This window comes from Bacillus sp. P4_E1, from assembly GCF_056401715.1.
Genome location: NZ_JBFUIV010000020.1, coordinates 1 through 104,505, shown reverse-complemented (window position 1 = coordinate 104,505; position 104,505 = coordinate 1). Strand labels below are relative to the sequence as shown.

The following is a 104,505-nucleotide window of genomic DNA, read 5'->3' as shown; positions in this document are numbered from 1 at the left end:
CTGGACCTCAAGGCGTTCAAGGTAACACAGGTGCTACTGGACCTCAAGGCGCTCAAGGTAACACAGGTGCCACTGGTTCCACTGGACCTCAAGGCGTTCAAGGTAACACAGGTGCTACTGGACCTCAAGGTGCGCAAGGTAACACGGGTGCTACTGGACCTCAAGGCGCTCAAGGTAACACGGGTGCGACCGGACCTCAAGGCGCTCAAGGTAACACAGGTGCCACTGGTTCCACTGGTTCCACTGGACCTCAAGGTATTCAGGGTAACACGGGTGCTACCGGACCTCAAGGTGCKCAAGGTAACACAGGTGCTACCGGACCTCAAGGCGCTCAAGGTAACACAGGTGCTACTGGACCTCAAGGCGTTCAAGGTAACACAGGTGCTACTGGACCTCAAGGCGTTCAAGGTAACACAGGTGCTACTGGACCTCAAGGCGTTCAAGGTAACACAGGTGCTACTGGACCTCAAGGCGCTCAAGGTAACACAGGTGCTACTGGACCTCAAGGCGTTCAAGGTAACACAGGTGCCACTGGTTCCACTGGACCTCAAGGCGTTCAAGGTAACACAGGTGCTACTGGACCTCAAGGCGCTCAAGGTAACACAGGTGCCACTGGTTCCACTGGACCTCAAGGCGTTCAAGGTAACACAGGTGCTACTGGACCTCAAGGTGCGCAAGGTAACACGGGTGCTACTGGACCTCAAGGCGTTCAAGGTAACACAGGTGCTACTGGACCTCAAGGTGCGCAAGGTAACACGGGTGCCACTGGACCTCAAGGCGCTCAAGGTAACACGGGTGCTACCGGACCTCAAGGTGCGCAAGGTAACACGGGTGCCACTGGTATAGGAGTTACCGGACCTACTGGACCTTCTGGTGGGCCTCCTGGACCTACTGGACCTCAAGGTAACACGGGTGCTACTGGACCTCAAGGTGTTCAAGGTAACACGGGTGCTACCGGACCTCAAGGCGTTCAAGGTAACACGGGTGCCACTGGACCTCAAGGTGCGCAAGGTAACACAGGTGCTACTGGACCTCAAGGTATTCAAGGTAACACGGGTGCTACTGGACCTCAAGGTGCGCAAGGTAACACAGGTGCTACTGGACCTCAAGGCGCTCAAGGTAACACGGGTGCTACCGGACCTCAAGGTGCTCAAGGTAACACAGGTGCTACCGGACCTCAAGGCGTTCAAGGTAACACGGGTGCTACCGGACCTCAAGGTATTCAAGGTAACACGGGTGCTACCGGACCTCAAGGTGTTCAAGGTAACACAGGTGCTACTGGTATAGGAGTTACCGGACCTACTGGACCTTCTGGCGGGCCTCCTGGACCTACTGGACCTCAAGGTGCGCAAGGTAACACAGGTGCTACTGGACCTCAAGGCGCTCAAGGTAATACAGGTGCCACTGGACCTCAAGGCGTTCAAGGTAACACGGGTGCTACTGGACCTCAAGGTGTTCAAGGTAACACGGGTGCTACTGGACCTCAAGGTGCGCAAGGTAACACGGGTGCTACCGGACCTCAAGGCGCGCAAGGTAACACGGGTGCTACCGGACCTCAAGGTGTTCAAGGACCAACGGGTGCGACTGGTATAGGAGTTACCGGACCTACTGGACCTAGCTTCCCAGTAGCAACAATCGTTGTAACAAACAACATCCAACAAACAGTACTCCAATTTAATAACTTTATTTTTAGTACTGCAATTAACGTAAACAATATTATCTTTAACGGCACAAATACAGTTACTGTTATTAACGCTGGTATTTATGTAATTAGCGTATCTATTTCTACAACTGCGCCAGGATGCGCTCCACTTGGAGTAGGAATTTCAATTAATGGAGCAGTTGCTACTGACAACTTCTCTTCAAATCTAATAGGCGACTCACTTTCATTTACTACAATCGAAACATTAGCTGCTGGAGCAAACATTTCTGTCCAATCTACTCTTAACGAGATTACGATCCCTGCAACAGGAAACACTAACATTCGTCTTACTGTATTTAGAATCGCTTAAATTTCACTATTTATTGTTTATGACAAATAAAAAAAGAGCGAGAAACTCGCTCTTTTTTTGTTATGTACAATAATTCATTACTACTCTAATTCAATTGAAACATTTTTTTGTGGTACAAATGTAGAAATTGCATGTTTATAAATAAGCTGTTGCTTACCTTCTGTTTCCAGCAGGACTGTAAAATTATCAAATCCTTTAATTAATCCACGAAGCTGGAAACCATTTAATAAGTACAGCGTAACGAACGTATTCTCTTTACGGAGTTGATTTAAAAACTGATCTTGAATATTGATTGATTGCTTCATGTCGAATCCTCCTCTTTTTCTCTACTTACTATTATTCGACTTTAGTTGTAGCTTTCCTTCTATGTATCGTAAAATTTCTGACGTTTTTTCACCATCAGTAACATCGAACCACGCGACATCCATCTTATTACGGAACCACGTTAATTGACGTTTTGCATAACGGCGTGAATTCGTCTTTAATTGTGATACCGCTTCTTCTAAAGATACACGATTCTCAAAATAATCATATATCTCTTTATAACCAATCGCTTGAATAGATTGACAATCTCGCACTCCTCTTTCATGTAAACCTTTTACTTCTTCTAATAAACCTTGTTCAATCATTAGGTTAACACGTAAGTTAATGCGATCGTATAGCATTTCTCGATCCATTGTCAAGCCAATTAATGAAACATCGTACAGTAACTCATTTTCTTGTTTTTCGAGCTGGTTACTCATTTTTTCACCCGTCGTGTGAAAAATTTCTAACGCCCGAATAACACGCCTTACATTATTGGCATGAATACGCTCCGCACTTTCTGGATCTACTTCTTGCAACTTTTTATGTACATATTCCACACCGTGTTCTAATGCTAACTTTTCCATCTGTTCTCGGTATGTAGCGTCCCCAGCCTCATCTGTAAACTGGTAATCGAATAGAACAGATTGTATATAGAGACCGGTTCCACCAACAATAATTGGTAATTTCCCGCGCTCTGTAATTTCTCGAATGCACTTACGGACACTTTCTTGAAATTCCGCCACAGAAAATGAATCTTCCGGATCTTTTATATCAATCATATAATGTGGAATTCCGTCCATCTCATCTGTCGTCACCTTTGCAGTCCCGATATCCATCGTACGATAAATTTGCATGGAATCACCACTAATAATCTCACCATTCAACGCTTTTGCAAGATCGATACTTAATTTCGTCTTTCCGACAGCAGTTGGCCCAATGATGACAGCAACTTTTTCACGTTGCACTTCTCCCATATCATTCAACTCTCTTTATATAATATACTCCATCTATTGATTATACCCAATCTTACCAATTTTAACGGCATGATTGCAAGTTCTTTGAATCCAGTACATGAAATTACACAAAAAAAGAGCATAGCTTGTCCAATTCTGCATATACATGATAAAAAATAACTCGGAGAGGGTGCAATGACTATGAAACAAGCGACTATCGATTTTCCATTATTAATAAAAGACCTTATTTTAGCTACTGCTACAAAAGAACAAAATTGTTCACAAGAAGAATTATACTTCGCACTAAATTGTTTACTACGTTCCTTTCATTCTACTCTTCAAGAAACAACGTTACATCCAGAAAATAAAAATACAGAGTATATGCAAACTCAATTTTGCACCGCGTATAAAATTATTACAGGTAAAACAATTTACCCTTTTCAATAATTCTTATATAAAAAAAGCGGCCGCTTAGACATTTTCAAGCAGCCGTTTTTTATTTTAATAAATTATTTTATAACTTTCACTTTAACGGATTTACGACCCCAACTATCAGCAGTGCTATCTGAACCAACTAAAACATCAATACGGTTTCCTTTAATCGCGCCACCAGTATCTCCAGCAATTGCTTCTCCATATCCTTCCACCCACACTTTTGATCCGAGAGGAATTACTTTCGGATCAACAGCAATAACTTTCATATTTGGATTCGCTGTTAAATCATGCCCCATCGCAGTTAACACACGACCACCATATGTGCCATTTTCACTCGGGTGAGCTGTGTAAGCTGTCGCTTCTACTGTTATTTCACGACCAGCAGGTTCACTTGTTTCAGTAGATTTTACCACTGGCTTAGTTGCCGGCTTCGCTTCCGCTACTGGTTTACTTGATGCTCCACTTTTAACTGATTCTTTTCCATTAACTGCCGTATCATTTTTAGCCGGCGCTTTCTCCTTAACTGATGTATCATTTTTAACCGCCGTTTTCACCTTAGTTGGCGCTTCATCTTGAGCTGGAACTTCTTTTCTTTCAATAACAGGTGCTGTACCTGTTAAAAATGGTATGTGAACATACGCCGCTTTCCCGCCATATTCGAATTGTAACCATTCGTTTTGTACTTGATTTGTCGTTTCAATCAAGTCATCTTTTTTAAGCGTGCCAAGAATTTCTGAATCAGTATTCGCTCCAGCACGAATGTTTAATACGTTTGCTGTTACATAATAAGAACTTTTCGTAAATTCAGCACTTACAAAAGCTTCTTTACCATCTAATTTAATTTTGGACCATCCGTTTTCTGTATTTATAACATCTAATTTATTTCCACTTAACATTTTACCTACAAGTTTTGATTCTACAGTTGGGTTTTCTCTAACGTTTAATACATCTGTTGTTACAATCGTTTCCGCTTTAGCAGAACCTGCAAAAATCCCAAGACCAAAAACTGCTGCTGTTGCTATACCTAATAATTTTTTCATGAATAGCCTCCATTTGCTTTGTTTTCGTGTTCTCATTATAGCAACAGTTTTTTGAAGAATTTCGAAAATCACACAATTACAAAGCATTCGTAATAAACGATTAATGATTTGTAACATAAATTTCCATATTAAAGAATTGTATTTCTACCAAAATCAGCACTAGTTTTCATATATTTCTCACAAATTAGTATAAGAATTTTTTTCCAGAAAAAATTACAGTATTACTTTTTTGTTACAAAAAAATCACTTTTCATTACATCTTTTACCAAAATCCATCATAATCCAATTATTAAATTACTTTTTGTAACGAAAAAGGAACAACTCCTATTAGCTGTCCCTTTTTATCTTTTATTTAACTTTCTTCTTCCAAACACCTATCATAATAGCTGAAACAATCGTCCCAATTAATATAGAAACAATATATAGCAACGGTTTATTCACTAATGCGATAACAAACAATCCACCATGCGGTGCCGGCAATGTAATTTGGAATAACATAGATAAGGCACCCGCGATACTTGAACCAACAACACAACTTACTATTACTCGAACCGGATCGGCAGCTGCAAATGGAATCGCACCTTCTGTAATAAACGATGCTCCCATAATATAATTTGTTAAACCAGATTTACGTTCTGCTTCTGTAAATTTTGTTTTAAAGAATGTGGTTGCGAATGCAATCGCAAGTGGCGGTACCATACCACCAGCCATAACTGCTGAGTGCACTCCAAAATTCTGCGCTTCTATTGCAGCAATACCAAATGTAAATGCCGCTTTATTAATTGGACCACCCATATCAATTGCCATCATACCGCCTAAAATAAGACCTAATAATATAGCATTCGTACCGTTCAAACCATTTAACCATCCTGTTAACATTTCATTTAATGCTACTACAGGCGGATTTACTACTTTTTGCATAACAACTCCTGTAATCAACAATCCAAAGACTGGATATAACAAAACAGGTTTAATTCCTTCTAACTGTACTGGTAATCCTGAAAATAATCTTTTCAATCCTAAAACAACATATCCAGCTAAGAAACCAGCAATTAATCCACCTAAAAATCCCGCATTCGCTTGTGCTGCTAAAAACCCACCTACAACACCAGGCATAAAACCAGGACGATCAGCAATAGAACTCGCAATAAATCCAGCTAAGATTGGTACAAGGAATAAAAACGCACCTGTTTTTCCTCCCCCAATAGACATGAACAATTCAGCTAAAGGACCTTCCGCTTTTATACCACCAAACGAAAACGCTAGTGCAATTAAAATTCCACCACCAACAACGAACGGAAGCATATTACTTACACCGCTCATTAAATGCTTATAAATTCCTAGCCCTTTTTCTTTCTCTACATTTTCTGCCTTCCCATCCTCTTTTACCCCTTTAAAGATTGGTGCATCTTGTTTTATAGCTCGATTAAGAAGGATTTCAGTTTTTCTAATCCCATCGGCGACTGGTACTTGAATGACATGCTTCCCAGCAAAACGATTCATTTCTACTTGTTTATCTGCAGCTACAATAATAGCCGTTGCGCGTTCAATGTCCTCTTTCGTTAAATCGTTTTTAACACCTGTTGATCCATTCGTTTCAACTTTAATCGCTATTCCTAACTCTGCTGCTTTTGCTTTCAAACTATCCGCAGCCATATATGTGTGAGCGATACCAGTCGGACAAGCTGTAACAGCTAATACGTATGGCTCATTCCCTTCCGGCTTTGCTACTTCAACTTCTTCGTCTTCTTTTTCATTCTCTTTTTCATCAAATAAACGGAGAAGCTCATCCTCATCCTTTGCTTCTAATAATTGCTTGCGGAACCCTTCATCCATCAATAACGTAGAGAGACGAGATAACGTTTCTAAATGAGTATTATTCGCCCCTTCACTCGCAGCAATCATAAAAAACAGATGTGCAGGCTGTCCATCAAGCGACTCATAGTTGATACCGCTTACACTTCTACCAAAACAAATCGATGGTTGTTTAACGGCATTCGTCTTCGCATGAGGTATAGCAATCCCTTCCCCTATGCCAGTTGTACTTTGTGACTCCCGCTTTAAAATAGCTTCTTTAAATTCAGCTTTACTATTTAAACGATTTGCTCCGTCTAATTTCTCAACTAATTCATCTATGACAGCTTCTTTATTTGAAGCTGTCAAGTTCATAATAACTGTATCCCTTTTTAATAGTTCTGTAATTTTCATATGTTACTTCCCCCTATCGCTTAGTTACAATTACTTGCGACAATAATTCTTCTACTTTTTCTTTTTCACATAAATCAGCTGAAAATGCTGTTGCACTCCCTGTTGCAACGCCATATTGAAATGCCTTTTCAATATCTTTTGTCTGTTCATATTTACCTACAAATCCTGCAACGAGAGAATCTCCGGCCCCAACCGAATTAATTACAACACCTTTTGGAACAGTTGCTTCATATATACCTTGTGCCGTAAATAATAAAGCCCCATCTCCAGCCATTGATACGATAACATGCTCTACACCTTGTTCAACTAATTTTCTTCCAAACGGTAAAACATCTTCTACTGTTGAAATCTCTACTCCGAATAACTCACCAAGTTCATGATGATTAGGCTTTATTAAAAATGGTTTATTTTTAATTACATGTTGCAGCGCACTTCCACTTGCATCGACTACTACACGAATACCTTTCTCAGCTCCGAGCGCTGCGATTGATTCATAAAAAGTAGTTGAGATAGACGCCGGTACACTTCCAGCTAGTACAACACAATCTCCCTGCCTCATACTTTCGATTTGTTTCATTAATTGTTCAAATTGTTCATTTGTCACATTAGGACCTTGCCCATTTAATTCTGTCTCTTCTTGCCCTTTTATTTTCACATTAATTCGGGAATCACCGTCTACTTGGACGAAGTTTGTTGTTACACCTTCCGCCTGTAATACATCTTTAATAAATCGACCGGTAAATCCACCAGTAAATCCAAGCGCTACATTTTCAACACCTAAACGGTGAAGAACACGAGAAACGTTAATGCCTTTCCCTCCAGGAAATTTCATATCTTTCTCTGCTCGATTTACTGCGCCTAAATCGAAGGAATTAACTTGTACTACATAATCAATAGATGGGTTTAAAGTAACTGTATAGATCATTGTTTATCAGCCTCAATTACATTGGTTTGTCTTTTATATTTTTCTAAATCAATTTCTAAATGGTTTGTAATAATATTCGCTTCTTCAACATTGGCAATTTTCGCAAATGCAACTTCTGAGAACTTACTTTCATCAATTAAGAAATATCCTTCGTTCGCAAATGTTAATGCCATTTGTTTTAAAAGTGCCTCTTCTGGATCTGGAGTTGTAAAACCAAGCTGTTCATGTACACCATTTGCTCCTAAGAAACATTTATCAAAACGGTACTTTTGCATACTTTCCTGTGCCATAGCACCAATTAAAGCTTTCGTCCTACTCTTCATCATCCCGCCTAGTAAATACGCACGAATATTATTTTCAACTAAAGCTTCAATATGCATAAGTCCATTCGTTACGACAGTAACATCTTTATTTATTAAAAATGGAATCATTTCAAATGTTGTACTTCCTGCATCTAAATAAACGCAATCCCCTTGTTCAACAATACTAGCCGCATAGTTAGCAATTTGTTGTTTTATTTGAATGTTTTTGGATGATTTTTCAACCATCGTTGGCTCTTGTCCTTTTCCTGTTAAAACAGCAGCACCACCATGAACTCTTTTTAATAACCTTTGCTTTTCCAATTGCGCTAAATCACGACGAATTGTTGATTCAGAGCTTTCTGTTCTTTCCACTAATTGCTGTAGTTTAACAACCTTCTGCTCTTTTACAAGTTGCAATATCATTTGATGACGTTCAGGAGTTAACATTTTATTCACCTCTTCTTTGATTACAGTATAATGAAAACGATCACAAAAATCAACCATAAACAGTCAAAAATAATCACTATCAATCAAAACCGGTTATAAACAAAAAAAGAAACCTATTTGATACAACAATCAAATAGGTTTCTTCTCTCGCTTCACTTATAAAGAAGCTTTATAAATTGCAAGAACATCATCTTTATTTAATTTTTTAAAGGTACCAAATTCACCATAAGCCATCGCTTTATCAGCCATTAAATCAATTTCATTTTCTCCAATAGCATAATCCGCTAATGTTACCGGTGCCTCAATTGAAGTCCAAAATTGACGTAACGCCTCAATTCCTTCTAACCCAATTTCTCGATCCGTCTTCCCTTCTGTTTCTACATCGAATACACGAATAGCGAACTGTTTAAAACGACTTACATTTTCATCTACAACATGCTTCATCCAGTTCGGGAATAAAATCGCGAGTCCACCCCCGTGTGGTATATCATGAACCGCAGAAACTGCGTGCTCAATATTATGAGTTGCCCAGTCTCCTTTTACTCCCATCGCTAAAATGCCGTTTAACGCCATAGTACCGCAATATAAAATGGTTTCCCTATGCTCATAATTTTCTAAATCACTTAAAAGCTTAGGAGCTGTTACAATTACTGTTTTTAAAACAGATTCACAATAACGATCTTGTAGTTCTGTATTTGTTCCATGGTGGAAATATTGCTCTAATACGTGCGACATAATATCGACCATACCGTAAATTGTTTGATTTTTCGGTACAGATGCAGTATGAACTGGATCTAAAATCGAAAACTGCGGGAAAGTAACTGGGCTACCCCAGCCATATTTTTCATTCGTTTCCCAGTTTGTAATGACAGAACCAGCATTCATTTCAGAACCTGTTGCCGCAAGCGTAAGTACCGTACCAAATGGTAATGCATCACTAGCAAATGCTTTTTTCGTTACAATATCCCATACATCTCCATCATATTTACTACCAGCAGCAATCGCCTTCGTACAGTCGATTACACTTCCTCCGCCAACCGCTAAAATAAATTCGACTCCATTGTCTTTACAAATTTGAATCCCTTTCTTTACTGTTGATAAACGAGGATTCGGTTCAACTCCTGTCAACTCAAATACTTCCGCATTTATATCCTTTAAAATAGAAATCACATTATCATAAATACCATTTCTTTTAATGCTGCCTCCCCCGTATACGAGAAGAACCTTTTTACCGAACTGTGGAATTTCCGTTTTTAACTGCTCTAACTGTCCTTTACCAAAAATAAGTTTTGTCGGATTACGAAATACAAAATTTTGCATATATCTTTACCATCCCTTCTATATAAAAAGCAACTATACTTTTGTATACCACAATTTTTTCATTTCACAAAAATATTTGCCTAATAAAAAAATCCCAGCCTACAGGCTGAGATTTTTTTATTGATAATAAGGTGAGATCATTAAGTAAACAATAACACCAGATAAACTTACATATAACCAAATCGGCATCGTCCAACGTACAATTTTACGGTGACGTGTTAATTGATTCGTAAAACCAAACACAAGTGCAAACAATGCAAGCGGTACAATAATTGCTGCTAGGATAATATGTGTAATTAAAATGATGAAATACACATATTTAATGAATCCTTCTCCACCAAAATGTGTTGCTGGCGCCAAGTAATGATACGATAAATAAGAAACACAAAATAGCAACGTCGTTGTAAATGCTGCTAGGATGAAACCACGGTGCATTTTCACATTCTTCTTAATAATAGAGTATAAAGCTGCTAATAAGAATACGAACGTAAAGCTATTAAAAATTGCATTTAACATTGGTAAAATTGTTACATCAAAATGTACTTCTCCTTCATAGCCAACAGGTCCAAAGAACAAAAATAAAATAATCGCATTTACAATTACAGAAAGCGTTATCACAATAGGAGCATAGCTTTTCTGATTAGTTGATTGATCCACCAAAATGGTCACTCCTCTTCCTTCAAATATGTATACGTAACCTCACTATTTTAACATATTATTCACAGTGTAAATGTGACAATAGTTTGACACAGTAAGACAGAGCAAAGAAAAAAATCCTTCTTAATAAAACTTCTTAAGAAGGATTTTATCGCTTTATTATTTAAATAGCAATGTAATTAGTTTTTGTTAAAAAACGTACTGCTATACGCTTGATATATTTCAGACACTTGATATCCCATTAATGAAATTGCTGTTAGTGAAAAGAAACCAATCATAAGAAATCGAAACCACATATAAATCTCCTCCTTGTATTTAGCTTAAAAAGCAGTCGCTATATTACAAGTTGAGTGGCACTCTTCATCGTCACTTTCCTTTTTCTTTACAATTGCTGTTATAAATCGAATCATAAAGAAAATCACAAAAGGAAATTGTTCGTAATTTACCTTGGCATAGTTTGGCAACGGCTCGCGCTGCACATCGAACGGAGATGAGAAGGAATAGAACATACCTTGCTCTTCCATATATACAATTACAATTTTCATACAAAACATTATTCCTAGAAATGAAACAATATCTTGCCATTCTGTCGTATATAAAAAGTTATACAGCTCTAATACGTACTCTTCCATCGTCATCCCCCCTTCCTTTTTTACCATTTTGCTCGCCTTCATATAAAAAGTCAAGAAAAAAGTTTATATTCACTATGACAATAGTAATTACTTGTTTCTATGATTATATATGATTCTTTTATAGCAATGATTGGGTGTAACTCTCTTCTAAAACAAGAAATTAGAATCGAACAGATTCCTCATTCTTACTTTTAGGATTCAACAATGTACTATTTTTATTTCTATTAAAAATAAAATAAGAAATTATTATAAGAACAGTAACAAGCATTGTTAAAAGCGCTTGTGAACGTAAAGATTCAATTGCGAGCATGGCAACTAAAACTGCTATAATCGCAGCAATTGTAACATATGTTACATATGGAAAAAGCCACATTTTCACTTTCAAATTTTGTTGTTCCGCTTTCCCCATTTTTTTACGTATCTTGAAATGTGAAACTGCTATAACGAGATAAACGAGTAACGCAATCCCGCCAGATGCATTCACTAAAAATAAAAATACTTTATCTGGAGATATGTAACTAAAAACAACTCCAATGTAAGCAAAGAAAGTTCCAAATAAAACCGCCCGAACTGGAACACCACTACTATTCAATTTCAAAAATGCCTTTGGCGCATCTCCTCTTTCTGCCATTGAAAAAAGCATTCTTGAGTTCGTATATAAACCCGAATTTAAACAAGAAAGTACAGCTGTTAAAACGATAAAATTCATAATTTGCGCTGCCGCTGGTATCCCTATATGTTCCAGTACCGCCACAAATGGGCTTTTTAGTATGTTCGCCGAATTCCACGGAAGGAGTGTAACAACTACAGCGATCGATCCAATGAAAAATACGAGAATACGCCAAATTACACTATTTGTTGCTGTTTTGACTGCCTTTACAGGTTCGGCAGACTCTCCAGCGGCCACTGCAACAATCTCAGATCCCATAAATGAAAATATAACGACGGTGATTCCAAGTAACACCGAACTTATACCATTTGGCATAAATCCTCCTTGACCTACCAAATTCGAAGTGCCAGGTGCTTCCGTTCCTGGTACAAATCCTAAAATAACAGCTAGTCCAAGACAAAGGAACAAAACAATACTTATTACTTTAATAAATGAAAACCAATATTCAAATTCTCCAAATGATTTCACCGAGAAAACATTCGTCAACGTTAATAATATCGTTAATATTAAGCTTAATAACCAGAGTGGGATTTCTGGAATCCAGTATTGAATAATACCAGCACCTGCTGTAGCTTCTATTGCAATAACAATTACCCAGAAAAACCAATATAGCCACCCAATTGTATAACCTGCCCATGGACCAATTGCCTCTCTTGCATATGTTGCAAATGAACCACTTGTCGGATTAATAGCTGCCATTTCTCCTAGCATTCTCATAACGAAAATAACTAGAAGTCCTGCTAATGCATATGAAACGATAGAACCTGGACCTGCTGAATGCACAACCGCCCCACTTCCAACAAACAAACCAGCTCCTATTACGCCACCAATGGAAATCATTGTAATGTGGCGTATTTTGAGGTCTTTCTTAAGATTTTTATCCAACTCTTGTACATCCCCTTCCAAACTTAATTTTGAAATTTATGTAAGAGTATTATGTGAAAAATCTTATCCTATACTTTAAAATATATCAAAATATTCTGAATTTAACAATCGTAATTCGACCTCCTTCAAAAATTATTTCATTAGGTTTAATAATTTCCCATACACAATTGTTGAGAAAATTATAGTCACCTTACAAGAGAAAGAATTTTCAGATATCATTAAATAAACAAGATTATACATCTAGACAACTTTTTGTATAGGAGTGTTGATATGTTAAACAAGTTCAAATTCATTTGTTGTACTTTAGTAATTTTCTTACTGCTACCGCTAGCTCCCTTTCAAGCACAAGCAGCAAACAATTTAGGATCAAAATTACTCGTTGGATACTGGCATAACTTTGATAACGGTACTGGCATTATTAAATTAAGAGACGTTTCACCAAAATGGGATGTACTCAATGTATCTTTCGGTGAAACTGGTGGTGATCGTTCCACTGTTGAATTTTCTCCTGTGTATGGTACAGATGCAGAATTCAAATCAGATATTGCTTATTTAAAAAGTAAAGGAAAGAAAGTAGTTCTTTCAATAGGTGGACAAAATGGGGTCGTTTTACTTCCTGATAATGCCGCTAAGCAACGTTTTATTAATTCTATACAATCTCTAATTGATAAATACGGTTTTGATGGAATAGATATTGACCTTGAATCAGGAATTTACTTAAACGGTAATGACACTAATTTCAAAAACCCAACGACTCCTCAAATCGTAAATCTTATTTCGGCTATTCGGACAATCTCAGATCATTATGGTCCAAATTTTCTATTAAGCATGGCTCCTGAAACAGCTTATGTTCAAGGCGGCTATAGCGCATATGGAAGCATCTGGGGTGCATATTTACCGATTATTTACGGAGTGAAAGACAAATTAACATACATTCACGTTCAACACTACAACGCTGGTAGCGGGATTGGAATGGACGGTAATAACTACAATCAAGGTACTGCAGACTACGAAGTCGCTATGGCAGATATGCTCTTACATGGTTTTCCTGTAGGTGGTAATGCAAATAACATTTTCCCGCCTCTTCGTTCGGATCAAGTCATGATAGGACTTCCTGCAGCACCAGCGGCCGCTCCAAGTGGCGGATATATTTCTCCAACTGAAATGAAAAAAGCTTTAGATTATATCATTAAAGGAATTCCTTTCGGAGGAAAGTATAAACTTTCAAGTCAGAGTGGCTATCCTGCATTCCGTGGCCTAATGTCTTGGTCTATTAATTGGGATGCAAAAAACAACTTTGAATTCTCTAATAACTATAGAACATATTTTGATAGTCTTTCCTTGCAAAAATAATAAAAAACAACAATAGGTTTTATATGACCTATTGTTGTTTTTTATTTATGTAAATTACTTTTTCACTTCTACATGATGAAGAAATTCTTTTCCATCTCTTGAATAACTATTCACAAGACTTAAAAGCAACTTCCCACCAACCAACATCGCACGTTCATCAAAATCGAATTGAGGATGATGGTGTGGATATGTTGCCCCTATTTCTTCATTACCGGCACCTGTGAAGAAAAATGCTCCTGGAACATGTTCTAAGTAGTATGCAAAATCTTCTCCGCCCATAATAGGTGGTACTTCCATGACCCTTTCTTTGCCAAGATCGTGTTCCGCGACCGTCATAAAATGACGTGTTTCAGCTACATGATTTATTAATATTGGATAGCCTCGTTTATATTGAATATTAACTTCAGCATGAAGGGACTGACAAATCCCCTCAACAACTCGTCTAAATTCCTTCTCCATATATTCTCTCACTTCAGGATCTAACGTTCGAATGGTTCCTGTAAACGTAGCAGTATCCGCAATAATATTATCGGCTTGCCCGGCATGGAATGTACCAACTGTTAAAACTGCTGATTGAAGTGGATCGACTTTTCTACTCACTAAAAGTTGCAACTGATTAATAACTTGTGTTGCAACGATAATAGCATCTACAGTATGATGTGGCATACCGCCGTGACCGCCTCGCCCTTGAATCTTCACTTCAAAAGTATCAGCTGCCGCCATCATTGCTCCAGCTTTCGTTCCAACAATTCCTAAAGGCATCTGAGAAGATAAATGTGTACCAAAAACAACATCTACTCCTTCTAAACAACCATCCTCAATCATGGCAATTGCTCCGCCAGGCTCTTTCTCTTCTGCATGTTGATGAATAAGGACTATTTTTCCTGAAAGTTGGTCTCTGTTATCACTTAATATTTTTGCAACTCCTAAAAGTGTTGCTGTATGTCCATCATGGCCACAAGCGTGCATTACACCAGGAACCTTTGATTTATATGAAACTTTCTTTTCATCTTGAATAGGTAGTGCATCAAAATCAGCACGTAGCGCCATCGTCTTCCCAGGTATCCCACCTTCAATTACGCCGATTACCCCTCTTCCCCCGACATCTGTTTTCACATCAATATGAAAACTTTTTAAAATTCCAGCTATTTTTTTCGGTGTTTCTATTTCTTGAAATGATAGCTCTGGGTATTGATGAAAATCTCTTCGCCACGAAACCATTTGATTATATAAACTTTCCAATTCTTTATGCCATGTTTCTATCATAGAAATTCCCCTTTCTTTTTAACAGTTTAAATAAAAAATACATAATATTCTGTATTTAATCAATAAAAAAAGAGAACTTTCTTTAAAAGTACTCTTAATTCTTCAAAATATTAAACGTTCTACTTCAGTCACTACTTTGCTTCAATACAAATAGTGAAAGTTCCGGTACACTCAAAAATCTAACAGGCATTCGGGTTGTCCCAATACCACGATTTACGTATAAATGTAACAGCTTACTCTTCCCTTCTAATTCATACATACCTTCAACATGACTCTCAGCTAGTTTTGTAGTAATTAAAGGACCTACAAAAGGAATTTGAACTTGTCCTCCGTGACTATGTCCTGACATTTGAAAATCGACTGGATAACGAGATACTTTATCTACAACATCCGGCTCATGTATTAATAGCATATTGAAATCTTGTTGTCTTAAGTTTTTTAAAGTCGAGTCTATTTGTGGCTTCCCTAATAAAAAATCATCCAAACCTGATATTGTAATATACTTGCCGTTTTCCCCTTTAATTTTCTGCACTTCATTTACTAACACAGAAAAACCAGCTTCCTCCATATACTTTTTGTAAAATAAACTACCGCCCCCACCTCTATCATGATTCCCAAACACAGCATATTTTCCTAGGGGAGCTTTAATTTTCTGCAAAATAACCTTTGCTTCTTCTCTTTCCGCACTATAGGATCCAAACTTATCTATTAAATCTCCTGTAAAAACTACTATATCTGGATGTAATTCATTCATCTTCTCCACCAAATTTTCTAGTTGTTTCAATGTAAAATCTGGTCCTAAATGTACATCTGAGAACTGCAATATTTTTTTATTATTAAACTCTTTAGGAATTGTAGGAGCTTCTATTTCATTCCACGTAACTGTTACTAGTCTTCTTTCTATTTCAGTCGCATAGAAATACAAACTTACTGGTATCATTATTATACTTATGAAACTAATAATAAATATCTTTACGATTGATTTTTTTCGTTCTTTTTTTACATGATGCGTATTCATATTTTCACCTCTAAAATCACTTTAAATCCTTATTGTTACATTAATGTGACAACATGAACAATGTTCGTTATATCCAATTTCAGCCCCACTCACTTTGACAAATTTATACAGAAATCATATCATATTTTTATCATACATAGATTCTTTAAAATGTTTCTTCTATTCATTCTATCATTTTATTGAGGAGAGATTATTCATGTCTGTATTTACACCAGAAGAAATTACGGAACTTGCTGCTAATTCTGGAAGAAAAAAAGCTCATTTATCATTGCTCCCTATGCTAATTCTCGGTTTTTTTGGTGGTGCTTTCATAGCATTAGGATATTTACTTGATATCCATGTTATCGGAACAATGCCAAAATCTTGGGGATCATTTACTAGCTTTTTAGGTGCTGCCGTATTCCCTATCGGTCTTATACTCGTTATCCTTGCAGGCGGTGAATTAGTAACTGGCAACATGATGACCGTTTCAATGGCATGGCTTCACAAAAAAATCGACTTATTTCACTTCATACGAAATTTAGTTATTGTTACGTTTAGCAACTTCATAGGTGCTATATTCGTCGCTTATTTTTTTGGTCATATCGTCGGCTTAACGGAGGGAGCTTTTTTAGCAAAAACAGTTTCTATTGCACAAGCTAAACTACAAGATACACCACTGCAAGCCTTCATTTCTGCAATCGGGTGTAATTGGCTCGTTTGTTTAGCTGTTTGGCTCAGTATGGGAAGTAAAGAATTTATCGGAAAGATTGTCGGTATTTGGTTCCCTGTTATGACTTTTGTTGCGATTGGATTTCAACACGTTGTAGCCAATATGTTTGTCATCCCAGCTGCAATTTTTTCTGGTCATTTAACTTGGGTTGAATATTTTCCAAACTTCATTTTTGTTTTCTTCGGAAATTTAGTAGGGGGTATGTTATTTGTAGCATTACCTTATTTCATATCTTATAATAAGAAACTACCTTCCAATAAAGAGCAAACTGCATTAAAGAAAAAATCTGTATCCGCTTAAATTGAATGTCTATAAATTGGTCCTAAAAATATTACAAATTTCATTTTTTTTGCGAATATATGTACGTACACTTGTTCTCGAATGTTTTATACGTTATAATAACAACTTAAATAGCATTATTTACATATGAGGTGAAAAACATGAATAAGACAGAATTAATTAAAAACGTAGCACAAAACGCTGAGATTTCTCAAAAAGAAGCTACTGTAGTTTTACAAACTGTAGTAGAATCAATCACTAACTCTTTAGCTGCTGGCGAAAAAGTACAACTTATCGGATTCGGTACATTCGAAGTTCGTGAAAGAGCTGCTCGTACAGGCCGTAACCCACAAACGGGTGAAGAAATGCAAATCGCAGCTTCTAAAGTACCTGCTTTTAAAGCTGGTAAAGAACTAAAAGAAGCTGTAAAATAATGAAAAATAGCCTTCTCATTTATGAGAAGGCTATTTTTTTCATGACATAATTAATAAAAATCTGACCATTATGCTGCTTATTTTGTTCCTTTATGCAAATAAAACCTTTGCTTTCAAAGAAAGGTTTTGCTGTAATACTCGCCTCTGTATACATATCCCTATGCTGCAAGTTCACTGCTTCTTTTTCTAACTTCTGTAGTATGTATGATGCTATCCTTTTTCCTTGATAATCTTTATGCGTAAATAAGCGATCTACGTAATGATCATCATTATAATCCCCAAATCCCACTATCACACCTTTATAATCAGCAACGTAACAAATATTCTTTTCTAAAGACTGTAGCCATCTCTCTCTATCTAGTCGCTCCGGGGCCCACGCCTGTAGCTGTAACTCGTTATAATCTTTTGCATTCACCGTATGAACCGTTTCATAGAACAATTGTAATACTTGCTCTAAATCCTCCTTCTGGAATGTTCTAATTTTAATATCTTTAAACATATGTAAAACTCCTTATCAAACTAACTCTTTTATTTCGGTTATCCGGATAATTATTTCGTGTTTATTTTCGAAACAGTTTCTTCCACTATATATGATTCTACTTCTGCTCTTTCTATATTATATCGACTTTTCCTTCTAAACGAACAATAAACAATACTCATACAAAGTATTGTTTATTGTAAAAAAGCATATTAAATTCGCTTTATAGCTGAAAGTGTTTAAGATTTCAATTTAACTCTTTGTAATCTTAATGCATTTAATACGACTGATACAGAGCTAAATGCCATTGCTGCACCTGCAACCCAAGGAGCTAAGAAACCGAGCGCCGCAATTGGAATTCCTAGGCCGTTATAAGCTAACGCCCAGAATAGATTTTGCTTAATATTTCTAATCGTCATTTTACTCATAAAAATTGCATCAGCAATACTATTTAAATCACCACGGATTAACGTAATGTCTGCCGCTTCCATCGCTACATCCGTACCTGTTCCAATTGCCATACCGATATCCGCCGTAGCAAGTGCAGGAGCATCATTTATTCCATCTCCAACCATTGCTACTTTCTTACCTTGCGCTTGAAGTTTTTTCACTTCTTCTGCTTTTCCTTCAGGTAATACTTCTGCAATTACGTGATCAATACCAACTTGCTTAGCGATTGCCTGAGCAGTTTGTGTATTATCTCCTGTAATCATAACAACGTCTAGACCCATTTTCTTAAGTCTTGCGATAGCTGCTTTTGAAGTATCTTTTACAGTATCTGCAACGGCCACTATACCAGCATATTCTTTATTGATCGCAATAAGCATTGCTGTTTTTCCTTCTCGTTCTAGCGCTTCCATCGATTTAGAAACTTCTTCAATATCAATATCGAATTTCTTCATTAGTCGACGTGTACCAATTAATAATTGTTTCCCTTCTACGACTGATTCGATACCGAATCCTGGAATCGCTTCAAACGTTTCTGAACTTGGGATATCAATTTTCTTTTCTTTAATTCCTTCTACAATCGCTTCTGCAAGTGGATGTTCAGAATTTTTTTCTGCCGCACCTACTAAACGTAGTATTTCTTCTTCATGGAATCCATCTGCTACAATTACATCTGTTAAAACAGGCTTCCCGTTTGTCACAGTACCTGTTTTATCTAGAATAACTGTATCTAATCGGTGCGTTGCTTCTAAATGCTCTCCACCTTTAAATAAAATACCGTATTCAGCTGACCTTCCTGATCCCGCCATAATAGATGTAGGTGTTGCAAGACCTAATGCACACGGACAAGCGATAACAAGTACTGCTATCATTTTCTCAAGTGCTCCGCCAAAATCACCAGGTGTAACAAATAGCATCCACACCGCAAATGTAATAATAGCAATTACAACTACAACAGGTACGAAAATACCTGAAATTTGATCTGCTACCCTTTGAATAGGAGCTTTTGAACCTTGAGCCTCTTCTACTACTTTAATAATTTGAGCTAATGCAGTATCTCTTCCTATCTTAGTTGCTTTAACTTTTAAAAATCCATTTTTATTCATTGTAGAGCCAATTACTACATCCCCAATTGTTTTATCAACAGGAATACTCTCGCCTGTTAACATCGATTCATCTATCGCTGATTTTCCTTCTACAATTTCTCCATCTACTGGGATTTTTTCACCGGGTTTAACATAGACAACATCACCAGCTACCACTTCTTCGATTAAAATTTTCATCTCTGTTCCATCTCGCACAACTGTGGCAGTTTTCGCTTGTAGTCCCATCAACTTTTTAATAGCTTCTGATGAACGCCCTTTTGCTCTCGCCTCAAATAATTTACCTAAAATAATTAAAGTAATAAGTACCGCACTCGTTTCAAAATATAAATCTGTCATATGTTCTGAAGAACCAATCGACCTAATACTTAAATACACACTATAGAAATAAGCTGCGGACGTTCCAAGTGCCACAAGAACATCCATGTTTGCACTTTTATTACGTAACGCTTTATAAGCCCCAACATAAAACTGGCCTCCAATTATAAACTGTACTGGAGTTGCAAGAGCTAGCTGCACCCAAGGGTTCATAAGCATATCAGGTAAATAAATAAATGATGTAAATGAGAAATGACTTACCATTGCCCACAGTAACGGGAATGATAAAATAAACGAAATGATAAATTTCTTCTTTTGTCGTTCAATTTCTTGTAAGCGATGATCAGTTGATCCATCTTGCTCATCTGATTTCACTTCCAATTTATATCCTAATTTCGTGATTGCACTCTTCATTTCATTTACATTAATTTCATCAGGATTAAAATCTACTGTAGCTGATTCCAAAGCGAAATTTACTGTCGCTCCGTTCACACCTTCTAACTTATTTAAACGCTTTTCTACTCTATTCGCACATGCTGCGCATGTCATCCCTGAAACAGTAAACTCAGCCTTATCACTTACAATTCCATATCCTAGCGACTCAACTTTTTCCTTAAATTGTTGTGGATTTGTTTTATGGGGATCATACATTATTTTTGTTTTTTCAAGTGCAAAATTTACATTTGCATCATGAACACCTTCTACTTTTTTCAGGCCTTTTTCAATTCTATTTGCACAGGCTGCACATGTCATGCCTGATATTTGGAGATTGGCCTCTTTTTGTTCATTCATGTCTCTCACCTCTATATACCCTTATAAGGTATAATTTTTAGCAAAATAAATCGTACTCCATATAAAGTACGATTTATTTCTATATTAAAAATTATTATTGAATTTCATAGCCTTGATCTTCAATTACAGCAACGATATCTTTTAACGTTACAACTGATGAGTCGATAGTAACTTCAACAGTTCCTTCTGCTAATTGAACTTTTACTTGTTCAACGCCGTTTAGTTCTTTCACATTACTTTCAATAGAATTTACACAATGCCCACAAGACATACCCTCAACTTTTAATGTTAACTGTTCCATTTAAAATCCTCCTCTTGTTTATTCATTGTTTATTAATCACAACTACACCTTACCATACCCCCCTAAGGTAATCAATGGTTTTGTATCATGATTTTTATTTTTTTCTAAAATCTTTATTTTTTTGCTCCAATTATGAATTTATATATCTTCTCCTATATAAACAAAAGCCAAGCTAGTCAAATACTAGCTTGGCTTTTATGCTTTTGAAAAACGTTCAAATACTGTCATTAATTCTTCAATTGCTTCGTCACCATTACCATTTTTAATAGCTCCTGAAACACAATGACTCGTATGATTTTTTAAGACACCCATTCCTACTTTTTTCATCGCTGCATTAATCGCAGAAATTTGAACTAAAATATCCACGCAATAACGATCATTTTCAATCATATTTTGAATACCACGGACTTGGCCTTCAATTCTCTTTAATCTATTTATAATTTGTTCTTTTTCTTTTTCTGATCTATGTGTTACTGATTCATGGTCCTTATGATCCATATTATCACCTTCTTAAAGTTTCTCTTCATCCAATAAAACAATTGCTTTTATGAGTATACCAATTATATCATCAAATATCTATGTAGGATACCCCATATGAGTATGTTTTCGCTTTATGATTATTCTTAACACATCATTAGCTTCTCAGTCTCAATTAATATGATACCCTTTCTTTTTTTCAAAAAAACAATAATAAGCAGGGATTGTCCATCCCCGCTTATTATTCATCCACAAATATAAAAGTCTCAATTTTCACACGTGTAAATTGAGACTTTTTTCTTCCTATATATAATTATTGCTGATCACATACTTTTGTATCATTCACTACTGAAGTTCCTTCAACGGTTACCGTATGAAAACAGTCATTTACACGAACTGTCACAACATTATCTTGCCGATCAATGATATGGTATTCATTAAAATTTTTATTCAGAGCACTGCGAATTTGTTCTCCTTCATAAATTGGAATGCCATGTGATAAAACCCAAATAAACCCAGCGATAGCAAGAATAGTTTTCATACGATCTACCTCCTTGAGAATATAGTGAACTTTTAATCCATGCTTTTTCAGCTCTACTAATCATGAATGGAATGAATCAAGCCTTTTTTTGGAAATAAGTTCATTTCGTCTATTTTATGTTTATGCTAATTGTGACCGAATTGTGACAACTTTTTGTCTATTTAGACGAAAAGTTGAAACAAAACTTTCAAAAAGGACAATTCTACTTATAAAAAAAGGTTATGGAATGTTTCATCCATAACCTTTTTTCAGCCCTATTCTACAACTCATCCACCGTACTTCATGTGATTTTTGTAGAGTTATTTTATTTTTATTCATCGCCATCAAAACAAAATCTTGAAAAAACTTCCCACACGAGTTCATTTCTACTACTTACCCCAGTCTTTTCAAAAATGGATTTTAAATGATCTTGTACCGTGTATATAGATATACAAAGTTCATGGGCTAATTCCTTTGTCGACATACCTGTAAGAATTTTACGTATTACTTGCTTCTCACGTGTTGTAAAACTATACACTTCCGTAATAAGCGGAAAGATTTCTTCCGGTCTTGCTCTTTCGAATAGAACAACATAACCACCCTGAAAACTACTTGTACGTTCTAACTTACTGGCCCGAATGATTAAAAAATGTCCATAGGCTAAAGGTATACAAACTTTTTCTTCTCTATTCATACAACCTACATTATATTCGTTAGCCTTTACTTTCGAACAAACCGCACGTATTGGCCTTGGTATTTCTTTTATATTTAACTGTTCATACTTTCTAAGATTTGAAAGCCAATCGCTGCCATCTTGATTCCAATATAATAAATTAAAATCCTCACTTAATATAATCGTACCTGTCCCTATTACCTTCTCTTCTGAAAAAGGTTTAGGAAATGCCTTTTTTAAAGCCTCTCCAGCAATCGGGACTACCATTGCCAAATACTTACAATTATCTATATGAAAAGCGGGACTTGTACTCCCTCGAAATAAACTAAGATGCCCAAAACAGTTCCCCTTACTCATACAAACGCCCCTTAATTCATCTCCAAAACTTGCTGGTTTTAAAATATTTCGGTATCTAGAGCTTTTCTTTTGTTCACCATTTGTCACCATACTAAGAGAAGCAACATGAGGATAGTGTTCTGATAAATATTTAAATTTATTAAAATCATCTTCTAGAAATTCATTCATAAACAATTGTGGATGAATCTTTTCAACACTTTCATCCGTAAATGCCCCAGTAGATAAAAAAGAAATTGGGTCTATAGCTGTAAAACAAGCGGCGTCAAAATCAATGACTTTACGTATTAAGTGGAGAAATGACTCTTGAAATGTCCTTATAGAACTTATACGATTCGCTACCATTGTAATTTCTTTCGTTATTTTTTCATACATCCTCTTCCCCCCAGATTTATGGGATTGTTTCCCTTCATAATTTCATTCCATAATAAACCTATAACACACATACTTAGGAGGTTAAAAATGAATTGGAATGATACTACCGTAAATTCATATGAACAAAGAATTCCATGTAAAATCCCAGGCTACTACAACCTATATGAAATGATGAATCATTTCTTGTTTACTACACTCCCTAAAGAAAATATGAATCCAAATTTTCTAGTTATAGGTGCTGGTGGTGGACAAGAAATTCTCTCAATAGGCAAACAAAATAGCAACTTATCTTTTACAGGTGTTGATCCATCTGAAAGCATGCTACAGCTAGCTAAAAAAAGAATTGAAAGCGAAGGCATACAAAATCAAATTCACTTTGTACATGGAACTGTCCATTCATTATTAACCAATCCATTATTTGACGCTGCTACTTGTATGCTTGTTCTTCATTTCATCCCAACTATTAAGGAGAAAAAAGAGCTTCTTAATGAAATTAGTAGTCGCTTAAAACCTGGTGCTCCATTCTTTCTCTCTACAATAAATGGTGTACCCCATACAAGTATGTTTTCTGCACAATTGAATGCTTGGCGCAACCACATGATGCAAAATCAAATTCCATTAGAAGATTGGAACCGATTTGAAAATTCTTTTGAAACAGAAATATTTCCTATTTCCGAAACGAATCTACTAGCTATCATGAAGGAATGTGGATTTACTCAAATCAATCGCTTTTTCACAAGCTTTTTAATTGATGGATACGTAGCAATAAAACAATAATGAAAAAAGGTAAGCAATTGCTTACCTTTTTTCATATACGTCTTCTACACTTGACTAATAAATCTCAATCCTTTACTTAAAGAAGTCGGCACAACAGATGCATGATTCTCCCCTTCAGCTTCATAAAACATAAATCTAAACTGATCGTGTTTTACTTGGAGAAGGCGCTCTGATAATTCGTTTGCACCTAAAACCATATGCTCTCGTTCCAATGACCCAACTGTAAGGAATACTCCCGTTTCAACCTTAGCATTGTTTAATTCACTTATAAGATTCTTTTCTTTTTCAAGCACGGATTGGTTATTCCACCAAATAGATGGACTACTTATAAAATAATTTTGAAAGGCATTTACGTTTGTGAATAGTATATGTAAAGCAAATAGACCACCTAAAGAATGTCCAAATAACGTTTGCTTTCCTTTATCAATCTCAAATTCCTTTTCAATTTGTGGTTTCAATTCTTCTTCAATAAAAGTAAAGAAATTATGAGCTCCCCCTGTTTTAGGCCACGGTTTACCGTCCGGTTTTAACGGGGCATCTTTTGAAATTACGACAGGTGTAAGATCATAGCATCTTTCTTCTCCTGAAAATGCCCCTTCAATTGGATAACCAATACCTACTATAATAGCTGGTGAAACACCTGTTTTCTCTGCTCTAACTGATTGTATTTTAATAGCTTCATGGAATGTTTGAAAAAAGGCATTGCCATCTAATACGTATATAACAGGATATCCTGACTCTGGTGCTGGCTGCCTCGGCTTTGAAATATGAATTTGATATTCTTTACCTTCTAATTTTGAATACATTTTCCACTGTTCTGTATTAAATGTAATAACCTGCTGTTTTTCAATAGTAGTATTCATCTTACATCCCCCTTCTTAACTCGTTACATATATTTCTACTTTCTCTTTTTGAGATACAACGCTATCGTAACCGAAACAAACAGGAGACCCATTATACGGATCAATCATGACACGTGCATCAATATGAAATACTTCTTTTAACACTTCATTTGTAATTATTTCTTCTGGGCTACCAGTTGTAACGATTTCCCCTTCCTTCATTGCAATAATTTCATCTGAAAACCTTGCTGCATGGTTAATATCATGTAATACCATAACGACCGTACAATTATGTTCTTTATTTAACTTCTCCACAATTTGTAATACATCTAATTGATGAGACATATCAAGATATGTAGTTGGCTCATCTAATAGCAACACTTCTGTCTCTTGTGCTAAAGCCATCGCTAGCCATACCTTCTGTCGTTGACCACCTGATAAATTTGCAATTTGTCTCGTTCGAAATTCAGAAGTTTTCGTTATTTCTAATGCCCAATCAATCATTTCTTTATCTTTTGAAGTTAACTTATTTACGTTATTTCGATGTGGATAGCGTCCATAAGAAATTAACTCTTCTACTTTAAGCTCCCCTGGTGCAATTGGAGTTTGCGGAAGTAAAGCTAACTGCTTCGCAATTTCTTTCGTTGGAATTGTATTTAAATCCTGTCCTTGCAAATATACTTTACCGCTCTTTTGCTTTAAAATTCTTCCCATTGTTTTTAACAATGTCGATTTCCCGCACCCGTTTGGTCCTATAATTGTCGTTACTTTTCCTTCTTGTATTTCCACATTTAAATCGCGAAACACTGTAAGCTTTTCATAACTCGTTTCTAAATTTTTTGCACTTAAAATACTCACTTTTATTCCTCCTCTTACGCTTTCGCCTTATAAAGTAAATATAAGAAATACGGTACACCGACAATAGAAATAACGATCCCAACAGGTAACTCTACAGGGGTGAAAACTGTTTTTGCAATAAAGTCTGAAGCTATTACAAGGAACATTCCGATTACTCCACACGTAGGAATTATATATTTATGCTGAATACCGACGAGCCTTTTCGCTATATGCGGTGCCATTAATCCAATGAAACCAATACTTCCTGAAACAGCAACACATGCACTCACAAGTCCGATACTACTTAATAGTAAAATGGATTTCTCTCGTTCTACTGCAACACCTAAACTTGTAATACTCGTTTCTTCCAATTGAAATAAATCTAATAAATAAGCTTTCTTTTGTATAAGTGGAATTAAAATGATAAGCCACGGTAACATAGCAACAATATACTTCCAGTTTGCACTATATATGCTTCCAGACACCCAAACTGCAGCCATCTCGAAATCAGTTGACTTCATTTTGAGCGATAAATACATAGAAAACGCTCCAAATCCAGATCCAATTGCAATCCCTGTTAATAAAAGACGTTGCGAGTCTAACTTACCGTTTTTCCAAGAAAACAGATAAATTATTATAGCGGCTCCTAGCCCACCGACTAAACCAAACATCGGCATCATCATAATAGAAACCCAGTCTGTGCTCTTTAATTGTCCTTGAAAGAAAAACATAAAAATGACAATGGCTGTTCCTGCCCCGGCATTTACACCTAAAATACCTGGATCTGCCAATCCATTCCTCGTAATCCCTTGAATTACAGCACCCGCAACACCGAGGCCTAATCCTACTAATCCAGCAATTACAATGCGCGGAAGGCGAAACTCAAAAATAACTAAATCATGGTCTGGTACTGGATCTATTCTAAAGAGTGTTTTAAATACATCTGTAATCGTAATATCAAACGTACCATTCGTTAAACTAATATAAATAGCACATAATATTAAAAATATACTAATCCCCATTGTCATTCCAAAACGTTGACTTGAACTTTTAAGCATGTCTCTCTCCTCCTCTTGTACGGATTAAATAAAGGAAGAAAGGAATTCCAATTAAGGAAGTAACGACTCCAATTGGTGTTTCAAATGGATAGTTTACAAATCTACTTAAAATGTCACATAATGCTAAGAAAACTCCACCAATAACGCCTGCGCAAGGCAAAATCCACTTATAATCTACCCCAATTATAAAGCGCGTAATGTGTGGAATAATTAAACCTACAAAACCAACTTTCCCCACTAAAGCAACTGCTGTTCCTGTTAAAAAAATAACTGATAAAATTGCCATCGCTTTAACTAGTTTTGTACGCTGACCTAGATTAATAGAAACTTCTTCTCCTAAAGAAAGAATGGTAATAGATTTTGATATTAATAGTGCTAAAATTATACCAATTATCCCAAATGGTATCGTGATTTTAATGATATTAGGGTCCACTTGATCTAACTTTGCATTAAACCAAAAACTAACATTTTGAGAAATTTGGAAATATGAAGCCATCGCAGCCGATACACTACTTAAAAATGTTCCAATAACTGTCCCTATAATTGCTAATCTAACAGGGGATAAGCCATTTTGAAGGAGTGAGCCAAAACCAAACACTATACCGGCTCCTAGTGCAGAGCCAATCATTGAACATAAAACCATACCAATCGATGACATTCCCGGAAGAAAAATCATACAAAGTGTAATAACAAAGGCTGCACCATCCGTCACACCCATAATAGAAGGGGATGCAAGATAGTTTCTTGTCATCCCCTGCATAAGTGCTCCTGATATGGCTAGAAATGCTCCGACTAAAAGAGCTGCAACTACCCTTGGTAAACGTGAAGTAATAATAATATTATGATTTACATCGCTTGAATCAAAATGAAATAAAGCATTCCACACTGTTTCAGCATCAATGTTTTTCGCCCCATATAAAACAGAAAGTATAACTGTAAATAAAATCAATATGGGTGCTATACATAAAATGGTTACTGGTACCGCATTCGTTTTCTGCATATCATTCAACGCACCTTACTTATTGTATTATTTAGATAAATTTTTCACTGCTTCTTTTAAGAATGCTGTTTTACTCCAAGCTGTGCCACCTTGGGCCATTGGATCTACAACGTTTACAAATACTTTCTTTTCTTTCGCAGCATTCATACTTTGCCAAATTGGATTGCTTTCAATTTCTTCTAGCACTTTCGGGTTTTTATTTTCACTTGCCTCATATTGTAAGAAAACATAATCTGGGTTAAGTTCAGCAAGTTTTTCAAATGAAATTTTCTCTTGTGCTTTTACAGTTTTAAGTTGTTCTGGAGCAGTTAGTCCAAGATCTTTATAAATTACAGGGTTGAAGTATACTCCTTCTGGATATAGGAATAATTCATTTGCTCTTAGTCTAATTACAAGTACTTTTTTGTCTTTTAACTTATCTCCTAATTTTGCTTTTGCTTTTTCAGCGTCCGCATTGTAATCTTTAATAATTTTTTCTGCTTTATCTTTTTTACCAGTTAATTCTCCCATTAACTTTAAGTTATCTTCCCAATCTGTTGAAACGTGTGATACCGGGAACGTCGGAGCTACTTTCGTAAACTTTTCAGCTGTTTCTGCTGGGAATTTCGTACTAGATGTAATAACATCCGGTTTTAATTGAAGTAATGTTTCAAAATTAGGTTGCATTTTTTCACCCACAGATTTTGCACCCTCTAATTCTTTTTCAAGATACTTTGGTAATTTACCACCTACAGTAATTGCACCGACTGGTTTAATTCCAAGTACTGCTGCATCTTCCATTGACTCTAAACTAGCTGTCGCAATTTTATCTACTTTTGCTGGTACTGTGTATTCTTTACCTAAATATGTAATTTTTCGTTTTTCATCTTTTTTTGTTTCCGTAGCTTTTGTCTGTTGCTTTTGTTCCCCTGAAGTTTTATCCGTACTATTACATGCTGCTAAACCTACACTTAAAACTGTAACCATCCCTAATGTAAATAACTTCTTGTTCATCTTTATATATCTCCTCTCAAAACTTGTAAATAGATTATTTTTATATGAAAACTTAACTACATGAAACTTGTCCCAAACATATATTTCATTAGATTAATAATTTTATCCGGAACTCATTCTCATTCACTTCCCCTAAACTATAATTCTTTTACACTTCATCCATCGATAACCTTTTTCATTGATAATGATTATCGTTACTAAGTATATATTTAATATGCAATTATTTCAAGAATGATTTGAAAAATTTTAACAAACTGAATTAAAAAGAAGTATCCGCCTATTATTAGCGAGATACTTCTTTTTTTAGAAATTTATATGTAATTCAACTGGACAATGGTCTGATCCCATTATTTCACTGTTAATTTTCGCCTCTGTTATTTTGTCTTTCATTCTTTCCGAGACAACAAAATAATCTAAACGCCATCCAATATTTTTTGCTCTCGCTCCCATACGATACGACCACCACGAGTATGCTCCTTCCTGATCAGGATAAAGGTAGCGATACGTATCAACAAATCCTTCTTCTAAAATACGTGTAAACTTCTCCCTCTCCTCATCAGAGAATCCAGGGTTTTTACGGTTACTTTTTGGATTTTTTAAATCTATTTCTTTATGCGCGACGTTTAAATCTCCGCAAAAAACAACTGGTTTCTTTTCATCTAATCGCTTAATATAGGCCCTGAAATCATCTTCCCATTCCATTCTGTAATCTACACGTTCTAATCCTCGTTTAGAATTTGGTGTATACAGCGTTATCATATAAAAATCATCAAATTCTAACGTAATAACTCGTCCTTCTTGATCATGCTCTTCAATCCCTAAACCATATGTAACAGAAATCGGTTCTTTTTTCGTGAAAATAGCCGTTCCTGAGTAGCCTTTTTTCACAGCATAATTCCAATATGTATAATATCCCTCGGGATTTAAATCAATTTGTCCACTTTGTAATTTAATTTCCTGTAAACAAAATATATCTGCATTAGATTCTTCTAGATATTCTAGAAATCCACCTTTTGCAATAACTGCTCGCAAACCATTTACATTCCATGAAATCAACTTCATCTATGTTCCTCCTCTTGATGTGCATTTTCAATTTTCATGCTAACACAAAATAGATACCCTATCATAGTTTCATCTTTGTAATCTTGCTCTTACATTCGTAAATACGTACATACGTACTTTATTCAGGTTATACTAATGCCAGAGGTGATGTTCTGTGCATAATGAAGAGTTCACAGTAACAAATGAGTATTGGCAAGCAATTATTCATAATGACTCCACATATGATGACAAATTCTTTTACGCTGTAAAATCAACCAGTATTTTTTGCCGACCATCATGTAAATCGAGAATACCGAATAAAAACAATGTACGTATTTTTCTTAAGGCAGAGCAAGCATTACATGAAAATTTTCGTCCGTGTAAACGTTGTAAACCAAACGGGCTAACTTTACCTAATGAAGAATGGGTAGAGCAAATTAAAGAATATATCCAAAAACATTATTGTGACGTGCTAACCCTCGACTTGCTCGCAGAAATATGCCATGGTAGCCCTTATCATCTACAACGCACTTTCAAGAAAATTGTAGGGATTAGTCCAATAGAATATATACAGCAATTCAGAATTAAAAAAGCGACAGAATACCTTTCACATACAAATCAATCCATTATGGAAATTAGTACTGATGTCGGGATAGAAAATCCGGAGTATTTCGCGACTTTATTTAAAAAGAAGACAGGATTTACCCCTACTGAATATCGAAAAAAGAACGGAATAAAAGAGGTATGAAATAATGAAACCATATGAAAATAAAACTATATATTGGACATTGCTTATTCATAAACATTGGCGTATGCATATTGCAGCTACTTCAAATGGATTATGCTTCATCGGATCGCAAAATGAAACTTTTGAAGAACTAAATACGTGGGCTAGCAAAAAACTGCCACAACATACATTCATCCAAAATCCAGATTATCTGCAAACATATACAAAAGAACTTATCGAGTATTTGGAAACCAAACTAGAAACCTTTACAATTCCTATCGATGTTTACGGAACTGCATTTCAATTAGCTGTTTGGAATACGGTACGTGAAATTCCTTATGGGGAGACACATTCTTATTCAGAGATTGCGGAAAGAATTCAAAAACCTAACGCTGTACGTGCAGTTGGGACTGCCGTTGGGGCAAATCCTCTGCTTATCACTATTCCTTGTCACCGCGTTATTGGGAAAAATGGTAAACTTACCGGTTTTAGAGGTGGTTTAGAAATGAAAAAAGAATTGCTCAAATTAGAAGCGCTTCGGGAGGAGTAAATATGACAGAGGATTGTAATGAAATATTGTCTTTAGTCGTTCCAAAAGAATTTAGTTTTCAAGAAAACTTACGCTATCTATCGCGTTCTAAAAATGAATGTATGTTTCATATTGAAAACAATAAAATCTATAAAGTCATTCCTGTTCAAAACATAAATCCATTAGTTGAAATTGGTTTGAATGCCAATAGTAATATTCAAATACGTTTTTTAGGAGCATCATATGTCTCTGAAAAATGGGCACACGATGCCGTATCTAACTATGTAAAAGAGTGGTTTGATTTAACTACTGATTTAGCTCCCTTCTATAAATTAGCTAAACACGACCCACTCCTTCAAAAACCCATTAAAGAATTTTACGGTCTTCGTACTTTGGGAATTCCGGATTTATTTGAAGCACTATGCTGGGGGATTCTAGGTCAACAAATCAACCTCACATATGCCTATACTCTAAAAAGAAGATTAGTCGAAAATTTTGGCGATTATGTAGATTGGAACGGTAGAAAACATTGGATATTCCCATCACCTGAAGTAATAGCAAATTTAGATGTAGAAGATCTCGCAACATTAAAAATGACTACAAGAAAGTGCGAATACTTAATTGACGTCGCGCAGCTCATTACAGAAGGTAAATTATCAAAAGAATCTCTATTACAAATACAAGATGTGAAGCAAGCTGAAAAACAATTAACTAGCATTCGCGGTATAGGGCCATGGACAGCTCACTATGTTTTGATGCGTTGTTTACGATTCCCTTCAGCTTTTCCAATTGATGATGTTGGTTTTCATAATGCAATTAAATTTATAACAGGTTCCGAAAAGAAACCGACTAAAAATGAAATAAAAGAATTTGCATCAAATTGGACAAATTGGGAGTCTTACGCGACTTTTTATTTGTGGCGGGTGCTATATTAAAATTTCCTAATAAAAAATAGATAGGGAAACCTATCTATTTTTTCACATGTAAAAACTTCACACATACTGGCTCTGGAACATTTACGTCCGTCTGTACAAGCGTTAGCTCCCCTGTCATTTCATCCCTAGCAAATAAAGTCAAAGTATTAGATCTTTCATTCGCTGCAATTAAAAATTTTCCATCCGGATCTAAAGAAAAATCACGTGGCCAATCCCCTTCTGTCGATACTGTTTCAATAAAAGCGAGCTCTCCATTGTGCTCATTCACTCGGAAAACCGCGATACTATTATGTCCCCTATTTGCTGCGTAAACAAACTTGCCATCAGAAGAAATGTGAATTGCACTTCCGTAACTATCTTTTCTAAAATCTTCAGGTAATGTAGAAATGTATTGTTTTTCTTTAAAACTGCCACTCTTTGCATCATATTGAAGTACAATAATCTCTGAACTTAATTCTGTCATAACATATGCATACTGCACACTTGGATGAAATATAAGATGCCTTGGACCACTACCATGTTTTACAGATAACCGTGTAACTTCTATTAGTTCTCCATCACTTTCTTTATATGTAATCACCTTGTCTATTCCTAAATCAACTGCTACTACATATTTTTCATCAGGAGTAAAATCTATATAATGAGCATGTGCCTTTTCTTGCCTTTCCTTATTTGGTCCTGACCCTTTATGTTCTACAATTACCGTAGCAGCATTTAAACTTCCATTATCCTTTTTCACTAAATAGGACTCTACTGTTCCTTTATGATAATTAGCTGCTACTACTATACTATTCTCCCGATTCACACTTACATAGCACGGCGATGCCCCTTCTAAAACTTGCATGCTAATCGAATTTAGATTACCGGATTTATTATGAATAGAAAAACTAGCAATTCCACCTAACCCATTATCTTTCGCAACAGAATAAAGGTACTCGTTGTTATGACTAATCGTTACATATGTCGGACTTCCTATATGAGCTGCTAATTCAATCCCTTTAAGTTCTCCGATGTTCGTATCAAGTATAAATTTATAAATCCCCTTACTCTCTGCTTTGGTATATGTCCCTATATAACCATGAAACTGATTTTCACTCATAACATTTCCCCCTTTTACAAACGTCTTGTAACAAGTTTCACTTTGTATTTTTTACTATAGAAAAGAACCAAGTAGCACTTCATTACTACTTGGTTCTCTTTTTAAGCTTGTTCTTCAAATCGTCTTGCGATTTCTACAATTACTTGAACAGCTTTTTCCATAGTATCTACCGAAACATACTCAAATTTACCGTGATAGTTTTCACCACCAGTGAAAATATTTGGCGTTGGTAATCCCATATATGATAATTGCGATCCATCTGTTCCACCGCGAATTGGATGAATATTCGGTTCAATATTTAAACTTTTCATTGCCTCATATGCAATATCAACAATTTCTCTCACCGGTTCAATTTTTTCAAGCATGTTATAGTACTGATCATTCATCTCTAAAACTATTGCATCTTCGCCGTACTTCTCTTGCATGTTTTTCACAATATCTTTAATGTTATTTTTACGCGCTTCAAAATGATTACGATCAAAATCTCGAATAATATAGTAAGCTTTACTTTGCTCGACATCACCATTTAAAGAGAGTAAATGATAGAAACCTTCATACCCTTCAGTATATTCTGGCGCCTCTTCTACTGGCAACTGTCTATCGAATTCCATAGCGAGTTTACTTGCGTTACGCATTTTGTTTTTCGCTGTTCCAGGATGTGTATTTGTCCCTCTAAAAGTTAATTTGGCACTTGCAGCGTTAAAACTCTCATATTCTAAACCACCTAATGGACCTCCGTCCATCGTATAAGCAAACGATGCACCAAACGCTTCTACATCAAAATGCGATGGTCCACGGCCAATTTCTTCATCCGGTGTGAACGCTACTCTTATTTTCCCATGCTTAATTTGCGGATTATGTATTAAATAATTCATTGCGACCATGATTTCTGTAAGACCAGCTTTATCATCTGCTCCAAGAAGTGTTGTACCATCAGTTGTAATAATTGTATGTCCTTTATATGATGGTAATTCCGGGAACTGTTTAGGTGTTAACACAACATTTAATTCTTCATTTAACGTAATCGCATTACCATCAAAATTTTCATGAATTTGTGGTTTTACGTTTTTCCCTGTAAAATCTGTTGCTGTGTCTAAATGAGCTAAAAAGCCGATTACAGGAACATCCTTATCTGTATTAGCAGGCAGTGTTGCCATTACGTAACCTTTTTCATCCATCGTCACTTCTGATAACCCAATCTCTTTCAACTCTTCCACTAATAACTTACCAAACTCAATTTGCCCTGGTGTTGTAGGCACTGTATGACTTTCTTCATTTGATTGTGTATCAATCTTTACATATCTCGTAAATCTTTCAATAAGTTCTTGTTTCAAATTCGTTCACTCCTTTTATAGTTCTCTCTCTATTATAATCCTTATAACGAAATATTTTAACTTTTTTGACTGCGAAAATATATATCCATTTACATTTTTAATAAATCATAAAAAGACATAACATTTGTACATTTAAATTCAAACATGTAATATACATCATTATATATTGGGAGGTTTTAAAGATGAGGCTAACTCTCTTTCGCTATTTTCTTTTTTTCCTAGGATTAATTTTTTTTGGACTTGGAAATGCTCTCGCAGTCAAAGTTAAATTCCTCGGTTTACACCCTTGGGAAGTTTTAAATATGGCTCTCTACCAACGATTTGGGTGGACAATTGGCACTTGGAGTGTCATATGTGGATTATGTCTCGTTCTTATCTCTTTACTAGTAGATCGAAAATATATAAACGTGGGCACATTTTTAAATGCACTACTTATCGGTCCTATTATGGACTTTTTCTTACAATCAAAAATCCTTCCAAACGCTAGTGATTATTTATGGATAAACTTACTCATTTTATTTTCTGGTATTGCAATTACAGGAATTGGGGGCGGCATGTACGTTGCGGCTGGCATTGGTGCTGGACCCCGCGATGGATTCATGCTTACCATTTCTGACAAAACTGGGTTATCTATTAGCCGTGCTCGAATTATTGTAGAATGCTTTGTACTAGTCATTGGATTCATGCTAGGAGGTCCTGTTTTTATCGTAACTTTTCTATACACTTTTATTCAAAGTCCAATATTCCAGCATTCATTTAAGGTATTTCAAAAACTCTTACATACTTTAAATAACAAAAACAAAGAACGTATTAGTGAAAATATTTAAAACTCAACTTAATGCAAAAGAGTGTGTTTTAAAAGTAATTTTTAAAACACACTCCATATACCCCATTTCATTCTTCTCTCCATAATCTCTCTACATTCATTAATTGCTCTTCTTTAAATTCTAGCTTATATATATCCGGTTTGGATGTATTCATTAAAAATTCAAGTCCATATTGATTATCAAAATAGTTCATCATTAGTGTCATTACAAGCCCATGTGTACCAATTACAATTTTATGTCCTTGAAAATTCATTAATATTTCTTTTAACACTCTCACTACTCTTCGCTGACAATCCGCATATGACTCTCCATCTGTCAGTGCATATTCTGGATTAAAAAACATCTCCTTTACAAGTGGGTACACTTCCTTATCCGATATAATTTTATTTTCATTTGAAAACTTACACTCTTTAAGATTTTCATATACTAATATTTCTTTTTCATGGAGATTCGCTGACTCTTCTATCGTTAACATAGCCCTCTTATACGGACTTGAAATGAAAGTATTAATTCCCTCTGTTTCTAATATCTCAGTTATTCTTTGAGCATCTAAAATTCCCTTCTCAGTTAATCCACGTGTTCTTTCATTTCCTTCTAATTTTGGCGATTCACCATGCCTAACCATATAGATATATGTATTCATAATTCCTCCCTTTTCTATATCCCTCTTTAAAGACATGACTATCAACCCATAAGAATATACGTTCTTATTTCATATCTTTCCAGAACAAATTATCAAATGTTAATCTTCAGATAAATTCACAAAAAAGCTTCCCCTTGATTTTATCCCCTTCCAGGAAGCTTATATATATTTTCTTTTACACTATCAAAACTCGAAACGTCTTTCTCCTCTAGTTTCGCCACACCTCATTCTTCTATTTTCATCAATACAATTCTCCAACCATCCGGATCTTCTATCGTTATCCCCTTTTCTTTCCAATACGGATTTTCTGGTTCTACTTCACCATACCCCATTGTATGCAGCCTTTTACTCACTTTTTTCATTTCACTATCTTCTCGCATGTAAAATACAAGTAAGTTATCTTTTGTTGGAGCTGGACATGGGCTCCCATCTATATATCTTGTAAATTCTAAATGATATTCTTCATCTGGTAGTCCAAACATGACGCCATCGTAACCTTCATGACCGTAAAATTCACCTATACGCTTTAAACCTAATCCTTTTTCATAGAATGCTATAACCTCTTCAAACTTATCTGTTGGACGTGCTATTCGAAACTTCACCCAATTTTTCATGCTTTTCCTCCCATACTAAAAACGTAATGAATGACTATATTTTATTGTATATACTTAAAACATTTTTGAAATCCCTCATTAGTATGAAAATAGATACATACAAAGGTGTTACTTACTAGCCTATAACAATCAAAAACTCACCTAGAAAGAAAATCCCATCATTTTATATGCAAATTTGCATCTCCACTTGCAAAGCACTAAAAAACCTTTAAAATATACTGGATGACTAAATATACAATTCCCATCTAAAATCTTGATACACTAAAAATCATTAAATGCAGTGTTTTTTCATTTTCAAGAATTATTGCACTCTTGTTTTTTTCCTTATAAGCATGCTTTTTATAAGGAAATCTGATACAATCCTTAAGTAATATTATTATGTGTAGATATTACGAATATAGTACATACTTAAAGAAGGTGATCTTTTTGAAATTAAATAAAAATTTACAGCTATGTATATTAATCACAACATTAATATGCTATTCAATCTATTTTATGTTTTTCTTTCTGTTCCCTACTAATTTTTCAAATTTCAATGTACGCTTCGCTTCACTCATCGTTGAAGTCATTACATTTATATCGCTAATTTACTCTATATACTCTAAAAAAGTTAGTTCAAATCCTTTTTGGATATGTATTACAATTGCAATTGGTAGTTTCTTATTAGGAAAAGTAGTATATACGTATCAAGATACCTTTTTCGAACTTCCAATACATCATTTTACTATTTCTGATGTATTTTACATGTTTTTTCTATTCTTCTGCCTTATCGCTTTCTGCTATAAGATCTTAAAAGAATGCACTAAATGGGAAAGAGCTTTCTTTATTTGTGATATATGTATAGTACTTACTTCCATATTCACATTAGAATGGTATTTATTTAATCAGCCAAATTTAAATATATTCTCACTTTCACTCGGAGATATTTTCCTTTCATTTCTATATCCAATTGCAGATCTATTATTTCTTCTACTAGGTGTTAGTCTCTTTTTCCGCCCAACTATTTTTAAGTCCAAGCGGAAAATTTATATCTTTATTTTTGTATTGATTAGTTCTGCAACTTTTAACTATATTTATTTTTACTTAAATACCCATTTGTCAACTGACACTATAACATTTTTACGTCTTTTATATAGAATACCTATATTGCTTATCGCAATAGCTGGGTCTATTTCAGAAGATGATAATAGCCATAAAAATTATTTCATTGTAAACCCTATACTAGGAAAAAAAGTATTAGTCGTATTTCCCTATCTTGCTGTTGCAATACTAATCGGGTTTACATTAAAAGAACAAACATCGTCTTCAACTCTCATTACAGGAAATTGTATCGCTTTTGTTTTCGTACTTATTCGCCATTCTATTGTGCGTATGCAAAACGACACCCTAACAAAACGTTTACAAGTATTTAATGCTCAACTAGAAGAAAAAGTTACTTTAAGAACTTCTGATTTAGTCCATAAATCAGAGGCCCTATCTCAGAAACAACAAAAATTCAAATCATTATATGAATATCATCCTGATCCCATTTTTACGATTGATTTAAATGGAATATTCTTAAATGTAAATAAAGCAGGAAGCATACTACTTGGAGCACCAACGAACGAGTTACTTGGTGAGACATGTTTTTCTATTATTTTAGATGCAGATAAACATAAACTGATATCTGCATTAGAAAAAGTTAAACAACAAGAATCAGCATCCTTACAACTTAGTTCTCAATATAAAGATGGCTTTACTTATTTTTTATACGTTACCATCGTTCCTATTATGATAGATGGACAAATTTCTGGAAGCTATATTATGGTAAAGGATATTACCGCACTAAAAAAACAACAAGAAGAAATAAAATATTTAGCATTCCACGATACTGTAACGAAAATTGGGAACCGATCCTTTTTCCATAGGAAGTTAAGAAAATTTATAAAAAATGCTCAAACAACACAAAGTGAGTTTGCATTATTATATTTAGATTTAGATCGCTTTAAAGTAATTAACGATACACTTGGACATTCGTCAGGTGATTACATATTAGAAGAAGTAGCAAAACGTTTCCAATCATGTCTTCCATCACATACTCATCTGTCAAGAATCGGTGGTGATGAGTTTACAATCTTAATTGAAAACTATACTGACGAAGATTCCTTATTCGAGTTATGTAACCAATTATTTGAAAGCATGGAAAAGCCGTTTGTCATACATGAGCATAAATTAACTTTATCACTGAGTATCGGTATCTCCATTTATCCACATTCCGGAATCGATACCGCTACACTTCTGAAAAACGCTAATGTTGCAATGTATGATGCAAAGGCAAAAGAGCTTAACTCTGTCTCTATTTATGACGATGTAATCGCTAAAAAAATCGAAAGACGATTACGATTAGAAAAAGATTTACCAAACGCAATACAAAATGAAGAATTGTTCCTTTTGTATCAACCTCAAGTTGATAGTGAATCTAATAAAATTATCGGTGCAGAAGCTTTAATCAGGTGGAATCATCCTGAATTAGGTGTTATTTCTCCATACGAGTTTATTCCGATTGCAGAAGAAACACTACAAATTATTCCAATAGGAAAATGGACATTACAGCAGGCTTGTGAGCAAATGAAACGTTGGCACGCACTCGGATATTCGCATTTAAAAATAGGGGTAAATTTATCTGCTAAAGAATTTGAACAAGAAGGCTTTGTAAAATCTATTTCTTCTACTTTAGCAACTACAGGCTTACCAGCAAGTTCCCTTGATCTAGAATTAACAGAACGAATTGCAATGATGGATGAGAGAGAAACATTGATAAAACTGCGTACACTAAAAAGTTTAGGGATTCACATTTCAATCGACGACTTTGGTACAGGCTATTCTTCCCTAGCCTACTTACCTTTATATCCAATCGATACGTTAAAAATCCCAAGAGAATTTATTACAATGTCTGAAACGTGTGAAGATGGAATGGAAATCATTAAAACAATCATCACATTAGCAAATACATTAGGAATGTCTGTCATTGCTGAAGGCGTAGAAACGAAAGAACACGTAAATTTCCTTCAAAAAAATAAATGTCAGTTTATTCAAGGTTACTATTACAGTAAACCTATTTATGCCAATGCATTTACTAAGCTGTTAGAAAACGGTATTCGTCCATAGTAAATCAAAATGCATATAACTCTATACTGAATGTAATCGTTATAGGTAATAATGAATTTGAACAACTATAGTAAAAAGGAAAGAAAATAATTTCTTTCCTTTTTTTATTATTTAACTACTTCATTTATTAAATCTATTAATTGATGAATTCCCTCCTCATTTGTTTTCTTAAATCCATTCATGTTTTGAATATATCTCTCCTTATTTACATACAACTTATTTACCACATCTGTAAATGTACTGGTGCTTATTCTATCTTGAAGTAATACTTCCGCATACCCTTGCCTAGAAAAATAGTCAGCATTTAAAACTTGATCCCCTCTACTGGAACCATTAGTTAACGGAATAAGCAACATCGGTTTCTTCAAAAATAACAATTCAGAAATAGCAGTAGAACCCGCTCTGGAAACTACAACACTTGCCATATTCAGTATATGTGGCAACTCTTCTCCTATATATTCAAATTGCATATAACCTTCCATTCCGATAGAAGGATCCACCTTCCCTTTACCACACATATGAACAATATTAAAACTTAATAATAATGTATCTAAACTTTTCCTTACCATATCATTTATCCACTTAGCACCTTGACTCCCACCCATTATTAACAATACTGGCTTATCTTGCTGAAATTCACAATACCTTCTTCCTCGTAATACGTTACCTCTCTCAATTTCTTCCCTTACAATTGGTCCTACATAAACCTTTTTCTCATTACTTACATTCTTCCCTGTATGAGGAAATGTTGTGCATAGTTTTGTAGCAAAAGGTAATGCTATTTTATTTGCAAGTCCTAACGTGCTATCTGGTTCACGTATTACGATAGGTACACTATTTAACCATGCCCCTACAACTACAGGAACTGAAACAAATCCTCCTGCAGAAAAGATAACGTCAGGCTTTATTTTCTTAATTAATTTATAACTTTGTAAGCAGCCTTTTATAATTTTAAAAGGATCTTTAAAGTTCTCCCAATCCCAATATCTCCGGAGCTTCCCCGTTGAAATACTATTGTACTTAACATTTTGAACTAATAATTTTTCAATTCCATTTTGAGATCCAATATACTCAACTCCCCATCCTTTTTCTATAAATTTAGGAATCAATACCATATTAATCATTACGTGTCCGGCTGTACCGCCCCCAGTAAAGAGAATCGTTTTATTCATAGCTTATATCCCACCTTTATCATTAAAAGTCTAGCTTTATAGTAATCTTTCAAATGTACATTAACTTACTATGATTTATATAAATCTTTAACTCCAGACCTATGTCTTGCAAAAGATCTTTGATGAGTTCATAAAAATCATTTCCATACTCACTACATTCATACTGAGTAAAGACTTGGATTACAGGCCTAGTTCCTGTATATATTGTTTTGGGGTTTCGATTAACCTTTTCCACATATGCTCGACATGTATTTATCGCCTCATAGATGCGCAAAACGTGTTCTTCTTCATCTTTCCAATCCAGCGTATCAACAATCGAAAGCGATAGCATATTTTGATTATTTATAGTCTCATAACAATTCATATATTTCTTACATCCTTTTATATTTTTCATTAAATGCAGATGTCACTACACTTCGCATACTCAAGTACATCTTTTAATGATTGCTGAAATGGGATTTCTGGAACCCAACCTAACTTTTTTATATCCTCTAATACTAAACTTTCATTTGAGCCGCTCTCACTATTCTCTGTTTCTTTTATAGTAAAATTCAACTGTGTTAATCCTTTATATTGTTCCAATACATCTAATAAAGAGCGTTTTACTCCTGATCCAATATTATATTGTTTTCCATTTATACCATCACGTAATAACACATGATACGCTTTAACTGCATCACGTACATCTAGAAAGTCTCTACTATCTTTCAAACTGTTTACTTCAATAATCGCTTTACTTCTACCCGATTCTATATCTATCATTTTTTTTGCGAGAATTGAACAAACACCATTCGATACTCCTGGACCAATTAAATTTGAGGGCTTTGCAATGATAATATTTGAATCCATTAATCCGCCCCAAGCCTCCGCAATAATGACTTGCATAGTTTTACTTAAACTATATGGATTTGAAACTTTTATGTTTTTCATACTATCTGCTTGCAATGCAGATCCTATAACTAATGTTTTACAATGCGAGGCTTCCTGCTTAATGGCTTCTAATAAATATAAAGTCCCTATTACGTTAATCTCTATATATTCCAGAGAAGCTGTCCAAGACTCATTAACTGAGTTTCTTCCTGCTAAATGCAATACATAGTCTGGTTTTATTTGTTTAATTACCTTCATTACTTCACTCTTATTTGTTAAATCACAAGTAATACCATTTTCGATTTTTTCTCTATGTGAACGATTTTGAAACATAGGAATTACATGAAAGCCCTGCTCTAAAAAATATTGGCAAGCATGACGTCCTGTGAAGCCATTTGCACCAGTTATTAAAAGGCACGCATTTCTTTTCATCGTAAAAACCCTCCTTTTTCTAACATTTGTTTCACCTCATGTTTTGTAAGTAAGTCTTGTTGAGAACTAAAACTCTTCACATCCACAAGCGGATAACTAGCATAATATTCTTGAAGTCCTTCTATAGGAATAGTCGGTAGTACCACAAAATAATTTTGATCAAAACTAATACTTGTTTTACTCTCTACCTCAGATAAAAGCATTTCACTTAATTTTTCACCAGGTCTTATCCCTACCTCTTTTATCTTCACGTTTTCTTTTTTTGAATCTTCAATCAATATTCTTGCTAAATCCGTTATTTTACATGCTGGCATTTTCATAACAAAGATTTCTCCTCCTCTTCCTTCAGATGCTGCTTTAAATAACAATCCAACAGCATCTTCAATGGTTAAGAAAAATCTAGTCATATTTGCATCGGTAATCCCTACTTTTGAAGATTGCTTAATTTGCTTTTTAAAAAGCGGTACCACACTTCCACTCGTTCCTAGAACATTTCCGCCACGAACACAAATGAATTTTGTTTTCTTCGTTTGCACATTCGCATGAACCATTAATTTTTCACCAATTGCTTTTGTCATCCCATACGTATTTGATGGATCCGCCGCTTTATCAGTTGAAACATATATAACTTTCTCAACTTGATTCTGGATAGATGCTTCAATTACATTTTGCGTACCATGTATATTTGTTTTTATAGCTTCATAAGGATAATATTCACATACTGGAACATGCTTTAAAGCTGCAAGATGAAATACATAATGTACACCTTGGCAAGCATATACTAGTTGCTCTTTATCACGAATATCTCCAATAATAAATTTCAATCTCTCTTCATTTATAAACTGTTGCTGCATTTCAAACTGAACCGTTTCATTCCTTGAAAAAACTCTAATTTCTTTCGGTGATTTTTCTAATAGTTGTTTTATAAGTTCGTGTCCCCACGAACCTGTACCACCAGTAATTAAAATTATTTTATTAAGCATTCCTTTTCCTCCTACCATACATTTCAATTCAAATTGTATTTATTAAGGTTATTGAATTATTTTCAATTGATTCAAATCATAATCGTCGTTTGTTACATTTAATTGACAAAATAAAAAAACAGAAACTATTTTTTAATAGTTTCTGTTTTTCATTTCACTTCTTAGCAATTAGATTTTCTTTATACTGTTTGAATGATAACTATATTACTGGTTTAAAAAACACCGCTCATTTATTTCTTATACTCGTAATAAAATAAAGTGAAACTTTAATTAGTGGGGATTTTGTCCATCCCCCACTGATTATTAGTTGAATCAATCGGGCTTTTACGAGCAGCCCCACCCTCACCTAACTTCTTTGCTTTAGCCGACTTTTGAGATGGGAGTCTTACTGCTCGTTAATAGCGAGATAAATGGAATGATTCATAACCAATACCACATTTAAACTCATAGAAAAGGGAGGTAATGGAATGTACCAAAGCAATTCAAACAATACATCTAAAGAATTCTCAAAAGCACTCCCTCTCTCCCTATTCGACGTGAAAAACGAGTTACAACAAAAAAGCGATCTCATCTCTTCTGTTACCATATATAAATTAACGAAAGAAGAGCAACTTATCATCGATAAAATTAAAGCTCAGACAAAAGAACTAAATAAAAATAACGTCACAAGAACACGTGCATACTACCAATTTTACATTCAATATCCAGAAATACATTGGGCACTACTTGGGCATATCGTATCACGTAACGGTGGCTGGAATATGACAGATTTAAAGGGAGATTTATATACGAGGCTTTTATCCGAGAAAGATCAAATTACATTTTTCTCTTTTTTAGAAAGAGGAAATTGGCTCATTTTCCAAGATGTATATCCTCAATTTTTACTATATGAGCAAAGTGTAAAAAAATCAAAAAAGCTATTTCACCTTCTCACTCACTTAAATGTTTCTACATTTATGGAAACAATGTGGAACCATTTTTGGAAAACAGGTAACAAAAAAACATTAGCGATCGCAACTATTGTTAATGAACAAAACTACTTAGAAAAAAGAGTTATTCAAAATGCACACTTTAAAAAGACTGTATTAAATAGTATTGGATTTAAACTCTTTGATTTTTTTCAGTTTAATCATATCCTTTTCCCATTTTACGAAAATGATAAAAAGCAAAAAGTATTACTATTTGGTGATACAATGAAACATTTCACTTCTTTGCATGAACGAATTTCACTTGGAAAACGGTTGTATTCATTGTTATTTCGGGATACACATATTTTATCTCAAATAATAAACTGGGTCCATCACCATCCACATACAGGCTCAAGAAAAGATTACTGGCCTCATTTATTTTCTAGTGTAAATGAATCTTTTTCGCGTGAGTTTTATAAACGCCGAATAAAGAAATGCCAGCTACGTAGTGACGCGTATCGTATATACAGCCCTGCACTCATCTATGCATGGCGGGATATGAAACATGAAGAAGTTGAAAATGAAGATTGGTTTAACGATTGGCAAGTTGTAAATTATTTAGTTGATAAGGAGGAAAATATAAATGGACAAATTACAGAAGACTACTGCAAAACACTCGAAAAAATTGAACTCGCAATTCTCGCAAAGAAAAATGTCCTCCTTCGAGAAGAAGAATGATTTTTTAGCATTATTAGTTACAGTCTTACTTTCTTCTATTATTGGAACTTGCTTAGATGCTTTCTTTGTGCATACACAAATATATTCCTTTCCAGTTAGACCTTTCTCATCTATATTTTCAGTTAACATAGGCTTTACGTTGTTTGTGCTACCAATTTTAACAATCATTTTCATACAAATTTCAAAAACATTATCTGCAGTTTCTAGAACTCTATTTATTATTTTAATAGGGCTTTGTGCTAGTATTTTTGAACAAGTTGCTGAGAGGTTAGGTTTATTTGTACATAACGGGAATTGGCATCATACTTATTCTTTATTTGGATATATCATTTTCTTTTCTCTTATTTGGAAATTATATACTTGGATGCAAAAATAAAGAGACCGTTATAATAACGGTCTCTCCTTAAGCATAATCTTCAGTTACTGCTACTGAACGACTTTGAAGGCTTTTTGATCGCAAACGATATGCAACTACTTTCTTCTTATATTGCTTTACTACATCAACGTGTTCCTCGTAGCTATATATAGAAAATCTAATCTCTCTTTTTCCTTTCTTCGTCTCCATGACTATCGGTGTACCATTCCCTTGCGGCGGAAAATAATGTTTATCTAAAAATAAAGCCTCGTTAAATTCATGAATAACTTGAAGTTTCATTTCTCCTTCTATACTTTCCCCATCTACCGTTACAGTAGTATTTTCCTCATCAAGTTTTTGGTGTAACTCAAATCTACTAATAATTGATTCTACAACAGAAGTTGGCATACTAGAAACTAGTACTTTAAGAGCACCAAAAATAATTAGTGTAACTATAAACCATGTTGTCATTTTAATCATCTCCATTACGCTCTAAAATGAGTAGTGTTATGCTCCTTATTACGATTCATTAATTTTCAAAATAAAAATTTCACTCCATAAGGTACTAATATACTAATAAGTATCCCTGTTACAATCATCGTTACCGAACCGATAGTTGCCTCTTTCTCTCCTTCTTTCACTAGACGGCTCACACCAATAATATGTGATGCACAGCCCATCCCCACTCCTTTTCCAATCGTACTTGTTATTCGGAAAAACTTAAGTACTGTCGGTCCGATAATAGCACCTGTTATTCCTGCAACAACTACAAAACTAGAAGTCATAGATGGAATCCCACCAATTTGATCCGCTAATGAAATGGCAATAGGCATTGTCGCTAATTGTGGTAAAGTTGTTAATATAAGTTCCTTATCTATATTTAAAATTCCACCAATCACTATATTCATACTCGTTAAAGCCACTATACCTATCACTACGCCGATTAGTATCGCTAAAAAGTTTTTCATAAGTATCTTTCGCTCTTTAAATAGAGGTATGGCTAACGCTACAATTGCAGGACTCAAAAAACCTGAAAGAATGTCTCCCCCATTTTCCTTATACTCATGATGAGAAATACCAAATATCAAAAATAAGCAAATCATAATTGCTGTAACTGTTAATACCGGTAACGTAAATGGAAACGTAAATTTTTTATATAACTTTGTCGCCAATAAATAAATTACTACAGTAATAATAATTAAGACCATTTGAATCGTGCACCTTGTCGATTTTATTTTTTTGATGTTACTAATAATTGACTTACATACCCTGAAACAATCAATGTTACTACCGTACTTGCAATTACTAAAAGGAATATAACACTCCCCTTACTTAAAAGAAAAGATCCATATTCCATTAATCCTGTTGTGGAAGGAATTAGAAATAACGGTAAAAATACTATTAACTTTTCTGCCCCTACCTCAAACCACTTTAATGGAAAAATACGAGTAGAAAGGAGTAGAAACAATATTAACATCCCTATTAAACTTCCTGGCATCGACAGATGGAATACTCCTTGAATCCACGTACCAGCTAAGCTAAACACATATAGCACGCCTACTTGAAGTAAAAGCGTCACGTACTTCATTTCTTTCCCTCATTTCCATATTACGCTTCGCTATTATGAAATCTCATTTAATGTTTCCGCAAACCTTGTAACTCCAAGCTGAATTTGTTCTACATTCGCTCTGCCAAAAGTAAATCGGATATATTCACTTTTCGAACCTAGGACGCTTCCTGGGACAAATGCTACACCATTTTGTATAGATTCACCTAGTAAATGATATTCATCAAACGTTCCTTGCACTTTGCACCATAAATGTATTCCGCCCTCAGGAACAAAAAATTCAATCTGATCCCCTAATATTTCTTCAAGCTTTCTAATTAACTCATCTCTTCTTTGTTTCAGTTGTCCACGGAGCATCGTAATATGCGTATGAAAATCCTCAGATTCTAAAAATTGGTTCGCTACCCACTGTGTAAATACACTATGACCGAAATCAACTTGCTGCTTCGCATCTGCCAATCTCTCAATTACGCGCGTGGGGCCAATTACCCAACCAATACGTAATCCTGATGCAACAATTTTTGATAATGAGCTCACATAAAGAACATTCCCATTTTGATCCATTGATTTCAATGTTGGATTCACTTCTCCATTAAAAGAAGTCAAACTATACGGATCATCTTCTACAATCGGTATACCAAATTCAGAAGATAGTTCTAAAACCTTTTTACGTCTTGCCAATGAAAGTACCGTTCCAGTTGGATTTTGATAATCCGGATTTAAAAACACCATACGAATGCGATGCTTTTTGTGCAAATCGATTAAGTCATCTGGATTCATACCATGCTGATCAACTGGTAAACGGAATATTTTTAAACCTGCTGATTTAAACATCGGAAGTGAATAACAATAGGAGGGATCCTCAATTGCAATCGCATCTCCAGGCTTTAACAAACATTGAACGATAAGATTAAGTGCTTGCTGAGCTCCAGATGTAATAAGAATAGAGCTTGAATCTGCTTCTATTTGTTTATATTGCTCGACATGTGCCGCAATGGTTTTTCGCAACATTTCATTTCCAAGCGGATGGTCATAACCGAGATTTCCCATAAATGTTTTCTCCGACAAAATTGTTCGAAATCTATCACTCGGAATTAAATCTGATGACAATTCACCACTCGCTAAATTGATTAAATCATCTTTTTGTGTTTCCGTTCGAATTTGTTGAACAAGTGGTACATTAGGTAAGAACGATCCATCCTCAACGTACCTACCCCAGTTCGGTATTCGTTTATGTGACACACCCCATATATCTGTATTCACGCGGGTGCCACTTCCTTTTTGCCGGTCTACTACCCCAAGTGATTTTAATTCCTCATAAGCAGCTACGACCGTACTCCGGTTCACTTGTAACTTCTGTGCTAGCATACGCTCGGAAGGTAATTTTCTATCAGAAGGGAATTCACCGGTAGAAATGCCTCTTTCAATGTAATCAGCAATTTGTTTATAAACTGGTATCTTATCTTCACGATTCGGTTGCCATTCCATTTAGTTCCCTCCTCTCCAAGCTGGTGTCCTGAACTCATTAATAACAGTATTCACTGCAAAAATGGTATTAATCAAGCGCATGATTTAAAAATGCCTCTACCGTCACATTAAAGCTAGTAGGCTGTTCTAAATAAGGCAAGTGCCCACTATTTTTCAACTCAACGAAAGTCACGTTTCTCAAGTGTTTTTCAAATTCTCTCACATACTTTTCCGGAACAAAATAATCATTCTCTCCTCGTATTATTAATGCAGGACATGCAATGTTAGAGAGGTATGGTCTTTGATCGTAATCAACTAATTCAGCGAATAGCCTTTGAATATGCGTCGGATGAATCGTTTGTAGGGATTGATGAAATCCTCGGACAATTGCATCATTATCTTCTACTCCCATTGCTCTCAATAACGTATCAGCCCAAGTTTTCCCTTTATCCTGCAACCTAAGTAAATCATATACTTCAAGTCGTTCTTTACGATCTGCTGGTTCTAAATAGGGAAATGCATTTACAACAATTAAGCTAGAAACAAAACGTGGATATTGAATAGCAAAATCGATACCCACTCTAGCTCCTTTTGAAAGACCACAAATTGTTACTGATTTTAGCTTTAAATGATTACATAACTCATATAAAACATTTGAATATTCTTTAAAACTAATTTCCATCCCTTCGGATTTCCCATGCCCAGGTAAATCGAGTGAGATTACGGTCCATTTCTTATTGAAGTACTTTCTTTGATATAACCAATTATTCGAATTTCCTCCAAGACCGTGTAAAAACAATATGACAAGCCCCGATCCTTCTATATTGTAGAAAACCTTTCGATTCTTATATTCAAAATACATATTCATCACCTTCAGATGTAGCATCACATGTTCTTATCTTTAAATGGATATATCCAAAACGGCTCTCTCTCTAACCACTCAACTGTTTCTGGAACACCATCTTCATACTCTCTTTTCAGTTCCGTTACCTTAGTCACAAATTGTGATGCATGTGCTTGCAATGCCTCGAGCTTTTTTGGAACATATTCTTTTACTTCATTTTTAAAACTTGGAGGTCCTATTTCTGCTTCATGATTATTTGAAAAAGCTACAGCATAAAAGGCCGGTCGTTTACTTTCCGAAATATTAGCTAAGGCCTCTACTACTGCTTCCCCTGTTGCATCGTGATCTGGATGAACTGCATACCCAGGATAGAAAGAAATAACTACAGAAGGATTCAATTCTTCAATACAGTTTTGAATCAGACTTCTTAATTTTCCAGGCTCTTCAAATTCAAGAGTTTTATCACGATATCCTATCATACGTAAATCTTCAATCCCTAAAATATTTGTAGCTCGCTTTAGTTCTTTCTCTCTAATAGCATATAAAGACTCACGTGTTGCAAAAGGTGGATTCCCCATTGCTCTACCCATTTCACCAAGTGTTAAGCAAACATAAGTAAGAGGGACTTTCTGCTCAGTATAAGCCAAAATTGTGCCAGCCACGCAATAAGACTCATCATCTGGATGTGGGAAAACAACTAAAACGTGGCGTTCATTTTCCATCAATATATTAACTCCTTTATCATATACACATTCTATAAAATAACGACCGCATACCAAGTAACTCCTACGAGAAGCACTAAAAGAAGAATGATATAAATAGCAGATAAGTTTTTTACATTCCTCTTTGTAGACTTACCGTAATTCTCCTCCACATTTCGTGCGACTAGCACGGTCCCAAACAGTGATACAACTACAATAATAACAACTAGTGAAATCGCAAAACTCATTGTCTTTTCACCTCTCTAAGGCAAGTCTATTTAAACAAAGAAGATACATATAAAATGTCCCTCTTAAGGTATCAATAAAATACTACCTTTCTTCTCTTATCATAATAGAAGTTTGCGAAAAACGGACCAACCACTTTTAGGTTTTTTTGCTCATCCACTTTAAAATAAAAAACAACTGATTTCCTAGAATCAGTTGCTTTTTTACGAGGCTAATTATATTCATTTTCACTTAAAATTAATCCGATTTAAAAGTTTGGCCTTTTCATAATGAAACATCGATTGAGATAACTCAAAAATGGTTCCATTTACAAGATGAACTGTATTTTCAATAAGAAGTGCCGGATCACCTTCATTTAGTTCTAAAAGCTGTGCATTTTCTTTATTTATTTTTTCACAACTAATAACTTTATCGGCAAAGCCAATATTTAATCGTAAATCCTCAATGAAATAACTATATACAGAACTTAATGCTATTTCTTCATTCAAATAAGGAATGATATCTTTTTTGAAATAACTTACTTCAATAGAGAATGGTTTCCCATCTACAATTCTTACGCGCTTCAAGAAATATAACCTAGTTCCAATCTCGCATTGCATCCGTTCTACTATCTCTTCATTTGCCTCTATTACTTCAATCTCTAGCACTTTCGTTTCAATATTTTGTGAAACGAGATTTTTCGTTAATCCACGTAAACTTCCTAAATTAATGTAATCTGTTACAGAAGTTTCACGTAAAAACATACCACTACCTTGCACTTGAAAAATATAACCTCTATTCACAAGTTGACTAATTACTTTACGTATCGTATTACGGCTTACTTCAAATCGATTCATCAACGCTTCTTCTGTAGGTAATTTTTTCGTTTCATTAAAAAGCCCATCTCGAATATTTTGCTCTAACACATCTGCAATTTGTTTATACTTTGCACTCATACATTTTCTCCTAAAATACTCTTTTATCTATTATAACTCTTCTCCTCTCGTTTCGATCACATGTTTATACCAATGAAACGAAAGTTTCTTCTTACGTTTTAAGTTATCATTATGATCGACAAAAATAAAGCCATATTGCTTTTTATATCCATTTAACCAACTTAACAAATCAATAACTGACCATGCATAATAACCTTTTAAATTAATTCCCTCTTGAATTGCACGCTTCATTACTTTTAAATGCTCTTCAATAAATTTAATTCGCGGAACATCTACAATTTCTCCGTCAATGATTGGATCTTCATCACCAAGTCCATTTTCCGTTACATACATCTTTATGTCACCGTAACGAGCTTTCAACATATGCAATCCATCTAAGAAACCTTCGGGAGATATTTCCCAACCCCATTTGGTATATGTTTTATCATCCATTTTTACTGTTCGATAAAAACCATCAAAAGAAGGATTACCTGGAGCAAGTGTTGAGTTTTCTCGAGAATGCTCCTCGCTCTTTATATCCATATCATATCTTTCTACTCGTATTGGCTGATAATAATTCAAGCCGATAAAATCATTTTTTTCGGCATTTTGTTTAATGATTTCTAATTCTTCAACCGTCCAATTAGGAGTCCACCCATTTTCCTTTAATTGTTGTACAACATAAGACGGATACTCACCTTTTAAAACTGGATCGTAGTACCAATACGTTTCATATTCATTCGCATGATTTGCTGCTAGTATATTTTCTTTTTGATCATCCACACTATAAGCAGGTAAGAAAACATGTGTAATCCCTATCTCCCCATACTGTTTCAGCTGCTTGTACACCGCAACTGTTTTCGCATGCGCATAAAATACATAATGAGTCGCTTGAAAATACTTCGGAACATCATTTTGTATTCCTGGTGGATGTGCACCTTTTAAATAGCCTAATCCACAAAACATTACTGTTTCATTAAAAGTAATCCAATGTTTCACTCTATCACCAAATGCCTTAAAGCAAATTTCTGCATACTTTACAAAAGCCTCTGCTGTTCGTTTATTCGTCCACCCACCATCTTTTTCTAACGGTAATGGTAGATCCCAATGATATAAAGTGGCAAACGGTACAATCCCGTACTTTAAACATTCATCAATTAAATTGTTATAAAATTCAATTCCTTTTTCATTTACCTCTCCATCTCCAGTCGGCAATATTCTCGCCCAAGAAATCGAAAAACGATACGATTCCAATCCCATCTCAGCCATTAAACGAACATCTTCCTTATATCGATGATAATGATCAACCGCTACATCACCATTTGTTCCATCGTATGTTTTGCCAGGAATTTTTGAAAACTCATCCCAATTCGTAACACCTTTTCCATCCTCATTCCATGCACCTTCTACTTGATAAGAAGCTGAAGCAGCTCCGAATAAAAAATCATGTGGAAACTTCATAATATATACCTCCGTTTCATTACAATAAATCAAATTCATTACTACATATAAAATTTATAGGTACAAATTTTATATGTAGTAATTATAGCTTAAGTTTCGATTTTTTTCTATCATGAACGTACGATATGTAAAGCTATATTTGATGTTAATTTTTAGAAAACAAAAAAGAAGCGATGTATTTCATCGCTTCTTACTATGACAATCTTTACTCTTTTACAAGTGACTTATTCGCTCTTATAACTTCTTCATAAAGTATTGGGGACCATTTTTCATTTATATAATCTTGAATTACCCAGCCCACTCTCGTAGGATTCTTTTGCTTCATATAGTTTGCAATTTCAGGATTTATGTAGGACGCATAATAATATGGACTATTCCATGCTGTACCACCAGAAGACAAGCTTGTAAAATTAATATATAGATGATTACAATCTTCACTGTTGTTAATCGTTTCATTTATCGTATCTTTAATAGATTTTACTTTCTCATCATAACTCACTTTATATTTATCTTGTACTGTTACATTTACATTTTGATTTACAGTTGTCGTAAACGTCTCATTATCTGGCCAATAAAAATTATTATATCCTCCAGATTCATTACTACCACTGTATCTTTTTAGTAGCACAATTTTTCCTCGAGCATCTCCAAGTCTTATATTCCCTTCTGTTTTTAAAAAGATAGGATCAGGAAAATATTTTTTTTCAAACGTACTACTAAATGAATCTTCTGCCCCTTTCATATCCTCATACTCTTTTTTTAAAGACATAATAATCGTTTCACTTGGATTATCTTTTAAAAATTGTTTCGCTTCATTTATAAATTCATGCAATGTTACATAAAGATATAATGGCCCATGATGAAGAACTATCGTATTATCATCTGTTAAACGCCCTCTAATATCAAAAATTCTAGCTCCGTGATCCATTTGGTAACGAAAATTATATTCTTGCGTCATTCCCCATACTTGCTTTATCGGATTTTGCAACTTGAACGTTCCACTATCATGTGTTCCTGGAATTGAAATTCGTGCTAACGGTACGTTATCGGGTATAGGTTGCATCCATTTTGACCAGTTTTCAAGCCCATTACCAGCGCTAGCAGCAACTGCTTGCTTATCATTGAAAGCAAATACAAATGTGCTAAGTATAGTACTACATATGAATAATTTCAAAATAAACTTCTTATTACTCATTTTTATTCCTCTCTTTTTCTGTTTTATATCACACTTATTGAATATAACATAAGCTACTTAATAAATAACATTTCATAAATATGGAATATTGCATATAAGTAAAATTTAAAAACATCCACATATTCTCATCTCAATGCATTAAAAAAATTTAATATCCCTTTTCACTAGATAAATTATAGTAAGCAACAACTCGAACTTCAATGGGCTTTCATATGCAATATTTCATATTTGGGTCCTACATGATATAAATAAAAAACTCATGATGATTATTTATTCCATACGTGCTAATATACTTATATTAAAATATAAATACGTACCTTATATACTCTGAACTACATTATTCAACAGCTAAAACTTAATTTTTTATTAGGAGGATTTACAATGAAATTATTAAAAATAAAACATATAATTCCTTTATCTGCAGTAGCACTTACATTCGTATGTAATCAAAGTACAGCTGAAGCTTCCACCATACATACAGTAAAAAAGAATGATACACTTTGGGGCATCAGTAAGCAATATGGCGTTTCCATACAGGCCATTAAACAAGCGAATAATAAAGGAAACGATCAAGCTTTTATTGGAGAACAGTTACATATTCCAGAATCTATGAAATCAAATGAGGTTACAGTTCATCAAAACGAAAAAACTACGAACACTTCTGGACAAATTATTTACCAAGTACAACCGGGAGATTCATTAGAAACGATAGCAAAGCGCTACAACGTAACCGTTCAATCTATAAAACAAATTAACAACACAGCCGGTAACAAGCTTTATACAGGACAACATTTGAAAATTAATTCCAGTATTTCCGAAAAAGAAAAAGACTTAATGGCACGCTTAGTTACCGCGGAGGCAGGTGGCGAATCATATAAAGGAAAAGTAGCTGTAGCAAAAGTTATCCTAAATCGAGTAAATGCAAAAGGATTTCCAAATACAATAACAGGTGTTATTTATGAACCTATTAAACGCGGATATGCATTTACTCCTGTTACCGATGGTAGAATTAATCAGCCTGCAAGCGCAGAAGCAAAAATGGCAGTAGAAGAGGCTATCTCTACAAATGGAATACATTCTGATTGGCTTTATTTTTATAATCCAAAAACTTCAACAAACAAATGGATTACGACACGTCAAACAGTAGCGGTAATCGGTAACCACGTCTTCGCTAAATAAAACTATAATTCTCTTCAAATTTATGCACTTAACAACTATTTCAAATGATTAGCAGACCTCTTTACTTAAAAGGTCTGTTTTTTTATATGTAAGATTTTATTAATCATATGACATAGTGATCATTTAAAACTATTTCTTCTTTCAAATAAAAACATTTGTATTTACTCCACCACTCGGAGAAATTAAAATCGCATCAAGTTCAAAAACTCCCTCTTTATTAATAAAAGCTATTTCTTAACTTCATAAAAGTGTTATACACTAAGAAAATAAAAAACAAACTATTCGTTAGCAGGTGAAAGAATATGTATGATGTTACAATTATCGGAGCTGGAGTGAGTAGCATTTTTATGGCTTATTCACTAGCTAAAAGTAATAAAAAGGTTTTAATTCTTGATAAAGGTAAAGCGCTAGAAGATCGCCATTGTCCTTTAGACCAAGGAAAAGTGTGTAATTGTACTACATGTGATAAATATTTCGGGTTTGGTGGTTTAGGAAAATCTGAAGGGAAATTTAATTATACAAACGGATTTGGCGGAGAACTTGAGCAAAAAGTCGGTAAAGAAGGCTTTTTACAACTTATGGCTGAAGTAGATGAGATTCTATGTCAGTTCGGAGGAAATTCTGTTTCAAAATATTCTACAGAAAATCCAACTCTTAATAAGAGAGCTGAAACGTGTGGTTTACAAATGCTCACAACAGAAGTAAGGCATCTTGGCACTACACTTTCAAGTAATATTTTTCAGCAGCTCTACGAATTTTTACTTACGAAAATAAATATCCGATTTCATATAGATGTACAACATGTCGTTAAGCAGCAAGACCATTTTAAAATATCTACAAATCAAGGAACTGTCCATTCTAAGCAATTAGTATTTGCAACTGGGCGTTCTGGAACGGATTGGTTAAAAGAAATGTGCTCTTCCCTTGAAATTGCACAGGAACAAACCCGTATAGATTTAGGTATTAGGGTAGAGATGAAAGAACATCAATTACGTTCTATATTAAAAGATACATTTGAGACGAAACTTTCTTATCAGCATGAACATTTCACGGCTACTACTTACTGTATGAATCCAAAAGGACGCATTATTCGAAAGTACGAAGAAGGTTTAGTTATGCCTGACGGTCAAAATTTCCGAGAGCAAGAAACTGGCACTTCTAACTTAAATTTCACTTTATTTATCCCGCGCTATTTTCCAACTCTCAAAGAAGCAAATGTATACGCAAGTTCAATTATTAAAAACATTAACCAAGGACGAGATCGGATTGTTATACAGCGTTTAGAGGACTTAATAAAGAAACAACCTACAGCGGAGAACAACATGAAACATAATCGTATACAGCCTACACTACACGGAGATTATGGAGACTTGAATAAAGAAATTCCTTCACTATATATTGAAGGACTCAAAAAATTTTTATTACGTTTAGAACAATTTATCCAAGAACCTATCGATCAAGATACTTTATTATATGGAATTGATGGCAAGTTCTACGCTCCTACAATAAAAATCAATAACCATTTTGAAACAAGTATGAATGGGCTATTTTTAATTGGAGATTGTTCAGGCGTCACTCATTCATTATCTCAAGCAGCTGCAAGTGGCCTGTATGTTGGAAAATATTTATCAGGTATTTAAACTTTTTAATTAAGATGCCAGTCAAATGTTTTAAGTTTCACCAACACTTTACTTATCTAATAATAGCTTTAACGAAATTATTATCCCTCCCCCGCTGATGATTAAGCCACAAAGAATCAGGATTTTACGGGATATATTGAAAACACATGAAAAACTACATTCTATATAGAATGTAGTTTTCTACTAATTAATATAACCGTTTTCTTCAAGTTGACTTTTCTGGAATTTCAAACTTATTGAATGTCAATGGTTTAAAAACCATCTATTCATTTTCACTTTCATTTGTTCGATATTTTGTAACATCGCCGTAGTGTTTAATATGTTAGGATGTCTATAAGTATTTTTTACTACGACTATGACTTTTTCTGCTCTGTTTCAAAAAAATTAGATGTATGTTACTTCGCTTTAAAATTCTCCATTGTATGTATATGAATACTTCAAATTATTACCTTTAGAAAAATATAATCTAAATGGTTCACCACACTCTAATAGTTATAAAAACATAATATATAACCTTAGTTAAATAAACTCTATAAAGAAGGTGTAAAAATGAAGAATAAAATAAATTTACAAATGCAAAATATAAGCTTTGTTTTAATAATTGCTTTAGCAGTATGGTTAAAAACATATCTTATTACGCGATTCAGTTTTGATTTGAAAATTGAGTCTTCCACACAAGAACTTATTTTGTTTATTAGCCCTCTAGCTGCATCATTAGCATTTGTTGGATTAGCATTATTTGCAACTGGTGAAAAGCGAAATTATATAGCGCTATGTATTAATTTCTTATTAACTATAGTTCTCGTTGGAAATGTAATGTTCTATGATTTTTATAGCGATTTTGTTACGTTACCAGTGCTTGGACAAACATCTAACTTTACACAGTTAGGCGGCAGTATTAAAGAAATATTAAACTACAAAATTATACTCGCATTCGTAGACATTATTTTCTTCTTTATTTTGTTAAAGAAGAAATCGATAGTCTTTAAAACAGGACGTGTAACTCATTCTGCACGCTTGTTATATTTTCTCTTAACGATTGGTGTATTTTTTGCAAATCTACAGCTTGCAGAAAAAGAACGACCTGAATTATTAACGAGATCCTTCGACCGCGTAATGCTTGTGAAAAATTTAGGACTATACACTCATCAAGTATATGATTTAACACTACAAGTAAAAGCTGGATCCCAAAAGGCACTTGCAGATAGTAGTAAATTACAAGAAACTGAAAACTACGTAAAGGCAAACCATAGCGAGCCGAATCCTAACATGTTTGGTGCAGCTAAAGGAAAAAACGTAATTGTCGTTACTCTTGAATCCTTGCAAACCTTTTTAATAGGTGCATCCGTCAATGGTCAAGAAGTTACACCGTTCTTGAATGAATTCATAAATGAAAGCTATTACTTTGATAACTTTTTCCACCAAACTGGTCAAGGAAAAACATCAGATTCTGAATTTCTAATAGATACATCGTTGTATCCATTAAATCGAGGAGCTGTATTCTTCACGCACGGTAACAACGATTATACTGCGACTCCAGAAATTTTACGTCAGCAAGGTTATTTCACTTCTGTATTCCATGCGAATAACGCAACATTTTGGAATCGTAACATTATGTACTCTGCTCTCGGTTATGATCGTTACTATAATGAACTTGATTACAAAATTACACCCGAAACAAATTTAAATTGGGGATTAAAAGATATCGAATACTTTGATCAATCCGTAGATATATTAAAAACTGTTGATCAACCATTTTACGCTCGTTTCCTTACTTTAACAAACCATTATCCATTTACGTATGATGAAGATACAAAATTCATTGAACCATACAACTCTGGTAATGGCGTATTTGATCGCTACATCGTAACAGCACGTTACTTAGACGAATCAATTAAAAAATTTATTGAGCGTTTAAAAGCCGAGGGAATGTATGATGATTCTGTTATTGTATTATACGGTGATCATTACGGCATTTCTGAAAAACATAATCGCGCAATGGCACAGTTTTTAGAAAAAGATCAAATAACAGAATTTGATACTTTAAATTTACAACGCACACCTTTATATATTCATATCCCTGGCCAAACAGAAGGTCAAACTATCTCAAAGCCTACGGGACAAATCGATATGAAACCTACTATTCTAAATTTATTAGGGATTGATACTACTAACGATATCCGTTTTGGCCATGATATGTTTTCAGATGAATATACCGGTTTTGTTGTTTTACGTGATGGTAGCTTTATTACAGACAAGTATGCATATACAAATCATACTTTTTATAATCGAGAAACAGGTGAGGTTGTAGATTTACCAAAAAAAGAAGCTCAAGAAATGATTAACCGTGCACAAAATGAATTACGAATGTCTGACAAAATTATTGAAGGCGATTTATTACGTTTCTCAGAAAGTAATAAAATTAAAACTGGAGAAGTAAAAACTAAAATTAAAGAAACTGAAAAGTAATCTATATAAAGAAAGGGAGCAACTCATTACGGTTGCTCCCTTTTCCCCTCTTATAACACATGATGCAATTTTATATAAAAAACTTGATATATTTTACTTTTATTCTACGCTTGTTTCTAAAGTTAAATCTGTATAGGCATTATCCTCACCTATATTTAAGATTACTTCACATTGACGTAATCTCAATTCAAAGAGCGTTATAGGATCATGATAAACTTCAGGGTTTGATTTCATTTTATGCAGTTTATCTTGTTTTTCTTTTATTTCTAAATGAGTGTTTTTTACAGCTTGTTCCAACGAGCCAAATGGATTTCTAAAGAACATATTAATATCCCGCTCTTGTGTGTTTTCAAATAGCTCAAACTGCAAGAAAAATTTCTTCATAATAGAAGCCGTTACATCGGTATAATCTTCATTTTCTAAATACTGTTTGTATTTGTTATATAGCATAGCTTTATTTTTAGGAAGAACTCCAAATAATTTACCGGCACTTTTCAGTAAAAATTGTGCTGGCGTAAATCGGCGTAAAATATTTACTTCTTCCATTTGTATTCTAGTTGTCATTCTATCAGTATCTCTGCGCCAGTCATCAATTACTTTAAAGTCACATTCTAACTGTATTCGATTTTCTCCAAATAAAGAATTAAGTCCTTCACTGGTTTCTGCTAAGTACAATTGACTTTGAAGGAGCTCGTTATTAGAAGTCGCAATCCAATTTTGCATAGAGCGAGCAAGATTAGGTAATACAGTTTGTTCTAGATATTGTTGCACCCTTTCATTCATCGCTGTATTTAGTTCAATATCAATGTGCCCAAAATCACTTTCTTCACTAATTAAATCGGAACAACTCTGCAATAATTTCGGAATATGTTCTGTAAGATCATTAGTAATTTCGTTTTTCATTGTACGATATGTTTCTGTAATTAAATGAATTTTTTCCTTCTCAAAAGCAGTAAGGTTATTAATACAAGCATTTAGTTTAACTAACATATCTTCATTCCAATTAATAGAATCCACTAGATTATTTTCCCTCTCGACGCGTTTATCCAAAAGATATGTAATTGTTTTTCGAATGAAAAACAATAGCTTTTCAGTACGTTCTGCATCGATATTTTTATGGTTAAAGTTAAAATGAATAAACTCAGTTAAATCGTTTAGTTGTTTACTATTTGTATATAACGAAGAATAAGGGAAAACTCTTGCATTAGGGAAATATGTATTTATTCTCACTTGCGTATCTTGTATAACTCTTTTTGCTTCTGCTTCATTGTAAATGTTATCGATTTTATTTAATAAGAAATGAACTTGTAGATTTGGTGTATGTTCTTGGATACTTAATAGAATGTCACGTTCTTTGTCAGTAAAAGGTGAATCCGTATTCAATACGAATAATAATTCATCTACAGAGTTTAAATATTCAAACACCTCATCTCTTGCGTCATTGTTCCTATTAAAGCTAGGTGTAACAACGAATGTAAGTTTATTTTTACTTAAAAACCTGCATGGTAATTTAAATTCAACACACGCTCTATCTCTATATGTTTGACGATGCACTGCCATCATGTTATGGAAATCAGAGAAATTCTCAGTTGTTGTAATTTCCGAATCTGTTATAGCGTTAATTTCTGTATAAGCGTCATTTTTAAAAACAACTACATTTGAGATTGAGTTTTCTAATATATTTTCTCCTAAAATAGAGTTAATAAATGAAGCTTTTCCGTTCCCTGAAGTTCCAGTTACTAATAGGCGATTTGTTCTTAAATCTGCAAGCTCACCAACTAACCAGCTAAATCGGTTACCCATTTCTAAATCATGTTCTTGTGCCCAGTGTGTAATAGATTCAAAAAGATGTAAACTATACTCTAAGCCATTCACATGATTAATAGAATATGACAGTAGGTCTTCTGCATCTTTTATATCCGCTGAATCTATTTTAGAAGGAAAAATCTCATCCCATGCCAATACTGCTGCAGATGGAAATACAGCATGAGATGGATTGACTACCTTTAACCAATTTGTTAACAGGTTTGGAATGATATCGTGTAATTGTCTAAGCATATATTGACCTTGAATTAATTCAAAGTATGTTTCTTCGTAAAGAGAAGAAATTTCGTCCCATATATCGGACGAATGTATTTCGATATGTATGAAAAATTCATTTATTGTGTTGAGCCATAATAAGTAATTTTGTTCATCTTTATAGCTGTGCCAAAGTGATGAAACAATTTGCGTAAATTGTACTTGATCTACATTATTTAATGTAACTAATACTTTATAAAAATAGTCTGGTGAAATATTTTTAGTAAATCCTTTATCGATATATTCTTTTAGAACCTCAAACCACGGATAAGATTCTGTTCGAATTAACTCGTTCACAGCAAGATCTACTGCACTATCAAAATCTTGCTGTTCTTCATAAAAGGAACGTGCAATTGTTGTGACGTTTGGATAATCGGGATTTAAAGAAACTGCTTCTTTAATAGCAGCGAAAGCTGAATCAAAATTATTTTGCTCGATGTAAAGAGACAGTAATTGCAGTACAATTTCGGTCATCAGTATTTTGTTATCAGTATTAATAGAAGTATACACGTTTTCAGCAACTGATAATTGGTTAAGTTCGAAGTAAGCATCCGCAATATTTTTTTGTGCCCATGGCGCTAATTCATTACTAACTTTCTCCCATTTAAAAATAGCTGCTTCAAAATCTTGATGGTGATAATAAAATTCACCTTGTGCAAAACGAATATAAGATCCATCAGAAATCTTATTTTTTTCTTCGTTTACATAAGCTTCTCCAAGTACTTGAAGAGGTGGGTGTGTTTCATTCTCCATTAGGAATGTTTCATAATACATCTTTTTTATTAATTGTTTTTCTAATCTCATCTTTTCCCCCACTATATCTCGAAAATACATTTTTTGAGATATGTCAATACTTTTTGTATGTATGCTTTTTATCTTAACAAAGAATTCCTTTTGAAAAATTTCATTTTCCTTTCATTTTTCAAGTAAGATTGAATTTTTATGAGAAAAGTTTCAGTTTTTTTTCAATTCCCTTTCAGTTGTGAAACAACATTAAATGTTCCTAATAACCTAATAATACTATAATATTCCACATTATATTATCAGGAAAACTATATATATATTACATTATAAAAACAATCTATAACGAATATATATGCATTGTTTGTTTCACTGATAAATAAAAGAACTCATCACATAATGGTTATTAGATAGACCAATATGCTACGTCCCCTCAGAATTTCGAACACACCACGATAACTTAAACAACAATAATAGTGAACAGCTATCATTACAATATCTTTCTCTAATTGTTTTCCTTAAAAATATTTCAGTAGTTATGTAATTAAATTGTTCTAACCTATATAAATAACTAGTCCAAAAAAATATATATGCATATCATGTTATAGTAAAGAATTTAGGAAATCCTAAAAAGGAGGCATTTTCATGTTTGAAGATAAATCTAAAATAAATTACCCATATGAATTTACTGAAACTACAACAGTCCCTCTAAAGAACCCCATTGATAAAAAATTCAAGAACGGCACAGATACACATAACTTCCCAATTAAAAAGCATTATAAAGAGCAGGTTTTATATACTGAAAAAATTAATAATAATAAAAATAAATAATCGCATAGATCCTTGTAACAATGTGCCAAATAAGAATCTATATTAGACCTTGCATAGTTATGTTTTTAGTAATGTATAAATCTTTCTTATACAACTCATGTACTTTTAAAAAGTGCTGATATACAGCGCTTTTTTATACATAGATAATAGAAGAACAAAAAAGGTATGGATATTTTCCACACCTTTTTTGTTCTTTGCTATTTATAAATGGAGTACGCTCATGTTTGCTTTGCATAATAGCACTTTAATGGGCCTTCTAGAAGAAATAAAAGCTAGTTTAATGAAAAAATAAGTTTCTTAGCCAATGCACCTACCAGCAGAATTTTACTGGTAGGAGTCATTGGATTGAATTTATATAATACCTTGAATATTTTGCGTCTATTTTTTCTTAAGGGGTATTTATTCGGGTTACTTATTAGATTCCTTCCGATTCCTACTTTTTATAGGTCATTATTGCTCCATTATATATATTTGAAAATTTACTAAGCGTTGTTTCAAAGCTACTTAGTTTTCATAAAATATTTTTTGTTTCCGTTGGAACGGATAGGCTTTAATCTCATCTGTATCTAAATTTTCATGAAATAAATGAATGGCTATAATTTGTCTACAATCGTAAGTATGATAATAATATGTTCCGGACTCCATACACATTACGCTTGTATAAATGGTATTATCTAATGCACCTTCTTCTGTTATTACTCCGCCTTTAGGAACCTCGCAATTTGATAAGATATGAAAAAGGGCCGATACTCCCTCTTCTTCACTATCTATACCTTGAATGTTTTGTTTGCCATATGCTGCCCGCACAAACCTTGATGGTGGGGTGAAATCCCCTGGAAGTCCCATTGAACCTGAGCCCTGACCAAAAGCACTTAATGGTACATTACTCCACTCTGTTGGCGCGAATGGCTGCGATTTAAGGCCAATATATTGTCTTAAATTTTGTAAATGCCAATTAAACTCCGGACTATTCGTCATCACTCCTAGTGGGTTGTCATACATTTTTAATCCTTCATTTGTCGGCTCCAGTACAATGCACTCTCCCCATTTATCCGCTAAAATCCAATGTAGTGGTGGTGTAAGTCCTAAATCCGGTAATGGTATATCCAAAAAGGTAAGGCTATCTACAGATTTCTTTAACTCTTTGACAGAATTGAATTGTGTGAGACTCCAAGTCACAAAATCAAATGGAGCCAAATTCGTTTTGTTATTATCTATACTTTTACTATAAGTAGCGAATCCTGGAAAATAGAGTGTTGCACATGTCATACCTGCTTCATTTACTCCGTCCGCCATAATGACCCTTCCTTGATGATTAATCCCCATTCCGACCGTAGCATGTTTCGTATTAATGATTTCACCAGTTATATTATTCCACTGGTAATGTCGAGGAATGATTATTACTTCTTGATTCAAATCTAATGTAAAATCCATCGTTCTTGCAAAAAGGTGCTGACCGTTTTTTGTCTGTAATGTCAAACTAGTACACATAAAGAACACCCCATTTTATGGTTTTATATACACTTTACATAATTCTGATAAATCTGTAAATTAAAAGCCCCTTTCCTTACAAAAAAAATGAGAAAGCACATATAAATTACAAATAGGTTATCTCTAGTTTATAAATGAATTTTTAAAATATAGTTGCAAAAGAATTATATTAAAAAGGAGCGACTTGTTACTATCGCCCCTTTTTATTTCTCTCTATATTTTATTAAAATAACTGTAGAGAACATTGCTATTACATATTTATTTTATTTTCTTTCAACACATATAAATAATACTAGGCACTTTCAAACCGTTTCAAATAACTGGGAACGAACTTTTTCTCTTTGGACATTAACCCTACATAACCCTCTTAAACATCTTCTCCAACTCATAAGTAGAATGATGCACCAGAATCGGTCTTCCATGCGGACATGTATATGGGTTTGTTGTTGTACGAAGTTCTTCCAGTAAAGCGAATATTTGATCATTCGTTAAATATTGATTTGCTTTAATTGAAGCTTTACAGCTCATCATAATCGCTGCTTCTTCGCGTAGTTTTTTTATGTCTACTTTTTTCAGTTTTACGACTTGCTCCATCATCTCATCAATGATTTCTGTTTCTTGTCCTTTCGGGAACCACGTTGGATGCGAACGAACGATAAAGGATTGATGGCCAAACTGCTCTAAAAATAGTCCGACTTTTTTTAATTCTTCTAACTGCTCTTCGACACGTAAAAATTCGGTAAGAGATAAATCGATGCGGTACGGTACAAGTAATTCTTGTACTTCTTGCGTAACTCGTCCCACTTTATCACGGAAATATTCATAATTGATGCGCTCCTGCGCAGCATGCTGATCAATCATATATAGCCCGTTATCATTTTGAGCGAAAATATATGTTCCGTGCATCTGTCCAATTGGATAAAGCGGCGGTAAGTCATTACCGTTCATTTCAATCTCTTCTATCTCCCCGACTTCTTCTTCCAATTCCTCTAATTCAAAATCGTCATCGTTGCTAGTCCATTCCTTTTCCTCCCGAACCGTTTCCGGCTTAGAGGATGGCTGCCAGCTTTGCTCTTCTCTTACGAGTGACTGTGGTGGTTGCCATTCTTGCTTCGGCGGTTGCCACAGTTGTGCTGGTTGTTTTACAGTCGTTGTTTCTTCTTGTTTCTCATCCATTCCTGTTGGTAAAACGATGTTAGGCATAGATGATTCTCTCGGTTTTGTATGCTCAAACTTAAACTGTTCTTGCACACTTTCATCTTTTTCTTTTTTCTTCGTTGTTACACCAGCATCTGGAATGAGTTGTATTTTTTTGAATGCAGCTTGCAATGTTTCTTCGATAAGCTTTAGCAATTCTTGTTCTTTACTAAAGCGTACTTCTAATTTTGCTGGATGTACGTTGACATCAACAAGCATTGGATCCATTTCAATTGATAAGAAGCCGATTGGGTATCTTCCGATTGGCAATAACGTATGATATCCTTGCTGAATTGCTTTCATTAATACAAAATTTCGAACGTAACGGCCATTTACAATCGTTGACATATAGTTACGCGACGCTCTCGTTACTTCTGGTAATGTTACATAACCTTTAATTGTAAAGTCTAGAGACTCAGCTTCAATCGGAATAAGCTTCTTCGCAACTTGAATGCTGTAAATCGATGCAAGTACTTGTCTTACATCACCGTTTCCTGATGTATGAAGCAATTTCTTTTCATTATGAAACAGTTTTAACGATACTTCTGGATGTGACATTGCAATACGATACACGATATCTGTAATGTTCCCAAGCTCTGTATGAATCGTTTTCATATATTTAAGGCGCGCTGGTGTATTAAAAAATAAGTTTTGTACAGTAATATCTGTTCCTTTTCGGCTTGCCGTTTTCTCTTGTTTTATAATGTCTCCACCTTTAATACTAAGGTGTGTACCAGGCGCATCACCTGTGCTCGTAATTAACTCTAATTCACTCACTGAGGCAATACTCGGCAGGGCCTCTCCGCGGAAACCGAGCGTTCTTATACGAAATAAATCATTTTCATCTTTAATTTTACTCGTTGCGTGTCGTTCAAATGCAACGATACAATCTTCTTCAGCAATACCATCTCCATTATCGATGATGCGAATCTTCGATAATCCAGCTTCTTCTAAGTGGATTTCAATAGATGTACTATTCGCATCGATGGAATTTTCCACGAGTTCTTTTACAACTGAGGCAGGGCGCTCTACTACTTCCCCTGCCGCAATTAAGTTAGAGAGTTGATCATCGAGTTTGCGAATTTTCCCCATCTACTTACTCATCCTTTCTTTAACTTTTTCTGTAAACGATACAGTTCATTCATCGCTTCTAAAGGCGTCATATCGAGTAAATCAATCTTTTTAATTTGTGCAAGTACTGCCGTTTCTTTTGCATCTAGAACTGACTTGTCTTGTTTTTTCGAAGACTGTTCTCCACCAAAGAATGATAATTGCGATTCTTCCTCAGTCTCTACTTTCGTCTCTTGTATTTCTGCTGGTTCTTCTTTTACAACAACTGGTTCTGGAGCGACTTCTGGCACTTTCACTTCTACTCGTTTCGGAATAACAATTTCTTCCTGTCCTTCTAGTTGTGCTAACACTTCTTTCGCGCGAGCGATTAAGCTCTCTGGAAGCTCGGCAAGTTGAGCAACGTGAATTCCGTAACTTTTATCAGCCGCTCCATCTTGAATTTTATGAAGGAAAACTACTTTTCCATTCTCTTCAATTGCTGAAACATGTACATTCTTTAGTTGGTCTAAACTTTCTTCTAACACTGTTAATTCATGATAATGTGTAGAGAATAATGTTTTCGCACCAATTTGGTCATGAATATGTTCAATGATTGCTTGCGCAAGTGCCATACCATCATACGTAGATGTACCGCGTCCAATTTCATCGAATAAAATTAAACTTCTCTCTGATGCATTTGCAATTGCATTTTTCGCTTCTAACATTTCAACCATAAATGTACTTTGACCTGAGATTAAATCATCCGCTGCACCAATTCTCGTAAAGATTTGATCGAAGACAGGTAATACTGCTTCTGTCGCTGGTACAAAACAACCAATTTGTGACATAACAGTAACAAGTGCTAATTGTCTCATATACGTACTTTTACCAGACATGTTCGGTCCTGTAATTAAAAAGACATCCATCTTCTCCGGCATAATACAATCATTCGGTACATACAATTTCCCGTTCAATACTTTTTCAACGACAGGATGACGACCATCTTTAATAAAGATTTCGCGCTTATTTGTTAAAACAGGTTTTACAAACTGCTCTTCTTCACTAACTGTCGCAAAGCTTTGCAGTACGTCTAGTTCACTAATTACTTTCGCTAAATGCTGTAATTTCGGAATGAATACTTTGACTTCTTCGCGAAGCGCTGTAAATAAATCGTATTCTAATTGTACAATTTTCTCTTCTGCTTCTAAGATTAATGTTTCTTTTTCTTTTAATTCATCTGTTATGAAACGTTCAGCATTAGCAAGCGTTTGTTTACGCTCATAGCGCCCTTCTGGAAGTGCTCCAAGATTCGCTTTCGTTACTTCAATGTAGTAACCGAAAATACGGTTGTACCCGATTTTTAACGATTTAACTCCTGTAATATCACGCTCTCGTTTTTCAAGCTCAGCGATCCACGTTTTCCCGTTTTTACTAACGTAACGATATTGATCAAGCTTGTCATTATAACCGTCTTTAATAATATCTCCATCTTTAATAGAAAGCGGTGGGTTTTCTTGAATACTTCTTCCTAGTAATTCAGTTAAGCTCTCACATGGATCCGCACCTTGAATTAACCTTGCAGCATAAGCATTATCTAACAGACTAATCGCTTCTAAAATAGCTGGTACTTGCAGTAAAGAACGTCTTAATTGTAATAAGTCCCGTGCATTTACATTACCAAATGCAACTTTCCCTGCTAAACGCTCTAAATCATATACTTCTTTTAATTTTTCTTTTAAATCTTCACGTAAGAAGTAATCATTTACAAATGTTTCAACCATTTCTAAACGCTCTTCTACTTTTTCTTTTTGGATTAGCGGACGTTCCATCCACTGTTTTAACATACGACCACCCATAGCCGTTTTTGTTTTGTCTAATAGCCATAATAATGATCCTGTTTTTTCTTTCGTTCGAAGTGTTTCTGTCAGCTCTAAATTTCGCTTTGAATGCACATCAATTTTCATAAATTGATTCGTGTAATAAATTTCTACTGGTTGCAAGTGATCTAACGAACGTTTTTGTGTTCTTATCACATAGTTAAATAAGCGTCCAATTGCTTTAATTAATTTTGCTTGGGAAACACTTTTCACAAGATGTTCTAATCCTTCTGGAATAGTTATTGTATCTTCATACGAAATCGTCATTTTTAATGTTTCAGTTAACTTATTTAATTCATCTTTTGAAAATGTAGAATCTACAACAATTTCTTTTGAACCAGTCGCATACACTTCTAATAAAATATCTTCTACTGAACCAGTTAATAACGTCACTGTATTTTGTCCAGTCGTTAAGTCATTACAAGCTAGCGCATAAGATCCATCTTCGAAATGTGTTAATGCTGCTAAGAAGTTATTCTCCTTCTCGTCTATTGTACGCCCTTCCATCATCGTTCCTGGCGTAATTAGTTGTACTACTTCACGACGTACTACACCTTTAGCTGTTTTTGGGTCTTCCACTTGCTCACAAACAGCTACTTTATATCCTTTTTCAACAAGTTGTTCAATATAATTTTTAGCTGCATGATGCGGTACACCACACATCGGTATACGTTCACTACTACCACCATCTCGGCTCGTTAATGTAATTTCAAGTTCATGAGCTGCTTTAACCGCATCTTCAAAGAACATTTCATAAAAATCACCTAATCGGAAAAATAAAAAGGCATCTTGATAGTCTGCCTTAACCTTTAAGTATTGCTGTATCATAGGCGTATATTGCGTCATGTCTTTCCTCCATAATTCTTACATAATAATCTATATTCATATATGTCACACTTCACGGACATCCATATCTCCTATTCCAGGAGTCTTTCCTCATTATAGCACATTTCATAAGGAATCATGTTCATGCAGAACCACTTATGTACTGTAAAAAGCTAGGAAGAACTTCTCCCTAGCTTTCTCTTACTCTTCTTCTGCATCGACGATAAAGTTCGGATCTAATTCTTCAAACTCATCATCATCGACTTGGAAATCCTCGTCTGATTCTACGCAACCTTCAGGATTTACACTTACACAAATTTTCGTTTCCCCAACTACTTCTGTTACAAATTCACGTTCTACCGTCACAACAATTTTATTACCATTTGGCGATACAAGAGCTTCTAAACAATTTGGCGGCTGAATTACACGAGCGATAATTTCTAAATCGTCACCAGAGAAGTTTTTATCACGATACCCAATACTTACTTCATCATTGTAGTTAACACGTTCTGTTACAACTTCAGTCTTTGTGTTTCCATCAAATGAATACCAAGTGTTTACATCATAGAAACCTTCAATTTCCACATGTTTTCCATTCTTTCTCGCTTCGTACGAATGGTTAATTACCCAGCACCCTAAAATACTTGTTGGCTCATTATTCGATTCACATGTATGCGTTGACTTTGTATACTTACGTCCTTTTCCAACCACTGCTTTTGTAATAATCTCTCTAAATTCGGACATTCGTAACCCTCCTCAATCACTATTCACTTAATCATATGCGTGACAATAGCGGAATGTGTCATTCTTTTTTTTGAGAAGAATTTCCGATATAACCCACTAAAAAAAAGAGATGTCAATAAGACATCTCTTTAACAACCACAATTTCCTTTTTTACTTTCTACTGCTGCACCAGTTTCGCCCTTCAATACATCGCCGCCAGTTGAAACTAATATTTCATCTGTTACATTGTTAGAAATGGTACTAGCAACTAGCTGTAGTAAGTCATTTACATACGTTTGTGAAGATTTAAACTCCTGTACAACTGGGATATTATCTAACTTATCTTGAAGTGCATCAATTTCAGCTTCTACTTTTTTCAAAGCTTCCCATTTCCCATAATGTTGCAAGTTTACTGCTTGTTTTTGCAAAGCTTTTATTTCATCAATTGCTCGCTTTACATTTTCATTTTTATGAATTTGTGCTTCTGCTCGCTTAAAGAAATCGACTTCTTCTGTTTCAGAGATCATTTTCGCTAATTCTTTCGCTTGCTCAACAATTTCATCTTTCGTATATACTTTCATCTATTGTTTCACCTCAATCGGCTCCTTAACCAATTCCCCGTTAAGAGACCAAGTTTTTGCTTCCGTTATTTTTACTTTCACAAGCTGACCAATTAAAGATTTTGAAGCAACAAAGTTTACAAGTTTATTCGTACGTGTATATCCCGCAAGTACTTCAGGATTATTCTTACTTTCTCCCTCAACTAATACTTCTACAATTTGACCTATATAACGCTTATTCTTATTAACTGCATATTCATTCACTAGTGTATTTAAGCGTTGTAATCGCTCTTTCTTCACTTCCATCGGAACATTATCTTGCATTTTTGCAGCTGGTGTACCTTCACGCGGAGAATAAATAAATGTAAATGCCGTATCAAATCCTACTTCACGATATAACGACATCGTCTCTTCAAACTGCTCATCCGTTTCATTTGGGAAACCAACGATAATATCAGTCGTTAGCACTGCATTCGGAATTGTTTCTTTAATTTTTCGTACAAGCTCTAAATAGTGTTCTCGCGAATATTTACGCGCCATAATTTTAAGCATATCTGTACTACCAGATTGAACCGGTAAGTGGATATGTTCTACTAGGTTACCACCTTTTCCAAGAACATCAATTAAATGATTGTCAAAATCACGTGGATGGCTCGTTGTAAAACGAATACGCGCGATATCGATTTTACGAAGTTCATCCATTAAATCGCCAAGACCATATTGTATATCTTCAAAGTCTTTACCGTATGCGTTTACGTTTTGTCCAAGTAAAGTAATTTCTCTATAACCGTTCGCAGCTAGATGGCGAATTTCTTTAATAATATCTTCTGGACGTCTGCTACGCTCTTTTCCGCGTGTATACGGTACAATACAATATGTACAAAACTTATCACAGCCATACATAATATTTACCCAAGCTTTAATATCACCACGACGTACTTTCGGAAGGTTTTCAATTACATCCCCTTCTTTTGACCAAACTTCAACTACCGTCTCTTTTGAGAACATTGCGTCCTTTAAGATATACGGTAATCTATGAATATTGTGTGTACCAAACACCATATCTACATGCTGATTTTTTTGCATAATTTTATTTACAACAGATTCCTCTTGAGACATACAACCACATACACCAATTATAAGATCCGGATTTCTTCGCTTTAATGATTTTAAATGACCAAGTTCACCGAACACTTTATTTTCAGCATTTTCACGAATTGCACAAGTATTTAATAAAATCACATCTGCCTCTTCAGTTGAAAAGGTTGGCTCATATCCAAGTGTTGTAAAAATCCCAGCCATTACTTCTGTATCATGCTCATTCATTTGACAGCCATATGTACGAATGTAAAACTTTCTTCCTGCGCCAAAATCGCGAAACTCTTTAGGTAGGCCAAAATCTCTTTCAATTTTAACTTCTTCTTTCCCACGCTTTTTCGCCAATTTCAAGGAAGGTGGTTGGTATACACTTTCAAAGTATTTACTATAATCTTTCTCTTCTTTTTTCGTAGAGGAATTTGCTTGTCGACTTGCTAATCGTTGTTGCTCGTTCATCGGTAATCTCCTTTCACCCTTAACTATACACACACTCTGTAGTCCATTTTAATGCGCTTAGACCCATCTCAATGATGTTAGATAGCATGAGAGATAACTTGCCCTTTGAAACTTGAGTAATCGATCTAATCATCCGTAAGAATGAAGTCTTCCCCACACAAATAGACATTCCCTTTTTTTATTTCATCTTGTCCTACCCAAAAGTATATTGCTTTATCCCTATACACATTATCATAGTATAGAGCCTTTAGCCAACTTTAACGAAGAAGGCTTCTTATCCTATATTTCATTTCACAGTTATTGAACATGCTATTTTTATACAACGATTTATATATTATTTTATCATTCTGAATTTTCTAAGTAAACAAATCTATTAATTATTTTTATTCACTCAAAAAGAAGGTTACCAAGCGGCAACCTTCTCTCCGATTATTACATAAATTCAGCAACAAGCTCATCAAACATTTTCTGATCCATATTCAAATCAGCTTGCACTAAAGGTTTTTCACTATAGTCTTTTACAAGCTCTTGGTAAGAAGGCTGCTTTGTGTTTTGATAAATTAAACCTGTTACTAACCCGTTCTTTTCCATTAATGTTTGCATAGCCATCATGCGGTTAGATGGATCATATCCTTCTACTGTACTTAGTTTCGTTAAATTCTCTTTAAACCAATCATAAGTATTTACTTTATTATAAGTAACACATGGACTAAATACATTAATTAATGAAAAGCCTTTATGGTTAATACCAGCTTCAATAATTTGCGTTAATTCTTTTAAATCACTTGAAAAGCTTTGCGCCACAAATGTCGCACCAGCTGTTAAAGCCATTTCCATAACATTTAGTGATGGTTCAATTGAACCTTGTGGTGTACTTTTCGTTTTAAATCCAGCTTCACTACGTGGTGAAGTTTGCCCTTTTGTTAATCCGTAAATTTGGTTATCCATTACGATGTACGTAATATCAATGTTACGACGAATAGAATGGATTGTATGTCCCATACCAATCGCAAAACCATCACCGTCACCACCGGATGCAATAACTGTTAAATCACGATTTGCCATTTTCACACCTTGTGCAATTGGAAGAGCACGTCCGTGAATACTATGCAAACCATATGAATTAATATACCCTGAAATACGACCGGAACAGCCGATACCAGAAATAACAGCTAGCTCATCTGGATTTAAACCAACGTTAGCTGCCGCACGCTGAATCGCAGCCTGCACCGAGAAGTCTCCGCAACCTGGGCACCAGTTTGGTTTTACACTGTTACGAAAGTCCTTAAATGTTGCCATTTAATACAACCCCTTTTTTACATTCGTTGTAAATCTCTTTCGGCAAGAATGGATTTCCATCGTATTTTAAAAGACTAGAAATTTTCTCGCCATTGCCAAGATTCATTTTCATAATGTTAGCAAGCTGACCAGTTGCATTGTTTTCTACTACTACAACACGCTTCGCTTTTTTCACAAGTGGATCGATTTCAGCTGTTGGGAACGGATGAATTAAACGTACATGGGCATGGTTTACTTTCATTCCTTCTTGTTCTAAACGCTGCATTGCCTCTTCGATCGCACCACGAGTTGAGTTAAAGCCTACTAACAATACGTCTGCGTCATCATGCTTAGCATTTTTGTAAATAGGGGTATTAAACTGTAAATTCGCCATTTTACGGAAACGTTTGTCCATTTGATCTTTACGATTTAACGCTGATTCAGATGGTTTACCCGTTTCATCATGTTCTACACCTGTAACATGGTGAATACCATTTTTCATACCAGGTAAAACACGTGGTGAAATTCCATCTTCTGTTACTTCATAACGCTTGAAGTATGCTTTATTTTCACGTTCTGGTAATTCTACTTCTAAATCAAGCTTACCACGACGAATTTCCACTTTATCTAACTTAAGTGGTTCTACTGTTTGCTTTCCTAAAGAAAGCTGTAAATCTGTTAAGAAAATAACAGGCACTTGATATTCTTCTGCTAAGTTAAACGCTTCTACAATATCATAGAAAGCTTCTTCAACTGTACTTGGCGCCATTACGATTTTTGGAATTTCACCATGTGTTCCGTAAATCATAGCCATTAAGTCAGACTGCTCTTGTTTTGTTGGTAAGCCCGTACTTGGACCACCGCGTTGTGTATCAATGATAACTAGCGGTGTTTCAGTAATACCTGCTAAACCAATTGCTTCCATCATTAAAGAAAGACCAGGACCAGCAGATGCTGTTAATGTACGAACACCAGCGTAGTTTGCACCGATCGCCATTGTACAAGCTGCGATTTCATCCTCAGTTTGGATTACTGTTCCGCCGACTTTCGGTAACTTTTTAATTAAATATTCCATAATTTCAGATGCAGGTGTGATTGGATATGCAGACATAAAGCGAGCGCCACCAGTTACCGCACCAAATGCGATTGCGTCGTTTCCAATCATAAACATGCGTTTCTTACCGTCAGCTTTTTCAAGCTGCATCATGTTTACTTTCTCACCAAGCAATTCTTTCATGTATTGAGAGCCGCGTTTAATTGCTTCCATATTCTTTTGAACGACTTGCTCTCCTTTACGACCAAAGATTTCTTCAACAACCTCTAAATAAGCTGTTTCGTCTAATCCTAATACCGCACTAGATGCCCCAACAGCAACCATATTTTTCATTAAAGATGTGCCTAATTCTGAAGCAATATCTGTAAACGGTATCACATATAGATTTACATCTGTATTATCAGGTATTGTCGGATTAAATTTCGCATCCGCAACTACAATTCCGCCCGGACGTAGTTCGTGGAAGTTAAAATCAATTGTTTCTTGATCAAAAGCAATTAAAATATCTAAATCATCTGAGATCGCGCGTACTTCTGTTGTACTTACACGAATTTTATTATTTGTATGGCCGCCTTTAATACGTGATGAGAAGTGGCGGTAACCGTATAGGTAATATCCTAATCGGTTTAATGCAATACAGAAGATTTCCCCTGTACTTTCAATTCCTTCACCTTGTTGGCCTCCAACTTTCCATGAAAGTTGACTAATCATCTCCTACACCCCTTTTGGCTGCATTCATTGTAGTGTATTTTTTTACAGTATTAGTTTAGCATTTTTTATGCAAATAAACTACAATGGACGCAAATTATGCCTCTTCTGTTTTCCCTGAATCTTTAGTATAATGCTATTTCGTTTACCATTCTAGTATTAGGTCTTAAAAAAATCAATAAATTCAAGTGAATTTATTTTAATTCTTCTGAATTTTTAAAATATATTCTTTAGAACGTTATACAGTCAACAAAATTTTTATACAAAAATCGCTCTACAGTTGATTCATTATACTTTTTACACAGTTGATTAATTATATTTTCATAATCCCTATATACTTCTACACCTACAACAGTTTCTAAAATCCCATCAAAATCAGAACCGAATCCTATATTTTTTTCTCCACCTAATGAACAAATATATTCCACATGCCTTAATATATCTGCTATATTCGCTTGTCTTTCATTCGTTAAAAACTGCGGTACGAAAGTAATACCAATAATGCTATTTTTCTTTATAAGGGCTCTTATTTGTTCATCGGTTAAATTGCGTGGATGCCCACAAAGTTGATAACAGTTTGAATGAGATGCAATTGGGTTTTTAGCAATTTCAATAACATCCCAAAAGCTTCTTTCATTTAAGTGAGACACATCGGTCCATAAATGTAACGTATTAAGTTCTTGTACAACTTGTCTACCAAATGTAGTTAAACCTGCTCCACGTGCCTCTAGCGCTCCATCAGCTAACAGATTGGCATAGTTCCATGTCAATCCAAAGGAACGTACACCTAAGCGATAAAACAAACGTAATTTCATCGCTTCTTTTCCAATTGCTTCGCATCCTTCTAATGTTAATAATGCTCCAATCTCGTCCTGTTTTAGCATGTTAATATCGTTTTTTGTCTGAATAAACTTCATTCCTGGTAGCGATAGAATTTCATTATGAAAAATATCTATCATTTGCAGCGCAACTTCAAAACGCTTTTCATACGCTACTGTTTCTGGTATATATATAGCAAAGCATTGTATACTTCCTTTTCTTTTCATTAATTGTTCAAATGTAATATGTAATTGTGAATCGTTTTGAAAGTCTTTTTTTCCCTTTGCACTCCATAACTGAAAGAGTACATCGCAATGTGCATCAAAAATTTTCATTTTCATTCCTCCATTACAAAAACAACCTGTTTGCATACATGCAAACAGGTTGTTTCAACTTAACGAGGTTCTACAATTAATTTTATCGCTGTACGCTCTTCACCATCAATCATAATATCTGTAAACGCTGGGATACAAATCAAGTCCAAACCGCTAGGCGCTACAAATCCTCTTGCAATTGCTACTGCCTTTACCGCTTGGTTCAATGCACCTGCACCAATAGCTTGAATTTCTGCTGTTCCGCGTTCGCGAATAACACCTGCAAGTGCACCAGCTACAGAATTAGGGACCGACGTTGCTTTAACTTTTAATATTTCCATTCCGCGTTTCCTCCTCGTTTCTATAAAAAGTAATAGCAATTATTTCACTTTAACTTATATTCACGAGGAATGGCACGTATTCCTGCTAAATTTCTGTAATTTTTCTAAAAAATTAAAATATAACGAATTCTCTAACTTTTTGTTAAAAATCAGTCAAAAAATGGCTGGTCATCATTAATTAAAATGCGCTCAATTTTCTTTGCTTTCCCTGTATTAGGATCCACATCAATTAACACTGCACTTAATTGTGTTCTACCATTCGTCACTTCAAAACGCACTGGTAAGTTCGTTAAAAACTTCTTCAATACCGCTTCGCGATCCATACCTAAAATCCCATCATATGGGCCTGTCATACCAACATCTGTAATATAAGCTGTTCCGCTTGGTAAAATACGATTATCAGCTGTAGGAACGTGTGTATGTGTACCTACTACCGCTGTAGCACGACCGTCTACATACCAACCTAACGCCTGCTTCTCACTTGTTGTTTCAGCATGAAAATCAACAAAGATAATGTTTGTACGTTTTTTTGCAATACTGATTAACTCATCCACTTTACGGAATGGACAATCAATTGGAGGAAGGAAAGTACGTCCTTGTAAGTTAATAACTGCAACTTCTGTTCCATTACAATTTACAAAGATAAGCCCTTTTCCCGGCGTTCCTTCTGGGAAGTTAGCTGGTCTTGCAAGATATTTTGCATCATCGATAAATTCAAATACTTCACGGTTATCCCAAGCGTGGTTTCCAAGCGTAACCGCTTGTGCCCCGCACTCTAAAAAGTTTCGATATATTTTTTCCGTAATTCCACGTCCACCCGCAGCATTTTCTCCATTAATAATTGTTACTGTCGGTGTATATTTCTTCTTTAATGCCGGTACGTACTGTTGAATCATGTCTCTACCAGGAGATCCTACTACATCCCCAACAAATAATATTCTCATATGTCTTACCCTTTCTATGTACTACATTTTTTATTACCATACTATAACCTTAAAGCTATTTCCTTACAACAGTTACAATTTATCTATTATAAGTTTCTTTCACTTGCATACTGCTCATAAATAATTTTCTTTATTTTACCCAATTCCAACACAAAAAAATAAAGTGGTGTTTCACCACTTTATTTTGCGTATTCCACTGCACGTGTTTCACGAATAACAGTTACTTTAATATGTCCTGGATAATCCAGTTCATTTTCAATACGTTTTCGAATATCACGAGCTAAACGATGAGCTTCTAAATCATCAATTGTATCTGGTTTTACCAGAATACGAACTTCACGTCCTGCTTGAATTGCGAAAGATTTTTCTACGCCTTCATAAGACTCTGAAATTTCTTCTAACTTTTCAAGACGACGAATGTAATTCTCAAGCGTTTCACTACGAGCTCCCGGTCTTGCAGCTGATAATGCATCTGCTGCAGCAACTAGAACTGCAATGATAGAAGTTGGTTCTGTGTCACCATGGTGAGATGCGATACTGTTTATTACAACAGGATGCTCTTTATATTTCGTTGCGAGTTCAACACCAATTTCAACGTGGCTACCTTCTACTTCATGATCGATTGCTTTTCCGATATCATGTAATAGACCAGCACGTCTTGCTAGTTTTTCATCCTCACCAAGCTCCGCTGCCATAAGTCCAGTTAAGTATGCAACTTCCATAGAGTGTTTTAAGACGTTTTGTCCGTAACTTGTACGGTATTTTAAACGACCTAAAATTTTAATTAAATCTGGATGTAAGCCATGAACACCCACTTCAAACGTTGTTTGCTCTCCGACTTCACGAATATACTCGTCCACTTCACGTCTTGATTTTTCGACCATCTCTTCAATACGCGCTGGGTGAATACGTCCGTCCTGTACTAGTTTATCAAGAGCGATACGAGCTGTTTCACGACGAATCGGGTCAAATCCAGATAGAATTACAGCTTCTGGTGTATCATCGATAATAAGGTCAATACCTGTTAACGTTTCTAACGTACGAATGTTACGACCTTCACGTCCGATAATACGTCCCTTCATTTCGTCATTTGGAAGATTTACAACCGAAACGGTTGTTTCAGCAACATGATCAGCTGCACATCTTTGCATTGCAAGAGATAAAATCTCTTTTGCCTTCTTATCCGCTTCTTCTTTCGCGCGAACTTCACTTTCTTTTACCATAACGGCAATTTCATGAGAAACTTCACTTTCCACTTTACCAAGAATAATTGCTTTCGCTTGCTCGCGGGTCAGATTGGAAATGCGCTCTAATTCTGTTTGTTGCTTTTGAACTAACTCTCCCACTTTGCTTTCCAACTCTTCAATCTGTTGTTGTTTCGCTACAAGAGATTCCTCTTTCTTTTCTAACTGTCGCTCGCGGTTATCGAGCGTTTCGTCTTTACGATCAAGGTTCTCTTCTTTTTGCATTAAACGATTTTCTTGTTTTTGTAATTCGCTTCTACGGTCACGAATTTCTAATTCAGCTTCTGTACGAAGTGTATGAATTTCATCCTTTGCTTCTAAAAGCGCTTCTTTCTTAAGTGCTTCAGCATCACGATTCGCTTCGTCTAGAATACGTTTTGCTTCATTAGCTGCACCATTAATCTTCGCTTCAGCAATAGACTTTCGAACAAAAAAGCCAACAACTGCACCGACTGTTGCAAGCAAAATGGAGATGAGTATCCAAACTGTACTACTACTCATGATTTCACCTCCCCTTGCTATGAATGAAAAAAGACTGTCGGCATGTACATTGAATTACAACGTACAGCAAAGACCGTCGTCCCGCTTTTTTAAGGGACTTTCTTCATTTCACAATTAAAATGTCATATTATTATTTCGGCAAGATTTAAGTCTTACTCCGAATATTACTTCTCTTCTTGAGAAGAGTATATCGTATATAAGAAAAAATATACATTCTCATTGTATCTATCGCAATTTTCATTGTCAAGCGTTGTCTACTTTTACTTTCTTTACCTTAAGCCCTGAATCTTATATGGATTTAAAAAACAGACAGCATATTATCCTGGAAAACCTTAGAAAATCCCAATTCATTCACTTAAAATATATGAATATTCCCCTTTACACATAGCCTTTTGGATAGAATAAATATTTTATCTCCAGCTATATATAACGCTTTCATAGTGGATTAAAAAATAAAAGACACGGGACCGTGTCTTTTATTTTTTAATCTTGACGAGTTGAATCTTCCGTGTCTTCAACACCAGAGTTTTCACCAATTCCGTGATGTTCACGAACAAAGAAGGCAATTTCTTCTCTTAAATCCGTATTCTCTTTTAAGAATTGCTTCGAATTTTCACGACCTTGTCCTAAGCGTTCTTCATTATAAGAGTACCAAGCACCGCTCTTTTGAACGATATCAAGTTCAGAAGCCATATCTAAGATTTCACCTTCTCTTGAAATACCTTCTCCGTACATAATATCAACTTCAGCAACACGGAATGGCGGTGCTACTTTATTTTTAACTACTTTTACTTTCGTTTTATTACCAACAATATCGTTACCTTGCTTTAACTGCTCAGCACGACGTACTTCAAGACGGACAGTTGAATAGAATTTCAACGCACGACCACCTGGAGTTGTTTCTGGGTTCCCGAACATAACCCCAACTTTTTCACGAATTTGGTTGATAAAGATTGCGATTGTTTTTGATTTGTTGATTGCACCTGAAAGTTTACGAAGTGCTTGTGACATTAAACGTGCTTGTAAACCAACGTGAGAGTCACCCATGTCCCCTTCGATCTCAGCTTTCGGTACAAGAGCTGCCACAGAGTCAATTACGATAATATCAACCGCTCCACTTCGTACAAGTGCTTCTGCGATTTCTAGTCCTTGCTCCCCTGTATCAGGCTGTGATAATAGTAATTCATCTATGTTAACACCTAATTTTTGTGCATATACAGGATCCATTGCATGCTCCGCATCAATGAACGCTGCTTGTCCACCTTGACGCTGTACTTCCGCGATTGCGTGTAATGAAACTGTTGTTTTACCTGAACTTTCAGGTCCATAAATTTCAATAACACGGCCACGTGGGTATCCGCCTACCCCTAGTGCCACATCAAGTGCTAAAGAACCACTTGAAATTGTAGAAATTCTACGCTCCGCTTGTTCTCCTAATTTCATAATTGAACCTTTACCGAATTGCTTCTCTATTTGTTTTAACGCCATATCTAATGCCGCTTGACGATCGCTCATTCAAAATTCCTCCTTAACTAAATTGCTAATCTTATTATACCTATTTTCAATTCAATTTGCCAACAAAAATCGAACATTTATTCGATTTTTTTATTTTATATCGAATAAAACTAGGTTTTCCAACAAAAAAAACTAGAAGAAATTTATATCTCTTCTAGCTTTTTAAATAAATGATAAAATCCATATTTTGTAGAGCGTTCTCTAATTTGTTGACGACTTCCACTTAAATTAAGCGAGAAGACTACAGCTGGTTCATCTTTAATCACCAATCCAATAAATACTGTTCCTGGTTCTTTATGCTCTGAAGCATCCGGTCCTGCCACCCCAGTGAAACTAATTCCGATATCTGCTTTTAACAGTTTCTTTACATTTTCAGCAAGATAGCGAGCACACTGTTTACTAACCGCGCCATCAGTACGTAACACTTCTTCAGGTACATGTAAAATTTGTTGCTTCACATCATTTTGATAACAAATGACACCGCCTTTAAATACAGACGAAACACCAGCATTTTCTGTTACTTGATTTCCAAAAAGACCACCTGTTAAACTTTCTGCACACGCTAAAGTTAACCCTTTTTCCTTCAATAGCCTTATTGCCTTGTAATGAAGGTAATCTTGGTCATATCCGTAGAAAAATTCTCCTACTCTTTCTAAAATCAAATCTTCCACATGCTGAATCAGTTTCTCCGCCTCATCAGCATCATGATGTTTGGCAGTTAAACGTAATGTCACTTCTCCATCATTTGCAAGTGGTGCAATGGTTGGGTTCATTTGTCCATCAATTAAATCTTGAACTTTCACCTCTAATTGAGATTCCCCAATACCAAAAAAACGAAGAACACGAGAATAAATATTTTCCCCCGTTGTAAACTTACATAAAAAAGGCTCTACGTAACTTATATACATCGGCTTCATTTCTTTTGGTGGTCCTGGTAATAAAATATAAACTTTTCCATTCGTATTTAATCCCATACCAGGCGCCATACCGTGATCATTCGCAAATACAGTCGATCCATTTAAAACGAGCGCCTGCTTTTTATTATTCTCCGTAAATTCACGGCCTGTACGCTTAAAATAATCGCTTATCGATGTTAATGCCTTTTCATCATACACAAGCTCTTCATCTAAACTAGACGCTATTGTTTCTTTCGTTAAATCATCTTTTGTCGGTCCTAATCCACCTGTAAAAATGAGCATATCAGCTCGTTCTTCAGCCAATTCAATTGCCTTCTGTAATCGCTTGTTATTATCCCCAACAACAGTATGGTAGTACACGTTAATTCCGATTGAAGCTAACTTTTCAGATAAAAACTGGGCATTTGTATTTGCAATTTGTCCAAGTAATAATTCCGTTCCAACCGCAATAATTTCAGCATTCATCCCAATTCCCCCATAAACTTCTATTTTGAGTTTACAAAAGCATCTTTATTTTTCCAGAAATAATCCCATCCTGAAATAACGGTAAAGAATAATGCAATCCATATGAAAATATCTGCAACTGGAATATGAAGTAGATTTAACGGTACATCATGTAATAAGTATGCTGCAATTGCAATAATTTGTGTCCATGTCTTAATTTTCCCTAGCTGATTTGCTGCAACTACTTCCCCTGTCCCAGCAAGTACAAGGCGTAAACCTGTTACTGCAAACTCACGGCTTATAATTACAATAACGATCCAAGCAGGTACATATTGCATTTCTACCAATGTGATAAGTGCTGCCGAAACAAGTAATTTATCTGCTAACGGGTCAAGGAATTTCCCTAAATTCGTTACAAGATTATACTTTCTTGCATAATGTCCATCAATCCAATCTGTAGCCGAAGCAATAATAAAGATAAGTGCCCCTACTAAATGTTGAATTGGTAACTCTACATCACCAATTATAAATGAGCCCCACTCAAAGGGCGCTAACATAATTACCATAAAAATTGGAATTAAGAAGATTCTAGATATTGTAATTTTATTTGGTAAATTCACAGCTATTCCTCCATCATGTCAAAAACATTTGTTCATTGAAAAAAGTCATCGAAGCGATGACTGTTATTGCGCAGCTTGCCCTATCCCTTGGTTTTTTATCACCAATCTTTGGTGATATTCTTTTGCTGGATCTAATGGGAAAGTAACCACTTGGCCATTCAGTTTAATTTCAACATTCGGTGCACTTCCAATATTAAGCCGCAATTCTTTTACTGTTGATAAATCACGTTTTTCTGTTTGACCACTTTGTACTGTAGTGTTTAGAATTTCGTTACCCGCATCATCTTTAACATCTACATAGCTTGCACCCTTCGCTGAAATTTCCAGTTCTAATGTTTTATTATTATGAATTTCCAAAGTAGATACCTTACCACTCGTTCCAACTACCTTCACTTCTTGTTGTCCAGTTGGTTGCGCTGGTTGCTCTTCTTTCTTTGGTTCTTCTTTCTTTGGTTCTTCTTTTTTTGGTTCTTCCGCTTTCGCTTCATCTTTCTTCGTATCTAACGGAGAATTTTTTGCTTTTTGAACCTCAATTTTCTCACTTTGAGCATTTTGAACTTGCCTATCATCTTTTCCAGTTAACGCTTGAATAACAAACCAGACTACCACTCCAAATGCGATTACTAACAACGCAATCAAAATTTTGGGCATATGATCCGCAATTGGCCATGATGAAGATTTTTGCATTGTTTCTTGTGTTTTTTGTCCAGTTGATACTTGTGGAACTTCACGTTTTTCAGACTGTGGTATCGTACTCTGATATTCCACAAGCAGTTCCTCTCCATTTAATCCAACAGCATCTGCATATTGTTTAATGAATGCACGCGCATAAAAAGCTCCTGGCAACACATCATAATTGCCTTCTTCAATCGCTACTAAATGGCGTTTTTGAATTTTTGTAATCTCATGCAGCTGATCAATAGATAAGCCTTTCGCTTCTCTTGCTTCTGTCAGCTTTTGTCCTAATTCCGTCACTACTAACACCTCAATATTTCTTTAAAAGTCGAACATAGAGAAATTGTTTTGCGTACCTTGCTCAATTTCATCTACTAAATTATATTGAATTTCTTCATCATAATCGTTACGCAATTCGATAATATAATCAAAATCATCCAATGTGTATTCTGACTGACTCACAAACACATCCGGATGTTCCACAACTTTCGTTGCAGGCAATCTCATGATTTCACGAACGAGCTGCCAGTGTCTTTCATTTGCACGCTTTGTCGACACAATTCCATCTAGTATGAAAATATTATCGTCGCTATACTCATCTTCAATCAATTGGCTACGAACAGTTTGCTTAATGAGAGTAGATGATACGAATAACCATCTCTTATTTGCACAAACACTTGCGGCAACAATAGATTCTGTTTTTCCGACACGAGGCATTCCTCGTATCCCAATTAATTTATGACCTTCTTTTTTCATTATCTCCGCCATAAAGTCTACAAGCAATCCTAATTCATCACGCACAAATCGAAATGTTTTCTTATCATCTGCATCTCGTTGTATGTACCTACCATGTCTAACTGCTAGCTTATCTCTAAGCTTTGGCGGACGATATTTCGTTACCGTTATATTATCCATCGTATTTAAAATTGATTCAAGTCTAGAGATTTGTTCTTGATTATCACACATAAGCAAAAGTCCACGTCGTGCATTATCTACACCATTAATTGTGACAATATTGATGCCAAGCATACCGATTAACGAAGAAACGTCACCAAGTAAGCCAGGTCGGTTTTTATGTATTTCATATTCAAAATACCATTCAATCATCCAAGATCACTCCCCTACGCTTACTTTACACCTACGTACTATATTATATGATTTCACCTTAATAGGGAAGCTAAATGTATAATCTATTCCTCCTAATTACTATACAAAAAAAGTAGAGAGGAGAAGCTCCTCTCTACTTTTACTTATGTTGTACAAACTTCACCATTAAATTTGCAATTGTATGTTGCTCTTGTTCATCAGCAACTTTCCAAAGCTCAGACAATAATTTTTCTTGATCGTTGCGCGCTTCTACTTCATTTGCTAAATAATCACCAACACGAAATGCCATATCTGATACGGCACCACCATCAAGCCCTTTTCCCCCCGCTTGTTCTAAACGTTCTCCTAAAAAGCTCTTCCACTGATCAAAATTATCTAACACTGACATGTTTAAGCACCTCACTATTTTAGTAATAGAATCATGCTTAATTTGTACAATTTCTTGTTTTTTATGTAAGAATTTTTTAGCAATGCCAACCGCCATTCACTCCGATAATTTGCCCCGTAATATAAGAAGCTCCTGGCGAAACGAGGAAGGAGACTGTTTTTGCTACCTCTTCGGGTAGTCCTATTCTACCTAATGGAATATCTTCAGCAATTTCATTTTTATCATCTTCTGAAAATACATTTAACATTTCTGTTTCGATCGCACCTGGCGCTACCGCATTAACGCGCAATCCACTTAGAGAAACTTCTTTCGCTAAAGCCTTCACATATGAATTTTGTGCACCTTTCACCATTGAGTACAGCACCTCACAAGACGCTCCTATTTGCCCCCAAATGGATGAAATAACAACAACATTACCACTTCTCCGCCCGATCATCGGTGGAAGCGCCATCGATAAAAGTCTATATACACTCTTCACTTGAAGCTCCACCATATAATCTAATTCTTCATTCGTAACATCTGTTACTAATCCAAATATACTCTTTCCAGCTGCGTATACAATAACATCAATAGGATGTTCGATTTGTCCCCACAATTTCTCTGCTCCATCGATAGAAGCTAAATTTGCTTGCACAGGAATCACTGCATCAAACTCCTTTTGTAACCCCCTTATCTTCTCTTCGCTTTTATTGTAATGAATATAGACTGTATAACCATCCTCGATTAACTGCTTCGAAATAGCAGAGCCAATCCCTCCGCTTCCTCCAGTTACTAATGCATACTTTTTCATAAATTCCCTCTCTTATCTTTTTATATATAAATAAATAATACCCTCATCTTACCATTTGGCAATAACCAAACGTTAGATGAGGGATATAGATACTGCGTTTTTTATTCACATATTACTTCATTTTTTCGGTAACACTTGGCAGACACTCATTTTCTCTTCAATTAATAATGTTTTTGCTGCTTGTTGTAGGTCTTGAACAGTTAATCCTTCTAACACTGTAAGAGCATCAAATAAACTAGATTCATTAAACGCATATCGTGTAAACTGATTTGCAATATATTCAGGTGAATTCAACGATCGTAAAAATCCGCCAATTTTCTTTTTCTTCACCCGTTCCAGCGCAGTCTCATCTAACTGATCATAATTCGTTTGTAGTAAAATACCTTTTAATCGCTCTGCCAATTCATCAGGGTGCTTCGTATCTCCACCAACCATTGCAAAACCGAAGTTATTTTCTTCTGTATAGTCATACGAGAACGAATCATCAATAAGACCTTCATTATATAAAGATTCGTAATGAACTGACCCTTTTCCAAATAAATAATCTAAAAGTAATGTAAGTGCAATTTCTTGTTTTAACAGAGCTTGCCCTTTTTCTTTTAAATTCGTTGCCTTAATACCAACTAAACATTTTGGAGTTTGAACAGGCATTGAAATAATCTTTTTCTTTTCATTTACTTCTTCTGGTTCCTCTTCAAAAGAGCGAACGATTTCTGGTTGATTTTCGTAATCTTTTTTCGCTTGATTTTCACGAACTAAATCCATTGTTTTTTCAGGATCAATCGCTCCAACAACAAATAATAACATGTTGCTCGGATGGTAAAAAGTCTCATAACATTCATACAGTAGGTCTTTTGTAATTTTACTAATAGACTCAATCGTCCCTGCAATATCAATTTTAATTGGATGTTTCACAAACAAACTATCGATTAACCCAAAGTATAAACGCCAGTCTGGGTTATCTTGGTACATTTGAATTTCTTGACCGATAATACCTTTTTCTTTTTCAACCGTTTTTTCAGAGAAATACGGTTCTTGTACAAAGTCTAACAACGTATTTAAATTTCTCTCTACATTTGATGTACAGGAAAAGAGATAAGCGGTTCTTGTAAAAGATGTAAAAGCGTTCGCTGAAGCACCTTGTTTACTAAACAATTGAAACGCGTCATGGTCCTCTTTTTCAAACAATTTATGCTCAAGGAAATGAGCAATTCCATCTGGTACACGAGTCATGTCTTCTTTTCCAAGCGGTACAAATGTATTATCAACAGAACCGTACTTCGTCGTAAATGTTGCAAATGTTTTGTTGAAGCCTTGTTTCGGTAAGATATATACGTCTAATCCATTCGGAAGTTTTTCATAATATAGCGTCTCTTTTAATTGCTCATACACAATTTTCTCCATTTATTCTCCCTCCGTTCCATGTAAAAAGTAAATTGTATCTAGTTCAATATTATTAGCAACTTTCACAATCTCTTCTTTCGTCACGCTTTCTATGCCCGTTAGCCATTCTTCAACTGGACGCGTACGCTCTGAAATCACCCCGTGATAAAGCATTTCAACAAAACCACGTGGTGTATCAATTGCCTCTAAGATTTGATTTTGAATTACACTTTTCGTTTGCTGAATCTCTTCCTCTGAAAAATCACCGCTTTGCATTGCTTTCATCTGTTCTTTAATAATTTCAACAGCTTTTTCAAAGTTCTTCGCTTCAATTCCAGACATAACGAAGAGCAAACCTTTATGACTTTCAAATCTCGATGCTGCATAGTACGCTAAACTATTTTTTTCACGGACATTTACGAATAACTTCGAATGAGAAAACCCTCCAAATAATCCGTTAAACAATTGTAATGCAAAATAATCTTCATCTTTATACGTAATGAATGTGCGATAGCCGATATTTAATTTACTTTGCTTTAGTTCTTGTTTTTCAACAATTTCTTTTTCTTCATTATTTCGTTTATGAAGAAGTACATTTCTCTCTTTCATAGCGCGAGGTGAGATCGAAAAATACTTATTTACAAGCTCCACAGCATCTTCCGAAATATCACCAATGATATATAAATCCATTTCATCTTCAGCTAACACTTTTTGATAATATTGATACAAACTTTCATTTGTAATAGAAGCAACACTTTCTTTTTTTCCATTTGCACTTAAGCGATATGGTTCTACTTTGCACATTTCTGCAATTAAACGCTCATTTGCATAACGCATTTTATCATCATAAGTAGCTTCAATTCGTTGCAAGAGTGCTCGTTTCTCACTTTCTACAATAGAAGATAGAAAACCGTCCCCTTCTGTTGCTGGATGTAAAACAATATCAGATAACATAGAAAGCGCTTTTTCAAATAACGGTGGTGCATCGCGTAAATATGTTTCATTTGCAATGTCTACATAAATAGAGATGATATGGTCTTCCCCTTTTTTACTTACATCTACCGCTAAAGAAGATCCATATAATTCTTCTAAATATTGACGAAGACGAATTACAGAAGGCAGTTTTTCTGTCGCACTTTGCAATACGTACGGCAATAGGGCACGCTCTGTCACCGTCTCCTCATTTAAAGGTGCTTTAAAACGAAATACAAAGGTATTTGTTTTAAATTTATCAGTCGGAATAATATGTACTCGCAAGCCACCTAATTCATGCAGTTGCTGTTCCATTAGTTTCATTAATAGCCCTCCTTTACGTATGTAGGAATATTCCTCTTCAATATACAGTTTTTAGAAATAAAAAATCAACTTTTCTTCCTTATTATGCTTACATTTGAGTCTTTCTAAAAACTTTAATATGTAAGGAACATAGTAAAATTCCGTATTAAATATATTCTATGTAAAAAAGCCCGCACTAATGTGCGAGCTTTTTTTATACTTTCTAAATACTCATCGTTTTCCTTTTTCATAAGGCGTTCCTAATGCTTTCGGAGCTTCAGATCGGCCTACAAAACCAACAAGTGCTAATATTGTAAATACATACGGTAATATCGTTAAGAATACACTTGGAATTTCTTTTAATATAGGAATTGTACCACCTGTTATCCCAAGTGATTGAGCAAATCCGAAGAACAATGCTGCTCCAAGAGCACCAAGTGGATTCCATTTACCAAAGATCATAGCTGCTAGTGCTAAGAAACCTTGTCCAGTAATTGTAGCACCTGAGAAGTTACCAGAAATCGACATTGCGAAGACCGCACCACCCACTCCTGCAAACATTCCAGATATACAAACTGCAATATAACGCATTTTATATACATTAATCCCCATCGTATCTGCTGCCATTGGATGTTCACCAACAGCACGTAGACGAAGACCGAACGGTGTTTTATAAATAATGTACCAAACAACAAATGCTAAAATAATGGCAATATACGATGTTAACGGTACGTTTGAGAAAAATATTTTTCCGATAACTGGAATATCTGATAGACCTGGGACATCGATTTTTTCAATACGGTATTGAATAAAATCTGTCTGCCCTTTATCAAAAATCTTCTTAATCGCAAATACTGTTAAACCAAGAGATAAGAAGTTAATCGCTACACCACTTACAACCTGATCAGCACGGAACGTAATAGATGCTACCGCGTGAAGTAATGCAAATAATCCACCACCAATTGCCGCAAATAGTAATGCAATCCACGGAGTCATCGTTCCCCAAGTATCACCCATTAATAAGGTTGTAACAATTCCAACAAATGCACCAAATAGCATTAGTCCTTCTAACGCAATATTTACAACACCTGATCGTTCACTAAATACACCACCTAATGCTGTAAAAATTAAAGGTGCTGATGTATATAACGTACCTGTCACAAGAATGGCTAATATATCTAAAAAGCTCATTTATTTCCCCTCCTTGCTCATGCGTGTAAGCGCCCATCTTAAAACATAACTACATGCAACAAAGAAGATAATACATGCAATAATTACGTTAATAAGTTCTGATGGTACATCTGCCTCAAAGTTCATTTGAGGGGAAGCACTTTTCAAACCACCAAATAACAATGCTGAAAGGATAATACCAAATGGATTATTTCCTCCAAGAAGCGCTACGGCAATTCCGTCAAATCCAATCCCTGTAAATGAAGACATTGCTGTCATGCTTTGGAATGTTCCTAACCCTTCCATTGCTCCACCAATCCCAGCAAATGCACCAGCAATTGTCATGGAGAATACTACATTACGAGAAACCTTCATACCTGCATATTGAGAAGCATGTTGATTAAATCCTACTGACTTTAATTCATAACCTAGAGTTGTTCGATCTAATAAGAACCACATTAAGATTGCTACTAAAATTGCAACAATAATTCCCCAGTGAAGACGTGAACCATCAGTTATTGCAGCTAACCAATCTGAAGATAAAGATGCACTCGCTTTAATATCGTATGTTTTATCATTGCCCTCATGTAAAAAGCGTTTAATTATGTCATACGTTACATATAACGCGATATAGTTCATCATTATTGTTACAATAACTTCATTAACCTTAAACTTCCCTTTTAAATAACCAGGAATAAAGCCCCATATTCCACCCACCATTGCTGCAAATAAAATAGATAATGGAATATGAAGAAACGCTGGTAGTGAGACCGCATAACCGAACCAAACTGCCGCAAGCCAACCAACTAATAGTTGACCCTCTACCCCGATATTAAATAAACCTGTACGAAATGCAAACGCCACCGATAATCCAGCAAGAATAAGTGGTATCATAGTGCGAAGTGTCTCACCAATCGCACTAGCACTGCCGAACATACCTGTCCAAAGCGCACTATAACCAACAATTGGATCATAGCCACTAACCAGCATTACAATCGCTCCAACAATTAAACCAAAAATAACGGATAGTACTGGGACTAAAATATTTATCGTTCGCTCTGTTAAAAGTTTTTTAGCCATTTGTACCCACCTGCTCTTTCTCTGTTCCTCCAGCCATTAGCAAACCAAGCTGTTGTTCATTTGTGCCTTTCGCATTCACAATTGCTACAATTTTCCCTTCATAGATAACCGCAACCCGATCACTCACATTTAAAATTTCTTCTAATTCTAAAGATAAAAGAAGAACCGCTTTCCCATTATCTCTCTGCTCGATTAATTTTTTATGAATAAATTCAATTGCACCTACATCTAAACCACGTGTTGGCTGTGCTGCAATTAATAAATCCGGATTACGATCTACTTCACGTGCAATAATAGCTTTCTGCTGATTCCCACCAGATAGAGCACGCGCTAATGTTTGTTCGCTAGGTGTACGTACATCGAACTGTTCAATAAGTGCCTTCGCTTTCCCTGTGATTTTGCTAAAGTTTAAAATCCCCTTCTTTGAAAATGGATTTTTATAGTACGTTTGCAAAACTATATTGTCTCTAACAGAAAAATCAAGAACTAGTCCGTGCTTATGACGATCTTCTGGAATATGACCAATTCCTTCTTCTGTAATTCTTCGAACAGGCCAATTCGTTATTTCTTTCCCTTTAATTGCAATAGAACCTGACTCAACTTTTCGTAAACCAGTAATTGCTTCTATTAATTCGCTTTGTCCATTTCCATCGATTCCTGCAATACCAACAATTTCCCCCGCACGAACAGTTAAGTCAAGGCCTTTTACAGCAGGCAGTTGGCGTGCATCGTGAACAACAAGATTTGCAATAGAAAGTACCTCTTCTTTGGGCGTAGCGTCTATTTTTTCTGTTTTAAAATTCACTTGACGTCCGACCATTAGTTCTGCAAGTTTATGTTCATCCGTATTTGCAACGTCAACAGTTCCAATCCCTTTTCCTTTGCGAATAATTGTACAACGATCGCAAACTTCCATAATTTCTTTCAATTTATGAGTAATAAGAATGATAGATTTTCCTTCTTGCACAAGCTTTTTCATAATTTGAATCAATTCATGAATTTCTTGTGGTGTTAACACTGCAGTCGGTTCATCAAATATTAAAATTTCCGCTCCACGGTAAAGTGTTTTTAAAATTTCAACACGCTGTTGCATACCAACAGAAATATCCTGTATTTTCGCGTATGGATCTACAGCTAAACCATATTGTTCAGACAACTTTTGAATCTCTTTAGCAGCTTCTTCAACAGCTATTTTCCCTTTTTTCTTCGGTTCATTACCGAGAATGATATTCTCTGTAACTGTAAAATTATGAACAAGCATAAAATGTTGATGGACCATCCCAATACCAAGATCATTCGCAATATTCGGATTTGTAATTTTTACAGGTGTTCCTTTAATTTTAATTTCACCCTGTTCTGGCTGATACAAACCGAATAGTACATTCATCAATGTGGATTTCCCTGCACCATTTTCTCCAAGTAAAGCATGTATTTCTCCCTGTTTTACTTGCAGCGTAATATCATCATTCGCTACAATGCCTGGGAATACTTTCGTAATATTATTCATCTCAATTACGTATTCCATTTCGTTCCTCCTTTTAACAGGGAACATTCCCCTATTACACTATTAACTTATTAAGCAATTTGGAAGTTTTATACATACAAAGGTTAGTTCTAAGAACTAACCTTTGCTATTTCTCTATCTTTATTTTTTTAGAGAAGCTTCATATTCTTTATATTCTTTATCTGTAGCTGGTACTTTAATTTCTCCAGCTGTAATTTTCTTTTCAAATTCTTCTACTTTTGTTAAAATCTCAGGGTTAACTTTTTTCACGTTATCAGTTGTTTTTGCAATACCAACACCGTCATCTTTTAAGCCAAACGCTTCAATTTTACCACCTTTTAATTTTCCATCTTTCGCTTCTTTTGCTACTTTTTGTACAGCGATATCAACACGTTTTACCATTGAAGTTAATGTTACGTTTTCAGGCATACCTTCTTGATTTTGGTCACGGTCAACACCGATTACCCAAACGTTTTCACCTTTTTTCTTACGGTTTTTCGCTTCAGTGAATACACCGTTACCTGTACCACCAGCAGCATGATAAATAACATCTACGCCTTGACCATACATTGCTGACGCAAGAACTGTACCTTTTTCAGGCTTATCGAATGCTTCAGCATATTCAGATACGATTTCAATATTTGGATTCACTGCCTTAGCACCAGCTTTAAATCCATTCTCGAATTTACTAATTAAATCACTCTTCATTCCACCAACAAATCCTACTTTATTCGATTTTGTTGACATAGCTGCCACCGCACCTACAAGGAATGACCCTTCATGATCTTTAAATGTAATACTTGTTACGTTTGGTGCATCTACAACAGTATCAACAATTGCAAATTGTTGTTTTGGAGATTCTTTTGCTACTTCTTTAATTGCTCCCTCTAATTTATACCCAATACCGAAAGCTAAATCATACTTATCTTTTGAAAATTTCTTTAAGTTCGGAATATAATCCGCTTCTTTTTCAGATTGAAGATAACGATAATTTGTCTTCTCTTTTAATCCATTATCTTTACCAAACTGTTGTAATCCTTCCCAAGAAGATTGGTTAAATGATTTGTCATCAACGCCCCCAACATCTGTAACCATACCAACCTTAAACTCTTTATCCCCTTTTTTGTCACTATCCGCTTTATCCGAGTTACCACATGCACCTAACACTGTACTTGCTGCTAACGTTAACGATAATAAAAGACCTGTTTTTTTCTTCATACTAGAAACCCCTCCTGAAATGTTTTGTCTAATGATTCATACGCTGCTGTCCCTTACTTCTTGCTGTCACCTCCCTAAAAAGGAACTTCCCTACATACGTTTTCTTAATACGTGGAAGCTAAACTTATCAGCTCTAAAGTAATTAATAGAATATAAGATTGGCTCATCATTTTGATCATAGTGCATTTGTTTTAAAACTAGCAGTGCCGTTTCAGGTTCACATTCTAAAATCGGTGAAATTTTCGGGTGATAACCAATCGGTTCAATGTGAGCAACTGCGTATGTGATACGCTTGTGCGTATTATTATGTATTACTGTAAGCAGCGATTCCTCATTGTATCCCGATAAATCTGGTAATATCTCTTTTGCCAGTTTATCAATGCAATATACAACTGGTTCCCCATCCGCTGTACGAACACGTTCAATCATTACTGCGCTAAAAGCATCTTCACAATTAAATTTCTCTTTTTCTTCTTCTGTTAAAGTTGTTGTAGATGATGATAAAAAGATTGTTCCTGGTGTTTTCCCCACACTAGAAATCATATCTGTAATACTAGAAAGTTGCTCTATTCCGGAAGAAAATAACGGCTTCGCATTTACAAATGTCCCTACACCATGTCTACGAATAACAACATTTTCTTCTTCTAAAATACGTAGTGCTTCCCTTAAAGTTGCCCTACTTACACCAAGTTCTTTCGCTAGATCAAACTCTGAAGGTAACTTTTGTTTTTCTTTGTAAGCCCCATCTTTAATTTTTCCTTTGATGTGATCAATCACCCGCAAATATAGGTGACGACTATCGGATTTTACTGACATAAGACTCCCCCGCATTTCAATTATTCGACCTCTGATGTAAGACTTCTTTTCTCTTTTTTCAACTTACAACATAGTATAAATTACTAAATACTAAAAATAAGCGTAATTATCGAATAAATATTAATAATTTTTCAAGATGAAATTTTCACACTTTATTCCATAAAAAAAACTTTGTACCATAAACATTTCTCATATAGAGAAAAAGTTCGGCACAAAGATTCCTTACATCCTTTGTTACACACTTTTCCCCTCATAGTCTAGCAATTCATGGTTGCCAGGTAGAAACTTATGGACCTTATCTCCAAGATTATATGAGGCAGTGATTCTTTTCGAAGTAATCTTACCACTTGCTCCCATATGTGTCAACAGATTTCAACATTTTTCTACATTAAATATCGAACGTTTTGAAAACCAAAACGATAAGCATTCGTATTCTAAAGGACCCTTAAAAATGTAAGCCCTTTCTTAGTCGATGACTATAGTATATAACAAAAACAGCATATAAAAAAGCCTAATTGTAAAAACAATTAGGCTTTTTTTAAGAACTTTTTTCTTGCACATCTTTAATGAGTACTCCCCTTGGTTTACTACCTTCATAAGGACCTACTACACCATTCATTTCCATGGCATCAATTAAACGAGCTGCTCGCGTATATCCTACTCTAAATCTACGTTGTAACATAGAAACAGATGCTGTTTGCATTTCTACTACAAGCTGAACCGCTTCATCGTATAATTCATCTTCTACTTCCTGCTTTGTTTCAGGAACATCTTGTGGAATCATATCCTCTTGATATTGCGCTTTTTGCTGCGCAATAACAGATTCTACGACTCTCTCAACTTCATCATCTGATAAAAATGCCCCTTGTACACGAACAGGTTTCGATGCACCAATTGGTATGAATAACATATCTCCACGACCTAGCAACTTTTCTGCACCACCACCGTCAAGAATCGTTCGAGAATCTATTTGGGAAGATACAGCAAATGCAATACGCGATGGAATATTCGCTTTAATAACACCTGTGATAACATCAACTGACGGGCGCTGAGTCGCAATAATTAAATGAATACCAGCAGCACGTGCCATTTGCGCTAAACGCATAATCGCATCTTCTACATCCGAAGAAGCAACCATCATTAAATCAGCTAACTCGTCCACAATTACTACAATATATGGTAATTCAGGTTGTTTCGCTTCCGATTGGCTATTATGTTCTTTAATATAATCATTATATCCTTCAATGTTACGCGTACCGCTATGCGCGAATAATTCATAACGACGCTCCATTTCACTCACAACTTTCTTCAAAGCCTGTGATGCTTTTTTCGGATCAGTTACGACTGGTGTTAATAAGTGCGGAACACCGTTATATACATTTAACTCTACCATTTTCGGATCAATCATCATTAATTTTACTTCATGCGGTTTTGCACGCATTAAAATACTTACAATAATTCCATTAATACATACACTCTTTCCACTACCAGTCGCACCAGCTACTAATAAATGGGGCATTTTATTTAAACGTGCCAATACAGCCTCTCCTGTAACATCACGTCCAAGACCGATTAATAACTTCTCTTCTGGGTGGTTATTCGCCTTTGAATCAAGAACTTCTCTCAGCGTTACCATAGAAACTTCTGAATTCGGAACCTCAATCCCTACAGCTGATTTCCCGGGAATAGGTGCTTCAATACGAATGTCTTTCGCTGCTAAAGCAAGCGCTAAATCATCACTTAAACTAACAATTTTACTTACCTTTACTCCCATATCAGGATACACTTCATATTTCGTAACTGCAGGACCTCTATGTACTTTTGTTACTTTCGCTTTCACACCAAAACTTTGGAATGTACGTTCCAATTTACGAGCATTTTCATAAATTTCCGCATTTTCATTTGTAACTTGCTTATTTTGGGGAAACTTTAATATATCAAGCGAAGGAAGCTTATAATCTTTATTTTCCACATTAGAAAATTGCATAGGAGGTGCTTTCGTTTCACCTTCTAGCGATTCAACGATTTTTTCTCCTCGTTTCTTGTGAGGTTGTTCTTCTGGCGCAGGCGGAACTGCCTCTTCAATAAACGGAGGAGTGATTAAATCATTTTCTTCTATCTGCTTTTCCGTCTCTTCACGTACTGGATAATTCTCAGTAAAATTCGAAATAATTGGTGGACCAATTTCTATTTCTTCTACTGGCTCAATAGCTTCTTCTTGTTCAGCAACACGTTCACGCCTCTTGCTTCTTGTTGTTTTTTTCTTTTCAGTTTGCTCGGCGACCCTTTGAGATTTCCAATCTTTATAATCCCCTTGCATTACTTGAAACTGACTTCTAAGAATTCTCCCTACCGGAGCAAGTACTTCTCCAATATGTTTATTTGTTATACAAAGTATTCCAAGAATAACTAAAATAATTCCAATGATATATGCCCCTACTTCGTCAAATAAGAAGTAGCACGTTGCGAACATCAATGCACCGAACATACCACCACCTAAATGAACACTATCCGGGCCCTTTTTCATTTCAAGGAAGAAGTAATCTTTTGTACTAACAATTACAGAAGTATTTTGCACAGCTCCATCTTTCGTAAGCAGGTTAAATAATGTAATATGACTAAACATTAATATTGCTAGTACAATTAAATAAACACCTATTAGCCGTTTATTTAAAAGGTTGGGCCATCCCCGCTTTATTACAAACGCAACAGATAAAGCTATTACACCTAACACACCAATTATGTACCACTCACCAAAGAAGAAGCGAAAAAATAACACAAACGATTTCCCTACAACACCTAGCTGTAAAATCGTAATAATCGAAAGTGCAAAAAGAGTCAACCCGACGATTTCATAATACAAAGTTGGCTTTATCGTACGTCTTGCCTTAGCCTTCGTCCCTCTTTGCTTTTGTTTTGCCATTTCTTCACCTCGTGTTCTAGAAATTAAGTACAACTTTCTTATAAAAAAGATCTACTTACATGTCTTTCTCTCTATTTTTCAGGTCTTTATATCTTCTATTTTTACACTTCTTGTAAAATGTTAAATAAACAGAAGAAAGCAGCCTACTCATGGCTGCTCAACCGTCTTGTTTTTTATATTATACCATAGCTCCTAAACAAAATCCTTCTTTTTGCTAAAAGGTAATTTTCTGTCCAGGCTCAAACTCTAGGTAGTGAGACGGATTCGTACTTAATACACGTACAATAGAGTAACATTGATTATCCTCCTCAGAAACCACTAATTCCACGCCATTTATATTCACAACTTTTTGGCTTTCGCATTGTGAATAATCGGCCGGATAAACAAGTTGCTCTGGCATAATTGTATATAAAATCATTGTAGCATTGTCCCTTCTGTACTATTATCCTTGCGTTCATCAATTAATTCGTTTAATTTTCGAAGTGCGCTACCAATACCACCGACACCATCTATAAGACCATACTTCACTGCATCTCCACCTATTACATTCGTCCCAATATCTCGCGTCAAATTCCCTTTTGCAAACATAAGCTCTTTAAAACGATCTTCCGTTACTTTCGAATGCTTTGTCACAAATCGAATGACTCTTTCTTGCATTTTATCCAAATACTCAAATGTTTGTGGCACACCTATAACAAGACCTGTTAAACGAATTGGATGAATTGTCATCGTCGCTGTTTCGGCAATAAATGAATAATCAGTTGAGACCGCAATCGGTACACCGATTGAATGCCCTCCTCCTAAAACAAGAGATACAGTTGGTTTTGAAAGCGAAGCCACCATTTCAGAAATCGCTAATCCAGCTTCAACGTCACCCCCAACTGTATTTAATATTAACAGTAAACCTTCAATTTTTGGATTTTGTTCAATCGCGACAATTTGCGGAATGATGTGTTCATATTTTGTTGTTTTATTTTGTGGTGGCAACTGAATATGACCTTCCACCTGCCCAACAATTGTTAAGCAATGAATACGCGATTCATTCATTTGTGGTACATTTGTCTGTCCAAGTTGCTGAATTTTCTCCACTATAGAAGCCTCTTTTGGAACTTCTTTCGGCTCAGCTTCTTTTTCTTCATTTGTATAACGATCACGTTCTGTCATATCGCATCCCCTTTCACTCGTATATAACTATTATTTCTTAAGTTATGAATTTCATTCGATAGGGTTAAAAAAGAAAAAGATCACCTGTAAAGGTGACCTTCTTTATACTTCCATAATAATCGGTAAAATCATTGGCTTTCTCTTCGTTTCTTCGTACAAGAACTGCCCTAATAATTCACGAATATTTTGTTTCAACATAGACCATTCAATTGTATATTCTTTAATTGATTGTTCAACAATCATACGTACAATATCTGTGGATCGTTCGATTAATGCTTCTGATTCACGAACATATACAAAGCCGCGTGAAATAATTTCTGGACCAGAGATTATTTTCTTTTCATCCTTACCAAGTGTTACAACAACAACTAAAATTCCATCTTGAGATAACATCTTTCTATCTCGAAGAACGATGTTACCGACGTCACCTACACCTAATCCATCAATTAAAACATTACCAGCTTGCACTTTACCAGCTAATTTTGCTTCATCGTCACCAAAAGCAATTACATCGCCTTTTTCTACGATAAAGATATTCTCTCTCGCAATACCTACATCTTCCGCTAAATACGCATGTGCTTTTTGCATACGGAACTCACCATGTACGGGTACAAAATACTTCGGCTTCATTAAATTTATCATCAGCTTTAATTCTTCTTGGCTACCATGACCTGAAACGTGAACTTTTCTTTCACCGTAATAAATAACCTCAGCACCAGATCTAAATAACAAGTCAATAATTTTTGATACAGATACTTCATTTCCTGGAATTGGAGAAGCTGCAATAATAACAGTATCACCTTTACGAATTGAAATTTGTTTATGAGCTTGTTTCGCCATTCTAGAAAGGGCTGCCATCGGTTCCCCTTGACTACCAGTCGTTAAGATAGCTACCTTTTTTTCCGGGAAATTGTCTATTTCTTGTAATGAAATAACCATACCTTCCGGAACATCTAAATAACCAAGACGTCTTGCAATATCTACCACTTTCACCATGCTACGTCCTACTACCGCTACTTTCCTTCCAGTTTCAGCAGCTGCATCAAACACTTGTTGAATACGGTGTACATTCGATGCAAATGAAGCAACAATAATACGTCCTTCTGAACTATAGAATACTTTAGAAATCTCTATACCAACTTCTTTTTCCGAACCTGTATAACCAGGACGTTCAGCGTTTGTACTATCAGATAACAAGCAAAGTACGCCTTCATTTCCAATTTGCGCCATTTTCCCAAGATCTGCTCCACTATTTCCGATTGGAGTTTGATCAAATTTAAAGTCTCCTGTATATACTACAGCACCTTTTGATGTATGGAAACAAACACCCACAGAATCCGGAATACTATGTGTCGTTCCGAAGAATGACACATTTGTTGAATTAAACTCTACTGTTGAATTCGAGTCAATTGTTTTTAAGTCTACACGGCCTAACATTCCTGCTTCGCCAAGCTTTTCTTGTATAAGTCCTACCGTTAATTTCGTCGCATATACTGGAATAGATAATTTACGAAGCACATAAACAATTCCACCAATATGATCTTCATGACCATGGGTAATAAATAGTCCTTTTACTCGCTCTTGATTTTCTACTAAATATGTAATGTCAGGAATAACAATATCAATCCCAAACATTTCATCTCCCGGGAACATCAATCCGGCATCTACAATAAAGATTTCAGAATCAATTTCAACACAGTACATGTTTTTTCCGATTTCACCTACTCCGCCAAGAGCAAATACTTTAACAGACTCATTCTCTTTTCTCTTCATGTTGTTGCCTGGTTTAAAAATCTTGCAAACACTGATTTCACTAAAATTGCAGAGACACCAGGGGAAACTCTACAACCACCATATATTCACCGTCCAAGACGAATGTCCTTACCGTTATGCGATATCATGTCCTTGTTAATTTTTTAAACCAGGTTTCACCTCTCTTTCATTATATAAATCAAATATCTTATTCGATATGATATGAAAATTTCATTAAATCTTAATTTTTACCAATTTTGCTAAGCATACCCGTACTAAGCTACTTAGCCATATTATAACTGATACAAGAAATAGAACACAAGTTAAATTATGCGAAAGACAAGAGAAGACACTAAAATGAGATTATAATTTAAGAGGGCAAAATTCATATCAGTTTTACTATTTTCCCTACGTAATAAGAGTTTGATGGAAAAATATTCATGTAAATTCTTTACATAAACATGAAACGATATTCACTAAAAAATCTTATCTCTGTAATCAGTTTCTTACTAATTCTCCCCCCTGCCATCCCCTTCTTATTACAGCCTATTAACTATAGCTAATTTTCAGCACTTACATATAGTTAGTCAAAATAAAAATGACCTAGTTTCACACTAGGTCATTTTTATTAACGAGGAATAGATTGCATTACGGATTGTAACGTTATTCTTTCTTCTTCCGTTAATGGAAGAAGTGGCAAACGTACAGAACCTACATCTAATCCCACCATTTGTAATGCTGTTTTTACTGGTGTTGGGCTCGGCGCCATAAATAGTGCATCCGTTACTTTTACTAGTAATTGATGTAATTTCTGCGCTTTTTTGAACTCTCCAGCTTGGAATGCAGCAATCATTTCTTGCATTTCATTCCCGATAACATGAGATGCTACAGAAACAATACCTTTTGCTCCAATTGCCATAGCTGGTAATGTTAAACCATCATCACCGCTGTATACTGCAAAGTCGTCCGCTGTTTTTTCAATGATTTCTGTCATTGTTAATACATCGCCGCCTGCATCTTTAATCGCAACAATGTTTTCTATTTCTGATAAACGAACAACTGTATCAACGGAGATTTGTACAATAGATCGTCCTGGAACATTATATAGCATTACCGGAAGCGGAGTGCTTTCAGCGATTGTTTTAAAGTGCTGGTACATCCCTTCTTGACTCGGTTTATTATAATACGGTGCCACTAGCATAACTGCATCAACACCAACTTCAGTTGCCTTTTTTGTTAAATCGACAGAAGCATGCGTATTATTGCTACCTGTTCCAGCGATGACGGGCACCCTTTTATCGACAACAGATACGACATGGCGATATAACGCTACTTTTTCTTCTGATGTTAATGTAGGAGATTCTCCAGTCGTCCCTCCTACCACGATTGCTGTTGTACCGTTATCAATTAAATAATTTACCAATTTCGTTGTCTTTGCAAAATCGATATTACCATTTTTATCAAACGGTGTTACCATCGCGGTTGCAATTGTCCCAAAATCTATCATGATCTCACTCCTTATTGTTCCAGTTGCTTTTCTTTTGAAAGCTCAAATGCACTATGTAATGCATTCACAGCCTCCACTAAATCGGCTTCTTTTACAAGAACCCAAATTGTCGTATGACTATCTGCTGATTGCAGAATTTGAATACCTTTTTCCGCTAAAGCTGTGACAATTTTCGCTGTAACCCCTGGAATACCTGCCATTCCAGCACCAACGATAGAAACCTTCGCACAATGCTCTGTCACCACTGGATCATATCCAAGTTGCTTTAAAACCTCAACTGCACGCGCTGATACACTATCCTTTACTGTGTAAGCTACACCAGTAGGAGAAATGTTAATTAAGTCCACACTAATCCCTTCATTAGCCATTTCTTTAAACACGTGTTGTTGTAAATCATATGCAGTTTCTTTTGCAAGCACTTTAATTTGCGTTACGTTTGACACATGGGCAATCCCTGTAACAGGACGTTCTTCTACATCCTGCCCTTTTGTAGCACCATCATATGCCGCAATAAGCGTACCTTCACTATCAGAATACGTAGAACGTACACGAAGTGGTACTTTTGCATGCATCGCAATTTCAACCGCACGCGGATGAACAACTTTCGCACCCTGATAAGCCATGTTACAAATCTCGTTATATGTTACAGTTTGAAGATGACGTGCATCTTTTACGATACGAGGATCCGCAGTCATAACACCTTCAACATCTGTGAAGATATCGATATATTCAGCATGAAGCGCAACACCTAATGCTGAAGCTGAGGTATCACTACCTCCGCGTCCAAGTGTTGTCGTATCTCCATTTTTCGTTTGACCTTGGAATCCAGTCACGACGATAACATCTACATTTTGTAACTCTTCATGTATACGATCGCAATTCATTTCAATAATCTTAGCATTCGTAAAGTCATTATTCGTTACAAAACCAGCTTGCGCACCATTTAATGCTGCTGCTTTTATACCATTCTCATTCAACATGTTAGAGAAAACAATTGCTGAGATTAATTCTCCGCATGATAATAATAAATCTTGCTCACGTTTAGAAATATTAGGTTCCTCTTGATTTACAAGACTTAATAACGTATCAGTTGCATACGGTTCACCTTTACGGCCCATTGCTGATACAACAGTAACTACTTTATAACCAGCAGCTAACGATTTTTTTATATGGTGAAGCGCATGCTTGCGCCCATTGTCATCACGTACTGATGTACCACCAAATTTTTGAACAATAATTTTCATATTTTGCACCTTCTCTTAGCCGTTTACACTAATTGTAATTTTACTAAGCGCTCTGCAATTTGAACAGAATTCCATGCAGCGCCTTTTAATAAGTTATCAGATACGACCCAAAGGTGGAATCCTTTATCATTATTTAAATCTTTACGGATTCTTCCAACGAATACTTCATTTTTACCTACTGCAGTAGCTGGCATTGGATATAACTGCTCTGCTGGATTATCTTGCAGTACAATACCTTCTGCATTTGCAAGTAAGTTTTTCATTTCTTCTACTGTTACGCCTTCTTTATCTACTTCAATGTACACAGACTCGGAATGACCCGATACAACTGGTAAACGTACACATGTCGCAGCTACTTCTAATTCAGGCATATGCATAATTTTTTTCGTTTCATTAATCATTTTCATTTCTTCGAATGTAAATCCATTATCTTGGAATTTATCAATCTGTGGAATAGCATTAAAAGCGATTTGGAAATGCTTTTCGTCACCTGATACAGGTAAAACATTCGCCTTTACTTCTTCGCCATTTAAGATTGCTTGTGATTGTTCATGAAGTTCTTCAATAGCTGCCGCACCAGCACCTGATACAGCTTGATATGTGGAAACGATTACTCGTTTTAAACCATATTGCTGGCGAACTGGTTCAAGAGCTACTACCATTTGAATTGTAGAACAGTTTGGATTTGCAATAATACCATTATGTTCTTTTAAATCATTTTCATTTACTTCAGGTACAACAAGTGGCACGTTTTCTGTCATACGGAATGCACTTGTATTATCAACAACAATTGCACCGCGCTTTGCTGCTTCTGGCGCTAATTGTTTCGATACAGATCCACCTGCACTAAATAGTGCAATATCTACTCCTTCAAAACTTTCAGGAGTTGCCTCTTGAACTGTAAATTCTTCGCCTTTAAATACAAGTTTCTTACCTGCAGATCGTTTAGATGAAAGTAACGTTAACTTCCCAATTGGAAATTCTCGTTTCTCTAAAGTATTTAACATTTGTTCACCAACTGCGCCGGTTGCTCCAACTACAGCGACATGAAAAGTTTTTTGCTTTTCCATCACTATGCCCCTTTCTAGATACCAATCCTTCTATAACTTAGAATTAGAAGGAGCTTACAATGCCCCCTCTAATCTTAATAACGTTAATTTTATCATATTCTACAGTAAGAATGATGGTTTCAACAAAAATTGTACGTTTTTTTCGTTTTTTAATTCATATATCTGAATTTTTCTACAACAACAGGTTGTAATTGTTTTCCTTGTAGCGCTTCCAATACTGTATCTTCAAGTAACTCCATACGAGCTACCATTGAGTTCGGTTTTTTCTCTGGTGCATCTTGGCCAAATGGTACGAAGTAGATGTCTTTTGTAGCCATTAGGCGCATGAGGTTGACGCCAACAGGGTGATGACAATATAAATATTTCTTCTTTCTTCTATTATATTGCCATTTCACATCCTGTAAATTTATTTTCATTCCCAAGCATATATATCATACGTTTTTTATTAATACAATAAACGAATTCAACAGTATTGTATTAATTTGGTTGGCAAGTTCTATTTCGATAGTGAGTTTATGAAAGCATAAACTGCCCCCAAACGTTGAGGATCGGATACGGTGTAATTTTTTCAAAAGC

At 35.2% G+C, this 104,505-nt stretch carries 93 protein-coding genes, 1 pseudogene and 1 riboswitch; of the genes and pseudogenes, 17 read left to right on the top strand and 77 right to left on the bottom strand.

Going from position 1 to position 104,505, the window contains the following annotated elements:
- Positions 1–2,012: Gly-Xaa-Xaa repeat protein (locus AC1DS7_RS23215; RefSeq protein WP_476999238.1), on the top strand; the 2,012-nt coding region annotated here is incomplete at its 5' end.
- An 80-nt stretch (positions 2,013–2,092) separates the two neighbouring features.
- Here AC1DS7_RS23215 and hfq read toward each other — a convergent pair.
- Both hfq and miaA read right to left on the bottom strand, forming a co-directional pair.
- Complete coding sequence (hfq, locus tag AC1DS7_RS23210; RefSeq protein WP_000813896.1) at positions 2,093–2,317, bottom strand: RNA chaperone Hfq; 225 nt, start codon at positions 2,315–2,317, stop codon at positions 2,093–2,095.
- Positions 2,318–2,338: 21 nt separating this feature from the next.
- On the bottom strand, positions 2,339–3,292 hold the full coding sequence (gene miaA, locus AC1DS7_RS23205; RefSeq protein WP_002142786.1) for a tRNA (adenosine(37)-N6)-dimethylallyltransferase MiaA: 954 nt from the start codon (positions 3,290–3,292) through the stop codon (positions 2,339–2,341).
- 180 nt (positions 3,293–3,472) lie between these two features.
- Between miaA and AC1DS7_RS23200 the strand changes: the two genes are divergently transcribed.
- Entirely contained in the window at positions 3,473–3,718 is a 246-nt protein-coding gene (locus tag AC1DS7_RS23200) for a hypothetical protein (protein WP_002014695.1), read from the top strand.
- Positions 3,719–3,780: 62 nt separating this feature from the next.
- Here the strand turns inward: AC1DS7_RS23200 and AC1DS7_RS23195 are convergent, their stop codons facing one another.
- The 8 genes from AC1DS7_RS23195 to gabP form a co-directional block, all read right to left on the bottom strand.
- Positions 3,781–4,746 (bottom strand): 3D domain-containing protein, encoded by a 966-nt coding sequence (locus AC1DS7_RS23195; RefSeq protein WP_215586748.1) that lies wholly within the window; start codon positions 4,744–4,746, stop codon positions 3,781–3,783.
- 348 nt (positions 4,747–5,094) lie between these two features.
- Positions 5,095–6,954, bottom strand: coding sequence for a PTS fructose transporter subunit IIABC (locus AC1DS7_RS23190; RefSeq protein WP_002190435.1), 1,860 nt, complete (start codon positions 6,952–6,954; stop codon positions 5,095–5,097).
- A 13-nt stretch (positions 6,955–6,967) separates the two neighbouring features.
- Positions 6,968–7,879, bottom strand: coding sequence for a 1-phosphofructokinase (pfkB, locus tag AC1DS7_RS23185; protein ID WP_002128626.1), 912 nt, complete (start codon positions 7,877–7,879; stop codon positions 6,968–6,970).
- Positions 7,876–8,628, bottom strand: a complete 753-nt coding sequence (locus AC1DS7_RS23180) for a DeoR/GlpR family DNA-binding transcription regulator (RefSeq protein ID WP_476999237.1) — start codon at positions 8,626–8,628, stop codon at positions 7,876–7,878. The genes pfkB and AC1DS7_RS23180 overlap by 4 nt, the downstream gene beginning before the upstream one ends.
- A 156-nt stretch (positions 8,629–8,784) precedes the next feature.
- On the bottom strand, positions 8,785–9,948 hold the full coding sequence (locus AC1DS7_RS23175; protein ID WP_151304253.1) for an iron-containing alcohol dehydrogenase: 1,164 nt from the start codon (positions 9,946–9,948) through the stop codon (positions 8,785–8,787).
- Between the two features lie 117 nt (positions 9,949–10,065).
- Entirely contained in the window at positions 10,066–10,608 is a 543-nt protein-coding gene (locus tag AC1DS7_RS23170; protein ID WP_000228316.1) for a DUF420 domain-containing protein, read from the bottom strand.
- A 317-nt stretch (positions 10,609–10,925) separates the two neighbouring features.
- Positions 10,926–11,264: a hypothetical protein gene (locus tag AC1DS7_RS23165; RefSeq protein WP_078175321.1), complete on the bottom strand. Its 339-nt coding sequence runs from the start codon at positions 11,262–11,264 to the stop codon at positions 10,926–10,928.
- Positions 11,265–11,397: 133 nt separating this feature from the next.
- A complete protein-coding gene (gene gabP, locus AC1DS7_RS23160) occupies positions 11,398–12,792 on the bottom strand; it encodes a GABA permease (protein WP_000360102.1) in 1,395 nt (464 codons plus the stop codon).
- Between the two features lie 270 nt (positions 12,793–13,062).
- Between gabP and AC1DS7_RS23155 the strand changes: the two genes are divergently transcribed.
- The gene (locus AC1DS7_RS23155; RefSeq protein ID WP_002128633.1) at positions 13,063–14,145 is read left to right on the top strand and encodes a chitinase; all 1,083 of its coding nucleotides are present in this window, start codon (positions 13,063–13,065) and stop codon (positions 14,143–14,145) included.
- A gap of 54 nt (positions 14,146–14,199) precedes the next feature.
- Here the strand turns inward: AC1DS7_RS23155 and AC1DS7_RS23150 are convergent, their stop codons facing one another.
- Positions 14,200–15,411, bottom strand: coding sequence for a M20 metallopeptidase family protein (locus AC1DS7_RS23150; protein ID WP_002033660.1), 1,212 nt, complete (start codon positions 15,409–15,411; stop codon positions 14,200–14,202).
- Positions 15,412–15,535: 124 nt separating this feature from the next.
- Complete coding sequence (locus AC1DS7_RS23145) at positions 15,536–16,429, bottom strand: metallophosphoesterase (protein WP_088039980.1); 894 nt, start codon at positions 16,427–16,429, stop codon at positions 15,536–15,538.
- A 196-nt stretch (positions 16,430–16,625) separates the two neighbouring features.
- Here AC1DS7_RS23145 and AC1DS7_RS23140 point away from each other — a divergent pair, with 196 nt between their 5' ends.
- Together AC1DS7_RS23140 and AC1DS7_RS23135 are read left to right on the top strand one after the other, a co-directional pair.
- Entirely contained in the window at positions 16,626–17,441 is an 816-nt protein-coding gene (locus tag AC1DS7_RS23140) for a formate/nitrite transporter family protein (RefSeq protein ID WP_002014675.1), read from the top strand.
- A 140-nt stretch (positions 17,442–17,581) separates the two neighbouring features.
- Entirely contained in the window at positions 17,582–17,854 is a 273-nt protein-coding gene (locus AC1DS7_RS23135; protein ID WP_002033657.1) for an HU family DNA-binding protein, read from the top strand.
- 19 nt (positions 17,855–17,873) lie between these two features.
- On the opposite strand, the gene AC1DS7_RS23130 is transcribed toward AC1DS7_RS23135, so the two are convergent.
- The 6 genes from AC1DS7_RS23130 to AC1DS7_RS23105 all read right to left on the bottom strand — a co-directional run bounded on the left by AC1DS7_RS23130 (position 17,874) and on the right by AC1DS7_RS23105 (position 23,692).
- A complete protein-coding gene (locus AC1DS7_RS23130; RefSeq protein WP_002142798.1) occupies positions 17,874–18,353 on the bottom strand; it encodes a GNAT family N-acetyltransferase in 480 nt (159 codons plus the stop codon).
- Positions 18,354–18,571: 218 nt separating this feature from the next.
- Positions 18,572–20,992 carry a heavy metal translocating P-type ATPase gene (locus AC1DS7_RS23125; protein WP_476999236.1) on the bottom strand — a complete coding sequence of 807 codons (2,421 nt, stop codon included), beginning with the start codon at positions 20,990–20,992 and terminating at the stop codon, positions 18,572–18,574.
- A gap of 94 nt (positions 20,993–21,086) precedes the next feature.
- Entirely contained in the window at positions 21,087–21,293 is a 207-nt protein-coding gene (gene copZ, locus AC1DS7_RS23120) for a copper chaperone CopZ (protein ID WP_002033654.1), read from the bottom strand.
- Positions 21,294–21,488: 195 nt separating this feature from the next.
- Positions 21,489–21,791 (bottom strand): metal-sensing transcriptional repressor, encoded by a 303-nt coding sequence (locus AC1DS7_RS23115; protein ID WP_002014668.1) that lies wholly within the window; start codon positions 21,789–21,791, stop codon positions 21,489–21,491.
- A 292-nt stretch (positions 21,792–22,083) separates the two neighbouring features.
- Entirely contained in the window at positions 22,084–22,311 is a 228-nt protein-coding gene (locus AC1DS7_RS23110; RefSeq protein WP_002014667.1) for a hypothetical protein, read from the bottom strand.
- Between the two features lie 310 nt (positions 22,312–22,621).
- Positions 22,622–23,692 (bottom strand): helix-turn-helix transcriptional regulator, encoded by a 1,071-nt coding sequence (locus tag AC1DS7_RS23105; protein ID WP_098636033.1) that lies wholly within the window; start codon positions 23,690–23,692, stop codon positions 22,622–22,624.
- Positions 23,693–23,779: 87 nt separating this feature from the next.
- On the opposite strand from AC1DS7_RS23105, the gene AC1DS7_RS23100 reads away from it, so the two are divergent.
- A complete protein-coding gene (locus AC1DS7_RS23100) occupies positions 23,780–24,469 on the top strand; it encodes a class I SAM-dependent methyltransferase (RefSeq protein WP_016100797.1) in 690 nt (229 codons plus the stop codon).
- A 44-nt stretch (positions 24,470–24,513) separates the two neighbouring features.
- Here AC1DS7_RS23100 and AC1DS7_RS23095 read toward each other — a convergent pair whose 3' ends face one another.
- The 6 genes from AC1DS7_RS23095 to AC1DS7_RS23070 all read right to left on the bottom strand — a co-directional run bounded on the left by AC1DS7_RS23095 (position 24,514) and on the right by AC1DS7_RS23070 (position 30,261).
- Positions 24,514–25,332, bottom strand: a complete 819-nt coding sequence (locus AC1DS7_RS23095) for an alpha/beta hydrolase (protein ID WP_476999235.1) — start codon at positions 25,330–25,332, stop codon at positions 24,514–24,516.
- Between the two features lie 15 nt (positions 25,333–25,347).
- The gene (locus AC1DS7_RS23090; protein ID WP_002142804.1) at positions 25,348–26,169 is read right to left on the bottom strand and encodes an ABC transporter ATP-binding protein; all 822 of its coding nucleotides are present in this window, start codon (positions 26,167–26,169) and stop codon (positions 25,348–25,350) included.
- Positions 26,170–26,183: 14 nt separating this feature from the next.
- Entirely contained in the window at positions 26,184–27,206 is a 1,023-nt protein-coding gene (locus AC1DS7_RS23085; protein ID WP_002128652.1) for a FecCD family ABC transporter permease, read from the bottom strand.
- Positions 27,199–28,206 (bottom strand): FecCD family ABC transporter permease, encoded by a 1,008-nt coding sequence (locus tag AC1DS7_RS23080; RefSeq protein WP_002014660.1) that lies wholly within the window; start codon positions 28,204–28,206, stop codon positions 27,199–27,201. The genes AC1DS7_RS23085 and AC1DS7_RS23080 overlap by 8 nt, the downstream gene beginning before the upstream one ends.
- Positions 28,207–28,233: 27 nt before the next feature.
- The gene (locus AC1DS7_RS23075; RefSeq protein WP_002014659.1) at positions 28,234–29,199 is read right to left on the bottom strand and encodes an iron-hydroxamate ABC transporter substrate-binding protein; all 966 of its coding nucleotides are present in this window, start codon (positions 29,197–29,199) and stop codon (positions 28,234–28,236) included.
- A gap of 303 nt (positions 29,200–29,502) precedes the next feature.
- Complete coding sequence (locus AC1DS7_RS23070) at positions 29,503–30,261, bottom strand: exodeoxyribonuclease III (protein WP_063219209.1); 759 nt, start codon at positions 30,259–30,261, stop codon at positions 29,503–29,505.
- 154 nt (positions 30,262–30,415) lie between these two features.
- On the opposite strand from AC1DS7_RS23070, the gene AC1DS7_RS23065 reads away from it, so the two are divergent.
- From AC1DS7_RS23065 to AC1DS7_RS23055, 3 genes are read left to right on the top strand one after another with little or no spacing between them, the layout of a single operon-like run.
- On the top strand, positions 30,416–30,988 hold the full coding sequence (locus AC1DS7_RS23065) for a bifunctional transcriptional activator/DNA repair enzyme AdaA (protein WP_215588432.1): 573 nt from the start codon (positions 30,416–30,418) through the stop codon (positions 30,986–30,988).
- A gap of 4 nt (positions 30,989–30,992) precedes the next feature.
- Entirely contained in the window at positions 30,993–31,517 is a 525-nt protein-coding gene (locus AC1DS7_RS23060) for a methylated-DNA--[protein]-cysteine S-methyltransferase (protein WP_002014654.1), read from the top strand.
- A 2-nt stretch (positions 31,518–31,519) separates the two neighbouring features.
- On the top strand, positions 31,520–32,431 hold the full coding sequence (locus AC1DS7_RS23055) for a DNA-3-methyladenine glycosylase 2 (RefSeq protein WP_215588433.1): 912 nt from the start codon (positions 31,520–31,522) through the stop codon (positions 32,429–32,431).
- Between the two features lie 34 nt (positions 32,432–32,465).
- Here the strand turns inward: AC1DS7_RS23055 and AC1DS7_RS23050 are convergent, their stop codons facing one another.
- Positions 32,466–33,530, bottom strand: a complete 1,065-nt coding sequence (locus tag AC1DS7_RS23050; protein ID WP_016100790.1) for a lactonase family protein — start codon at positions 33,528–33,530, stop codon at positions 32,466–32,468.
- A 101-nt stretch (positions 33,531–33,631) separates the two neighbouring features.
- Entirely contained in the window at positions 33,632–34,864 is a 1,233-nt protein-coding gene (gene pepT / locus AC1DS7_RS23045; protein WP_016100789.1) for a peptidase T, read from the bottom strand.
- A gap of 182 nt (positions 34,865–35,046) precedes the next feature.
- Between pepT and AC1DS7_RS23040 the strand changes: the two genes are divergently transcribed.
- Positions 35,047–35,691, top strand: coding sequence for a YczE/YyaS/YitT family protein (locus AC1DS7_RS23040; protein WP_002014649.1), 645 nt, complete (start codon positions 35,047–35,049; stop codon positions 35,689–35,691).
- A 67-nt stretch (positions 35,692–35,758) separates the two neighbouring features.
- On the opposite strand, the gene AC1DS7_RS23035 is transcribed toward AC1DS7_RS23040, so the two are convergent.
- Positions 35,759–36,334 (bottom strand): histidine phosphatase family protein, encoded by a 576-nt coding sequence (locus tag AC1DS7_RS23035; protein WP_016100788.1) that lies wholly within the window; start codon positions 36,332–36,334, stop codon positions 35,759–35,761.
- Between the two features lie 224 nt (positions 36,335–36,558).
- The gene (locus AC1DS7_RS23030) at positions 36,559–36,948 is read right to left on the bottom strand and encodes a VOC family protein (protein ID WP_002014647.1); all 390 of its coding nucleotides are present in this window, start codon (positions 36,946–36,948) and stop codon (positions 36,559–36,561) included.
- A gap of 426 nt (positions 36,949–37,374) precedes the next feature.
- Here AC1DS7_RS23030 and AC1DS7_RS23025 point away from each other — a divergent pair, with 426 nt between their 5' ends.
- Positions 37,375–40,095, top strand: coding sequence for a putative bifunctional diguanylate cyclase/phosphodiesterase (locus AC1DS7_RS23025; RefSeq protein ID WP_016100787.1), 2,721 nt, complete (start codon positions 37,375–37,377; stop codon positions 40,093–40,095).
- Between the two features lie 107 nt (positions 40,096–40,202).
- Here AC1DS7_RS23025 and AC1DS7_RS23020 read toward each other — a convergent pair whose 3' ends face one another.
- From AC1DS7_RS23020 to AC1DS7_RS23005, 4 genes are read right to left on the bottom strand one after another with little or no spacing between them, the layout of a single operon-like run.
- Complete coding sequence (locus AC1DS7_RS23020) at positions 40,203–41,267, bottom strand: undecaprenyldiphospho-muramoylpentapeptide beta-N-acetylglucosaminyltransferase (RefSeq protein ID WP_002128671.1); 1,065 nt, start codon at positions 41,265–41,267, stop codon at positions 40,203–40,205.
- 49 nt (positions 41,268–41,316) lie between these two features.
- Complete coding sequence (locus AC1DS7_RS23015; RefSeq protein ID WP_170935245.1) at positions 41,317–41,661, bottom strand: DUF6572 domain-containing protein; 345 nt, start codon at positions 41,659–41,661, stop codon at positions 41,317–41,319.
- A complete protein-coding gene (locus tag AC1DS7_RS23010) occupies positions 41,661–42,569 on the bottom strand; it encodes an SDR family oxidoreductase (RefSeq protein WP_016100785.1) in 909 nt (302 codons plus the stop codon). Before AC1DS7_RS23010 ends, AC1DS7_RS23015 begins: the two co-directional genes overlap by 1 nt.
- Positions 42,566–43,552: a UDP-N-acetylglucosamine 4,6-dehydratase family protein gene (locus tag AC1DS7_RS23005; RefSeq protein WP_002142824.1), complete on the bottom strand. Its 987-nt coding sequence runs from the start codon at positions 43,550–43,552 to the stop codon at positions 42,566–42,568. Before AC1DS7_RS23005 ends, AC1DS7_RS23010 begins: the two co-directional genes overlap by 4 nt.
- A gap of 467 nt (positions 43,553–44,019) precedes the next feature.
- Here AC1DS7_RS23005 and AC1DS7_RS23000 point away from each other — a divergent pair, with 467 nt between their 5' ends.
- On the top strand, positions 44,020–45,198 hold the full coding sequence (locus AC1DS7_RS23000; RefSeq protein ID WP_016100784.1) for a DUF2515 domain-containing protein: 1,179 nt from the start codon (positions 44,020–44,022) through the stop codon (positions 45,196–45,198).
- Positions 45,173–45,574: a CBO0543 family protein gene (locus tag AC1DS7_RS22995; RefSeq protein ID WP_016100783.1), complete on the top strand. Its 402-nt coding sequence runs from the start codon at positions 45,173–45,175 to the stop codon at positions 45,572–45,574. The genes AC1DS7_RS23000 and AC1DS7_RS22995 overlap by 26 nt, the downstream gene beginning before the upstream one ends.
- A 27-nt stretch (positions 45,575–45,601) precedes the next feature.
- On the opposite strand, the gene AC1DS7_RS22990 is transcribed toward AC1DS7_RS22995, so the two are convergent.
- The 10 genes from AC1DS7_RS22990 to AC1DS7_RS22945 form a co-directional block, all read right to left on the bottom strand.
- Complete coding sequence (locus tag AC1DS7_RS22990) at positions 45,602–46,024, bottom strand: YfmQ family protein (RefSeq protein ID WP_016100782.1); 423 nt, start codon at positions 46,022–46,024, stop codon at positions 45,602–45,604.
- Positions 46,025–46,089: 65 nt separating this feature from the next.
- A complete protein-coding gene (locus AC1DS7_RS22985) occupies positions 46,090–46,761 on the bottom strand; it encodes an LrgB family protein (protein ID WP_016100781.1) in 672 nt (223 codons plus the stop codon).
- A 23-nt stretch (positions 46,762–46,784) separates the two neighbouring features.
- A complete protein-coding gene (locus tag AC1DS7_RS22980) occupies positions 46,785–47,141 on the bottom strand; it encodes a CidA/LrgA family holin-like protein (protein WP_002190466.1) in 357 nt (118 codons plus the stop codon).
- A 33-nt stretch (positions 47,142–47,174) separates the two neighbouring features.
- Positions 47,175–48,608, bottom strand: coding sequence for a MocR-like pyridoxine biosynthesis transcription factor PdxR (gene pdxR, locus AC1DS7_RS22975; protein WP_002066710.1), 1,434 nt, complete (start codon positions 48,606–48,608; stop codon positions 47,175–47,177).
- 67 nt (positions 48,609–48,675) lie between these two features.
- A complete protein-coding gene (locus AC1DS7_RS22970) occupies positions 48,676–49,473 on the bottom strand; it encodes an alpha/beta fold hydrolase (RefSeq protein ID WP_215588434.1) in 798 nt (265 codons plus the stop codon).
- A complete protein-coding gene (gene bshB2 / locus AC1DS7_RS22965) occupies positions 49,473–50,153 on the bottom strand; it encodes a bacillithiol biosynthesis deacetylase BshB2 (protein ID WP_476999234.1) in 681 nt (226 codons plus the stop codon). The genes AC1DS7_RS22970 and bshB2 overlap by 1 nt, the downstream gene beginning before the upstream one ends.
- Positions 50,154–50,185: 32 nt before the next feature.
- Positions 50,186–50,380 carry a hypothetical protein gene (locus AC1DS7_RS22960; RefSeq protein WP_002066705.1) on the bottom strand — a complete coding sequence of 65 codons (195 nt, stop codon included), beginning with the start codon at positions 50,378–50,380 and terminating at the stop codon, positions 50,186–50,188.
- Between the two features lie 225 nt (positions 50,381–50,605).
- Entirely contained in the window at positions 50,606–51,313 is a 708-nt protein-coding gene (locus AC1DS7_RS22955; RefSeq protein ID WP_016100778.1) for a GntR family transcriptional regulator, read from the bottom strand.
- A 30-nt stretch (positions 51,314–51,343) separates the two neighbouring features.
- Positions 51,344–52,753, bottom strand: coding sequence for a glycoside hydrolase family 1 protein (locus AC1DS7_RS22950; protein ID WP_002014623.1), 1,410 nt, complete (start codon positions 52,751–52,753; stop codon positions 51,344–51,346).
- Between the two features lie 205 nt (positions 52,754–52,958).
- Complete coding sequence (locus tag AC1DS7_RS22945; RefSeq protein WP_002128693.1) at positions 52,959–53,948, bottom strand: phosphatidylinositol-specific phospholipase C; 990 nt, start codon at positions 53,946–53,948, stop codon at positions 52,959–52,961.
- 381 nt (positions 53,949–54,329) lie between these two features.
- On the opposite strand from AC1DS7_RS22945, the gene AC1DS7_RS22940 reads away from it, so the two are divergent.
- The 3 genes from AC1DS7_RS22940 to AC1DS7_RS22930 all read left to right on the top strand — a co-directional run bounded on the left by AC1DS7_RS22940 (position 54,330) and on the right by AC1DS7_RS22930 (position 59,236).
- Positions 54,330–55,127: a cell wall hydrolase gene (locus AC1DS7_RS22940; protein WP_016100777.1), complete on the top strand. Its 798-nt coding sequence runs from the start codon at positions 54,330–54,332 to the stop codon at positions 55,125–55,127.
- A gap of 302 nt (positions 55,128–55,429) precedes the next feature.
- Positions 55,430–56,767: an NAD(P)/FAD-dependent oxidoreductase gene (locus tag AC1DS7_RS22935; protein WP_016100776.1), complete on the top strand. Its 1,338-nt coding sequence runs from the start codon at positions 55,430–55,432 to the stop codon at positions 56,765–56,767.
- Between the two features lie 549 nt (positions 56,768–57,316).
- A complete protein-coding gene (locus tag AC1DS7_RS22930; RefSeq protein WP_016100775.1) occupies positions 57,317–59,236 on the top strand; it encodes an LTA synthase family protein in 1,920 nt (639 codons plus the stop codon).
- Positions 59,237–59,335: 99 nt separating this feature from the next.
- On the opposite strand, the gene AC1DS7_RS22925 is transcribed toward AC1DS7_RS22930, so the two are convergent.
- Positions 59,336–62,119 carry a dynamin family protein gene (locus AC1DS7_RS22925; protein ID WP_016100774.1) on the bottom strand — a complete coding sequence of 928 codons (2,784 nt, stop codon included), beginning with the start codon at positions 62,117–62,119 and terminating at the stop codon, positions 59,336–59,338.
- A 582-nt stretch (positions 62,120–62,701) separates the two neighbouring features.
- Here AC1DS7_RS22925 and AC1DS7_RS22920 point away from each other — a divergent pair.
- Entirely contained in the window at positions 62,702–62,887 is a 186-nt protein-coding gene (locus AC1DS7_RS22920) for a hypothetical protein (RefSeq protein WP_002014615.1), read from the top strand.
- Positions 62,888–63,391: 504 nt separating this feature from the next.
- On the opposite strand, the gene AC1DS7_RS22915 is transcribed toward AC1DS7_RS22920, so the two are convergent.
- From AC1DS7_RS22915 to spoVFB, 34 genes and pseudogenes are all read right to left on the bottom strand, one after another.
- Entirely contained in the window at positions 63,392–64,378 is a 987-nt protein-coding gene (locus AC1DS7_RS22915; protein ID WP_016100773.1) for a choloylglycine hydrolase family protein, read from the bottom strand.
- A 354-nt stretch (positions 64,379–64,732) separates the two neighbouring features.
- Positions 64,733–66,667 carry a DNA mismatch repair endonuclease MutL gene (gene mutL / locus AC1DS7_RS22910; protein ID WP_016100772.1) on the bottom strand — a complete coding sequence of 645 codons (1,935 nt, stop codon included), beginning with the start codon at positions 66,665–66,667 and terminating at the stop codon, positions 64,733–64,735.
- Between the two features lie 8 nt (positions 66,668–66,675).
- Entirely contained in the window at positions 66,676–69,348 is a 2,673-nt protein-coding gene (gene mutS, locus AC1DS7_RS22905; protein WP_016100771.1) for a DNA mismatch repair protein MutS, read from the bottom strand.
- Between the two features lie 180 nt (positions 69,349–69,528).
- Complete coding sequence (gene cotE / locus AC1DS7_RS22900) at positions 69,529–70,071, bottom strand: outer spore coat protein CotE (RefSeq protein WP_002014610.1); 543 nt, start codon at positions 70,069–70,071, stop codon at positions 69,529–69,531.
- 128 nt (positions 70,072–70,199) lie between these two features.
- Entirely contained in the window at positions 70,200–70,631 is a 432-nt protein-coding gene (locus AC1DS7_RS22895) for a YlbF/YmcA family competence regulator (protein ID WP_002033698.1), read from the bottom strand.
- Positions 70,632–72,164, bottom strand: coding sequence for a tRNA (N6-isopentenyl adenosine(37)-C2)-methylthiotransferase MiaB (miaB, locus tag AC1DS7_RS22890; protein WP_016100770.1), 1,533 nt, complete (start codon positions 72,162–72,164; stop codon positions 70,632–70,634). It lies immediately after the preceding gene.
- A 432-nt stretch (positions 72,165–72,596) separates the two neighbouring features.
- Positions 72,597–73,463 (bottom strand): 2-oxoacid:ferredoxin oxidoreductase subunit beta, encoded by an 867-nt coding sequence (locus AC1DS7_RS22885; protein ID WP_002088040.1) that lies wholly within the window; start codon positions 73,461–73,463, stop codon positions 72,597–72,599.
- Positions 73,450–75,207, bottom strand: a complete 1,758-nt coding sequence (locus AC1DS7_RS22880; protein WP_002014603.1) for a 2-oxoacid:acceptor oxidoreductase subunit alpha — start codon at positions 75,205–75,207, stop codon at positions 73,450–73,452. The genes AC1DS7_RS22885 and AC1DS7_RS22880 overlap by 14 nt, the downstream gene beginning before the upstream one ends.
- 227 nt (positions 75,208–75,434) lie before the next feature.
- Positions 75,435–76,358, bottom strand: coding sequence for a dipeptidase (locus AC1DS7_RS22875; protein WP_002128703.1), 924 nt, complete (start codon positions 76,356–76,358; stop codon positions 75,435–75,437).
- Positions 76,359–76,417: 59 nt separating this feature from the next.
- A complete protein-coding gene (spoVS, locus tag AC1DS7_RS22870; protein WP_000404341.1) occupies positions 76,418–76,678 on the bottom strand; it encodes a stage V sporulation protein SpoVS in 261 nt (86 codons plus the stop codon).
- A 149-nt stretch (positions 76,679–76,827) separates the two neighbouring features.
- Complete coding sequence (locus tag AC1DS7_RS22865; protein ID WP_002014601.1) at positions 76,828–77,622, bottom strand: TIGR00282 family metallophosphoesterase; 795 nt, start codon at positions 77,620–77,622, stop codon at positions 76,828–76,830.
- 179 nt (positions 77,623–77,801) lie between these two features.
- Positions 77,802–79,367, bottom strand: a complete 1,566-nt coding sequence (rny, locus tag AC1DS7_RS22860; protein WP_002014600.1) for a ribonuclease Y — start codon at positions 79,365–79,367, stop codon at positions 77,802–77,804.
- 483 nt (positions 79,368–79,850) lie between these two features.
- The gene (gene recA, locus AC1DS7_RS22855) at positions 79,851–80,882 is read right to left on the bottom strand and encodes a recombinase RecA (protein WP_002014599.1); all 1,032 of its coding nucleotides are present in this window, start codon (positions 80,880–80,882) and stop codon (positions 79,851–79,853) included.
- Positions 80,883–81,025: 143 nt separating this feature from the next.
- On the bottom strand, positions 81,026–82,264 hold the full coding sequence (locus tag AC1DS7_RS22850) for a competence/damage-inducible protein A (protein WP_016100769.1): 1,239 nt from the start codon (positions 82,262–82,264) through the stop codon (positions 81,026–81,028).
- A 20-nt stretch (positions 82,265–82,284) separates the two neighbouring features.
- Positions 82,285–82,863: a CDP-diacylglycerol--glycerol-3-phosphate 3-phosphatidyltransferase gene (pgsA, locus tag AC1DS7_RS22845; protein WP_002014596.1), complete on the bottom strand. Its 579-nt coding sequence runs from the start codon at positions 82,861–82,863 to the stop codon at positions 82,285–82,287.
- A gap of 63 nt (positions 82,864–82,926) precedes the next feature.
- Entirely contained in the window at positions 82,927–83,838 is a 912-nt protein-coding gene (locus tag AC1DS7_RS22840) for a helix-turn-helix domain-containing protein (RefSeq protein WP_016100768.1), read from the bottom strand.
- A gap of 21 nt (positions 83,839–83,859) precedes the next feature.
- Complete coding sequence (locus tag AC1DS7_RS22835) at positions 83,860–84,645, bottom strand: DUF3388 domain-containing protein (RefSeq protein ID WP_000574107.1); 786 nt, start codon at positions 84,643–84,645, stop codon at positions 83,860–83,862.
- 139 nt (positions 84,646–84,784) lie between these two features.
- On the bottom strand, positions 84,785–85,033 hold the full coding sequence (locus AC1DS7_RS22830) for a DUF3243 domain-containing protein (protein WP_000114449.1): 249 nt from the start codon (positions 85,031–85,033) through the stop codon (positions 84,785–84,787).
- 76 nt (positions 85,034–85,109) lie between these two features.
- The gene (gene ymfI / locus AC1DS7_RS22825) at positions 85,110–85,823 is read right to left on the bottom strand and encodes an elongation factor P 5-aminopentanone reductase (RefSeq protein WP_002014593.1); all 714 of its coding nucleotides are present in this window, start codon (positions 85,821–85,823) and stop codon (positions 85,110–85,112) included.
- Between the two features lie 117 nt (positions 85,824–85,940).
- Positions 85,941–87,227 (bottom strand): EF-P 5-aminopentanol modification-associated protein YfmH, encoded by a 1,287-nt coding sequence (gene yfmH / locus AC1DS7_RS22820; RefSeq protein ID WP_002014592.1) that lies wholly within the window; start codon positions 87,225–87,227, stop codon positions 85,941–85,943.
- Positions 87,228–88,502 (bottom strand): EF-P 5-aminopentanol modification-associated protein YfmF, encoded by a 1,275-nt coding sequence (gene yfmF, locus AC1DS7_RS22815; protein ID WP_002033691.1) that lies wholly within the window; start codon positions 88,500–88,502, stop codon positions 87,228–87,230.
- Positions 88,503–88,712: 210 nt separating this feature from the next.
- Positions 88,713–89,672: an ABC transporter permease gene (locus tag AC1DS7_RS22810; RefSeq protein WP_002033690.1), complete on the bottom strand. Its 960-nt coding sequence runs from the start codon at positions 89,670–89,672 to the stop codon at positions 88,713–88,715.
- Positions 89,673–90,731 carry an ABC transporter permease gene (locus AC1DS7_RS22805; protein WP_002190491.1) on the bottom strand — a complete coding sequence of 353 codons (1,059 nt, stop codon included), beginning with the start codon at positions 90,729–90,731 and terminating at the stop codon, positions 89,673–89,675.
- Positions 90,724–92,256: an ABC transporter ATP-binding protein gene (locus tag AC1DS7_RS22800; RefSeq protein WP_002142848.1), complete on the bottom strand. Its 1,533-nt coding sequence runs from the start codon at positions 92,254–92,256 to the stop codon at positions 90,724–90,726. Before AC1DS7_RS22800 ends, AC1DS7_RS22805 begins: the two co-directional genes overlap by 8 nt.
- 120 nt (positions 92,257–92,376) lie before the next feature.
- Positions 92,377–93,453 (bottom strand): BMP family lipoprotein, encoded by a 1,077-nt coding sequence (locus tag AC1DS7_RS22795; RefSeq protein WP_002190493.1) that lies wholly within the window; start codon positions 93,451–93,453, stop codon positions 92,377–92,379.
- Positions 93,454–93,543: 90 nt separating this feature from the next.
- On the bottom strand, positions 93,544–94,269 hold the full coding sequence (locus tag AC1DS7_RS22790; protein WP_002088063.1) for a GntR family transcriptional regulator: 726 nt from the start codon (positions 94,267–94,269) through the stop codon (positions 93,544–93,546).
- Between the two features lie 233 nt (positions 94,270–94,502).
- Positions 94,503–94,604: riboswitch (purine riboswitch) on the bottom strand.
- A 203-nt stretch (positions 94,605–94,807) separates the two neighbouring features.
- On the bottom strand, positions 94,808–97,192 hold the full coding sequence (locus tag AC1DS7_RS22785; RefSeq protein WP_002014584.1) for a DNA translocase FtsK: 2,385 nt from the start codon (positions 97,190–97,192) through the stop codon (positions 94,808–94,810).
- A gap of 214 nt (positions 97,193–97,406) precedes the next feature.
- Positions 97,407–97,610, bottom strand: coding sequence for a YlzJ-like family protein (locus tag AC1DS7_RS22780; RefSeq protein WP_002088064.1), 204 nt, complete (start codon positions 97,608–97,610; stop codon positions 97,407–97,409).
- Complete coding sequence (tepA, locus tag AC1DS7_RS22775; RefSeq protein ID WP_002014582.1) at positions 97,607–98,356, bottom strand: translocation-enhancing protein TepA; 750 nt, start codon at positions 98,354–98,356, stop codon at positions 97,607–97,609. Before tepA ends, AC1DS7_RS22780 begins: the two co-directional genes overlap by 4 nt.
- A gap of 102 nt (positions 98,357–98,458) precedes the next feature.
- The gene (locus tag AC1DS7_RS22770; RefSeq protein WP_002014581.1) at positions 98,459–100,129 is read right to left on the bottom strand and encodes a ribonuclease J; all 1,671 of its coding nucleotides are present in this window, start codon (positions 100,127–100,129) and stop codon (positions 98,459–98,461) included.
- 607 nt (positions 100,130–100,736) lie between these two features.
- Positions 100,737–101,615 carry a 4-hydroxy-tetrahydrodipicolinate synthase gene (gene dapA, locus AC1DS7_RS22765; protein ID WP_002014579.1) on the bottom strand — a complete coding sequence of 293 codons (879 nt, stop codon included), beginning with the start codon at positions 101,613–101,615 and terminating at the stop codon, positions 100,737–100,739.
- 11 nt (positions 101,616–101,626) lie between these two features.
- Positions 101,627–102,859: an aspartate kinase gene (gene dapG / locus AC1DS7_RS22760; RefSeq protein WP_002088068.1), complete on the bottom strand. Its 1,233-nt coding sequence runs from the start codon at positions 102,857–102,859 to the stop codon at positions 101,627–101,629.
- 23 nt (positions 102,860–102,882) lie between these two features.
- On the bottom strand, positions 102,883–103,929 hold the full coding sequence (asd, locus tag AC1DS7_RS22755) for an aspartate-semialdehyde dehydrogenase (protein WP_002014577.1): 1,047 nt from the start codon (positions 103,927–103,929) through the stop codon (positions 102,883–102,885).
- 149 nt (positions 103,930–104,078) lie between these two features.
- Positions 104,079–104,267: pseudogene (spoVFB, locus tag AC1DS7_RS22750) on the bottom strand (dipicolinate synthase subunit B); the annotation flags it as partial.
- Positions 104,268–104,505: the final 238 nt, after the last annotated feature.

What these genes read in the sequence shown, in the direction of transcription:
- AC1DS7_RS22785 (WP_002014584.1), bottom strand. Translation starts at nt 97,192, where the DNA reads ATGGCAAAACAAAAGCAAAGAGGGACGAAGGCTAAGGCAAGACGTACG.
- AC1DS7_RS22995 (WP_016100783.1), top strand. Translation starts at nt 45,173, where the DNA reads ATGTCCTCCTTCGAGAAGAAGAATGATTTTTTAGCATTATTAGTTACA.
- yfmF (WP_002033691.1), bottom strand. Translation starts at nt 88,502, where the DNA reads ATGAAACTAATGGAACAGCAACTGCATGAATTAGGTGGCTTGCGAGTA.
- AC1DS7_RS23010 (WP_016100785.1), bottom strand. Translation starts at nt 42,569, where the DNA reads ATGAAAAGAAATGCGTGCCTTTTAATAACTGGTGCAAATGGCTTCACA.
- AC1DS7_RS23050 (WP_016100790.1), bottom strand. Translation starts at nt 33,530, where the DNA reads ATGAGTGAAAATCAGTTTCATGGTTATATAGGGACATATACCAAAGCA.
- AC1DS7_RS23015 (WP_170935245.1), bottom strand. Translation starts at nt 41,661, where the DNA reads ATGAAAAATATAAAAGGATGTAAGAAATATATGAATTGTTATGAGACT.
- AC1DS7_RS23060 (WP_002014654.1), top strand. Translation starts at nt 30,993, where the DNA reads ATGAAACCATATGAAAATAAAACTATATATTGGACATTGCTTATTCAT.
- AC1DS7_RS22950 (WP_002014623.1), bottom strand. Translation starts at nt 52,753, where the DNA reads ATGAAGTTTCCACATGATTTTTTATTCGGAGCTGCTTCAGCTTCTTAT.
- AC1DS7_RS23020 (WP_002128671.1), bottom strand. Translation starts at nt 41,267, where the DNA reads ATGAATAAAACGATTCTCTTTACTGGGGGCGGTACAGCCGGACACGTA.
- dapG (WP_002088068.1), bottom strand. Translation starts at nt 102,859, where the DNA reads ATGAAAATTATTGTTCAAAAATTTGGTGGTACATCAGTACGTGATGAC.
- AC1DS7_RS22960 (WP_002066705.1), bottom strand. Translation starts at nt 50,380, where the DNA reads ATGAGTTTTGCGATTTCACTAGTTGTTATTATTGTAGTTGTATCACTG.
- AC1DS7_RS23175 (WP_151304253.1), bottom strand. Translation starts at nt 9,948, where the DNA reads ATGCAAAATTTTGTATTTCGTAATCCGACAAAACTTATTTTTGGTAAA.
- rny (WP_002014600.1), bottom strand. Translation starts at nt 79,367, where the DNA reads ATGAGTAGTAGTACAGTTTGGATACTCATCTCCATTTTGCTTGCAACA.
- AC1DS7_RS22805 (WP_002190491.1), bottom strand. Translation starts at nt 90,731, where the DNA reads ATGGCTAAAAAACTTTTAACAGAGCGAACGATAAATATTTTAGTCCCA.
- AC1DS7_RS22835 (WP_000574107.1), bottom strand. Translation starts at nt 84,645, where the DNA reads ATGATTGAATGGTATTTTGAATATGAAATACATAAAAACCGACCTGGC.
- AC1DS7_RS22780 (WP_002088064.1), bottom strand. Translation starts at nt 97,610, where the DNA reads ATGATTTTATATACAATTATGCCAGAGCAACTTGTTTATCCGGCCGAT.
- AC1DS7_RS22925 (WP_016100774.1), bottom strand. Translation starts at nt 62,119, where the DNA reads ATGAGATTAGAAAAACAATTAATAAAAAAGATGTATTATGAAACATTC.
- hfq (WP_000813896.1), bottom strand. Translation starts at nt 2,317, where the DNA reads ATGAAGCAATCAATCAATATTCAAGATCAGTTTTTAAATCAACTCCGT.
- AC1DS7_RS22880 (WP_002014603.1), bottom strand. Translation starts at nt 75,207, where the DNA reads ATGATTAGTCAACTTTCATGGAAAGTTGGAGGCCAACAAGGTGAAGGA.
- AC1DS7_RS22810 (WP_002033690.1), bottom strand. Translation starts at nt 89,672, where the DNA reads ATGAGCTTTTTAGATATATTAGCCATTCTTGTGACAGGTACGTTATAT.
- AC1DS7_RS22920 (WP_002014615.1), top strand. Translation starts at nt 62,702, where the DNA reads ATGTTTGAAGATAAATCTAAAATAAATTACCCATATGAATTTACTGAA.
- miaB (WP_016100770.1), bottom strand. Translation starts at nt 72,164, where the DNA reads ATGAACGAGCAACAACGATTAGCAAGTCGACAAGCAAATTCCTCTACG.
- miaA (WP_002142786.1), bottom strand. Translation starts at nt 3,292, where the DNA reads ATGGGAGAAGTGCAACGTGAAAAAGTTGCTGTCATCATTGGGCCAACT.
- AC1DS7_RS22800 (WP_002142848.1), bottom strand. Translation starts at nt 92,256, where the DNA reads ATGGAATACGTAATTGAGATGAATAATATTACGAAAGTATTCCCAGGC.
- AC1DS7_RS22770 (WP_002014581.1), bottom strand. Translation starts at nt 100,129, where the DNA reads ATGAAGAGAAAAGAGAATGAGTCTGTTAAAGTATTTGCTCTTGGCGGA.
- AC1DS7_RS22795 (WP_002190493.1), bottom strand. Translation starts at nt 93,453, where the DNA reads ATGAAGAAAAAAACAGGTCTTTTATTATCGTTAACGTTAGCAGCAAGT.
- AC1DS7_RS23035 (WP_016100788.1), bottom strand. Translation starts at nt 36,334, where the DNA reads ATGAATACATATATCTATATGGTTAGGCATGGTGAATCGCCAAAATTA.
- recA (WP_002014599.1), bottom strand. Translation starts at nt 80,882, where the DNA reads ATGAGCGATCGTCAAGCGGCATTAGATATGGCGTTAAAACAAATAGAG.
- AC1DS7_RS23135 (WP_002033657.1), top strand. Translation starts at nt 17,582, where the DNA reads ATGAATAAGACAGAATTAATTAAAAACGTAGCACAAAACGCTGAGATT.
- AC1DS7_RS23180 (WP_476999237.1), bottom strand. Translation starts at nt 8,628, where the DNA reads ATGTTAACTCCTGAACGTCATCAAATGATATTGCAACTTGTAAAAGAG.
- AC1DS7_RS23030 (WP_002014647.1), bottom strand. Translation starts at nt 36,948, where the DNA reads ATGAAAAATTGGGTGAAGTTTCGAATAGCACGTCCAACAGATAAGTTT.
- AC1DS7_RS23200 (WP_002014695.1), top strand. Translation starts at nt 3,473, where the DNA reads ATGAAACAAGCGACTATCGATTTTCCATTATTAATAAAAGACCTTATT.
- AC1DS7_RS23195 (WP_215586748.1), bottom strand. Translation starts at nt 4,746, where the DNA reads ATGAAAAAATTATTAGGTATAGCAACAGCAGCAGTTTTTGGTCTTGGG.
- AC1DS7_RS23105 (WP_098636033.1), bottom strand. Translation starts at nt 23,692, where the DNA reads ATGTATGAAAAAATAACGAAAGAAATTACAATGGTAGCGAATCGTATA.
- copZ (WP_002033654.1), bottom strand. Translation starts at nt 21,293, where the DNA reads ATGGAACAGTTAACATTAAAAGTTGAGGGTATGTCTTGTGGGCATTGT.
- AC1DS7_RS22945 (WP_002128693.1), bottom strand. Translation starts at nt 53,948, where the DNA reads ATGAGTAATAAGAAGTTTATTTTGAAATTATTCATATGTAGTACTATA.
- AC1DS7_RS22915 (WP_016100773.1), bottom strand. Translation starts at nt 64,378, where the DNA reads ATGTGTACTAGTTTGACATTACAGACAAAAAACGGTCAGCACCTTTTT.
- AC1DS7_RS23150 (WP_002033660.1), bottom strand. Translation starts at nt 15,411, where the DNA reads ATGATAGAAACATGGCATAAAGAATTGGAAAGTTTATATAATCAAATG.
- AC1DS7_RS22955 (WP_016100778.1), bottom strand. Translation starts at nt 51,313, where the DNA reads ATGAGTGCAAAGTATAAACAAATTGCAGATGTGTTAGAGCAAAATATT.
- tepA (WP_002014582.1), bottom strand. Translation starts at nt 98,356, where the DNA reads ATGACAGAACGTGATCGTTATACAAATGAAGAAAAAGAAGCTGAGCCG.
- AC1DS7_RS23100 (WP_016100797.1), top strand. Translation starts at nt 23,780, where the DNA reads ATGAATTGGAATGATACTACCGTAAATTCATATGAACAAAGAATTCCA.
- AC1DS7_RS22895 (WP_002033698.1), bottom strand. Translation starts at nt 70,631, where the DNA reads ATGAAAGTATATACGAAAGATGAAATTGTTGAGCAAGCGAAAGAATTA.
- ymfI (WP_002014593.1), bottom strand. Translation starts at nt 85,823, where the DNA reads ATGAAAAAGTATGCATTAGTAACTGGAGGAAGCGGAGGGATTGGCTCT.
- bshB2 (WP_476999234.1), bottom strand. Translation starts at nt 50,153, where the DNA reads ATGGAAAATGAACGCCACGTTTTAGTTGTTTTCCCACATCCAGATGAT.
- AC1DS7_RS23040 (WP_002014649.1), top strand. Translation starts at nt 35,047, where the DNA reads ATGAGGCTAACTCTCTTTCGCTATTTTCTTTTTTTCCTAGGATTAATT.
- AC1DS7_RS23140 (WP_002014675.1), top strand. Translation starts at nt 16,626, where the DNA reads ATGTCTGTATTTACACCAGAAGAAATTACGGAACTTGCTGCTAATTCT.
- AC1DS7_RS23000 (WP_016100784.1), top strand. Translation starts at nt 44,020, where the DNA reads ATGTACCAAAGCAATTCAAACAATACATCTAAAGAATTCTCAAAAGCA.
- AC1DS7_RS23075 (WP_002014659.1), bottom strand. Translation starts at nt 29,199, where the DNA reads ATGAACAAGAAGTTATTTACATTAGGGATGGTTACAGTTTTAAGTGTA.
- pfkB (WP_002128626.1), bottom strand. Translation starts at nt 7,879, where the DNA reads ATGATCTATACAGTTACTTTAAACCCATCTATTGATTATGTAGTACAA.
- AC1DS7_RS22875 (WP_002128703.1), bottom strand. Translation starts at nt 76,358, where the DNA reads ATGAAAATTTTTGATGCACATTGCGATGTACTCTTTCAGTTATGGAGT.
- AC1DS7_RS23070 (WP_063219209.1), bottom strand. Translation starts at nt 30,261, where the DNA reads ATGAAGTTGATTTCATGGAATGTAAATGGTTTGCGAGCAGTTATTGCA.
- AC1DS7_RS22885 (WP_002088040.1), bottom strand. Translation starts at nt 73,463, where the DNA reads ATGGCAACATTTAAGGACTTTCGTAACAGTGTAAAACCAAACTGGTGC.
- yfmH (WP_002014592.1), bottom strand. Translation starts at nt 87,227, where the DNA reads ATGGAGAAAATTGTGTATGAGCAATTAAAAGAGACGCTATATTATGAA.
- AC1DS7_RS23130 (WP_002142798.1), bottom strand. Translation starts at nt 18,353, where the DNA reads ATGTTTAAAGATATTAAAATTAGAACATTCCAGAAGGAGGATTTAGAG.
- AC1DS7_RS23110 (WP_002014667.1), bottom strand. Translation starts at nt 22,311, where the DNA reads ATGAAAACTATTCTTGCTATCGCTGGGTTTATTTGGGTTTTATCACAT.
- AC1DS7_RS23095 (WP_476999235.1), bottom strand. Translation starts at nt 25,332, where the DNA reads ATGAATACTACTATTGAAAAACAGCAGGTTATTACATTTAATACAGAA.
- mutL (WP_016100772.1), bottom strand. Translation starts at nt 66,667, where the DNA reads ATGGGGAAAATTCGCAAACTCGATGATCAACTCTCTAACTTAATTGCG.
- AC1DS7_RS23055 (WP_215588433.1), top strand. Translation starts at nt 31,520, where the DNA reads ATGACAGAGGATTGTAATGAAATATTGTCTTTAGTCGTTCCAAAAGAA.
- AC1DS7_RS23165 (WP_078175321.1), bottom strand. Translation starts at nt 11,264, where the DNA reads ATGGTAAAAAAGGAAGGGGGGATGACGATGGAAGAGTACGTATTAGAG.
- dapA (WP_002014579.1), bottom strand. Translation starts at nt 101,615, where the DNA reads ATGATAGATTTTGGGACAATTGCAACCGCGATGGTAACACCGTTTGAT.
- AC1DS7_RS23005 (WP_002142824.1), bottom strand. Translation starts at nt 43,552, where the DNA reads ATGCTTAATAAAATAATTTTAATTACTGGTGGTACAGGTTCGTGGGGA.
- cotE (WP_002014610.1), bottom strand. Translation starts at nt 70,071, where the DNA reads ATGTCCGAATTTAGAGAGATTATTACAAAAGCAGTGGTTGGAAAAGGA.
- asd (WP_002014577.1), bottom strand. Translation starts at nt 103,929, where the DNA reads ATGGAAAAGCAAAAAACTTTTCATGTCGCTGTAGTTGGAGCAACCGGC.
- AC1DS7_RS23080 (WP_002014660.1), bottom strand. Translation starts at nt 28,206, where the DNA reads ATGCAGAAAACGAATGCGGTACCAGTAACCATTTTATGTATAGCACCC.
- AC1DS7_RS22790 (WP_002088063.1), bottom strand. Translation starts at nt 94,269, where the DNA reads ATGTCAGTAAAATCCGATAGTCGTCACCTATATTTGCGGGTGATTGAT.
- AC1DS7_RS22990 (WP_016100782.1), bottom strand. Translation starts at nt 46,024, where the DNA reads ATGACAACATGGTTTATAGTTACACTAATTATTTTTGGTGCTCTTAAA.
- pdxR (WP_002066710.1), bottom strand. Translation starts at nt 48,608, where the DNA reads ATGGAATGGCAACCGAATCGTGAAGATAAGATACCAGTTTATAAACAA.
- AC1DS7_RS22850 (WP_016100769.1), bottom strand. Translation starts at nt 82,264, where the DNA reads ATGAATGCTGAAATTATTGCGGTTGGAACGGAATTATTACTTGGACAA.
- mutS (WP_016100771.1), bottom strand. Translation starts at nt 69,348, where the DNA reads ATGACGCAATATACGCCTATGATACAGCAATACTTAAAGGTTAAGGCA.
- AC1DS7_RS23125 (WP_476999236.1), bottom strand. Translation starts at nt 20,992, where the DNA reads ATGAATGAACAAAAAGAGGCCAATCTCCAAATATCAGGCATGACATGT.
- AC1DS7_RS23085 (WP_002128652.1), bottom strand. Translation starts at nt 27,206, where the DNA reads ATGCTTAAAAGTTCAAGTCAACGTTTTGGAATGACAATGGGGATTAGT.
- AC1DS7_RS22935 (WP_016100776.1), top strand. Translation starts at nt 55,430, where the DNA reads ATGTATGATGTTACAATTATCGGAGCTGGAGTGAGTAGCATTTTTATG.
- AC1DS7_RS22985 (WP_016100781.1), bottom strand. Translation starts at nt 46,761, where the DNA reads ATGGTCTTAATTATTATTACTGTAGTAATTTATTTATTGGCGACAAAG.
- AC1DS7_RS23155 (WP_002128633.1), top strand. Translation starts at nt 13,063, where the DNA reads ATGTTAAACAAGTTCAAATTCATTTGTTGTACTTTAGTAATTTTCTTA.
- AC1DS7_RS22830 (WP_000114449.1), bottom strand. Translation starts at nt 85,033, where the DNA reads ATGTCAGTGTTAGATAATTTTGATCAGTGGAAGAGCTTTTTAGGAGAA.
- AC1DS7_RS22940 (WP_016100777.1), top strand. Translation starts at nt 54,330, where the DNA reads ATGAAATTATTAAAAATAAAACATATAATTCCTTTATCTGCAGTAGCA.
- AC1DS7_RS22970 (WP_215588434.1), bottom strand. Translation starts at nt 49,473, where the DNA reads ATGCTACATCTGAAGGTGATGAATATGTATTTTGAATATAAGAATCGA.
- AC1DS7_RS22865 (WP_002014601.1), bottom strand. Translation starts at nt 77,622, where the DNA reads ATGAGAATATTATTTGTTGGGGATGTAGTAGGATCTCCTGGTAGAGAC.
- AC1DS7_RS23115 (WP_002014668.1), bottom strand. Translation starts at nt 21,791, where the DNA reads ATGGATCATAAGGACCATGAATCAGTAACACATAGATCAGAAAAAGAA.
- AC1DS7_RS22930 (WP_016100775.1), top strand. Translation starts at nt 57,317, where the DNA reads ATGAAGAATAAAATAAATTTACAAATGCAAAATATAAGCTTTGTTTTA.
- AC1DS7_RS23190 (WP_002190435.1), bottom strand. Translation starts at nt 6,954, where the DNA reads ATGAAAATTACAGAACTATTAAAAAGGGATACAGTTATTATGAACTTG.
- AC1DS7_RS22980 (WP_002190466.1), bottom strand. Translation starts at nt 47,141, where the DNA reads ATGAAGTACGTGACGCTTTTACTTCAAGTAGGCGTGCTATATGTGTTT.
- spoVS (WP_000404341.1), bottom strand. Translation starts at nt 76,678, where the DNA reads ATGGAAATATTAAAAGTTAAAGCAACGTCGGTCCCTAATTCTGTAGCT.
- AC1DS7_RS23145 (WP_088039980.1), bottom strand. Translation starts at nt 16,429, where the DNA reads ATGAATACGCATCATGTAAAAAAAGAACGAAAAAAATCAATCGTAAAG.